General features: G+C 74.6%; 101 protein-coding genes, 1 pseudogene and 1 riboswitch. Of the genes and pseudogenes, 69 read left to right on the top strand and 33 right to left on the bottom strand.

Annotated elements, in window-relative coordinates; translation table 11 throughout:
- Window positions 1-176 precede the first annotated feature (176 nt).
- From AB0B83_RS00510 to AB0B83_RS00485, 6 genes and pseudogenes are all read right to left on the bottom strand, one after another.
- On the bottom strand, window positions 177-1,136 hold the full coding sequence (locus AB0B83_RS00510; protein ID WP_357576306.1) for a TIGR03557 family F420-dependent LLM class oxidoreductase: 960 nt from the start codon (window positions 1,134-1,136) through the stop codon (window positions 177-179).
- Between the two features lie 229 nt (window positions 1,137-1,365).
- A complete protein-coding gene (locus AB0B83_RS00505; RefSeq protein ID WP_091630565.1) occupies window positions 1,366-1,572 on the bottom strand; it encodes a hypothetical protein in 207 nt (68 codons plus the stop codon).
- A gap of 306 nt (window positions 1,573-1,878) precedes the next feature.
- Window positions 1,879-2,223 (bottom strand): annotated as a pseudogene (locus tag AB0B83_RS00500) (DUF4332 domain-containing protein); the annotation flags it as partial.
- 1,175 nt (window positions 2,224-3,398) lie between these two features.
- Complete coding sequence (locus AB0B83_RS00495) at window positions 3,399-4,748, bottom strand: NAD(P)/FAD-dependent oxidoreductase (RefSeq protein ID WP_357576305.1); 1,350 nt, start codon at window positions 4,746-4,748, stop codon at window positions 3,399-3,401.
- A gap of 15 nt (window positions 4,749-4,763) precedes the next feature.
- The gene (locus tag AB0B83_RS00490; protein WP_132234744.1) at window positions 4,764-5,108 is read right to left on the bottom strand and encodes a TcmI family type II polyketide cyclase; all 345 of its coding nucleotides are present in this window, start codon (window positions 5,106-5,108) and stop codon (window positions 4,764-4,766) included.
- 122 nt (window positions 5,109-5,230) lie between these two features.
- A complete protein-coding gene (locus AB0B83_RS00485) occupies window positions 5,231-6,040 on the bottom strand; it encodes a BTAD domain-containing putative transcriptional regulator (protein ID WP_357576304.1) in 810 nt (269 codons plus the stop codon).
- A 413-nt stretch (window positions 6,041-6,453) separates the two neighbouring features.
- Here AB0B83_RS00485 and AB0B83_RS00480 point away from each other — a divergent pair, with 413 nt between their 5' ends.
- The 10 genes from AB0B83_RS00480 to AB0B83_RS00435 all read left to right on the top strand — a co-directional run bounded on the left by AB0B83_RS00480 (window position 6,454) and on the right by AB0B83_RS00435 (window position 16,792).
- Window positions 6,454-6,792: a TcmI family type II polyketide cyclase gene (locus tag AB0B83_RS00480; RefSeq protein WP_132234740.1), complete on the top strand. Its 339-nt coding sequence runs from the start codon at window positions 6,454-6,456 to the stop codon at window positions 6,790-6,792.
- Window positions 6,789-8,510, top strand: a complete 1,722-nt coding sequence (locus tag AB0B83_RS00475) for an acetyl-CoA carboxylase carboxyltransferase subunit alpha (RefSeq protein ID WP_357576303.1) — start codon at window positions 6,789-6,791, stop codon at window positions 8,508-8,510. Before AB0B83_RS00480 ends, AB0B83_RS00475 begins: the two co-directional genes overlap by 4 nt.
- A gap of 221 nt (window positions 8,511-8,731) precedes the next feature.
- A complete protein-coding gene (locus tag AB0B83_RS00470) occupies window positions 8,732-9,289 on the top strand; it encodes a biotin/lipoyl-containing protein (protein ID WP_357576402.1) in 558 nt (185 codons plus the stop codon).
- Window positions 9,290-9,302: 13 nt separating this feature from the next.
- Complete coding sequence (locus AB0B83_RS00465) at window positions 9,303-10,682, top strand: acetyl-CoA carboxylase biotin carboxylase subunit (RefSeq protein ID WP_357576302.1); 1,380 nt, start codon at window positions 9,303-9,305, stop codon at window positions 10,680-10,682.
- Window positions 10,679-11,404, top strand: a complete 726-nt coding sequence (locus AB0B83_RS00460; RefSeq protein ID WP_357576301.1) for an SRPBCC family protein — start codon at window positions 10,679-10,681, stop codon at window positions 11,402-11,404. Before AB0B83_RS00465 ends, AB0B83_RS00460 begins: the two co-directional genes overlap by 4 nt.
- Entirely contained in the window at window positions 11,397-11,801 is a 405-nt protein-coding gene (locus tag AB0B83_RS00455) for a cupin domain-containing protein (protein WP_151456459.1), read from the top strand. Before AB0B83_RS00460 ends, AB0B83_RS00455 begins: the two co-directional genes overlap by 8 nt.
- Before the next feature lie 114 nt (window positions 11,802-11,915).
- Window positions 11,916-13,190: a beta-ketoacyl-[acyl-carrier-protein] synthase family protein gene (locus tag AB0B83_RS00450; protein WP_357576300.1), complete on the top strand. Its 1,275-nt coding sequence runs from the start codon at window positions 11,916-11,918 to the stop codon at window positions 13,188-13,190.
- Entirely contained in the window at window positions 13,187-14,434 is a 1,248-nt protein-coding gene (locus AB0B83_RS00445) for a beta-ketoacyl synthase N-terminal-like domain-containing protein (protein WP_357576299.1), read from the top strand. Before AB0B83_RS00450 ends, AB0B83_RS00445 begins: the two co-directional genes overlap by 4 nt.
- 83 nt (window positions 14,435-14,517) lie before the next feature.
- Window positions 14,518-14,820 (top strand): antibiotic biosynthesis monooxygenase family protein, encoded by a 303-nt coding sequence (locus AB0B83_RS00440; protein WP_357576401.1) that lies wholly within the window; start codon window positions 14,518-14,520, stop codon window positions 14,818-14,820.
- Between the two features lie 586 nt (window positions 14,821-15,406).
- Window positions 15,407-16,792 carry a class I adenylate-forming enzyme family protein gene (locus tag AB0B83_RS00435; protein WP_357576298.1) on the top strand — a complete coding sequence of 462 codons (1,386 nt, stop codon included), beginning with the start codon at window positions 15,407-15,409 and terminating at the stop codon, window positions 16,790-16,792.
- Here AB0B83_RS00435 and AB0B83_RS00430 read toward each other — a convergent pair.
- Window positions 16,723-17,577, bottom strand: coding sequence for a 4'-phosphopantetheinyl transferase superfamily protein (locus AB0B83_RS00430; RefSeq protein WP_357576297.1), 855 nt, complete (start codon window positions 17,575-17,577; stop codon window positions 16,723-16,725). The two genes, AB0B83_RS00435 and AB0B83_RS00430, sit on opposite strands and share 70 nt — an antisense overlap.
- Window positions 17,578-17,592: 15 nt before the next feature.
- Here AB0B83_RS00430 and AB0B83_RS00425 point away from each other — a divergent pair, with 15 nt between their 5' ends.
- The 14 genes from AB0B83_RS00425 (at window position 17,593) to AB0B83_RS00360 (ending at window position 31,224) form a co-directional block, all read left to right on the top strand.
- Entirely contained in the window at window positions 17,593-17,859 is a 267-nt protein-coding gene (locus tag AB0B83_RS00425; protein ID WP_311412663.1) for an acyl carrier protein, read from the top strand.
- The gene (locus tag AB0B83_RS00420; protein WP_357576296.1) at window positions 17,859-18,143 is read left to right on the top strand and encodes an acyl carrier protein; all 285 of its coding nucleotides are present in this window, start codon (window positions 17,859-17,861) and stop codon (window positions 18,141-18,143) included. Before AB0B83_RS00425 ends, AB0B83_RS00420 begins: the two co-directional genes overlap by 1 nt.
- Window positions 18,136-19,218 (top strand): beta-ketoacyl synthase N-terminal-like domain-containing protein, encoded by a 1,083-nt coding sequence (locus AB0B83_RS00415; RefSeq protein ID WP_357576295.1) that lies wholly within the window; start codon window positions 18,136-18,138, stop codon window positions 19,216-19,218. Before AB0B83_RS00420 ends, AB0B83_RS00415 begins: the two co-directional genes overlap by 8 nt.
- On the top strand, window positions 19,215-19,772 hold the full coding sequence (locus tag AB0B83_RS00410) for a beta-ketoacyl synthase chain length factor (protein ID WP_357576294.1): 558 nt from the start codon (window positions 19,215-19,217) through the stop codon (window positions 19,770-19,772). Before AB0B83_RS00415 ends, AB0B83_RS00410 begins: the two co-directional genes overlap by 4 nt.
- On the top strand, window positions 19,769-21,385 hold the full coding sequence (locus AB0B83_RS00405; RefSeq protein ID WP_357576293.1) for a class I adenylate-forming enzyme family protein: 1,617 nt from the start codon (window positions 19,769-19,771) through the stop codon (window positions 21,383-21,385). Before AB0B83_RS00410 ends, AB0B83_RS00405 begins: the two co-directional genes overlap by 4 nt.
- Window positions 21,382-22,620: a beta-ketoacyl-[acyl-carrier-protein] synthase family protein gene (locus tag AB0B83_RS00400; protein ID WP_357576292.1), complete on the top strand. Its 1,239-nt coding sequence runs from the start codon at window positions 21,382-21,384 to the stop codon at window positions 22,618-22,620. Before AB0B83_RS00405 ends, AB0B83_RS00400 begins: the two co-directional genes overlap by 4 nt.
- 71 nt (window positions 22,621-22,691) lie before the next feature.
- Complete coding sequence (gene hppD, locus AB0B83_RS00395) at window positions 22,692-23,792, top strand: 4-hydroxyphenylpyruvate dioxygenase (protein WP_357576291.1); 1,101 nt, start codon at window positions 22,692-22,694, stop codon at window positions 23,790-23,792.
- A complete protein-coding gene (locus AB0B83_RS00390) occupies window positions 23,789-24,718 on the top strand; it encodes a phytanoyl-CoA dioxygenase family protein (protein ID WP_357576290.1) in 930 nt (309 codons plus the stop codon). The genes hppD and AB0B83_RS00390 overlap by 4 nt, the downstream gene beginning before the upstream one ends.
- 1 nt (window position 24,719) lies before the next feature.
- Window positions 24,720-25,517, top strand: coding sequence for a DUF3050 domain-containing protein (locus tag AB0B83_RS00385; protein ID WP_357576289.1), 798 nt, complete (start codon window positions 24,720-24,722; stop codon window positions 25,515-25,517).
- Window positions 25,514-26,485 (top strand): thiamine pyrophosphate-dependent dehydrogenase E1 component subunit alpha, encoded by a 972-nt coding sequence (locus AB0B83_RS00380; RefSeq protein WP_357576288.1) that lies wholly within the window; start codon window positions 25,514-25,516, stop codon window positions 26,483-26,485. Before AB0B83_RS00385 ends, AB0B83_RS00380 begins: the two co-directional genes overlap by 4 nt.
- Window positions 26,486-27,457: a transketolase C-terminal domain-containing protein gene (locus tag AB0B83_RS00375; protein WP_357576287.1), complete on the top strand. Its 972-nt coding sequence runs from the start codon at window positions 26,486-26,488 to the stop codon at window positions 27,455-27,457.
- The gene (locus AB0B83_RS00370) at window positions 27,458-28,816 is read left to right on the top strand and encodes a hypothetical protein (protein ID WP_357576286.1); all 1,359 of its coding nucleotides are present in this window, start codon (window positions 27,458-27,460) and stop codon (window positions 28,814-28,816) included. It begins immediately after the preceding gene.
- A 151-nt stretch (window positions 28,817-28,967) separates the two neighbouring features.
- Window positions 28,968-30,212: a hypothetical protein gene (locus tag AB0B83_RS00365; RefSeq protein WP_357576285.1), complete on the top strand. Its 1,245-nt coding sequence runs from the start codon at window positions 28,968-28,970 to the stop codon at window positions 30,210-30,212.
- Window positions 30,213-30,249: 37 nt separating this feature from the next.
- Window positions 30,250-31,224, top strand: coding sequence for a phosphotransferase (locus tag AB0B83_RS00360; protein ID WP_357576284.1), 975 nt, complete (start codon window positions 30,250-30,252; stop codon window positions 31,222-31,224).
- A 67-nt stretch (window positions 31,225-31,291) separates the two neighbouring features.
- Here AB0B83_RS00360 and AB0B83_RS00355 read toward each other — a convergent pair whose 3' ends face one another.
- The gene (locus AB0B83_RS00355; RefSeq protein WP_132234698.1) at window positions 31,292-31,939 is read right to left on the bottom strand and encodes a response regulator transcription factor; all 648 of its coding nucleotides are present in this window, start codon (window positions 31,937-31,939) and stop codon (window positions 31,292-31,294) included.
- Complete coding sequence (locus tag AB0B83_RS00350) at window positions 31,903-33,828, bottom strand: histidine kinase (RefSeq protein ID WP_357576283.1); 1,926 nt, start codon at window positions 33,826-33,828, stop codon at window positions 31,903-31,905. The genes AB0B83_RS00355 and AB0B83_RS00350 overlap by 37 nt, the downstream gene beginning before the upstream one ends.
- A 131-nt stretch (window positions 33,829-33,959) precedes the next feature.
- On the opposite strand from AB0B83_RS00350, the gene AB0B83_RS00345 reads away from it, so the two are divergent.
- From AB0B83_RS00345 to AB0B83_RS00325, 5 genes are all read left to right on the top strand, one after another.
- Window positions 33,960-34,694, top strand: coding sequence for an ABC transporter ATP-binding protein (locus tag AB0B83_RS00345; RefSeq protein ID WP_357576282.1), 735 nt, complete (start codon window positions 33,960-33,962; stop codon window positions 34,692-34,694).
- Window positions 34,691-35,434 (top strand): ABC transporter permease, encoded by a 744-nt coding sequence (locus AB0B83_RS00340; protein ID WP_357576281.1) that lies wholly within the window; start codon window positions 34,691-34,693, stop codon window positions 35,432-35,434. The genes AB0B83_RS00345 and AB0B83_RS00340 overlap by 4 nt, the downstream gene beginning before the upstream one ends.
- Before the next feature lie 211 nt (window positions 35,435-35,645).
- The gene (locus AB0B83_RS00335; protein WP_357576280.1) at window positions 35,646-37,148 is read left to right on the top strand and encodes an MFS transporter; all 1,503 of its coding nucleotides are present in this window, start codon (window positions 35,646-35,648) and stop codon (window positions 37,146-37,148) included.
- Window positions 37,149-37,187: 39 nt separating this feature from the next.
- Window positions 37,188-37,781, top strand: a complete 594-nt coding sequence (locus tag AB0B83_RS00330) for a TetR family transcriptional regulator (RefSeq protein WP_357576279.1) — start codon at window positions 37,188-37,190, stop codon at window positions 37,779-37,781.
- 104 nt (window positions 37,782-37,885) lie between these two features.
- Window positions 37,886-38,623, top strand: a complete 738-nt coding sequence (locus AB0B83_RS00325; protein ID WP_357576278.1) for a hypothetical protein — start codon at window positions 37,886-37,888, stop codon at window positions 38,621-38,623.
- An 18-nt stretch (window positions 38,624-38,641) separates the two neighbouring features.
- Here AB0B83_RS00325 and AB0B83_RS00320 read toward each other — a convergent pair whose 3' ends face one another.
- The 3 genes from AB0B83_RS00320 to AB0B83_RS00310 form a co-directional block, all read right to left on the bottom strand.
- The gene (locus AB0B83_RS00320; protein ID WP_357576277.1) at window positions 38,642-39,319 is read right to left on the bottom strand and encodes an SGNH/GDSL hydrolase family protein; all 678 of its coding nucleotides are present in this window, start codon (window positions 39,317-39,319) and stop codon (window positions 38,642-38,644) included.
- A gap of 136 nt (window positions 39,320-39,455) precedes the next feature.
- The gene (locus tag AB0B83_RS00315; RefSeq protein WP_357576276.1) at window positions 39,456-40,691 is read right to left on the bottom strand and encodes an MFS transporter; all 1,236 of its coding nucleotides are present in this window, start codon (window positions 40,689-40,691) and stop codon (window positions 39,456-39,458) included.
- A complete protein-coding gene (locus tag AB0B83_RS00310; RefSeq protein WP_357576275.1) occupies window positions 40,688-42,283 on the bottom strand; it encodes an AMP-binding protein in 1,596 nt (531 codons plus the stop codon). Before AB0B83_RS00310 ends, AB0B83_RS00315 begins: the two co-directional genes overlap by 4 nt.
- A 299-nt stretch (window positions 42,284-42,582) precedes the next feature.
- Here AB0B83_RS00310 and AB0B83_RS00305 point away from each other — a divergent pair, with 299 nt between their 5' ends.
- The 7 genes from AB0B83_RS00305 to AB0B83_RS00275 all read left to right on the top strand — a co-directional run bounded on the left by AB0B83_RS00305 (window position 42,583) and on the right by AB0B83_RS00275 (window position 50,746).
- Window positions 42,583-43,857, top strand: a complete 1,275-nt coding sequence (locus AB0B83_RS00305; protein WP_357576400.1) for an SGNH/GDSL hydrolase family protein — start codon at window positions 42,583-42,585, stop codon at window positions 43,855-43,857.
- 62 nt (window positions 43,858-43,919) lie between these two features.
- Window positions 43,920-45,140, top strand: coding sequence for a cytochrome P450 (locus AB0B83_RS00300; RefSeq protein WP_357576274.1), 1,221 nt, complete (start codon window positions 43,920-43,922; stop codon window positions 45,138-45,140).
- A complete protein-coding gene (locus AB0B83_RS00295) occupies window positions 45,137-46,108 on the top strand; it encodes an alpha/beta hydrolase (RefSeq protein ID WP_357576273.1) in 972 nt (323 codons plus the stop codon). Before AB0B83_RS00300 ends, AB0B83_RS00295 begins: the two co-directional genes overlap by 4 nt.
- Window positions 46,108-47,232 (top strand): alpha-hydroxy acid oxidase, encoded by a 1,125-nt coding sequence (locus AB0B83_RS00290; RefSeq protein ID WP_357576272.1) that lies wholly within the window; start codon window positions 46,108-46,110, stop codon window positions 47,230-47,232. Before AB0B83_RS00295 ends, AB0B83_RS00290 begins: the two co-directional genes overlap by 1 nt.
- Before the next feature lie 3 nt (window positions 47,233-47,235).
- Entirely contained in the window at window positions 47,236-48,585 is a 1,350-nt protein-coding gene (locus AB0B83_RS00285; RefSeq protein WP_357576271.1) for a PLP-dependent aminotransferase family protein, read from the top strand.
- A 67-nt stretch (window positions 48,586-48,652) separates the two neighbouring features.
- A complete protein-coding gene (locus AB0B83_RS00280; RefSeq protein ID WP_357576270.1) occupies window positions 48,653-48,913 on the top strand; it encodes a hypothetical protein in 261 nt (86 codons plus the stop codon).
- Between the two features lie 156 nt (window positions 48,914-49,069).
- Window positions 49,070-50,746: a ribulokinase gene (locus AB0B83_RS00275; protein WP_357576269.1), complete on the top strand. Its 1,677-nt coding sequence runs from the start codon at window positions 49,070-49,072 to the stop codon at window positions 50,744-50,746.
- Window positions 50,747-50,960: 214 nt separating this feature from the next.
- On the opposite strand, the gene AB0B83_RS00270 is transcribed toward AB0B83_RS00275, so the two are convergent.
- Window positions 50,961-52,397: a glycine hydroxymethyltransferase gene (locus AB0B83_RS00270; protein WP_357576268.1), complete on the bottom strand. Its 1,437-nt coding sequence runs from the start codon at window positions 52,395-52,397 to the stop codon at window positions 50,961-50,963.
- A gap of 17 nt (window positions 52,398-52,414) precedes the next feature.
- Window positions 52,415-52,504, bottom strand: a riboswitch (ZMP/ZTP riboswitch).
- Window positions 52,505-52,588: 84 nt separating this feature from the next.
- Here AB0B83_RS00270 and AB0B83_RS00265 point away from each other — a divergent pair.
- Window positions 52,589-52,849, top strand: coding sequence for a hypothetical protein (locus AB0B83_RS00265; protein WP_357576267.1), 261 nt, complete (start codon window positions 52,589-52,591; stop codon window positions 52,847-52,849).
- 89 nt (window positions 52,850-52,938) lie between these two features.
- The gene (locus tag AB0B83_RS00260) at window positions 52,939-53,790 is read left to right on the top strand and encodes a metallophosphoesterase (protein ID WP_357576266.1); all 852 of its coding nucleotides are present in this window, start codon (window positions 52,939-52,941) and stop codon (window positions 53,788-53,790) included.
- A 42-nt stretch (window positions 53,791-53,832) separates the two neighbouring features.
- Here AB0B83_RS00260 and AB0B83_RS00255 read toward each other — a convergent pair whose 3' ends face one another.
- The 7 genes from AB0B83_RS00255 to AB0B83_RS00225 all read right to left on the bottom strand — a co-directional run bounded on the left by AB0B83_RS00255 (window position 53,833) and on the right by AB0B83_RS00225 (window position 60,440).
- A complete protein-coding gene (locus tag AB0B83_RS00255; RefSeq protein WP_132234652.1) occupies window positions 53,833-54,333 on the bottom strand; it encodes a hemerythrin domain-containing protein in 501 nt (166 codons plus the stop codon).
- A 112-nt stretch (window positions 54,334-54,445) separates the two neighbouring features.
- Window positions 54,446-55,933: a S8 family serine peptidase gene (locus AB0B83_RS00250; RefSeq protein WP_357576265.1), complete on the bottom strand. Its 1,488-nt coding sequence runs from the start codon at window positions 55,931-55,933 to the stop codon at window positions 54,446-54,448.
- Window positions 55,934-56,079: 146 nt separating this feature from the next.
- The gene (locus AB0B83_RS00245) at window positions 56,080-56,949 is read right to left on the bottom strand and encodes an NAD(P)H-hydrate dehydratase (protein WP_357576264.1); all 870 of its coding nucleotides are present in this window, start codon (window positions 56,947-56,949) and stop codon (window positions 56,080-56,082) included.
- Complete coding sequence (locus AB0B83_RS00240) at window positions 56,933-57,664, bottom strand: histidine phosphatase family protein (RefSeq protein WP_357576263.1); 732 nt, start codon at window positions 57,662-57,664, stop codon at window positions 56,933-56,935. The genes AB0B83_RS00245 and AB0B83_RS00240 overlap by 17 nt, the downstream gene beginning before the upstream one ends.
- A gap of 210 nt (window positions 57,665-57,874) precedes the next feature.
- On the bottom strand, window positions 57,875-58,597 hold the full coding sequence (locus tag AB0B83_RS00235; protein ID WP_357576262.1) for an alpha/beta hydrolase: 723 nt from the start codon (window positions 58,595-58,597) through the stop codon (window positions 57,875-57,877).
- Window positions 58,598-58,599: 2 nt separating this feature from the next.
- Window positions 58,600-59,319, bottom strand: coding sequence for a DUF899 domain-containing protein (locus AB0B83_RS00230; RefSeq protein ID WP_357576261.1), 720 nt, complete (start codon window positions 59,317-59,319; stop codon window positions 58,600-58,602).
- A 110-nt stretch (window positions 59,320-59,429) separates the two neighbouring features.
- On the bottom strand, window positions 59,430-60,440 hold the full coding sequence (locus AB0B83_RS00225) for a sigma-70 family RNA polymerase sigma factor (protein WP_357576260.1): 1,011 nt from the start codon (window positions 60,438-60,440) through the stop codon (window positions 59,430-59,432).
- Between the two features lie 269 nt (window positions 60,441-60,709).
- Here AB0B83_RS00225 and AB0B83_RS00220 point away from each other — a divergent pair, with 269 nt between their 5' ends.
- Both AB0B83_RS00220 and AB0B83_RS00215 read left to right on the top strand, forming a co-directional pair.
- Window positions 60,710-60,940: a hypothetical protein gene (locus AB0B83_RS00220; protein WP_132235041.1), complete on the top strand. Its 231-nt coding sequence runs from the start codon at window positions 60,710-60,712 to the stop codon at window positions 60,938-60,940.
- 120 nt (window positions 60,941-61,060) lie between these two features.
- Window positions 61,061-62,032 (top strand): DNA primase small subunit domain-containing protein, encoded by a 972-nt coding sequence (locus tag AB0B83_RS00215; RefSeq protein ID WP_357576259.1) that lies wholly within the window; start codon window positions 61,061-61,063, stop codon window positions 62,030-62,032.
- A gap of 22 nt (window positions 62,033-62,054) precedes the next feature.
- Here AB0B83_RS00215 and AB0B83_RS00210 read toward each other — a convergent pair whose 3' ends face one another.
- Complete coding sequence (locus AB0B83_RS00210) at window positions 62,055-62,561, bottom strand: Lrp/AsnC family transcriptional regulator (RefSeq protein ID WP_132234638.1); 507 nt, start codon at window positions 62,559-62,561, stop codon at window positions 62,055-62,057.
- 104 nt (window positions 62,562-62,665) lie between these two features.
- Here AB0B83_RS00210 and pdhA point away from each other — a divergent pair, with 104 nt between their 5' ends.
- The 5 genes from pdhA (at window position 62,666) to AB0B83_RS00185 (ending at window position 69,633) form a co-directional block, all read left to right on the top strand.
- On the top strand, window positions 62,666-63,832 hold the full coding sequence (gene pdhA / locus AB0B83_RS00205) for a pyruvate dehydrogenase (acetyl-transferring) E1 component subunit alpha (RefSeq protein WP_357576258.1): 1,167 nt from the start codon (window positions 62,666-62,668) through the stop codon (window positions 63,830-63,832).
- Window positions 63,832-64,848: an alpha-ketoacid dehydrogenase subunit beta gene (locus tag AB0B83_RS00200; protein WP_357576257.1), complete on the top strand. Its 1,017-nt coding sequence runs from the start codon at window positions 63,832-63,834 to the stop codon at window positions 64,846-64,848. Before pdhA ends, AB0B83_RS00200 begins: the two co-directional genes overlap by 1 nt.
- Window positions 64,845-66,239 carry a dihydrolipoamide acetyltransferase family protein gene (locus AB0B83_RS00195; protein WP_357576256.1) on the top strand — a complete coding sequence of 465 codons (1,395 nt, stop codon included), beginning with the start codon at window positions 64,845-64,847 and terminating at the stop codon, window positions 66,237-66,239. Before AB0B83_RS00200 ends, AB0B83_RS00195 begins: the two co-directional genes overlap by 4 nt.
- A 139-nt stretch (window positions 66,240-66,378) precedes the next feature.
- Complete coding sequence (locus tag AB0B83_RS00190) at window positions 66,379-68,028, top strand: right-handed parallel beta-helix repeat-containing protein (protein WP_357576399.1); 1,650 nt, start codon at window positions 66,379-66,381, stop codon at window positions 68,026-68,028.
- 339 nt (window positions 68,029-68,367) lie between these two features.
- Complete coding sequence (locus tag AB0B83_RS00185; RefSeq protein WP_357576255.1) at window positions 68,368-69,633, top strand: Ig-like domain-containing protein; 1,266 nt, start codon at window positions 68,368-68,370, stop codon at window positions 69,631-69,633.
- Between the two features lie 166 nt (window positions 69,634-69,799).
- On the opposite strand, the gene AB0B83_RS00180 is transcribed toward AB0B83_RS00185, so the two are convergent.
- Window positions 69,800-70,819 (bottom strand): SMP-30/gluconolactonase/LRE family protein, encoded by a 1,020-nt coding sequence (locus tag AB0B83_RS00180; protein WP_357576254.1) that lies wholly within the window; start codon window positions 70,817-70,819, stop codon window positions 69,800-69,802.
- 153 nt (window positions 70,820-70,972) lie between these two features.
- Between AB0B83_RS00180 and AB0B83_RS00175 the strand changes: the two genes are divergently transcribed.
- Window positions 70,973-71,323: an STAS domain-containing protein gene (locus AB0B83_RS00175; RefSeq protein ID WP_357576253.1), complete on the top strand. Its 351-nt coding sequence runs from the start codon at window positions 70,973-70,975 to the stop codon at window positions 71,321-71,323.
- 228 nt (window positions 71,324-71,551) lie between these two features.
- Here the strand turns inward: AB0B83_RS00175 and AB0B83_RS00170 are convergent, their stop codons facing one another.
- Window positions 71,552-71,944 carry an FKBP-type peptidyl-prolyl cis-trans isomerase gene (locus AB0B83_RS00170; RefSeq protein WP_357576252.1) on the bottom strand — a complete coding sequence of 131 codons (393 nt, stop codon included), beginning with the start codon at window positions 71,942-71,944 and terminating at the stop codon, window positions 71,552-71,554.
- Window positions 71,945-72,135: 191 nt separating this feature from the next.
- A complete protein-coding gene (locus AB0B83_RS00165; protein ID WP_357576251.1) occupies window positions 72,136-72,711 on the bottom strand; it encodes a hypothetical protein in 576 nt (191 codons plus the stop codon).
- Between the two features lie 214 nt (window positions 72,712-72,925).
- On the opposite strand from AB0B83_RS00165, the gene AB0B83_RS00160 reads away from it, so the two are divergent.
- Window positions 72,926-73,624, top strand: coding sequence for a CBS domain-containing protein (locus AB0B83_RS00160; protein WP_357576250.1), 699 nt, complete (start codon window positions 72,926-72,928; stop codon window positions 73,622-73,624).
- A 379-nt stretch (window positions 73,625-74,003) separates the two neighbouring features.
- Window positions 74,004-74,930, top strand: coding sequence for a TerC family protein (locus AB0B83_RS00155; protein ID WP_357576398.1), 927 nt, complete (start codon window positions 74,004-74,006; stop codon window positions 74,928-74,930).
- Between the two features lie 25 nt (window positions 74,931-74,955).
- Here the strand turns inward: AB0B83_RS00155 and AB0B83_RS00150 are convergent, their stop codons facing one another.
- Window positions 74,956-75,684, bottom strand: coding sequence for a helical backbone metal receptor (locus tag AB0B83_RS00150; RefSeq protein ID WP_357576249.1), 729 nt, complete (start codon window positions 75,682-75,684; stop codon window positions 74,956-74,958).
- Between the two features lie 144 nt (window positions 75,685-75,828).
- Here AB0B83_RS00150 and AB0B83_RS00145 point away from each other — a divergent pair, with 144 nt between their 5' ends.
- On the top strand, window positions 75,829-76,701 hold the full coding sequence (locus AB0B83_RS00145; protein WP_357576248.1) for a phytanoyl-CoA dioxygenase family protein: 873 nt from the start codon (window positions 75,829-75,831) through the stop codon (window positions 76,699-76,701).
- Between the two features lie 19 nt (window positions 76,702-76,720).
- Here AB0B83_RS00145 and AB0B83_RS00140 read toward each other — a convergent pair whose 3' ends face one another.
- Entirely contained in the window at window positions 76,721-77,287 is a 567-nt protein-coding gene (locus AB0B83_RS00140; protein ID WP_357576247.1) for a GNAT family N-acetyltransferase, read from the bottom strand.
- Window positions 77,288-77,438: 151 nt separating this feature from the next.
- Between AB0B83_RS00140 and AB0B83_RS00135 the strand changes: the two genes are divergently transcribed.
- Together AB0B83_RS00135 and AB0B83_RS00130 are read left to right on the top strand one after the other, a co-directional pair.
- Window positions 77,439-78,323, top strand: a complete 885-nt coding sequence (locus AB0B83_RS00135; protein WP_357576246.1) for a hypothetical protein — start codon at window positions 77,439-77,441, stop codon at window positions 78,321-78,323.
- A gap of 302 nt (window positions 78,324-78,625) precedes the next feature.
- On the top strand, window positions 78,626-79,849 hold the full coding sequence (locus AB0B83_RS00130) for a hypothetical protein (protein ID WP_357576245.1): 1,224 nt from the start codon (window positions 78,626-78,628) through the stop codon (window positions 79,847-79,849).
- A gap of 52 nt (window positions 79,850-79,901) precedes the next feature.
- Here AB0B83_RS00130 and AB0B83_RS00125 read toward each other — a convergent pair whose 3' ends face one another.
- From AB0B83_RS00125 to AB0B83_RS00115, 3 genes are all read right to left on the bottom strand, one after another.
- Window positions 79,902-81,152 (bottom strand): MFS transporter, encoded by a 1,251-nt coding sequence (locus AB0B83_RS00125; RefSeq protein WP_357576244.1) that lies wholly within the window; start codon window positions 81,150-81,152, stop codon window positions 79,902-79,904.
- Window positions 81,153-81,469: 317 nt separating this feature from the next.
- Entirely contained in the window at window positions 81,470-81,817 is a 348-nt protein-coding gene (locus AB0B83_RS00120) for an Lsr2 family protein (RefSeq protein WP_132234604.1), read from the bottom strand.
- Between the two features lie 136 nt (window positions 81,818-81,953).
- Window positions 81,954-82,595 carry a response regulator transcription factor gene (locus AB0B83_RS00115; protein ID WP_357576243.1) on the bottom strand — a complete coding sequence of 214 codons (642 nt, stop codon included), beginning with the start codon at window positions 82,593-82,595 and terminating at the stop codon, window positions 81,954-81,956.
- 58 nt (window positions 82,596-82,653) lie between these two features.
- Here AB0B83_RS00115 and AB0B83_RS00110 point away from each other — a divergent pair, with 58 nt between their 5' ends.
- From AB0B83_RS00110 to lon, 5 genes are all read left to right on the top strand, one after another.
- The gene (locus AB0B83_RS00110; RefSeq protein ID WP_357576242.1) at window positions 82,654-83,385 is read left to right on the top strand and encodes a HAMP domain-containing sensor histidine kinase; all 732 of its coding nucleotides are present in this window, start codon (window positions 82,654-82,656) and stop codon (window positions 83,383-83,385) included.
- Window positions 83,386-83,471: 86 nt separating this feature from the next.
- Entirely contained in the window at window positions 83,472-84,341 is an 870-nt protein-coding gene (locus AB0B83_RS00105; protein ID WP_357576241.1) for a manganese catalase family protein, read from the top strand.
- Window positions 84,342-84,408: 67 nt separating this feature from the next.
- A complete protein-coding gene (locus tag AB0B83_RS00100) occupies window positions 84,409-85,515 on the top strand; it encodes a putative manganese transporter (RefSeq protein ID WP_357576240.1) in 1,107 nt (368 codons plus the stop codon).
- Between the two features lie 22 nt (window positions 85,516-85,537).
- Window positions 85,538-85,795, top strand: coding sequence for a hypothetical protein (locus AB0B83_RS00095; RefSeq protein WP_311411187.1), 258 nt, complete (start codon window positions 85,538-85,540; stop codon window positions 85,793-85,795).
- Between the two features lie 38 nt (window positions 85,796-85,833).
- Window positions 85,834-88,164 carry an endopeptidase La gene (lon, locus tag AB0B83_RS00090; RefSeq protein WP_357576239.1) on the top strand — a complete coding sequence of 777 codons (2,331 nt, stop codon included), beginning with the start codon at window positions 85,834-85,836 and terminating at the stop codon, window positions 88,162-88,164.
- A 65-nt stretch (window positions 88,165-88,229) separates the two neighbouring features.
- Here lon and AB0B83_RS00085 read toward each other — a convergent pair whose 3' ends face one another.
- Window positions 88,230-90,026 (bottom strand): DEAD/DEAH box helicase, encoded by a 1,797-nt coding sequence (locus AB0B83_RS00085; RefSeq protein ID WP_357576238.1) that lies wholly within the window; start codon window positions 90,024-90,026, stop codon window positions 88,230-88,232.
- A gap of 113 nt (window positions 90,027-90,139) precedes the next feature.
- On the opposite strand from AB0B83_RS00085, the gene AB0B83_RS00080 reads away from it, so the two are divergent.
- Window positions 90,140-90,667, top strand: a complete 528-nt coding sequence (locus AB0B83_RS00080) for a 2'-5' RNA ligase family protein (protein ID WP_357576237.1) — start codon at window positions 90,140-90,142, stop codon at window positions 90,665-90,667.
- A 61-nt stretch (window positions 90,668-90,728) separates the two neighbouring features.
- On the opposite strand, the gene AB0B83_RS00075 is transcribed toward AB0B83_RS00080, so the two are convergent.
- Complete coding sequence (locus AB0B83_RS00075; RefSeq protein WP_357576236.1) at window positions 90,729-92,948, bottom strand: family 43 glycosylhydrolase; 2,220 nt, start codon at window positions 92,946-92,948, stop codon at window positions 90,729-90,731.
- A gap of 131 nt (window positions 92,949-93,079) precedes the next feature.
- On the opposite strand from AB0B83_RS00075, the gene AB0B83_RS00070 reads away from it, so the two are divergent.
- The 7 genes from AB0B83_RS00070 to AB0B83_RS00040 all read left to right on the top strand — a co-directional run bounded on the left by AB0B83_RS00070 (window position 93,080) and on the right by AB0B83_RS00040 (window position 100,577).
- Complete coding sequence (locus tag AB0B83_RS00070; protein WP_357576235.1) at window positions 93,080-93,826, top strand: winged helix-turn-helix domain-containing protein; 747 nt, start codon at window positions 93,080-93,082, stop codon at window positions 93,824-93,826.
- An 815-nt stretch (window positions 93,827-94,641) separates the two neighbouring features.
- Window positions 94,642-95,658: a cytochrome P450 gene (locus AB0B83_RS00065; RefSeq protein ID WP_357576234.1), complete on the top strand. Its 1,017-nt coding sequence runs from the start codon at window positions 94,642-94,644 to the stop codon at window positions 95,656-95,658.
- Window positions 95,655-96,449 carry an isocitrate lyase/phosphoenolpyruvate mutase family protein gene (locus tag AB0B83_RS00060; protein WP_357576233.1) on the top strand — a complete coding sequence of 265 codons (795 nt, stop codon included), beginning with the start codon at window positions 95,655-95,657 and terminating at the stop codon, window positions 96,447-96,449. Before AB0B83_RS00065 ends, AB0B83_RS00060 begins: the two co-directional genes overlap by 4 nt.
- A gap of 140 nt (window positions 96,450-96,589) precedes the next feature.
- Window positions 96,590-97,552 carry a DUF5715 family protein gene (locus AB0B83_RS00055; RefSeq protein ID WP_357576232.1) on the top strand — a complete coding sequence of 321 codons (963 nt, stop codon included), beginning with the start codon at window positions 96,590-96,592 and terminating at the stop codon, window positions 97,550-97,552.
- A 4-nt stretch (window positions 97,553-97,556) separates the two neighbouring features.
- Window positions 97,557-99,167: an asparagine synthase-related protein gene (locus AB0B83_RS00050; RefSeq protein ID WP_357576231.1), complete on the top strand. Its 1,611-nt coding sequence runs from the start codon at window positions 97,557-97,559 to the stop codon at window positions 99,165-99,167.
- 141 nt (window positions 99,168-99,308) lie between these two features.
- Window positions 99,309-100,241, top strand: coding sequence for a PfkB family carbohydrate kinase (locus AB0B83_RS00045; RefSeq protein WP_357576230.1), 933 nt, complete (start codon window positions 99,309-99,311; stop codon window positions 100,239-100,241).
- A 114-nt stretch (window positions 100,242-100,355) separates the two neighbouring features.
- On the top strand, window positions 100,356-100,577 hold the full coding sequence (locus AB0B83_RS00040) for a DUF2188 domain-containing protein (RefSeq protein WP_225852266.1): 222 nt from the start codon (window positions 100,356-100,358) through the stop codon (window positions 100,575-100,577).
- 68 nt (window positions 100,578-100,645) lie between these two features.
- Here the strand turns inward: AB0B83_RS00040 and AB0B83_RS00035 are convergent, their stop codons facing one another.
- The gene (locus AB0B83_RS00035; RefSeq protein WP_357576229.1) at window positions 100,646-102,097 is read right to left on the bottom strand and encodes a hypothetical protein; all 1,452 of its coding nucleotides are present in this window, start codon (window positions 102,095-102,097) and stop codon (window positions 100,646-100,648) included.
- 138 nt (window positions 102,098-102,235) lie between these two features.
- Between AB0B83_RS00035 and AB0B83_RS00030 the strand changes: the two genes are divergently transcribed.
- The 5 genes from AB0B83_RS00030 to AB0B83_RS00010 all read left to right on the top strand — a co-directional run bounded on the left by AB0B83_RS00030 (window position 102,236) and on the right by AB0B83_RS00010 (window position 108,329).
- Window positions 102,236-102,922, top strand: coding sequence for a DUF305 domain-containing protein (locus tag AB0B83_RS00030; RefSeq protein WP_357576228.1), 687 nt, complete (start codon window positions 102,236-102,238; stop codon window positions 102,920-102,922).
- A 67-nt stretch (window positions 102,923-102,989) separates the two neighbouring features.
- On the top strand, window positions 102,990-104,243 hold the full coding sequence (locus tag AB0B83_RS00025) for a histidine kinase (RefSeq protein ID WP_357576227.1): 1,254 nt from the start codon (window positions 102,990-102,992) through the stop codon (window positions 104,241-104,243).
- Entirely contained in the window at window positions 104,240-104,905 is a 666-nt protein-coding gene (locus AB0B83_RS00020; protein WP_357576226.1) for a response regulator transcription factor, read from the top strand. The genes AB0B83_RS00025 and AB0B83_RS00020 overlap by 4 nt, the downstream gene beginning before the upstream one ends.
- A 149-nt stretch (window positions 104,906-105,054) precedes the next feature.
- Window positions 105,055-105,849, top strand: a complete 795-nt coding sequence (locus AB0B83_RS00015; RefSeq protein ID WP_357576225.1) for an ABC transporter ATP-binding protein — start codon at window positions 105,055-105,057, stop codon at window positions 105,847-105,849.
- A complete protein-coding gene (locus tag AB0B83_RS00010) occupies window positions 105,846-108,329 on the top strand; it encodes an FtsX-like permease family protein (RefSeq protein ID WP_357576224.1) in 2,484 nt (827 codons plus the stop codon). The genes AB0B83_RS00015 and AB0B83_RS00010 overlap by 4 nt, the downstream gene beginning before the upstream one ends.
- A 59-nt stretch (window positions 108,330-108,388) precedes the next feature.
- Here AB0B83_RS00010 and AB0B83_RS00005 read toward each other — a convergent pair whose 3' ends face one another.
- A complete protein-coding gene (locus AB0B83_RS00005) occupies window positions 108,389-109,639 on the bottom strand; it encodes a nucleotide sugar dehydrogenase (RefSeq protein WP_357576223.1) in 1,251 nt (416 codons plus the stop codon).

Raw genomic sequence — 109,639 nt, 5'->3', positions numbered from 1 at the left:
AACCCTCGCCCACAACCGGCGCGGCCTGGGGGGGCCGGTCCCCTAACCGCTGCGGTTCCCCGTGCGGGGCCCGGCCCCCCCGGCGCGGCCCGCCCCGCCCGGGGCGCGTCCGGCCCCGCCGGCGATCATCGCGATCGCGGCGGACGGTGCCGAACGCGCCCCGCGTGGCGGACGGCTCAGCCGAGGGCGCGCAGCCGGGCGGCGAGGTCGCCGGCGAAGAAGTCGAGGAAGCCGTCCGGGTCGGGGCCGGCGTTCTGCAGCACGACGTGGTCGTAGCCGGCCTCGACGTACGGGCGGACGGCCGCCACGTGCGCCTCCGGGTCCGGCCCGACGGAGAACAGTTCCCGGACGTGCCGCTCCTCGACGTACGCGCTGGCGGCGTCGAAGTTGACCGGGTTCGGCAGTTCGCTCATCACCTTCCAGCCGGTCACCATCCACCGGCTGGTCTCCAGCACCGCGCGTACGGCCTGCTGGTCGTCGGTGGCCCAGGCCATCGGCACCTCGGCGTAGCGGGGACCGTCGCCACCGGCCTGCCGGTAGTGCTCGACGATCGACGCCTTCGGCTCGGTGACGAACAGTCCGTCGCCGAGCTCCGCCGCCATCGTGGCCGAGGACCGGCCGCTCGCGGCGACCGCGATCACCGGTGGGGTCTCCGGCAGGTCGAAGATCCGGGCGTCCTCCAGGTGCAGGTGCTTGCCCTCGAACGAGTGGTAGCCGCCCTGCCAGAGCAGCCGGATGATCTCCAGCGCCTCGCGGAGCCGCTCGTGTCGGCCCCGTACGCTGGGAAAGCCCTGCCCCACCACGTGCTCGTTGAGCCGTTCCCCGGCCCCGACGCCGAGGGTGAACCGGCCGTCGGAGATCAGCGCCAGGGTCGCCGCGGCCTGCGCGATGATCGCCGGGTGGTACCGGACGGTCGGGCAGGTCACCCCCGTCGCGAGGCCGATCCGTTCGGTCTTCGCCGCGACCGCCCCGAGCACGCTCCAGGTGAACGACGAGTGCCCCTGCGTGTCGAGCCACGGGTGGAAGTGGTCGCTCATCTCGACGAAGTCGAAACCAGCCTGCTCGGCCCGGACGGCCTGGCGGATGATCTCCTGCGGTCCGTACCCCTCCGAGGCGAGCTTGTAGCCGATCCTCATGCCGGTGCTCCCGTCCCGTGCGGCGCTGGTGGCGCAACGCCGGTTCCCGTGGCGGGGGTCGACAAACGTCGGGTCGCGCGGGACGCCACCCCCGATGACCCAGCCTCCTAGGACGCCCTACGCGGTGTGGCTGGCGTCGGCAGGAGGGACGGAGTCGGGGAGTCGGCGTGGCGTACCCCGGACACGGCTCGGCCCGCGCCCGAGTGGGCGCGGGCCGGAGGAGTACGTCCTACTTGGACGGCTGGGGCAGTTCGCAGTCGACCTTCGGGTTGGCCCCGATGTAGTTCAGCGGTCCGGCCACGATGGTCACCAGGATCGTGCCGGCCTCGGCGCAGTTCGTGTCGTCGCCGCTGTAGTAGCCGCGCTGCCCGGCGGCGACCGCGCCGATGATCAGCCAGATGACGACCAGGACTCCGAATATCGACGTGCCGCGCATCGCTGCCTCCGCAAAGGTGTGGTGGATCGGGGTGCTGGGCGTTGTACCCAATCGCGATGAACGGCTAACGGTCCCGCCGCCGAGGAACGGCGCGGCGGCCGGCCGGCAGGTGGGCGGGACGGGCCCGCAGGGGCCGATGCGCGGTCATCTCCTCGCGTTTCGGCCCTGAACGCCGACATCGCGGCGCCCCGGGGCTCGGGGCGCCGCGATGTCGGCGACGGCGGATCGGTCGTGCGGCGGTATCCGATCCATCCGGGTACCGCCGTCCGGCGTCGACGGGAAAAGCGGCAGCCGGGGCGGCAAAGGTCAGGCGTCCGCGCCGCCCACCGGGGTCGGCAGGGCGGCGGCCGCCTCCTGCGGGGCGCCGGCGAGCACCTTCGCCTGCTGCGGCCAGGTCGCCAGGCTCGGCGCGGCCCGCAGCCCGGCCGCCCGGATCGTCTCCCGCAGGGCGGCCTCGTCGAGCTCCGCCAGCTGCCGGTACGTCCGGATGCCGGCCGCCTGCAACGCCGCCGCCATCTTCGGGCCCACGCCCTGGATCCGGCGGAAGTCGTCGGCGGCGTCGGAGTCGGTCGCGTCCACCTCGCCGCGCGGCGCCGGCACGACCACCGGCACGGCCGGCGCGTCGGCCGGCGTCGACTCGGGCTCGACGGGTGCGTCGGCGGCCGTGGCCGGCTCGACGGCGGTGGCGGTGGCCGGGGTGGGCTCGACCGCGGTGGCGGCGGCCGGGGCAAGCTCGACCGTGTTGGCGGCGACCGGGGCCGGCTCGACCGGCGTGGGCTCGACCGTGTTGGCGGCGACCGGGGCCGGCTCGACCGGCGTGGCGCGGGTCGGCTCCGGCTCGGCGGGTGCGTCGGCCGGCTCCGGCTCGACGGCGGAGGCGGCCACGGCAGCGGGCTCGGCCACGGGCTCAGCAACGGGCTCAGCCGGGCCGGCCGCGGTGGGGACGGGTGCGGTCTCCGGCTCGGCCGCGGTCACGCTCGTCGGCGCCGCCGAGGTGGCGGGGGCCGGGACGGGCTCCGCGTGGGCGGTGGGAAGGGCTTCCGTGGCGGCGGCCGGGACGGGCTCCGCGTCGGCGCTCGGGGCGGGCTCCTCCGCCGGGCGGCGGTCGACGGGGCCGGTCACCTCGGCGGCCAACGGCAGCACGACCTCGTGCCCCGGCCGTACGTCGGTGGTGGTGCCGGACGGCACGGGGTCGGCGTCGGGCGCCGGCACCGGGTCGCCGGTCAGCGCCATGTCGGCCGGGTCGACGTCGTCGGCCCGGGACGCGTCGGCCGCGACGACCGTGGCCTTCGGGGCGTCGGTGCTGCCCGGGTCGGCGTCGGTCGGGGCGTCGACCCCGGGCGCGGCGGGGACGCGGTCGGCGACCGCCTCCGGCGCGGGGTCCACGGTCACCTCGGGGCGTGCTTCGTCCAGGGTGGCGACGGGCGACGGGTCGACCACCACGGCGGTCATGCCGGCGACCGGGTCACCGTCCACCATGGGCGAGCCGTGGGTGGCGACCGCCGCGTCCCGCCGGCCGCGCCCGAACCAGCCGCCCGCCAGACCCACCAACAGAGCCACGATCAGTATCAGCCAGTGCCCGAAAGACCACGCCACGGCAAACCTCCCTATCGTTCACGTCCGGAAACCCGCGAGAAAAACTCGCCGCAGCTTCGCACACGCCCGACGACGCCGACAGGCAGGACCGGGTGCCCACCGTGGCGGCGGGACGGGTCGCGACGGGCGGTGTCCGCCGGGGCGACGGAGGGTCGCCGAGTCCGCTGGCGGTGGGCGGGCAGGCGGGGACCCCGGCGCCCACTGGCGGCGCCGGGGTCCCGGTCGGACGGTCAGTCCTCCTCGCCCCGGTAGCTGTAGAAGTCGTCGACGAAGCGCCGCGCCAGCCGGGGTACCCGGCTGGTGACGCCGAAGTAGCCCCGCGCGCCGAGCAGCGCGAGCCGGCCGACGACCGGCTTGTACATCCGGTCGTCCCCGCTGGTGCCGCTGCGGTTGAGCGAGTCGGCGACCCGGGCGAACCCGTACGGCACCATCGCGGCCTCGTAGTCGGCCACCGCCTGGAGCAGCGTCTTGTCTCCGGTGGCGGCCAGTCGCAGCTGGCGGCAGAGCAGGGCGGCGTCGCGCAGGGCCGTGTTGGCGCCCACCCCGCGTCCCGGCGTCATCGTGTGGATGGCGTCGCCGAGCAGGGTGACGGTGCTGCTCTTCCAGGGCGGCACCGGCTCGCTGGTGGACACCCTGATGGGCAGGGCGCTGCCCGGGTCGCTGCGGGCGAGCAGTTCACGCAGGTGGGGGTGCCAGTTTCGGGTGAGTCGCAGGGCGAGCAGGACCAGGTCCTCGCCGCGCAACTGCATGACGTCGCTCGGGAAGCGGCGGGCCGTGCTCCAGACGACCAGGTTGATGTTGTCGCGGGTGTTGTCGTGGCGCAGCCCCGGCCAGCCGCGCAGCAGCTCGGCGTCGGCGGGGTCGACGCCGGGCTTGAGCGTGCCGTCGCGGTCCCACTTGAACTCCATCACGTGCAGCACGCCCATCATCCCGCCGGTGCCGAAGATCAGCGAGATGCCCTGTTCGATCCGTTCGGGCAGCAGCCCCCGGGTGTGCGGGGTCAGGGGGATGCGGGTGGCGATGTTGATGGTGCCGGCGTCGCGGGTGACCGCGTGCGGCAGGTACTGGCGGCGTACCGCCGAGTGCGTGCCGTCCGCGGCGACCAGCAGGTCGCCGGTGGCGGTGCTGCCGTCGGCGAAGTGCGCGGTCACTGTCCCGTCGTCGCGTTGGTCGTACCGGGTGAAGGCCTTGTCGAAGTGGACGACGTCCTCCATGCCCGTGAGCAGGACCTGGCGCAGGGTCATCCGGGCGACGGACCGTTCGGTGTTCACCGGGTCGGTGTCGGGCCGGAGCGTGAACGAGGCCGTGCGCCGCATGCCCTGGGTGATGACGTTGAAGTAGCGGGGGGAACGGGCGCAGGTGGCGAGGTAGACGTCGAACAGGGTGGGCGGCAGGCACTCGCGCAGCGCGCGACTGCCGGTCGGCCCGATGCCGACCCGGTAGCCGAGCAGCCCTTCGCCGCGGGTGCGGTACCGCTCGTAGACGGCGACGCTGATGCCGGCACGGCGCAGGCCGTGCGCCAGGCACAGCCCGCCCGTGCCGGCCCCGACGATCAGGACGTGGGGTGGTCTGGACGACATGGCGACCGCCCCCGTTCAGCCGGCCGGGTGCGCCGCCGCGTCCGCGGCGTCCCACCGGTAGAAGCAGCCCGCGATCGCGTCGCGCGGCGAGCGCCAGGTCGGCAGGTACGGCGTGGTGTGCGCGGAGAGCCGCTCGTTGACCTGGCGGTAGAGCGGGTGGTTGCGGGCCTCGGCCAGCGCGTCCGGGGCCACGTCGGCGGTCTCCATCAGGTGTACGCACAGGTCGTGCAGGCAGTACAGGGACCGGTGACGGACCCCGGTGAGGGCGGGTAGTTCGGTCGCGTCGGACTCGGCGAAGATCTGCGCCACCCGCCCCTCCGCGCCCGGGATGATCCTGCTGACGATCAGTAGACGGCTCATGGGACCCCTCTCGCCGGTGGCGCTCCGCGACCGTGTCGCAGACCACGGACTGTTGTGCGGCCACCGTGCCCCGGCGACTGTCACCTGTCCGTCACTCGCCCCGCCGCGCCGGTGACGCCGTCTCAGCGCGCGCGGGGCGCGATCCGGTTGGACGGCGGCCGGCGGGGCCCGGCCGGGGCGGTACGGGTGGCCTCGCGGATCGGCGCGAGGGTGTCGTCGAGTAGTGCTGTCATCGCCGCCGAGGGCTCCAGCCGCAGTTCCCGCAGCAGCAGGTCGCGGTAGACGTAGAAGGCGTGCACGGCCTCGAAGGCGTTGCCCTCGGCGAGGTGGATGCGGACCACCAGCCGGTGCGGCGTCTCGCGTAGGGGTTCGGCGGCCATCGCCTCCAACGCGGCTTCGAGCGCCGCGCCGTGGCGGCCCGCCGACAGGTGCTGGCCGGCCAGTTCCTCCAGCATGTGCAGGCGCAGCTGGCGCAGCCGCTCCCGGTCGGTCAGCACCCAGTCGTCGTACCAGCCGGGGAGCAGGTCGTGGCGGCCGGCGGCGAGCGCGGCGGCGGCGCAGGGGTCGTCGCCGTCGCGTACCCGCGCGGCCGTGCCGACGAGCGCGTCGACGTCGACCCGGACGGCCGGGCCGAGGGCGACCGTGTCGCCGGAGGTGGTGATCGGGCAGCAGGGGTCTTGGCGCAGCCGCCACAGCGCGGTCCGCAGGGACGACAGCGCGCGGTCCTCGGGCGCGTCCGGCCAGAGCAGGCCGGCCAGGTTGCTGCGGGTGGCGCCGGGGCGCAGCCCGATCAGGGCGATGACGCGTTGCAGGCCGCGCGGCACCACGACCGGGGCGTCGCCGTGCAGCAGCCGGAACCCGCCGAGCAGGTGCAGGGAGATCTCGGCGTCGGCCCGGCAATCGGTGGTCGGCGTCGATCGATCAGCGGCCACGGCGGCACCCCCTGCGGAACGCTCGTCCCGACTCGTCTGCTGTCCCCGGCGCGGCTGCCCATGACCCCACTGTCGGATCGCTCCGCCGCGGCACGGCGTCGCACGCCGCGGCCGCCGGGCTGACCGTGACGAAGATTATCAATTGTGGTCACTCTCGGTCAATGTCTTGTCCGGGATGGCGCTTGCCTGCCGGCGTCCACGAGAACCCTTCCGAACTGCGGATAGTCCACACCGGATGATCGGTGCCGCACAGCGGGTACACAGCTGGCGTCAACGCAGCGTCACGGAAGCTGCGTCGCCGCTCGGCGGTCGCCGGTGACGCCGCCGTGACGCCGGGGGCCGGATCGTGTCGCCAGTCGTCCGGCTAGGCCGGTGCCGTCGTCACCGACGCCCGATGCCGTGGAGGGAGGCCCATGGACCGTTCGCTGATCGTCGCGAAGGTGGTGCCGAGCGCCGAGGCGCGTGTCGCCGAGATCTTCGCCGATTCCGACGCGACCGAACTGCCGCGCCTGGTCGGGGTCCGGCACCGGTCGCTCTACCGACTCGGTGACCTGTACGTGCACCTGCTGGAGACGGAGTCGCCGGGCGGGGCAGCGGTCGAGGCGGCCCGGGGACACCCCGAGTTCGCCAGGGTCAGTGCCCGGTTGCAGCCGTACGTGTCGCCGTACCTGCCGACGTGGCGGGAGCCGCGTGACGCGATGGCCCGCTGCTTCTACCGCTTCGACGCCGCGCCCGTCGGGCGGTCGTCGTGACCGCCACCGCGCCCCGCGAGGGGCAACTCTGGTCCCGCTGCGGTGGCTGCGCCACCCTGCTCTACCGCAAGCGGCTGCGGCGCAACCTCGACGTCTGCCCCGAGTGCGGGGCGCACGCCCGGGTCGACGCGCCCGAGCGGCTGCTCCAGATCGTCGACCCGGGGTCGTTCACCGCCCTGCCGGAGCGGCCGGCCGAGGTCGACCCGATCGGCTTCGTCGACCTGCTGCCGTACCCGCACCGGCTCACCGCCGCGCGGGCCGGCACCGGGCTGCCCGAGGCGGTCGTCTGCGGCACCGCCACCGTCGGGCGGCAGCCGTGCGTGCTCGCCGTGATGGACTTCCGGTTCCTCGGCGGCAGCCTGGGCTGCGTCGTGGGGGAGCTGATCACCCTGGCGGCCGAGCGGGCCCTCGCCGACGGGGTCCCGCTGGTCCTCGTCACCGCCTCCGGCGGGGCGCGGATGCAGGAGGGCGCCCTGTCGCTGATGCAGATGGCCACGGTCAGCCAGGCGATCGCCGCGCTGCGGGAGGCCGGCCTGCTCACCGTCAGCGTGCTCACCGACCCGACGTACGGGGGCGTGGCCGCCTCGTTCGCCACCAACACCGACGTGGTGCTCGCCGAGAGCGGCGCGCGGATGGGCTTCGCCGGCCCCCGGGTGATCCGGCAGGTCACCGGCCGGGACCTGCCGGAGGGCTTCCAGACCGCCGACTTCCTGCTGCGGCACGGCCAGGTCGACATGGTGGTGCCCCGGCACGCCCTGCGGGGCCGGCTGGTGGCGCTGCTCGTCGCCGCGCGGGCCGGGCGGCGGCCGGCGGCGCGTCCCGGCGTACCCCGGCAGGAGCCGTCGCCGCTGGTGGCGCGCCCGGCCGGCGGTGCCGCCGCGACGACGGCGCCGGGCCCGGGCGGCGACGCCTGGGAGACGGTACGGCTGGCCCGGCACCCGGGTCGCCCGACCACGCTGGACTACCTCGAGACGGCGTTCGACGGCTTCGTCGAGCTGCACGGCGACCGGCTCGGCGCGGACTGCCCCGCCGTGGTGGGCGGGCTGGCCCGGCTCGACGGGCGACCGGTCATGGTCATCGGCCACCAGAAGGGACACACCACCGCCGAGCTGGTCGGGCGCAACTTCGGCATGGCCAGCCCGGCGGGGCACCGCAAGGCGCTGCGGCTGATGCGTCTCGCCGCCCGCCTCGGCCTGCCGGTGGTCACCCTCGTCGACACCCCCGGGGCGGATCCCGGCGTGCGGGCCGAGGAACAGGGCCAGGCGGCGGCCATCGCGGAGAACATCCTCGCCCTGACCGTGCTGCCCACCCCCGTCGTCGCCGTGATCACCGGCGAGGGCGGCAGCGGCGGTGCGCTGGCGCTCGCGGTGGCCGACCGGGTGCTCATGCTCCAGCACGCCGTCTACTCCGTGATCAGCCCGGAGGGCTGCGCGGCGATCCTCTGGCCGGACCGGGGCGCCGCGCCGCAGGCGGCCCGCGCGCTGCGGCTCACCGCCCCCGACCTGTGCCGGCTCGGGATCGTCGACGACCTCGTCCCCGAGCCGGCCCCGGCCGCCCACCACGACCCGCAGGCCGCCGCCCGGGCGCTGCGCGAGGCGGCGCTGGCGCACCTGCTGCCGCTGCTCGACGTGCCGCCCGCGACGCTGGTCCGCCGCCGGCGGCAGCGCTTCCGGCGCTTCGGCGCCGCCCGCCTCGGCGCCCGGGCGGGTGCCCGGTGAGCGCCGGCGCGATCCGGGCCGCCGTGCCGCCGGCATCCGGGCCGGCGGCGGTCGTCGCGGTGCCGGCACCCGGCACCCGGACGGCCCCCGACGCCCACCCGACGCCGCGGACGCACCCCACGCCCGGCCCGCATCCCGCGCCCGACGCGGACCGCTCGCCCGACGCGGGCCGGTTGCCCGACGCGGCGCGGTCGCCCGACGTCGAGCGGGCCGCCGGCCCGGTGCCCGCACCTCCTCCGCAGCCGTCGCCCGGCGTCGCGCGGGCGTCCGGCCTGGAGGCGGCGTCGGACTCGGAGGCGGCGTCCGGCGTGGAGGCGGCGTCGGGCGCGGAGGTGGGGCAGCAGGTGGACAGCGTGCTCACCGGGCTGCGGCGGCACGCCCGGCACCTGGCGGCCGAGCTGCCCGGCCCGCTGCGGCGGATCAGGCTGCGCGGCGGCGACACGGTGCTGGAGGTGGAGTGGCACGCCGCCCCGGCCGGGACCGCCCACGCCGCCGCCACGGCGAGCCCGGCACCCCCGCCGACCGCCGCGCCGCCGCAGGGGTACGCCGTGCGGTCGCCCATCGTCGGCACGTTCTACCGCGCGCCGGAGCCGGGCGCCGCGCCCTTCGTCGCCGTCGGCGACCTGGTCCGTCCCGGGCAGGTCGTCGGCATCGTCGAGGCGATGAAGCTGATGAACGAGGTGACCTCCGACCGGGGTGGCCGGGTCGTCGAGGTCCTTGCCGCCGACGGCCACCCGGTCGAGTACGACCAGCCGCTGGTCGCGCTGGACCCGGCGTGAGGGGCAGGACGCGATGTTCGAGAAGGTCCTGATCGCCAACCGGGGGGAGATCGCCCTGCGGGTGCTGCGCGCCTGCCGCGAGCTGGGCGTGCGTACGGCGGTGGTCTACTCCACCGCGGACGCCGACTCCGCCGCCGTGCGCCTGGCCGACGAGGCCGTACGGATCGGGCCGGCGGCCAGCCGGCGCAGCTACCTCAACGCCGCCGCGATCGTGGAGGCGGCCCGGCAGGTGGGGGCGCAGGCGGTGCACCCCGGCTACGGGTTCCTCTCCGAGGACGCCGACTTCGCGGAGATCTGCGCCGACAACGGCCTGGTCTTCATCGGCCCGCCGCCGGAGGTGATGTCCGTGCTGGCCGACAAGTCCTCGGCGCGGGCGCTGATGCGCCGGGCCGGGCTGCCCCTGCCGCCGGGCAGCGTCGCGCCGGTGCCCACCGCCGCCGCGGCGGCGGAGGTGGCCGCCGAGGTGGGCTACCCGGTGATCGTCAAGGCGGCGGCCGGCGGCGGGGGCAGGGGCATGACGGTGGTCGCCACCCCGGCCGAACTGCCCCGGGCGTACGCGCGGACCCGGGCCGCCGCCCAGGCCGCCTTCGGCGACGACCGGGTGTACGTGGAGCGGTACCTGACCGGTGCCCGGCACGTCGAGGTGCAGCTGCTGTGCGACTCCCACGGCAACGGCGTGCACCTGGGCACCCGGGACTGTTCGGTGCAGCGCCGCCACCAGAAGCTGGTGGAGGAGGCGCCCGCCCCGGCGCTGTCGGCCGGCACCGGGGAGGCCATCGCGGAGTGCGCCCTGCGCGGCGCCCTGCACGCCGGCTTCACCGGCGCCGGCACCGTGGAGTTCCTCGTCGACTCCGACGAGCGGTTCCACTTCCTGGAGATCAACTGCCGGATCCAGGTCGAGCATCCCGTCACCGAGATGATCACCGGGATCGACCTGGTGCACGAGCAGCTGCACATCGCCTCGGGGGTGCCGCTGCGCTGGCGGCAGGAGGACGTCCGGTTCCACGGGGTCGCCATCGAGTGCCGGGTCAACGTGGAGGACCCGGACCGCGGCTTCGCGCCGACGCCCGGCCGGCTGGAGCGCTTCGTCCCGCCCGGCGGCCCGTTCACCCGGGTCGACACGCACGGCCACGCCGGCTACCTGTTCGGCCCGCACTACGACTCCCTGCTGGCCAAGGTGGCGGTCTGGGCGCCGGACCGGGAGCTCGCGCTCAACCGGCTGGAACGCGCCCTCGACGAGTTCGACATCGCCGGCCCCGGGGTCCGCACCACCATCCCGTTCGCCCGGCGGGTGCTCGACGACGCCGGGTTCCGCAAGGGCCGCTACTCCACCGGCCTGGTCGAGCAGTTGCTCGCCGGCCCGCCCGACGCACACCACAGGAGGCTCCGATGACCGTCACCCATGGCCGTCCGCTGACCGCCGAGATCACCGACATCCTGGTGGCCAACTGCGGGCTGGACGCCGACGCCGCCGCCCGCGCCCCGGCCGCGTCCCTGGAGGAACTCGGCATGGACTCGCTGGCGCTGCTCGAACTCTCCGCCGTGGTCGCCGACCGGTGGCAGGTGCAGATCCCCGAACAGGCCGGGCAGCTCAGCATCGCGGGCGTCGCCGAGCTGGTCGCCCGCGACGCCGATCAGCCCGGACACACGGAGAACAGCGTGCTCATCGCCGCGCCGCTGCCGCTGGTGTGGGACGTCACCAACGACGTCGCCAACTGGCCGCAGCTGTTCACCGAGTACGCCCGCGCGGACATCCTGCACCGCGACGGCGACACGGTGCGGTTCCGGCTCACCATGCACCCCGACGAGAACGGCACGGTGTGGAGCTGGGTCAGCGAACGTACCGCCGACCCGGTCAGCAGGCAGGTCGACGCCCGGCGGGTGGAGACCGGGCCGTTCGAGTACATGCGGATCCACTGGCGCTACACCGAGGAGCCCGGCGGAACCCGGATGACCTGGGTGCAGCACTTCGCGATGAAGCCCACCGCGCCGGTGGACGACGCGGGCATGACCGACCGGATCAACGCCAACAGCGCGGTGCAGCTCGCCGTCATCAAGGAGAAGATCGAGCGACTCGCCGGCACCGACCGGGCGACGGGAGCCGGCGATGAGTGAGCGGACCCTGCGGCTGGTCGCCGCCGCCGACGTCGCGCCCGACGGCCGCCGCGGCGGCGAGTTGCGGGTGCTGCTCGGCCCCAAGACCGTCGGCAGCACCTCGGGTTTCATGGGGGTGGCGACGCTGCGCCCGGGGGAGCGGATCGCCGAGCACTACCACCCCTACAGCGAGGAGTTCCTCTACGTCGCCCGCGGCACGATCACCGTCGACCTGGACGACGAGCCGGTGCCGCTGGCCGCCGGAGAGGCGCTGTTCGTGCCGCGCAACGTCCGGCACCGACTGCGCAACACCGGGGACGAGCCGGCCGAGGTGGTCTTCCACCTCGGACCGCTGGCGCCCCGCCCCGAACTCGGTCACGTCGACACCGAACTGGTCGAACAGCGAGGCGGATCGTGAGCGTGAGGAGTGAGCCGGGGTTGCGAGCCCCGCAGTCGCGAACCGAGGTGGCGCCGTGAGCGTGAGGAGTGAGCCGGGGTTGCGAGCCCCGCAGTCGCGAACCGAGGTGGCGCCGTGAGCGGGCGCCGCACGGTGGTGACCGGCGTCGGGGTGGTCGCCCCCGGCGGCGCCAGCCGGGACCGGTTCTGGAAGACCATCACCGAGGGGCGTACGGCGACCCGGCGGATCACCTTCTTCGATCCGTCGGCCTTCCGTTCCCAGATCGCCGCCGAGTGCGACTTCGACCCGGTCGCCGCCGGCCTCACCGGAGACGAGCTGCGGCGCGCCGACCGGTACGTGCAGTTCGCCCTCGCCTGCGCCGCCGAAGCCGTCGCCGACGCCGGTCTGGAGCTCACCGACGCCGAGCGGGACCGCACCGGCGTGGTGCTCGGCACCGCCGTCGGCGGCACCACCGCCCTGGAGCAGGAGTACGTCACGGTCAGCGACACCGGCCGCCGGTGGCTGGTCGACGCCGGGCGCGGCGGCCCGTACCTCTATCAGGCGCTCGTGCCCAGCAGCCTCGCCGCGGACGTGGCGTGCCGGCACGGGCTGCACGGCCCCGCGCAGGTGGTCTCCACCGGCTGCACCTCCGGCATCGACGCGATCGGGTACGCCCACCAGCTCATCGCCGACGGCGAGGCCGACGTCGTGCTGGCCGGGGCCGCCGACTCGCCGATCTCGCCGGTCACCGTCGCCTCGTTCGACGCGATCAAGGCGACCAGCCCGGACAACGACGACCCGGCGCACGCCTCCCGCCCGTTCGACGCCGACCGGCACGGCTTCGTCCTCGCCGAGGGGGCGGCGGTGCTGGTGCTGGAGGAGGTCGGGCACGCCGCGCGCCGCGGCGCGCACGTCTACTGCGAGGTGGCCGGCTACGCCAGCCGCAGCAACGGCTACCACATGACGGGGCTGCGGCCCGACGGGCTGGAGATGGGGCTTGCCATCTCGGCCGCGCTGAAGCAGGGCCGCATCGCCCCCGAGCAGGTCTCCTACATCAGCGCCCACGGCTCGGGCACCCGACAGAACGACCGGCACGAGACCGCCGCGTTCAAGCGGGCGCTGGGTCAGGCCGCGTACGGGGTGCCGATCAGCTCGATCAAGTCGATGGTCGGGCACTCGCTCGGCGCGATCGGCTCGATCGAGATGGCCGCGTGCGCGCTGGCCGTGGAGTACGGCGTGGTGCCGCCGACGGCCAACTGGAGCACCCGCGACCCGGAGTGCGACCTGGACTACGTCCCGAACGAGGCGCGGGAGCTGCCGGTCGACGTGGCGCTCTCGGTGGGCAGCGGGTTCGGCGGCTTCCAGTCGGCGATGGTGTTCCGCCGGCTGCCCGGGCGGGTGCTGCCGTGACCGCGCGGGCCGTGGTGACCGGCATCGGCGTCGTCGCGCCCAGCGGGATCGGTGTGGACGCGCACTGGCGTACCGTGCTCGCCGGCACCCGCCGCACCGGGCCGATCACGCTCTTCGATCCCGCCGGCTACCCCACCCGCCACGGCGGGGAGGTGCCCGGCTTCGACGCCGCCGCGTACGCCGACAACCGCCGGCTGGTGCAGACCGACCGGTGGACGCACCTCGGCTTCGCCGCCACCGGGCTGGCACTGGCCGACGCCGGCCTGCCCGAGCGGGCCCCCGACCCGTACGGCTACGCCGTCACGCTGGCCAGCTCGTCGGGCGGGAACCTGTTCGGGCAGCGGGAGCTGCAACGGCTCTGGGGCGGGCCGTCGCGCACCGTCGGGGCGTACCAGTCGATCGCCTGGTTCTACGCGGCCAGCGTCGGGCAGCTCTCCATCCACCACCAGTTCAAGGGTCCGTCCGGGGTGCTGGTCGCCGAGACCGCCGGCGGGCTGGACAGCCTGGCGCACGCCGCGCGGGCCGTACGCCGGGGCACGCCCGTGGTGATCGCCGGGGCGACCGAGTGCCCGCTGAGCCCGTACGCCCTGGCCTGCCAGCTCCGCTCCGGCCTGCTGAGCGACGTGGCCGACCCGGAGCGGGCCTACCGGCCGTTCGACGCCGCGGCCAGCGGCTACCTGCCCGCCGAGGGCGGCGCGGTGTTCGTGGTGGAGGAGCTGGGCCACGCGCTGTCCCGGGGCGCCCGCGTGTACGGCGAGGTTACCGGTTGGGGCGCCACCCACGACGCCGTCCACACCGGACCAGACACCGTCGGCGACCCGATCCAGTACGCCCGCGCCATGCGGCTGGCCCTGGACCGGGCCGGCGTCGGGGCGGAGACGGTCGACGTGGTGCTGCCCGACGCGCTCGGCGTGCCCCGCTACGACCGCAGCGAGGCCGTGGCGCTCCGCGCCGTCTTCGGCGACCGGCCGCCCCCGGTCAGCACCCAGAAGCCGCTGACCGGCCGCGCGCACCAGGGCGGCTCGGCGCTGGACGTGGCCACCGCGTTGCTCGCGTTCGGCCACGACACGCTGCCGGCCTCCGCCGGCCCGGACGAGGTGGCCGAGGGCTGTGAGCTGGACTTCCTGCGGGAACACCGGCGACCGCGCAGCCGCCTGGCGCTGGTCTGCGCCCGCGGCTTCGACGGTTTCAACAGCGCGCTGGTCCTGCGTGGGGCCGCGCCGCAGAGGGGAGTGACGCCGTGAGCGAGCAGGTCACCGGTACGACGCCCGTCGGGTCCCGGGTCGGGGCGCAGCGGACAGCCGACGCGAGCGGGCAACGGGCTCGGGTGGTGTTCCTGGTACGGGTACCACAGGAGCGTACGGAGGCGTTCCTGGCCGCGTACGAGGCGGTCCGGCACCTGGTGGCCGGGGGCGTCGCGGGGCACCTCGTCGACCAGGTCTGCCGGTCGTCGGCCGACCCGGAGCAGTGGCTGATCACCAGCGAGTGGGTGAGCCTGGCCGACTTCGAGGCGTGGGAACGCAGCCCGGAGCACCGGGACCTGGTCCGGCCGATGCGGGAGTGCTTCACCGACGCCCGGTCGCTGCGCTTCCTCATCCACGCCCAGACCCCCGCCACGTCCCGGACCTGAGCCCCGCCTCGGCTGTTCCGCCCCCTCGCCGGCTGCCCTCGCCCGCCAGCGACACGGTGGGCTGTTCATCCGCTGACCGCAGGGCACGAGTGGAACACCATGGGTGTCACCGGCCGTCGTTGACACCCATGGTGTTCCACTCGTGCGGTGGCCTGCGGTGCGTCGCCCGGCACACGTCGCTCCTGGCGCTGTCCATGGCGCAGCACGCGCGTGTCTGCCGTCACCGACGCCGCCCGCGATGCGCTCCAGGCCTGACGGCAGGCAGGCCCGTCCGGCCCGTGTGGCCGTCCCCGCTCCGACTCGCTCCGCGCGGCCGTACCGACGCGTTCGAAGAGCACCATCGGCCGTCCGGTGGGCGTGCCGCGCCGTACGCACGACGGGTCATCCGGCGGATACCCTCAGTCGACGTACACGCCCGATACTGCCCGCCGAACCGGTCGTGGGCAATCCGGCCGGCCGCCCTTTCTGATCTAGCCATTTGCATCTAGCTATACATCCGGACGGCGTCGTAAAGTTCCCCGCAGCACCCCGACAGGCACACCTTATGGGCGGTTCCGCCCTAATTGAGGCTGGGCGGTGAACGGTAGTGGCGACGGGAAATCCTGCGGCGACAGACCCGCTCTGGGTTGACGAAATTCTGCTCGAAGGCCGTTCGACCGACATTTGTCTCCGACTTCCCGAACCGGTCGACCGGGGCACCCTGCGGCGGCTGGTGGCCGACGCGCAGGCCCGCCTCGGCGCCGCCGGACTGCGCCCCGGGGGCGCCGTCGCGCTGCGGCTGCCGCCCTCGCTGGCGTACGTGGTGAACCTGCTGGCCACCTGGCGCAGCGGGGCGCAGGCGATCCTGCTCGACCACCGGCTCACCGACCACGAGGTCGACCGGGCACTCGCGCGGCTCACCCCGCAGGTGGTCGTGGCCCCGGTCCGCACCGGCGGCGGCGGACTGCGGATCTTCGTCGACGTCACGGAGGGCGTCACCGCGTACGCCGACCGCCCGGCGGTCAGCGGGCACGCGGTGATCCAGCTCAGCTCCGGCTCCACCGGACCGTCCAAAGTGATTGGTCGTACCGCCGACGACCTGGTCGCCGAGGTGCGCCGCTACACCCGCATCGACGGGGTGGCGCTGCCCGGCGAGCGGATCGTCCTGCTGCCCTCGATGGTGCACGTGCTCGGCCTGGTCGGTGGCCTGCTCTACGGCCTGCACGCCGGCGTCGAGCTGGTGCCGCCGGAGCGGCTCGCCGGCGACGCGGTGCTGGCCGCGATCGCGGCCGACGGCTCGCCGGCCACGGTGCTCGGCGTGCCGTTCCACATCGGACTGCTCGCCTCCACCCGCGCCACCGGGCCGCTGCCGCAGTTCAAGCGGATGACCACCGGCGGCGAGCTGGTGCCGGCCGCCGTGGTCCGTGCCTTCACCGACCGGTACGGCGTGCCGCTGGGCAACATGTACGGGATGACCGAGGTCGGCGTCATCGGCACCGACCTGCACGGCCGGCACCGCCCCTCCATCGCCCCGGCGCCCGGCGTCGAGGTCCGCGAGGTCGACGGCGAGCTGTGGGTGAGCTGCCCCGCGTCGCCGTACGTCGGGCCGAGCGACCCCACCCGCTGGGCCGACGGCTGGCTGCGCACCCGCGACGCCGGCGTCGTGCACCCGGACACCGGCCTGGTCACCGTTCGCGGGCGGCTCGACTCGCAGGTCTCCGTCGGCGGTCTGAAGGTCGACCTGACGGAGGTGGAGGCGACCGTCGCCGGGTTGGCCGGCGTCGCCGCCGCCGTGGTCGTCTTCGACGGCGGCATCACCGCCTACGTGCAGCCGGACGGGCCGCTGTCGGAGGAGGTGCTCGACAAGCTGATCGCCGAGCGGCTGGCCGGCTACAAGCGCCCCCGCACCCTGCGCCTGGTGGATCAGCTGCCGCGTACCACCACCGGCAAGCTGGTCCGTTCGACCGACGCGCTGCGGGCGGCCGCCACGTGAGCGCGGCACCGCGCGGCCCCGACGGCCCCGTCCGATCCGACCGGCACCGCCTGGACCAGCAGCGCCCCGACCGACACCACATGGAGCGGCACCGCCTCGTCGGCGACCACCGCGACCGCCAGGACCAGGCCCCCGCCCACGCGGGGATGCCCGACGCGCAGGCGCCTGCCGCCGAGCGCCGATCGCAGCGCCCCGTCGAGGGCCTCGGGCACCGGCCGCCACGCGCCTTCGAAGGTGCCGGTCTCCGGCCGCAGCGCCCCGTCGGGGGCAGCGGTCCCCGGTCGCAGCGCGCCGTCGGGGTCGTCCGGCACCGGCATGAGCCGACGCAGACCGCCGCCGCGCAGCCCCGTCCCGAGCGCCTTGCCCACGGCCTCCTTCGCCGTCCACAGCCGCAGGAAGTCGCGGGACCGCCCGCCGGCGTCGCGCCCCGCCAGCCACGCCGCCTCGGCCGGGGCGAACCACCGCCCGGCCAGCGCCAGCGCGGGCAGCGGACGGCACCACTCCACGTCGATCCCCACCGGGCCGGCCGCCCGGGCGGCGACCGCGACCACCCCGTCGGCCCGGCTGACGCTGACCGGAAGCTCCACCCGGGCCCCCGCGCCGGGCACCGTGACCAGCGGACGTCCGTCGCGGCCGTGCTCCACCACGATCTCCGCCTCCGCGCGGCCGAGCAGCGCGGCACCCGCGCGCCGCAACAACCGCCCGGCCGGGACCGGCCGACCGCCGACGCCCCGACCGATCCACACGTACGCGGTGTCCCGACCGGGCACCGGTAACTGGCTCACGGAAAGAGGTTAACCATGCGACCCGAGATCCGCGCCTTCGTCGTCGAGCAGCTCGAGGACATGAACTACGACGTCGAGGGCCTCGACGACGAGACGACCCTCGGCCCGTCCGGGGTGGACCTGGAGTCGTTGGCCCTCGCCGACCTCGCCGTACGCGTCGAGGACCGCTACGGCCTGAAGTTCGCCGACGACGAGTCCGAGAAGCTGGCCCTGATGACGGTCGGCGAGTTCACCACGATGGTCGCCGACCGGGTCGCCGGGGCGACGAGCGACGACTCCTGATGGCCGGTCAGCCCGACCTGGAACGGGCCGACCTGGTGACCATGCTCGCCGACCTGGCCGGTAAGCCGGCCGCCGAGGTCGGCGACCGGATCGGCTCCATGGAGCTGGCCTGGCTGGTGCACCTCGTCGAGCAGCGCCTCGACCGGCGCCTCGACCTCACCGACGACCAGCTCGCCGGGATCCGTACCGTCGACGACGCCCTGGCGGTCTTCCGGGCGTCCCTGGCGGCTGCGACCCCGCCGCACACCTCGCCCGATCCGATGACCGCCGCCGCCGATGGCTGAACCGGCGACCGTCCAGCTCACCGGCGTCCACGCGACCAGCGCGCTCGGCAGGGGAGCCGACGCGCAGCTCGCCGGCGTGCTGGCAGGCGTACCGACGTTCCGGCCGGTGGACCGCTTCGACACCGCACCCCGCCGGGTGGACGCCGCCGCCGTCCTGTCCGACGCCGGTGACCTGGCCGACGAGCTCGCCGAGGCGGTCGACGCGGCCTGCCGGGACTCCGGGCTCGACGCCGGTCGTCGGGCCGGCACCGCCCTGCTGCTGGCCGTGCACGGCGGCGCGCACGTGCCGGCGCTCACCACCGCGCTGGCCGCCCGGACGGGACTCACCGGCCCGGCCCGGGCGTACACCACCGCCTGTGTCTCGGCCAGCAGCGCGGTCGCCGACGCCGCCGCCCTGATCCGTCGGGGCGACGTCACCCGGGCGGTGGTGGCCGCCGGCTACCTGGTCGAGCCGGACCAGTACGCGCTCTTCGACGCCGGTCGCGCCCTCGCCACCGACGGCGCGGTGCGCCCGTTCAGCGCCGGCCGCACCGGGCTGCTGCTCGGCGACGGCATCGCCGCGGTGGTGCTGGAGTCGCGGGCCGCCGCCCGGGGCGCGGTCGCCGACCTGCTCGGCTGGGGCCGGGCCGGGGACGCGTTCCACCCGTGCCAGCCGGAGCCGGGCGGGCGGGGCCTGGCCCGGGCGATCACCGCAGCGCTGCGCCGGGCCGGACTCCCGGCGGAGGCGATCGGGTACGTCAACGCCAACGCCACCGGCACCGGCCACAGCGACGCCGCCGAGGCGGCGGCCCTGCGCACCGCGCTCGGCGCGGCGGCGGCACGCGTCCCGGTCAGCTCCACCAAGGCGCTGCACGGGCACGCCCTGGAGGCCTCCGGCCTGCTGGAACTGGTGGTGACGGTGCTCGCCCTGCGGCACGGGAAGCTGCCCGTCAACGCCGGCTGGCTCGGCCCCGACCCGGCCTGCCCGCTGGACGTCGTCCGCGACGCGCCCCGACCCGCCGCCACCGGGTACGCGCTGAGCCTCAACGCCGCCTTCGGTGGCGCCAACACGGCGCTGCTTGTGGGTGCGGCATGAGCGGCACCGCGCAGCACCCCGCCGGCCGACTGACCGTGCTGGCCGAGGCGGCCTGGCCCGAGCCGGGCGACGGGGCACCGCCGCCGGTGCCCGGGTACGTGCACTCCAGTTTCCCGCCCCTCGTCGCGGCCGTGGCCGAGCGCTGCCTGACCCGGGCGTACGGCCGGCGGCCGGCACCCGACGGCGAACGGACCGCGGTCGTGCTGGTCAGCGCGGCCGGGGACCGGGCCAGCGCGGCGCACGTGCGCGCCACGGTCGCCGCCGGCGGCCGGCCCGGGCCGCTGTTCTTCTTCCAGTCGGTGCCCAACAGCGTGGCCGGGCACGTGGCCGCCCGGTGGGGCCTCGGCGGGCCGGTGCTCTGCCTCGCGCCGACCGGCGACCCGCGCGCCGAGGGCACCGCCGAGGCCGAACTGCTGCTGCACGACGGCGACGCCGACCGGGCGTTGCTGGTCCTGATCGAACAGGCATCCGTCGACGGCGGTGCGCGGGACGCGGGCGGACAGCCCGGAGCCCGAGCCGTCGCGGTGCTGCTGGGGGGAGGAGACGCACCATGAGGAAGAGGGGACTGCGCGGGGCGCTGGCCGCCGACGAGCGGATCGGCGCCGGCAACGTGCTGGCCCGGGTGCTGGCGCACGGCGCCGACCCGGACGGGCCGGGCCTCACCTTCGACACCGCCGTGGACGGCCACCCGGCCGGGCGGGCGTTCACGCTGGGCCGGCTCGACGAGCGGGTCGCCGCCCGCGCCGCCTGGCTGCACGAGCGGGGGATCAAGCCCCGCGACCCGGTCGCCGTGTGGGCCACCGCCGCCGCCGACATGGTGCTCAGCTACCTCGCGCTGACCCGGCTCGGCGCGATCCCGGCGCTGATGAACGGCGGGCTGCGCCCCGAGATCGCCGCCGAGTACATCCGCCGGCTGCGCGGCGTCGGGGTCCTCGCCGACGACGCGCACCGCGCCCTGCTGGCCGACCACGACCTCGGCGTGCCGGTGCTCGGCACCCCGGCCGAGGCGGGCACCGGCGATCCGGCCGCCGCGCCGGAGCACTACCGGCACCACGGCGACGACCCGGTCGTCATCACCCACACCTCGGGCACCACCGGGGTGCCCAAGGCGGTGCTGCACTCGCACGCCAGCCTCTTCGCCGCCACCCGGCACCTGCTCGCCATGCCGCAGGCGCAGGGCACCGGCCGCATCCTCAACGCGCTGCCCGCACCGCACACCGCCACCGTGCTCATGGTCAACCAGGCCCTCGGCAACCGCGCCGAGATGCTCCTGCTCTCCGACCAGGGCGGGGAGCGGGTGCTGGAGGCGATCCAGCGCTGGCGGCCCGACGGGGTGTTCGGCTTCTCCGTGACGTGGGCGGAGCTGGCCCGCTTCGACCTGTCCGCGTACGACCTGGACTCGGTGTCGCTGTGGTTCAACACCGGCGACTGCTCGCACGAGCCGCACGTGCGCCGGCTCGTCGCGGTCGGCTCCCGCGACGTGCTGACCCGCGAGGGGGTCACCCGGGTGCCCGGCTCGGTCTTCATCGACGGGCTCGGCTCCAGCGAGATGGGGCACTCGATGTTCCACATCACCCACCGCGTCGACACCGACCGCTACGGCCGCTGCGTCGGCCGGCCCTACCGGTTCGCGAAGGTCGCCGTGCTCACCGCTGACGGGGACCCGGTGCCGGCCGGCGAGGTGGGCTGGCTCGGCGTCGACTCGCCGTCGCTGTTCCGGGGCTACTGGAACGACTCGGCCACCACGTACCGGTCCCGGCAACGCGGCTGGTATCTCACCGGCGACCTGGTGTACGCCGACGACGAGGGTCGCTACCACCACCTGGACCGGGCCGTCGACGCGGTCGACGCGGGGGACGGGCGGTGGTTCTACACCGCGCTGTCCGAGGAGCGCGTCCTCGCCGCCTGCCCGGACGTCACCGACTGCACGGTGGTGATCACCTCGGGGGTCGACGGGGTGGTCACCGACGTGCTGCTGGAACTCGCCGCCGGCGCCGAACCCGCCGAGGACCGCACCGGGCGGGTCCGGGCCGCGCTCGGCCCGGACGTCGGCGCGACCCTGCGCCGGGTGGTGCCGGTCCGCTCCGCCGACATCCCGGTCACCGTCACCGGCAAGGTGCGCAAGGTGGTCCTGCGGGAGCGCTACCTCACCGAGGCGCCGTCATGACGGCCGTCATCACCGGGATGGGGCTGTTCACCCCCGCCGGGCGGGGCGTCGACGCCACCTTCGACGCGCTCTGCGCCGGCCGCTCCGGGCTGACCCGGCCGCCGGCCGGGCACCCCGCCGCCGGGTCGCTGGAGGTCGCCGGACTTCTGCCGGACGTCGACCCGCGTACGGTCGCCACCGGGCCGGAGACCAGGGTCCTGGACCGGGTCGTGGTGCTCGCCCTGCTCGCCGCCGCCGACGCGCTCGCCGACGCCGGCATCGAGGTGGGCCGGGACGTGGACCCGGGCCGGATCGGGGTGATCGTCGGCGGCGTCGGCGGGATGGCCACCCTGGAGGCGCAGGTGCTCACCCGCGCCGCGCGCGGCCGGTCGGCGGTCAGCCCGTACCTGCTGACCGGGATCCTGCCGAACATGCCGTCGGCCCGCATCGCCATCCGCCACGGCATCCGCGGCTACACCTCGTCGGTCGGCACCGCCTGCGCCTCGGGCGCCCAGTCGATCGCCGACGCGCTGCGGCTGATCCGCGCCGGGGAGGCCGACGTGGTGCTCTGCGGCGCCAGCGAGGCGCCCCTCTTCCCGACCTTCGCCGACACCTTCGGCAACGCCCGGGCGCTCGCCCGGGGCTGGGCCGACCCGACCGCGGCGAGCCGGCCGTTCGACGCCCGCCGCAACGGTTTCGTCCTCGCCGAGGGCGCGGCCCTGCTGGTGCTGGAACGCGCCGAGCACGCCGCCGCCCGGGGCGTCACCGGCTACGCCGAGGTCGCCGGGTACGGGGCCACCACCGACGCATACCACCCGACCGCCCCGCGGCCCGACGGCGCGGGGGCGGCGGAGTGCATGCGGCGCGCGCTGGCCAGCGGCGGCGTGCCCGCCGCGCGGGTCGGCTACGTCAACGCGCACGGCACCGGCACGAAGCTCGGCGACATCGCCGAGACCACCGCGCTGGCCGACGTGTTCGGTGCCGGCGGGGTGCCGGTCAGCTCCACCAAGGCGCTCACCGGCCACCTGCTCGGCACCTCCGGGGTGCTGGAGGCGGCGGCCACCGCGCTGGCGCTCGGCCGGGGCCTGCTGCCGCCCACGCACAACCTCGACGACCCGGACCCGGCCTGCCCGGCGGACCACATCCGCGCCGAGCCGCGCAGGACGGACACCGGATACGCGCTGACCAACTCCTTCGGCTTCGGCGGGCAGAACGTGAGTCTGCTGCTCGCGCGGGCCGCCCGGCCGAGGGACTGACCCCGCACCACCCCGGGCGGACCGCGCCCGGACGGCAACCACGGCGGAGACCGTGGAAAGGGCTGAGGACATTGGACATCCGAGCAATCGACCACATCGAACTCTTCGTGGGGGACGCCCGGCAGGCGGCCTTCTACTTCGACCGGGCGGTCGGCTTCCAGCTGCGCGGCCAGGGCGGTCCCGAGACCGGGCTGGCCGACCAGCGGTCGCTGCTGCTGAGCCAGGGCGACGTCCGGATGGTGCTCACCACCGGGCTCACCGCCGAACACCCGGCGTCGCGGTACGTGCAGCGCCACGGCGACGGCGTGGCCGTGGTCGCGTTGGAGGTCGACGACGCCGCGGGCGCGTACGCCGAACTGGTGCGCCGGGGAGCGGTGGGGGTGACGCCGCCGACCACCTTCACCGGCGCGGACGCCGAGGTGGTGACCGCCGAGGTGAGCGGCTTCGGCGACGTGCTGCACCGCCTCGTGTCCCGCCACGGCGACCGGGGCGAGTTCCTGCCCGGGGCGGTCGAGATGACGCCCCCCGACGACGGCGGCAAGCTGCTCGTCGAGATCGACCACCTGGCGGTCTGCGTGCCGCCCGGGCAGCTCGACGAGACCGTCCGGCACTACCGGGACGTGTTCGGGTTCGCGGAGGTCTTCGCCGAGCACGTGGAGGTCGCCGGGCAGGCGATGAACTCCACGGTGGTGCAGAGCCCGTCGGGCCGGGTGACCCTGGTGCTGCTGGAACCCGACCGTTCGCGCCGGCCCGGGCAGCTCGACGCCTTCCTCGACCAGCACGCCGGCGCCGGGGTGCAGCACCTGGGGCTGCGCACCGACGACATCGTCACCGCGGTCGCCACCCTCGCCGAGCGGGGCGTGCGCTTCGCCGGCACCCCGGCCAGCTACTACGACGCGCTGGAGGCACGGGTCGGCCCGGTGGACGCGCCGCTGGACCGGCTGCGCGACCTCGGCGTGCTCGTCGACCGCGACCACGGCGGTCAGCTGCTGCAGATCTTCACCGAGTCCATGCACGTGCGCCGCACGCTCTTCCTGGAGCTGATCGAGCGGCGCGGGGCGCGGACCTTCGGCAGCGGCAACATCAAGGCGCTCTACGAGGCCAAGGAACGGGAACTGGCCGCGGCGGGCACCGCCGTCGCGGCCCCGACACCGCAGGAGGTGCGGACGTGACCGCGACCGAGTTCGAGCCGGCACTGACCGCCGAGGAGGAGGCGCTGCTGCCCTCCGACGACGACGTGGCGTTCTACGCCGCGCACGGCTGGTACCTGTCGAAGAAGCTGCTCACCGACGACGAGGTGGACGCCCTCACGGCCGCCGCCGACAGCTACTACGCCGGCGAGCGGGACCGCCGCCTGCCGGTGCGCCCGGCGCGGCTCGCCTACTGGGAGCCGTCGAAGGGCCCGGTGCAGCGGCACAACGACTACGTCCACCACGAGCACGACGTGCTCGGGGCGATCCTGCGCAAGCCGCTGATCGGCGCGGTCGCCGCCCGCCTCGCGCGGGCCACCGAGATCCGGATCTTCCAGTCCACGCTGATCCAGAAGCCGCCGGTCTCGGGCGAGCCGTCGAACATCGTGCCCTGGCACTTCGACAAGCACTACTGGGCGTCCTCGTCGTCGGAGAACATGCTCACCGCGTTCATCCCGTTCCACGACTGCGGCGAGGAGATGGGCACCATCACGATGGTCGACGGCTCGCACCGCTGGGCGGAGATCGGCGCCGACGACACGGTGGTGCGCCACTTCGCCGACCGCGACCGCGGCCAGCTGGAGGAGATGCTCGCTGAGAACGCGGCCCACAACGGCGTGGAGATCCGCAAGGTGCCGATGGTGATCCCCAGGGGACACATGAGCTTCCACCACTGCCGCACCTACCACGGCAGCGGCGCCAACGTCAGCGGCCGCCCGCGCCGGGCGATCTCGCTGCACCTGCAGGACGGCGACAACGCCTGGCGGGAGTATCGGCTCTCCGACGGCACCCTCGCCGCGTACAACCACGACGTGCTGGTCCGCCGCACCGACGACGGGCGGCCGGACTACGCGGACCCCGAGTACTGCCCGGTCATCTGGCGCGACCGCGCCCCGCAGGGAGGCTGACATGTCACGGTACGACTGGGGTAGGACGCACCCGGGGATCGAACGGCTGGAGAAGGCGGTGGGCGAGCGCCGCGAGGCGGTCGTGCGGCACCCGCTCTACGCCGCTCTCGACACCCACGAGGCGCTGGTGACCTTCATGGAGCACCACGTCTTCGCCGTCTGGGACTTCATGTCCCTGCTGACGTCGTTGCAGCGGCAGCTCACCTGCGTCACCGTGCCGTGGATCCCCACCGGGCCGACCGGCAGCCGCCGCCTCATCAACGACATCGTCATGGTGGAGGAGAGCGACGAGCTGGGCGACGGCTACATCAGCCACTTCGAGCTGTACGTGCGGGGCATGCGCGAGGCCGGCGCCGACACCACGGCCGTGGACGCGCTGATCGACCTGCTGCGGGCCGGCCGCCCGGTGGCCGAGGCGCTGGTGGCGGCCCGGGTGCCCGCGCCGTCGGCGGCGTTCGCCGCGACCACCTGGCGGATCATCGAGAGCACCCCGGTGCACTGCCAGGCCGCCGCCTTCGCCTTCGGCCGGGAGGACCTGATCCCCGACATGTTCACCCAGGTCGTCGCGGTCAACGAGCGCAGCCGGCGGCTGCACACGTTCGTCGACTACCTGGAGCGGCACATCGAGGTCGACGGCGAGCAGCACACCCCGATGGCCATGCAGATGCTCGCCGACCTGTGCGGCGACGACGACGCCAGGTGGCAGGAGTGCGCGGACACCGTCAACACCGCGCTCGCCGCCCGCGCCCGGCTCTGGGACGACATCCTCGCCGCCGTCAAGCAGGGGCGCGAGCGGTGACCGACGCCGACCCGGTCCGGCTCTACCGGACCGTCCGGCTGATCCGCCGCTTCGAGGAGCGGGCGATCGAGCTGGTCCGGTCCGGACACGTCGTCGGCGGCATCCACCCGTACCTCGGGCAGGAGGGGATCGCCGCCGGGGTCTGCGCGGCGCTGCGGGCCGACGACGTGGTCGCCGGCACCCACCGGGGGCACGGGCACGTGCTCGCCAAGGGCGCCGACCCGGCCCGGATGATGGCCGAACTGTGCGGCCGGGTCACCGGCCTCAACGCCGGCCGGGGCGGCTCGATGCACGCCGCCGACTTCGCGGTCGGCGTGCTCGGCGCCAACGCCATCGTCGGCGCGTCCGGGGCGATCGTCACCGGGGCGGTGTGGGCGCGCCGCCGCCGGGGCGACGACATCGTCGGGGTGAGCTTCTTCGGCGACGGCGCGGTCAACGAGGGGATGCTGCTGGAGGCGTTCAACCTGGCCGCGCTGTGGCGGGTGCCGGTGCTGTTCGTCTGCGAGAACAACGGCTACGCCACCACGATGCCCGTCGCGGGCGCGGTCGCGGGCAGCATCCCCGGCCGCGCCGCCGCGTTCGGCATCCCGGCCGCCGTCATCGACGGCCAGGACCCCGAGGCGGTACGCGACGCCGCGAGCGCCGCCGTCGACCGGATGCGCGCCGGCGGCGGCCCCGAGCTGATCGAGGCCCGCACCTACCGCTTCGACGCCCACCACACCTTCGAACACGCGGTACGCCTCGACTACCGCCCGCCCGAGGAGGTGGCCCGGGGCCGCTCCCGCGACCCGGTGGACATCCAGGGCGCCCGGCTGCCCGCCGCCGTACGGGCCGACGTGGACGCCGAGGTGGAGGCGGTGTTGGCGTGGGCCGTCGAGTTCGCGCTCGCCAGCGCGGACCCGGACCCGGCCGACGCCCTCGCGCACCTGTACGCCAGCGGCCTGACCGCGCGCACCGGAGGTGGCTAGATGCCCAGGCTCTCCTACCGCAGGGCGCTCACCCGGGCGCTCGCCGACGAGCTGGCCCGCGACGAGTCGGTGTTCCTGCTCGGCGAGGACATCCGGGTGGCCGCCTCGAACGTCACCGCCGGGCTGCTCAAGCGGTTCGGCCCGGACCGGGTGCGGGACACGCCGCTGTCGGAGCAGGCGTTCACCAGCTTCGCCACCGGGGCGGCCCTGGCCGGGATGCGACCGGTGGTGGAGTTCCAGATCCCGTCGCTGCTGTTCCTGGTCTTCGAGCAGATCGTCAACCACGCGCACAAGTTCCCGCTGATGACCGGCGGGCAGTGCGCGGTGCCGGTCACCTACCTGGTGCCGGGCTCCGGCTCCCGGACGGGCTGGGCGGGTCAGCACTCTGACCACCCGTACAGCCTCTTCGCCCACGTCGGGGTGACCACTGTCGTGCCGGCCACCCCGGCCGACGCGTACGGGCTGCTGGTGTCGGCGGTGCGGTGCGACGACCCGGTGGTGGTCTTCGCCCCCGCCGGCGCGCTGGACGTCCGCGCCGACGTGGACCTCGCCGCGCTCGCCCCGGTGCCGCTGGGGCGCGCCCGGGTGCACCGGCCCGGCGACGACGTGACCGTGGTCGCGGTCGGACACCTGGTGCACGACGCCCTCGCGGTCGCCGAGGAACTCACCGACCAGGTGTCGGTGGAGGTGTTCGACCCACGCACGCTGTACCCGTTCGACTGGGACGCCCTCGCCGAGTCGCTGCGGCGCACCGGGCGGCTGGTGGTGGTGGACGACGCAAACCGCTCCTGCGGCATCGCCGGGGAGATCATCGCGACGATGGTCGAGCGGGTGCGCCTGGTGGCGCCGCCGCGCCGCGTCACCCGCCCCGACGGCGCGGTGCTGCCGTTCGCCCCGGCGCTGGACCGGGCCGTGCAGCCCAGCCGCGAGCAGCTCCGGGCCGCCATCGGACACGTCATGAAGGAGGGATGAATGGACGACGTCGACTACCGCTGGCCCTCCGCCGCGCGGGCGTGGCTCGACCTGCCCGCGCCGGTGCGCGCCGAGATGGTGGCCGCCGGGGCGGAGTCCTGGCGGGAGGTCTTCGACGGGCGGGCCACGTACAACGAGCAGTGGCGGCTGGCCCGGCCGCCGGTGATGGACGAGACGTCGCTCGGCGTGCTCAACGCCGTCGCCGACCGGATCGCCCAGCTCATCTTCGAGGCGTGCCGGCGGCGTGCCGGCACGGCGGGGGAGCTGCGCCGGCTGCTGAACGTGCCCGACGGCGAGACCCGGCTGCTCGACGACGACGAGCCGCTGACCGAGGCGCTGCTCGACGCGTTCCGGCCGGACGTGCTGCTCAGCGACGGGGTGCCCAGGTTCGTCGAGTACAACATCGACAGCAGCCTCGGCGGGGCGTTCGACGCGGACACCACCGTGCGCCGCTTCGTCGAGGTCTACCGGCGGCGCGGCCTCACCGACCGGGTCCGCGTCGCGGCGGCCCCCTCGGCCGTCGACCGGCGGTTCGCCGCGATCCGCGCCGGCCTCGGCCTGCCCGAGGGGGCCCGCGTCGCCATGCTTATCGACTTCGACGCCGAGTACCCGGGACTCGACGACCCGCAGCGGTTCATCCGGCTGCTGTCGCCGGTCGTCGAGCGGGCCGCCGCGTGCGGCATGGACCTGGTCGTCGCGCCGGTCTCCCAGGTCACGCTGGACGACCGGAAACGGCTCGTCGCCGGCGGCGCCCCGGTCGACGGGGTGTTCCGGCTCTTCGTGCCCAACCGGGTCACCCCGAGCGCCGGGGTCGACGCCCTGGCGGCGGCGCTGGCGGCGGGCACGGTGCCGATGTGGGTGTCGACGGCGGCGTGGCTGGTCGCCAACAAGCGGGCCTTCGCGTGGCTGTGGGAGGACGCCGACACGCTGCCGGCCGCCGACCGGGACCTGGTGCACCGGTACGTGCCGCGTACCTGGTCGCTGACGGCGGACCTGCTCGACCGGGCGGTCGCCGACCGGGCCGGCCTGGTGGCGAAGCCGGCCGACGGCTCCGCCGGGGTGGACGTGCTGATCGGCCGGGAGACCGACGCCGGCGCGTGGCGCGACGGGCTGACCCGCGCCGTCGACCGGGGCGGCTTCATCCTCCAGGAGTACGTGAAGGCCGACGACGTTCCGCTGGACTTCGTGCACATCGGGACCGGCGAGACGGTCGCCGCCGAGGTGCCGTACAGCATCGCCCCGTACCTGTTCGGCCGCCGGGCCGCCGGCGCCTGCATCCGTACCGGCTTCCCCGGCTGCGACGGCGTGCTCAACCTGGCCCGAGGCGTCCTCCTCTCCGGCCTGCTGGTGGTCGACTGACGCCGCGCGGCGCGGCGGCTCGCTCCCGCCCCCGGTGACCGGGTGCGGCGGATCCCGCACGCCGCGCCGCGCAGACGTTTGCAAGAGTCGATGTGAGCGGTTTGACTGGGAGTCGTTGACGACGATCGCCGCCTGCCTGAAGGAGCCCGCCATGGGTCTTGGTCATCGATGGCTGTCGCGCACGGCGGCGGTGACGCTGCTCGTCCTCGCCGGGCTGGCCGTCCCCGGCGGTCCCGCTGCGGCGGCGAACGCGGATCCGAAGTTCACGGTCGACGTGACCGGTACGACGGTCCCGTTGGGGGTCGGGAAGAAACGGATCCACCTCAGGCTCACCAATCTGACCGACAGCACGCCGCGAGAGGCGATCTTCTACGTCCGCCCTGGCGAGCAGGACTGGCCGGTCGGGATCTCCCTGATGTGGCCGGAGGGCGGCGGCTCCGGCGAGTGCGACGGCGACGCCGCGGGTTGGTACTGCCGGATCGGTCCGCACGCGCTTCCGGAGCTGCTGCCGGCAGCCGGCGAGACGGTGGATCTTCCCTTCGACGTCAACGTGCAGGAGAACCAGCAGCCCTACGAAGGCACCTTCTCCGTCGAGGCCGGCATGGCCTGGGGCGACGAGCAGATGCAGACCGCTGCCCCCAAGCGGTTCACGCTCAGGTTGGTCGACGAACCCGAGGCCGATCTGTCGGTGGTGGCGCCGGACGTGAAGCAGTCGGTACGGATCGGCGCGGGCGGCCGGCTCGAACCCACGGGGACGTTGCAGCCGGGTGAGACGGGCGCGGTGCGCTACCGGATCGTCAACCAGGGCCGCGAGGCGGTCGGTGGCATCAAGGTCACGCTGCGCCTGCCCGAGGCGGTGACGTTCACCCGACCGCCGAAGGAGTGCGTCGTCGCTCGCGACCGGCGGTCCGCCGTCTGCACCTACGACACGCTCGCGCTGATTCCGGCCGGCCAGGACACCGACCCGACCGACGGCAGTCACTCCGCCGTCGAGTTGCACGATCTGGTGACGGTGGCGGCCGCCATGAAGGCGCCCGTCACGTTGGCGGGCGGGACGGTGCAGGTCGAGGGCCTGGCCGCGCGGACGGACGGTCGCTCCGGCCTGCCGCGTACCGGGCTGCCGGCGAACGCCGTCGCCGTGCCGGCGGCCGACGTGGACGACAGCGACAACCGGGACGGGTTCGCGGTCCTGGTCGCGGCGAAGGACGGTGCCGGGGACGACGGCGGTGGTGGCGGCGACGGCGGCGGTGGGGGCGACCTGCCGATCACCGGGCCGCGGGTCGGACTGGTCGCGGGAACCGGTCTCGCCCTGGTGGCGGGCGGCGGAGTCTTGTTGCTCCTCGTCCGGCGCCGCCGCGTGGTCGCGGTGCGCGGCGGCGGCACGTCTGCCGCCTGATCTTTCACCGCGGGAGCCCGCCGGGCAGGATGGCCGGGTGGGTGGCGCGCGGGTGGGGCTGACAGTCGACGAGCTGCTTCCGGTGGCGCGGGCGGCGTTCGGGCGGGGGCGGGCGCTGGTCTCGGTGCGGCGGCTGACCGGCGGTACGAAGAAGGGCGTCTACCGGCTGACCCTCGACGACGGCTCCACCGGCGTCGCCTACGTCTGGCACCCGGGGGAGGACTACTGGCCGGCGGCGGCACCGGCACCCGACGACCCGTTCGGGCACGCCACCGGGGCCGGCCTGTTCGCCGCGGCGCACCGGGAGCTCACCGCCGCCGGGGTGCGGGTGCCGCGGCTGCTGCTGCACCCCACCGCGACCCTGCTGCCCGGCGAGGTGGCCGTGGTGGAGGACGTCCGGGGCGGCATCCTGCACGACCTGCGCCAGCGCGACCCGCGCCGCGCCGGGGCGGTGTCGGCCCGGCTGGGCGACGCCCTCCGGAGCATGCACGCCCGGCGCCGCGACCGGTACGGCCGCCCGGGGGCCGACACCCCGACGGCGGATCGGCCGGTGGAGCGGCTCGTCCTCGACCGGGCGCTGCGCGACCTGGCCGAGGCCGCCGCCCGGGTCGAGCGGATCGCGGCCGTGCGGGACCGGCTCGCCGACGCCCTGGCCGAGCGGTACGCCGCCGTGGCCCCCCGCTCCCGCCACGGACTGATCCACGGCGAACTGGGCCCGGACCACGTGCTGGTCGACGACCGGGACCGCCCGGTGCTCGTCGACATCGAGGGCACCATGTTCCTCGACGTCGAGTGGGAGCACGCCTTCCTCGAGCTGCGCTTCGGCGACGACTATCCGGCGCTGGCCGTGCCCGGTCTCGACGAGGACCGGCTGCGCCTCTACCGGCTCGCGACGCACCTGTCGCTGGTGGCGGGCCCGCTGCGCCTGCTCGACGGCGACTTCCCCGACCGGGCCGGCATGCTCGACATCGTCGCGCACAACACCACCCGGGCACTGGACCAGCTCGCCTGAGCCCTGCCGCCGGCGCCGGTGGTGGCGGGGGCGTGCGGTGGCGTCGTCGGGCCGGGGGAGCGCTCTGTCAGGCGTCGTTGAGGTAGGCGAGGACGGCGAGGACCCGGCGGTTGTCGTCGGAGGACGGGGGGAGACGCAGCTTGCCGAAGATGCTCGCGGTGTGCTTGCCCACGGCGCTCTCGCTGAGAAACAGCCGTTGCGAGATGGCGGCGTTGGAACGCCCCTGGGCCATGAGTTCGAGGACGTCCCGCTCGCGCGGCGTGAGGCGGGCCAGGGGCGAGGCGGTGCCGCCGGCCGTCAGCAGCTTGGCGATCACCTCGGGGTCCATCGCGGTGCCGCCCGCCGCGACGCGGCGCACGGCGTCGATGAACTGGTCGGCGTTCAGGACGCGGTCCTTGAGCAGGTAGCCGACCGCGCCGGCCCCGTCGGCCAACAGCTCCCGGGCGTAGAGCTGCTCGACGTGCTGGGACAGCACCAGCACCGGCAGGCCGGGGACGTCCCGCCGGGCGGCCAGCGCCGCCTGGAGTCCCTCGTCGGTGAAGGTCGGCGGCAGCCGTACGTCGACGATGGCCACGTCGGGCCGGTGCCGGGCCAGGGCGGTGCGTAGGGACGGCCCGTCGCCGACGGCCTCGGCGATGGTGAAGCCGTGGCTCTCGAGGAGCAGGACCAGCCCGTCCCTCAGGATGTGGAGGTCTTCGGCGAGGACGACGCGCACGGGATCTCCATGGTGACGACGGTGGGTCCGCCGGGCGGACTGTGCAGGGTCAGGGTTCCGTCGAATGTAGCGAGCCGCCGCTGGACGCCGCGCAGCCCGGTCCCTGCGGCCGGGTCGGCCCCGCCGGGACCGTCGTCAGCCACCACCATCCGGAGCACCCCGTCGCGGTGCGACAGCGAGACGGTGATGTGGGCCGCGCAGCGGGCCGCGTTGGTGAGGGCCTCGCAGGTGACGAAGTAGGCGGCCGACTCGACCGGCGCGTCGAGCCGGCCGGGCAGGTCGACGTCCACGTCCACCGGCAGCGGGGTGTCGAGCGCGATCGCCCGGATCGCGTCGCCGAGTCCGCGTTCGGCCAGCACCGGCGGATGGATGCCGCGTACCAGGTCGCGCAGCTCGGCCAGCGCGGCGGCGGACGTCTCCTGCGCCTGCGCCAGCACCAGCCGCGCCCGCGCCGGGTCGGTCTCCATGAGTCGCGCGACGGCGGCCAGGCCGAGCCCGACGGCGATGAGCCGAGCCTGGGCGCCGTCGTGCAGGTCGCGTTCGATGCGGCGCAGCTCGGCCGCCTGCACGTCGACGGCGTCGGCCCGGGTGGTGGCGAGGTGCGCGACCCGCGAGGCGAGCACGGCGGCCGCAGTGGGGGTGAGCAGGAGCTGGTCCCACGCCAGCCGCAGCCTCATCAGCGGGCCGGCCAGGCCGAGCCCGAGCAGCGCCATGGCCAGCCCGAGGGGCATGCTCGCCCAGTCCGGTAACCACGGCCCGACGAGGCCGACGTGCTCGAAGCCGAACCACAGGTAGAACGGGGTGACCCAGTAGCCGGTGGACAGGCCGATCGGCACCGCCCAGCTCGCCCAGGTCAGCGGCTGGCAGAACAGGCCGTAGAACCCGAAGCCGACCAGGACCGCCGGGACGAACGAGAGCGGGGCCAGGACGAGCGAGCCCAGTGCCCACACCTGGTCCCGCCAGGTGGCCGGGTCGCCGAGCAGCCACCCCGGCCGCTGACCCTGGACGGCCGCCACGACATCGGTGTAGAGGACCCGCCCGACCCGGTAGTTGCCGTCCTCGCCGGGGCTGGGCGGCGGCGGGTACGGCCGGTACGGCGCGGGCAGGTCGGCGCCCGTCCACCGGCGGACGTGGCGTCGGTAGAGCTCCACCACCGACCGCGTGGCCGGCAGGGTGTACGGCAGCAGCCCACCCCACGACACGACGGCGGTGAGCAGGTTGAGCAGCAGGCCGCCGAACGCGGCGAGGGACAGCCCGGCCAGGCCGGCCGTCCGCCAGGTCGCGGCCGACGCCCGGGTGACCCAGCGTCCGACCGCCGTCCGCGGCGGCTCGCCGCTGCCCAGCAGCACGCCGGTCCACCGCCCGAACGCCCGCAGCGCAGCCGGCGCGAGCAGGAACGCGGCCACGATCGCCGCGACGGCCACCGGCACCGACCACGCGAGCGGCCAGGGTGGCGACGCGAGCAGGAACCCGCCGGCCGCGATCAGCGCGGGCGGCACCAGGAGCGGGACCGCGCCGGTGACCGGGGTGAGGATCAGCCACGCCCATTCCCGGCCGAGCGTCGGGTCCTTCGCGTGGTGGTCCAGCGTGAGCAGGAACGCCGGCACCCGGGGCGACCTGAACACCGTGTCCCCGTGGACGTACCAGCCGTCCGCGCGCCGGTGCGGTGCGGGTGGCGGCGACCGTACGGGCTCGGGGAGGTCCGCTCCGGCCCAGGCGCGGGCGAGCCGGCGGGCCAGCGCGATCAGCCGGAACTGGCCGGAGAGGCCGAGCGGATAGGGGATCACCAGGGTGGCGGCGACCACGAGGAGGTGCCCGTAGACGAACCCGGCCGCGACCAGGACGACCAGGGCGACGCAGCGCGGTACGGCGAGCACGAAGCGGGTCACGGGTCGAGTCTTCGCCGCACCGACCGCCACCGCATCGGGGCAGGCTACCGACCAGGGGTGGGGCTGGGTACACCCCCACCGGGCGGCTGGACCCATTCTGCGCGCCCGCCGCGATTCCTAGCGTTGCCGGCATGTCAGTCATCGAGGTGCGCAACCTCCGCAAGCAGTACGGCGACCAGGTGGCCGTCGCCGACGTGTCGTTGAGCGTGGACGAGGGTGAGATCTTCGGGCTCGTCGGCCCGAACGGCGCGGGCAAGACCACCACCGTGGAGTGCGTCGAGGGACTCCGGACCCCGGATTCGGGGACGGTACGGGTGCTGGGGCTGGACCCGTACCGGGACCGCGCGGCGGTGCGGCGGAAGCTGGGCATCCAGCTCCAGGAGAGCCAACTGCCGGACCGGATCAAGGTGTGGGAGGCGCTCGACCTCTACAGCTCGTTCTATCCGCACCCGGCCGACTGGCGGGAACTGATGGACGAGCTGGGCCTGGCCGCCAAACGGAACACGGTGTTCGCGAAGCTCTCCGGCGGCCAGAAGCAGCGGCTGTCGATCGCGCTCGCCCTGGTCGGCAACCCGTCGGTGGCGATCCTGGACGAGCTGACCACCGGCCTGGACCCCCAGGCGCGGCGGGACACGTGGGAGCTGGTCCGGCAGGTCCGGGACCGTGGCGTCACGGTCGTGCTGGTGACCCACTTCATGGACGAGGCGGAGCGCCTCTGTGACCGGTTGGCGGTCGTCGTGGCCGGCCGGGTCGTCGTCGTCGACACTCCCCGCAACCTGATCGCCGGTGCCCAGGTGTCCGGCGTCGAACGGCCCACCCTCGAGGACGCGATCCTCTCCCTCACCGCCGCCAGGAGCAACCGATGACCGCCCTTTCCAAGATCACACGCGTCGAGGCGAAGCTGTTCCTCCGGGATCCGGTCGGTACGTTCTTCGCCGTCGCGTTCCCGGCCCTGCTGATCCTGGTGCTCGGCCTGGCCCTGCCGGGGACCCGAGACCCGTCGGAGGAGATGGGCGGCCGGCGTCCCGTGGAGGTCTACCTGCCGATCACCATGACGCTGGCCATCGCGACGGTGACGATGGTGACGCTGGTGGCCGTGGTGGCCAGCTACCGCGAGCGGGGCGTCCTGCGTCGGTTGTCGACCACCCCGGTCTCGCCGGCGGCGTTGCTCGTCGCGCAGGTGGCCGTGAACGTCGCCGCACTGCTCGTCGCCTGCGGCCTGGCCTGGCTGGTGGCGGCGACCGTCTTCGACGTCTCCCCGCCCGGCAACGCGGTCGGCTTCGTGCTGGCGTTCACGCTCGGGTCGAGCGCGATGTGCGCCGTCGCGCTGCTCGTGGCGGCGGTCACGCCGAGCGCCCGGGCCTCGTCGGGGGTCGGCCAGTTGATCTACTTCCCGATGATGTTCTTCGCGGGGGTGTGGACGCCGGGGCCGCAGATGCCGGACCTGGTGCGGAAGATCGCCGACTTCACCCCGCTGGGCGCCGCGTCCCAGGCCCTGCAGGACGCCTGGGCGGGTTCCTGGCCCATGCTGTCGCACCTGGCCGTGATGGCGGCGTTCACCGTGGTGCTGGGCGGGTTCGCGGCCCGCTACTTCCGCTGGGAGTGATCCGCCGTCGCGAGCGGCACGGCCGCCGACGACGTCGACGCAACGGGGGCCGGCGTCGTCGGACGGTCCCGGTCGGCGGCCAGCCGCGCCGCGTCTCGCCAGCACCGACGCGGTGATCCGGTACGCCTGCACCAGCCGGGCGGTTCGTCGTTCCGGTCTCCTCCCTGGTAGAACTGTACCGTCGGGACGGTTTAGTTCTAGGGAGATGCGGATGAGTGCGGCGTTGAGCCCCACGCGTCGCTGGGCGTCACTGGCCGTGCTGGTGGGCGCCGTGTCGTTGCTGGCGATCGACGCGACGGTGCTCTACCTGGCCGTACCGTCGCTGACCGCGGAGTTGTCACCGACGGCGACGCAGGTGCTGTGGATCGGGGACATCTACTCCCTGGCCCTGGCCGGTCTGCTGGTGACGATGGGTAACCTGGCCGACCGGATCGGCCGGAAGCGGTTGTTGCTGATCGGCTCGGCTGCGTTCGGGCTGGCCTCGGCGCTGGCGGCGTTCGCCCCCTCGGCGGAGGCGCTGATCGCGGCCCGTCTGCTGTTGGGTGTTGCGGGTGCGACGATCATGCCGTCGACGCTGTCGCTGATCCGGAACATCTTCACCGATCAGATCGAGCGGACGCGGGCGATCGCGATCTGGTCGGCCGCGGCGGCGAGTGGCATCGCGCTCGGCCCGCTGGTGGGCGGGGCGCTGCTGGAGCACTTCTGGTGGGGCTCGGTGTTCCTGATCAACCTCCCGGTGATGCTGCTCGTGTTGATCGTCGGCGGGTGGCTCCTGCCCGAGTCCCGCAACCCCGACCCCGGCCGGTTCGACCTGGTCTCCAGCGGGTTGTCGATGCTGACGATCATCCCGTTCGTGTACACGATCAAGAAGCTCACCGGGGGCGCGTTCGGCGTCACCGCCGCCGTCGCGATCGTGGCGAGCGTGGTCGGCGGGGTGCTGTTCGTGCGTCGCCAGCGGCGGGTCGACTCGCCGATGATCGAGGTGGACCTGTTCCGCAATCCCGCGTTCAGCGGGGCGGTGCTGGTGAACTTCATCTCCGTGTTCGCCCTCAGCGGCGTCCTGTTCTTCTTCTCCCAGTACCTCCAGCTCGCCCGCGAGCTCAGTCCCCTGCGGGCGGGACTGGCGCAGCTGCCCGCGGCGGTGGCGGCGATGGCCGCGGTCGCGGCCGTAGGGTTCCTTCTCACCAGGCTCGGGCGGGGACGAGCCATCGCCGTCGCCCTGCTGACCGGTGCTGTCGGGCTGGCGATCCTGGCCGCGCTGGAAGGCAGTGAGCAACTGGGCTGGGTGCTGCTCGCCGTGGTCCCGCTGGGCCTGGGGATCGGCGTGGCCGAGACCCTCAGCGTCGACGCCGTGGTCTCCGCGGTCCGCCCGGCCAAGGCCGGCGCGGCGGCGTCGGTCGCGGAGACCGCGTACGAGCTCGGCGTCGCCCTCGGCATCGCGATCCTGGGCTCCGTCATCACCGTGCTCTACCGCTTCCACCTCGCCCTCCCTGCGGATGTCGCCGGCGGGGCTGCGACCCGGGCCGAGGACTCCCTGGCGGCGGCCAGCACGGTCCTGGCGCCCGGCAGCGCGGCGCTGGAGGCCGCGCAGGAGGCGTTCGTGTCCGCCATGCAGGCAACTACCCTGATCGCGAGCGCGGTCATGGTGATCGCCGCGATCGTGGCCTTCACGCTCATCCCGAACCACAAGGACGCTGCGCCAGCGGAGCACTGACCTCCCGGTGTTCGTGACCGGAGGAGAAAGGACGTCGACATGGCACGGACCGCTGGGCGCAGCGCAGCCGAAACGAGACGGCTCATCCTGGACGCTGCCGCGCGTCTCATCAGCAGGCATGGCACCGCGGTGCCCGTCTCGGACATCGCCGAGGCAGCCGGGGTGTCCAAGGGCGGTCTGCTCTACCACTTTCCCAACAAGGAAGAACTCCTCGGTGGTCTGGCCAACCATCTGATGGGCCAGTTCCGACACGACGTCGAACAGGTCGCGGCCGAGGAGGAGGAAGGAACGCCGGGCAGGCTCACGAGGGCGTACATCCGCGCGAGCTTCGCCCACGCCGGCGACCTCACCGGGCTACGCGACCACATCGCCCTCGCCGCGCATCTCATGTTCGAACCCGGCCTGGAGGCGCTCGCACAGCAGGACGCGCAACAGTGGCGTGAGGCTCTCCTCGACGACGGCCTCGAACCCACGATCGTCCGCATGGTCATCGCCGCCGCGGACGGCAGCAACAGCGCACCGCTGTGGGGCGCCATCCTCGACGACGCCGACCGCGACCAACTGGAGGCGGACCTGATCGCCCTCACCTACCGCGACCACGTCCAGGTCGCCTCGCGGAAGACCGACATCTGACGGCCCGCCGACGGTTCCGCGTCGGTGTGGGTGGCGAGTTGCCGATCGGCGGGCCGACCAATTGACGTGGTGCGGCCGGCGACCGTCCTGGTAGGAAGGCGTCCATGCGTACCGTCGTGGAGCCGCTGCGGGCACGGCCGCGGCCGGGTGACCAGATGGACCGGTTGTTCGCGGGCGGCTGGCCGGCGTTCATCACGGCCGACCGGCAGGCCGGCCGGTACCTCGGCCGCGTGCGGGAGGTGTTCGCCGACCTGGAACTCGTGCTGCTCGACGGCGACGGCGACCTCGTCGCGGCGGGGTGGGCGGTCCCGATCCGCTGGGACGGCGACCCGGCGCACCTGCCGGAGGGCTACACCGACTCCCTGCGCCGCGCGGTCACCGGCCACGACCGCGACGAGGAACCCGACACCCTCGTGGTGATGGCCGCCCAGGTGCGTTCCGACAGGCGTGGCCAGGGCCTGGCCGGCGACCTGCTCACGGCGCTGCGGTCGGTGGCCGAGCAGCGTGGTTGGTCGCGGGTGATCGCCCCGGTGCGGCCCACCCTCAAGGCCCGTTACCCGCTGACCCCGATCGAGCGGTTCGCCGCCTGGACCCGGGAGGACGGCTCCCCGCTCGATCCCTGGCTGCGCACCCACTGGCGGCTGGGTGCCCGGCCGATCGCCATGGTGCCCCGGTCGCAGACGATGACCGGCACCGTCGCCGAGTGGCAGCAGTGGACCGGTATGGCCTTCCCCGACAGCGGCGACTACGTCATCCCCGACGGCCTCAGCCTGCTGCGCGTGGACCTCGATCTCGACCAGGGCACCTACGTCGAGCCGAACGTGTGGGTCCAGCACCGCTGAGCCGCGGTCGACGCCGGGTCAGGGCGCGAGGTGGGCGCCGAGGCGGCGGACGGTCTCGGCCGCGGCGACCGCGTCGCTGCGGGCGCTGCCGTGCCGGCCGTCGCTGCTGTACATCGTCGCGTCGGCGGTGAGCGGGTGGTCGGTGAGCCGCACGTGCAGGGTGCCGAGCCGTTCCGCGAGGGCCCCGGTGCGCGCGGAGAGCCGCCGCATCCGCTCGCCGAGGCCGGCGCGGTGCCGCTCGGGCACGGCGGGGCTGAGCGACACGTCGAACATGCCGACGGTGATCACGTCCGCCCCGGCGGCCTGAAGCGCCTCGATGATCGCGGTCAGCTCCGCGTCGACGGCGTCCGGGTCGTAGCCCCGCCCGAAGGCGTCGTTGCCGCCGCAGACCACCAGCGCCAGGTCGGGGCGGAAGGCCAGCGCCGGGGCGAGCTGGGCGGCGCGCACCTCGTGCGCCCGCAGCCCCCGCAGGCCCAGATTGAGGTACGCCAGCTCCGGCCGGACGGCCCGCAGCTCGGCGGCGATCCGGTCCGCCCACTGCACGTCGGGATAGCCGTCGACGGGCTCGCAGAGCCCCTCGGCCACGCTGTCGCCCAGCACCGCGAAGCGCCGCCACGGGTGGTCGCGCAGCAGCGCCGCGCTCTCCCCGTCGCGCAGGCACCAGGGATCCGTCGCCTCGGTCAACGTCGATGGCATGCCGGCACGCTAGCCGACGTCCGGGGGCCGGAGAAGGGCCTGGCGGACTGACGCGACGCTACGGTCGGTCGGCGCCCGCCTCCGGCAGACCCAGCGCGATCCGGCGTACGTCCTCCCGCGTGGCCGTGTTCCGGCCCTACGCCCGGCCCACGACACCCGGTGCCCGCTCGGCCGGCGCCACCGTCGACCGTGGCCGCAGGCCGGGCAGCAGCGGCAGCAGGGTGACCACGAGGGAGAACGCCGCCATGACCAGCAGGGCGGGGGCGAGGCCGAGCGCGGTGGCCGACCAGCCGCCCAGCAGCGCGCCCAGCGGCAGGCCCGCGAACGCCAGCGACCCGGCCAGCCCGATCACCCGGGTCTGCAGGCCGGCCGGCACCCGCTCGTAGATCGCCACCCCGAGCAGCGGGTTCACCGCCGCGATGCCGATGCCGGAGGCGAACGTCACCGCCAGCACCACCGCCAGCTCCTCGCTCAGCGCCAGGACCAGCAGGCGCGGGGCGCCGCCGAGCGCCGCGCCGACCACGAAGGTCAGGTACCGGGGCAGCCGGGGACCGTACGCCGTGAACAGCAGGTTGCCCAGCAGCGCGCCGGCCGAGAACGCGCCGAGCACCAGGCCCAGCCCGGCGGGGCCGTGCAGCACGTCGGCCACCCAGAGCGGGATGTAGACCGCGACGCTCGCGTTGACCACCATGTTCAGCGCCGAGATCACCAGCAGCATGGTCAGCAGCATCCGGTCGCGGCCCAGGTGGCGGAACCCGCCCGCGAGCGCGCGCAGGTAGCCCTCCGGGGCGGCCGGTGCCTCCGGGGCGGCCGGCGGCCGGACCAGCAGGCCGACCAGCAGGGCGCAGGCGGCGAAGCTGGCGGCGTCGATGAGGAGCGCCTGCGTCACCCCGAACCACCAGACGAGCAGCCCGCCCAGCCCCGCGCCGAGCAGGGTGACCAGCCGGCCCAGTCCGTCGTAGACGGAGGTCAGCCGGATCAGCCGTACGCCGGCGGCCTCGGCGGCCGGGCGGAACATCACGTGCTTGACCCGGTCGCCGACGCCGCGCAGGGCACCCACCACCGCGACCAGGGCGAGCAGCGCACCGAAGCCGAGCCACGGGGTGAGGGCCACCGCCACCATCAGGGCGGCGCTGCCGGCGTCGGCCAGGATGGACGTGCGGCGCAGCCCGATCCGGTCCGCCCACGGGGTGCCGAGCGCACTGGAGAGCAGGTAGGGCAGCATCTCGGCGGCGGCCACCGCACCCATCTTCGCCGGGCTGCCGGTGGTCTCCAGCACCAGCCAGGGGATCGCCACCACCGAGATGCGGCTGCCCAGGTTGGAGATCAGATCGGCGGCGACCAGGACGGTCAGTTCCCGCCGGGGGGTCACGCCAGGCTGCCGATCGACGCCTCCGGGTGCTCGACCGACGACGGATGGTCCGCGGCGTACCGGGCCCGCAGCGCGCGCTTGTCCACCTTGGCCGAGCGGTTGAGCGGCAGTCGGTCGACGAACTCCACCCCGCCCGGCGCCCAGGTGTCGCTGAGTTCGGCGGTCACCAGGTCGATCAGCTCCAGGGCGGTCACCGTCGCGCCGGGCGCCGGCACCACGTAGGCGTACGGCAGCTCGCCGGCCGCCTCGTCCGGCACGCCGATCACCGCCGCCGCCCGTACCTGCGGGTGTCCCGCCAGGACGTCCTCTATCGGGCGGCAGTGGATCGGCCAGCTGCGCCGCCGGGTGAGGATCCGGTCCTGCAACCGGTCGACGAGGTAGAGGTAGCCGTCGGTGTCGAGGTGCCCGACGTCGCGCGTACGGACCCAGCCGTCGACAAGCGTCTCGGCGGTCAGCTCGGGCTGGCCGTGGTAGCCGGCGAAGCGCAGGCCGGTGTGCACCCACACCTCGCCGTTCTCGCCGGGCGGCAGCACCGTGCCGTCGTCGGCGCGGATCTCGACGCGCACGTCGCCGTAGGGGCGCCCGCAGGAGCGCAGCCGCTGCGGGTGCGCCGGATCGTCGGTCAGCCCCGGCAGGGCGGTGACGACGACGGCCTCGCTGAGGCCGTACACGATCCGCAGCACCGGGCCGAAGCGCGCGATCGCCTGGCGCAGCCGGGCGGGCGCGGCGGGCCCGGCGCCCACGTTGAACATGAACATGGCGGAGAAGTCCGCGCCGTCGAGGGCCGGGTGGTCGAGCACCTCGTAGAGCATCGGCGGCGTGACGAATGTGGAGTTGATGCGCTCCCGGTCGACGGTCCCGATGAACCGCGCCGGGTCCCAGCCGTCGCGCGGGAACAGCACCCCGCCGGTGAAGAGGTTGAACAGCGTGGTGATCTGGCCGCTGGCCAGCCACATCGGCGAGTGCGACAGGTGCCGCAGCGGCGGGTGCCCGGCGGCGCGGAAGTCGGCGGCCAGGGCGAGGATCTGGGCGTAGAAGCTCTCCCGGTGGTGCACCAGCTTCGGGGTGCCGGTGGTGCCGCTGGTCTGCAGGAACGACTCCGGCGCCGGCACGTCGGCCGGCAGCTCGACCGCCCCGGCGCGCGCCGCCGCGGCGAGCAGGTCCGGGCCCGCGCCGCCCGGGCCGAGGCAGAGCACGGGTACGCCGGACAGCCCGGCGGCCAGCTCCGGGCCGAGGCCGGCCGGGTCCCGGGCGTCGAAGACGAACGCGTCGGGACGGGCCAGCCGGACGAACTCGTCGACCTCCCGGCGGGACGTCACCGGGGCGATCCACATCGTCCGGCAGCCCAGCAGGTGCAGGGCGAGCTGCACCAGGGGCCCCTCCACCGGGTTGCCGAGCGCGAGCAGCACCGCCTGCCCCGGCCGTACGCCGTGCCCGAGCAGCGTCGCGGCCAGCCCGCGTACCCGCGTGGCGGCCTCGGCGTAGCTGAGCCGGTGTCCGTTTCCGACCAGCGCCTCCCGATCGCCGAAGCCCGCGAAGAGCTCCAGCGCCCGGTGCACGTAGCCGGCCCGTCGTTCCGCTCGGTCGGTCATCCGACAGCCCCCTCGCCGCAGAAGTGTGGCCGTGTGCCGGGCGGCCCGGCACGGCGCGGCGGCCGGGCGAGCGCACCGCCGCCGACCGTGAGCGTAGGTACCACCGACTGTCACCGGACAGAGCCTGAACGGCGCTCCGGGCGGACCGGAGGACATTTGATCGCGTCGATCAGGTCGATTGACGGTCGTGAAACGGGACGGCTAGGTTTCTGGACCATCGTCCAGGCGGTGCCGTCAGCGGACGGCCCTGGACTGCCAACGATGGAGGTTCAATGTCGACTCCGAAGAGATGGCATGTCATCACGGCCGCGGCCACCCTGCTCGTCGCCGGCGCCCCGGCGATGGTGGCCAGCGCCGGTCCGGCGGACACCGGGGCGTCCCACCAGCGCACGGTCTGGGCGGGCAGCTGGGCCGCCGCGGTCACCAGGGGAAACGCGACCGGCCTGACCAACACCGGCCTCAACGACCAGAGCGTACGGATGGTCGTGCACACCACCGTCGGCGGAGAGCGGTTCCGGGTCCGGCTCAGCAACTCCTACGGCGAGCAGGCCGTCCGGGTCGGCCGCGCCACCGTCGCGAAGCCGAACACCGCGACCCCCGACGACCTGTCCGACATAGATCCCTCGACCCTGCGGACGCTGACCTTCGGCGGCGCCACCACGGCCACCATGAACCGGGGTGCCGAGCTGGTCAGCGACCCCGTCGCGCTGCCCGTCGGCGACCAGCAGGACCTCGTGCTGACCGTGCACTTCCCGACCCCCACCGGGCCCGTGACCTTCCACGGCCAGTCCCGGCAGACCAACTTCATCGGCGCCAGCGACCTGACCTCCGCCGCCGGCGGGGCCGGGTTCACGATCCGACCGAACTGCTGCTGGTTCTTCCTGTCGGGCATCGACGTGCAGCGCCGGCACAGCCCCGGCTCGGTGGTGGTCTTCGGCGACTCCATCGCCGACGGCAACGGCAGCACCGTCAACGCCAACAAGCGCTGGCCCGACCTGCTCGCCGACCGGCTCATCGACGCCCGCCCGGACGTACGCACCCCGGGGGTGCTCAACCTCAGCCTCGCCGGCAACCGGCTCAACCATGAGGGCCCCGAGCCCGGGGCGGGCGGCTTCCCCGGCTACCACGAACTCGGCCCCAACGCCCTGGCCCGGCTCGACGAGGACGTCTTCGCACAGACCGACGCCCGGACCGTGATCACCCACCTGGGCATCAACGACGTCTGGATGTCGGGCGACTCCGCCGAGCAGATCATCGCCTCGCTGCGGCAGGTCAACCAGCAGGTGAAGGCGCGCGGCCTGCGCAGCCTCGTCGCCACGCTCACCCCGTACGAGGGGCACGGCAACCCGGGGGTGTGGACGCCGGAGAAGGAGGCCACCCGGCAGGCGGTGAACGCGTGGCTGCGCGGCAGCGACGAGTTCGACGGGCTGCTCGACTTCGACCGGGTGCTGCGCGATCCGGCGCAGCCGGGCCGGCTGCTGCCCGCGTACGACTCGGGGGACCACATCCACCCGAACGACGCCGGCAACCAGGCGCTGGCGGACGCCGTACCGCTGCGACTGCTCGGTTTGTGACGAGCGGCGCGGGCGGCGGGCCCTCCGCCGCCCGCGCCGCCGCAGAGAGGGGCCTACCGACCGTGGACGTCACGCAGCTGCTGACCCGCCTCTACAGCGACGAGGGCCGGCAGGACCCGTACCCCTGCTACGCCGCCCTGCACGCGCTGGGGCCGGTCAGCCCGGTGCCGGCGCGCGCGGAGCACCGCTCGGTCGCCGCCGTAGCCGTCGGCTACGACCTGGTCAGCCAGGTGCTGCGCGATCCGCGGTGGTACAAGCAGGCCCCGCCGGACTGGCAGGAGCAGGAGGTGCTGCGCACCCTCCAGACCTCGATGATGTTCGTCAACCCGCCGCAGCACACCCGGATGCGGGCGGCCTTCGCGAGGACCTTCACGCCGCGCCGGCTCGCCGCGCTGGAGCCGATCGTGCACCGGGTCGTCGACGGGCTGCTCGACCGGATGGCCGACGCCGGCGACGCCGACCTCGACTTCGTCGCGGAGTTCGCGTACCCGCTGCCGGCCCTGGTGATGGCGGAGTTCATCGGCATCCCCGCCGGGGAGCTGGACTTCTACCGGCAGCGGGTGGAACGGATCGACGAGTTCCTGGACGTGGCGGGACAGACCCCGCAGCGCCTCGCCGCCGCCAACACCGCTGCCGCCGAGCTACGCGACTTTTACGCCGGCCTGATCGCCCACCGACGCCACCGGCCCGGCGACGACCTGATCAGCGCCCTGGTCGAGGCGGTCGACGCAGGCGACGTGGAGCTGACCGTCGACGAGCTGGTGAGCAACCTGATCGTGCTGTTCAACGCCGCCTTCGTCACCACCGTCTACATGTTCTCCAACGGGCTGCCGCTGCTGCTGGCCCACCCCGACGTGGCCGCCGCGCTGCCGGGCGACGACGCGTTGACCCGGGGCACGGTCGAGGAGATCCTGCGGCTGGAGGCGCCCGTGCACTTCCTGGCCCGGGCCGCGCCCCACGACAGCGAGGTCGGCGGGGTGCCGGTCGGGCAGGACCGCAACGTCCTGCTGATCCTCTCCGCCGCCAACCGGGACCCGGCCCGCTTCGCCGACCCGGACCGCTTCGACCCGCGCCGCACCGGGCCGCCGCCGTTGGCCTTCGGCGCCGGACCGCACTTCTGCCTCGGCGCGGCGGTGTCCCGGCTGGAGGGTCGCCTCGCGCTGCCCCGGCTGCTGGCCCGCTTCCCCGGGCTCACCCTCGCCGAGACGCCGACGTACAGCGGCAGCCTCTTCCTGCGCGGCGTCGACAGGCTGGCCGTACACACCCGAGGAGGACCCGCGTGAGCATCCATCCGCAGGTGGCGGCGTACCGGGCCGCCCGCGAGGCGGCCGGCACCCCGCCGCTGTACACGCAGAGCCTGGCCGAGGCGCGCGCCGCCGACCTCGCCGCGATCCGCGCGGGCGGCGGCGCGGTCGAGCCGGTGCACGAGGTACGCGACACGCGCGTGCCCGGCCCGGCCGGCGACCTGCCGGTGCGCGTCCACCGGCCGGCGGAGGAGGGGCCGCTGCCCACCCTGGTCTACTTCTTCGGCGGCGGGTGGACCCTCGGCAGCGTGGACACCGCCGACGGCATCTGCCGACGGCTGGCCAACGCCGTGCCCTGCCAGGTGGTCACCGTCGGCTACCGGCTGGCCCCGGAGCATCCCTTCCCCGCCGCCGTGTACGACTGCCACGCGGCCACCCGGTGGATCACCGAGAATTCGACGCAGTTCGGCGTCGACCCGCTGCGCGTGGCGGTCGGCGGGGACAGCGCCGGCGGCAACCTCGCCGCCGCCGTCACCCTGCTGGCCCGCGAGCGCGGCGGGCCCCGGCTCGCCGCCCAGCTGCTGGTGTACCCGAACACCGACCAGAGCGCCGACACCGAAACCGACGCCGAGGACCCGCTGCTGTTCAACCGTCGCTCGGTCGCCTGGTACCGGGGCCACTACCTCGCCGACCCCGCCGACGCGCGCCACCCGCTGGCGTCGCCGCTGCTCGCCACCGACCTGACCGGCCTGCCGCCCGCGCTGGTGATCACCGCCGAGCACGACCCGCTGCGCGTCGAGGGGGAGCGGTACGCGCACCGGCTGCGCGAGGCCGGCGTGCCGACCACCCTCACCCGGTACGCCGGCATGATCCACGGCTTCTTCGCCATGCCCGCAGCGTTCGACGACGGCCGCCGCGCCCAGGACCAGGCTGCCGCGTTCCTGCGCGGCCGGCTCGCCAAGCCGGGCGGCGACGCGTCGGGCGCCGGCGGGAAGGGAGACCGGTGATGGTGGAGGGCGTACTGCCGAAGTCGGACCTGCCGGTGGCGCAGCCGTCGCCGGCCAGCCTGGCCGACTTCGCGGGGCCGGCCCGGGCGGCGCTGCCACCCGACGTGTGGGACTACGTCGACGGTGGCAGCGGCGCCGAGACGACGCTCGCCGCGAACCGCCGCGCGCTGGACCGGGTGGCCGTGCTGCCCCGGGTGCTGCGCGGCGTGCACACCCCCCGCACCGGGGCGCGGCTGCTCGGCGCGTCGTACGCCATGCCGGTGGCCGTGGCGCCCATGGCGTACCAGCGGCTCGTGCACCCCGACGGGGAGCTGGCGCTGGCCGCCGCCGCCCGCGCGGCCGACGTGCCGTACGTGGCCAGCACCCTGAGCAGCGTGCCGATCGAGCAGATCGCGGAGACCGGCGCGACGGTCTGGTTCCAGCTCTACTGGCTGCGCGACCGGGGCCTGGTCGCCGACCTGCTGGAGCGGGCGCACGCGGCGGGCTGCACGGCGCTGACGGTCACCGTGGACGTGCCGATCCTCGGCCCGCGGCGGCGCGACGTGCGCAACGCGTTCGCCATCCCGCCGCACGTCGTGGCGGCCAACCTGCCGGCCGGCCGGGACGACCTCGCGCACACCGCCACCCCGGGGGTCTCCGCCATCGCCGCGCACACCGGCGAGGTCTTCGCGCCCGCGCTGACCTGGGCCGACCTGGAGTGGCTGCGCGGCCGTACGGCCCTGCCGCTGGTGGTGAAGGGCGTGCTGGACCCGCGCGACGCGGAGCTGGCGGTGGCCGCCGGCGCGGACGCCGTGGTGGTCTCCAACCACGGCGGCCGGCAGCTCGACGGGGCGCCGGCCACCGCCACCGTGCTGCCCGAGGTGGTGGCGGCGGTGGCCGACCGGTGCGAGGTGCTGCTGGACAGCGGCGTGCGCGACGGCGTCGACGTGCTGCGTGCGCTCGCCCTCGGCGCGCGGGGGGTGCTCGTCGGCCGGCCGATGCTGTGGGCGCTCGCCGCCGGCGGCGAGGCCGGGGCGCGTACGGCGCTGGCGCTGCTGGCCGGCGAGTTCCGCGACGCTCTCGCGCTGGCCGGCTGCGCCGACCCGGCGGCGGCCCGCGAGCTGCGCGTGATCAGGGAGGGCTGACCGGTGGCGGAGACGGTGGACCTGCGCGTGGCCGACCTGCACCCGGCGGTCGACGACCCGGCGCTGAACTCGATGAACTTCCTCAACGAGGTGGCCCAGCACTACCCCGACGCGGTGTCGCTGGCGGCCGGCCGGCCGTACGAGGAGTTCTTCGACGTCGGGGCGCTGCACCGGCACCTGGAGAGGTTCCGCCGGCACCTGGCCGACGACCTGGGGCAGAGCCCCGCGCAGGTGCACCGGACGCTGTTGCAGTACGGCCGCACCAAGGGCATCGTGCACCACCTCGTCGCCCGCAACCTCGCCGTCGACGAGCAGCTGACGGTCGACCCGGAGGCGATCGTGGTGACCGTCGGCTGCCAGGAGGCGATGTTCCTGGTGTTGCGGGCGCTGCGGGCCGACCCGCGCGACGTGCTGCTCGCCGTCGCCCCGACGTACGTGGGGCTGACCGGCGCCGCCCGGCTGCTGGACCTGCCGGTGCGGCCGGTGCGGGGCGGCCCCGCCGGGATCGACCTGTCCGACCTGCGCGAGCAGGTGCGCCTCGCCCGGGCGGCGGGGCTGCGCCCGCGCGCCTGCTACGTGATGCCGGACTTCGCCAACCCGTCCGGAACCAGCATCGGCCTGGCCGACCGGCGGCGCCTGCTCGACCTGGCCGCCGAGGAGGACCTGCTGCTGCTGGAGGACAACCCGTACGGTCTCTTCCCCGCCGCGGAGCCGGGTCGGCCGCCGACGCAGTCCGGTCGGCCGCCGACGCTCAAGGCGCTGGACACCGCGCGGCGGGTGGTCTACCTGGGTTCGTTCGCCAAGACGGTGCTGCCCGGCGCGCGCGTGGGCTACGTGGTCGCCGACCAGCGCGTCGCCGGCGCCGACGGCACGGTGGGGCTGCTCGCCGACCAGCTCGCCAAGATCAAGAGCATGGTCACGGTGAACACCTCGCCGATCGCCCAGGCGGTCGTCGGCGGGGCGCTGCTGGAGCACGGGTGCAGTCTCGTGGCGGCCACCGTGCGGGAACGGGCCGCGTACGGGCGCAACCTGCGCCACCTGGTGGACGGCCTGGCCCGGCGCTTCCCGGCGGGCACCTCGCCGGTGCGGTGGAACGTCCCGGCCGGCGGGTTCTTCGTCGTGGTCACCGTGCCGTTCGGGGTCGACGACGCGCTGCTGCACCGTTCCGCCCGTGGGTACGGCCTGCTCTGGACGCCGATGGCGCACTTCTACGACGACGGCGCCCCGGTCGACGCGCTGCGGCTGTCGGTCAGCGCCGTGACCCCGGAGCAGATCGACCTCGGGCTGGACCGGCTGGCCGCGCTGGTCGCCGACGAGACGGCCCGCCGGGCGGCGAACGCCGAGGTGGGATGACACAACGCGTTCACCGCATGGCAAAGCGCGACTGCCCGTGTTTCGCCGTCCTGGGTGGACACTCATAATGGACGCCATGGTCGCCTGGGAGTACGCGTTGCTGGTCCGCCGTTATCAGGGGCAGGGCCGCGCCTTTCACGTCAGCTTCACCTGGTACGGCCCGGACGGGTCGCGCCGGGACATCACCGCGTACGGCGACACGGCGATCGCGCACCTCAACCGGGCCGGCCGGGAGGGCTGGGAACTGGTCTCCGCCGCCGAGGACGTGAACAACGTCCAGGGCAGCACCGAGGTGCACCGCTACCACCTCAAGCGGCCGGCGGCCTGACGCCCCGGCCCGCCCTCCCGCCCCGGCTCCGGCCCGGGCCGGCCGCCGGCTGTCGGTCACGTGCCGCGGGCGCGGCGGTGTTGCTACCGTTTCCTCCCGCCGCCGCCGACCGGTAGCCCGCCCGGGTGCCGGCGCGCCGCGGCGGGAGGGAGCAGCGTGGCGGCAGGAGAAGGCGCGGCCGGGTCGGCCCGGTTCGTCGTCGGCGTCGACTTCGGCACCCTCTCCGGCCGGGCGGTGGTGGTCGACGTCGCCGACGGCGCCGTGCGGGGCGAGGCCGTCCACCCGTACCGGCACGGGGTGATCAGCGAGCGGCTGCCCGACGGCACGCCGCTGCCACCGGACTGGGCGTTGCAGCACCCCGACGACCACCGCGAGGTGCTTCGCGTCGCGGTGCCCGCCGCGCTGCGCGCCGCCGGGATCCGGCCCGAGGACGTGTGCGGCATCGGCGTCGACGCCACCTCCTGCACGATGCTGCCCGCCCTCGCCGACGGCACCCCGCTCTGCAAGCTGCCCGACCTGGGCGGCCGGCCGCACGCGTACCCGAAGCTGTGGAAGCACCACGCGGCCCAGCGGCAGGCCGCCCGGATCAACGACGTCGCCGCCGCGCGCGGCGAGCGTTGGCTGCCCCGCTACGGCGGCCGGGTCTCCGCCGAGTGGCAGCTCGCCAAGGCGCTGGAGGTGCTGGAGGAGGACCCGGCGGTCTTCGACCGGGCGGAGCGCTTCATCGAGACCACGGACTGGCTGGTCTGGCAGCTCTGCGGCCGGGAGACCCGCAACGTCTCCGCCGCCGGATACAAGGGGCTGCGGCAGGACGGGCGGTACCCGTCGGCGGACTTCCTGCGCGCCCTGCACCCCCGCCTCGACGGCCTGCTGCCGCGCGTCGACGGTCCGCTCGTGCCTGTGGGCTCCCGGGCCGGCGGGCTCACCGCCGCGGCCGCCGCGTGGACCGGGCTGCCGGTCGGGACCGCCGTCGCGGCGGGCGCCATCGACGCGCACGTCACCGCCGCGGCGGCCCGCGCCGTCGAGCCCGGCCGGATGCTCGCGGTGCTCGGCACCTCCACCTGCCTGATCATGAACGCGGCGGCGTACCGCGAGGTGCCCGGCGTCTGCGGCGTGGTCGACGGGGGCGTCACCACCGGGGCCTGGGGCTACGAGGCGGGACAGAGCGGGGTCGGCGACATCTTCGCCTGGTACGCCCGCACCGCCCTGCCGGCCGGCTACGCCGACGAGGCGCGCCGCCGGGGGATCAGCCCGTACGAGCTGCTGGACACCCTGGCCGCCGACCAACCGGTGGGCGGGCACGGGCTGCTGGCCCTGGACTGGCACAGCGGCAACCGCTCGGTGCTGATGGACCACGAGCTGAGCGGCGTGCTGGTCGGGCTGACCCTCGCCACCCGCCCCGAGGAGATCTGGCGGGCGCTGCTGGAGGCCACCGCCTTCGGCGCCCGGACCGTCGTCGACGCGTTCACCGCCGCCGGGGTGGCCGTCGACGAGCTGACCGTGGCCGGCGGGCTGACCGGCAACCGGCTGCTGCTGCGGATCTACGCCGACGTGCTCGACCGGCCGCTGCACGTGCTGGACTCCGCGCACCCGGCGGCGCTGGGCGCGGCCATCCACGCGGCGGTCGCCGCCGGGGCGTACCCGGACGTGCCGGCCGCCTCGGCGGCGATGGGCGCCGGCCGGCGCGAGACCTGGCACCCCGATCCGGCCCGGGCGGCGGCCTACGACGACCTGTACGCCGAGTACCGCGCCCTGCACGACCACTTCGGCCGTGGCGGCACCGACGTCCTGCACCGCCTCCGCACCCTCCGCCTCCGCTCCCACCCCCACTGACCCGCCCCACCCTGCCCCCTCGCCTCACCAGCGCGTCGATCATGCAGTTGTGGTGGGCCGCAGGACGGCATCAAGGCGGATGAAACGGGCACCACAACTACATGATCGACGCCGCATTGGGCGATGCCGCGCGGGTCAGTGCCGCGATGGGGCGGGGCGGGGCGACGACGCCCCCGCTCGGCGGGGCCGGGCGGGGGCGTCGGGGTGGCGCGGATCAGCCGAGGTCGACGGCCGGGTAGAGCGGGAAGCCGCTCAGCAGGTCGCTGGCCTGCTTGCCGATCCGGTCGGCGACGGCCGGGTCGAGGACGTACTTGGCCTTGGACGGGGTGCCGTCCGGGTTGGCGCCCGGCTTGGTCTGGCTGAGCACGGTGTGGATCAGCTCGGCCGTCTCGTCCATCTGCGCGGTGCCGAGACCCCGGCTGGTCAGCGCCGGGGTGCCGATCCGGATGCCGGAGGTGTACCAGGCGCCGTTCGGGTCCTGCGGGACGGAGTTGCGGTTGGTGACGATGCCCGAGTCGAGCAGCGCCTGCTCGGCCTGCCGGCCGGTCAGCCCGTAGCCGGAGACGTCGATCAGCACCAGGTGGTTGTCGGTGCCGCCGGTGACCAGGGTGCCGCCGCGCCGCAGCAGCCCCTCGGCGAGGGCCTGCGCGTTGTCGACGATCCGCTGGGCGTAGTCGGCGAAGTCGGGGCGGCGGGCCTCGGCGAGGGCGACGGCCTTGGCGGCCATCACGTGCGGCAGCGGGCCGCCGAGCACCATCGGGCAGCCCCGGTCGACCTGGTCGGCCAGTTCGGGCTGGCAGAGCACCATGCCGCCGCGCGGGCCGCGCAGCGACTTGTGGGTGGTGGTGGTGACGATGTGCGCGTGCGGCACCGGGTCGAAGTCGCCGGTGAAGACCTTTCCGGCGACCAGGCCGGCGAAGTGCGCCATGTCGACCATGAAGGTGGCGCCGACCGAGTCGGCGATCTCCCGCATGATCCGGAAGTTGACCTTCCGCGGGTACGCCGAGTAGCCGGCGACCAGGATCAGCGGCTTGAACTCGCGGGCCGCCTCGGCGACCTTGTCGTAGTCCACGAGGCCGGTGACCGGGTCGGTGCCGTAGCTGCGCTGGTCGAACATCTTGCCGGAGATGTTCGGCCGGAACCCGTGGGTGAGGTGGCCACCGGCGTCCAGCGACATGCCGAGCATCCGCTGGTTGCCCAGCTCCCGGCGCAGCGCGAACCAGTCCGCCTCGGTGAGGTCGTTGACCTGCCGCACCTGGGCCTTCTTCAGCGCCGGCGACTCCACCCGGTCGGCCAGGATCGCCCAGAACGCCACCAGGTTGGCGTCGATGCCGGAGTGCGGCTGCACGTACGCGTGGGCGGCGCCGAACAGCTCCCGGGCGTGCTCGGCGGCCAGCGCCTCGACGGTGTCGACGTTCTGGCAGCCCGCGTAGAAGCGGCGCCCGACGGTGCCCTCGGCGTACTTGTCGCTGAACCAGTTGCCCATGGTCAGCAGGGTCGCGGGGGAGGCGTAGTTCTCGCTGGCGATGAGCTTGAGCGACTCGCGCTGGTCGGCGAGCTCGGCGCCGATGGCGTCGGCCACCCGGGGCTCGACGGCGCGGATCACCTCGAGGGCGCTGCGGAAGGCGGTGGATTCGGCGTTCAGCGACATGCGACCTCCAGTGACGTGCGGAAGGCCCAGGCGCTCGGCATGCGTCCTCATGACGGGACCGCTTCCCGATGGTTCTCCATCCCTACGCGCCAGTCACGGCCCGCGCCGATCCTACCGGGTCGACCTCGGCGGTTCCCGGCCCACCTCGCCCCGGCGGCGGGCCCCGGCGGGGTGGGCGGTGCGGACGTGGGGTGACCTCGCTGATGCCGGGGCCGACCGACACGGAGTTCTTCGACCGTGCCGAGATGGCGGACACCCGGGTCGGCTCGGGACGCAAGGACGATCCGCGCACCGTGGCCGAGCAGGGCTTCGCGGCGATGCTGCGGGGCGACCAGACGGTGACCGCGGGTTCGCTGCTCAACAAGGTGCAGACCGCCGCCGGCAGGATCGTCCCGGACAAGCTCAGGGCGGCGCAGCACCGCAGGATGGCCGAGCCGGGCTCCGGCAGCTGACCCCTTGCGGGGCCCGGCGGCGGGTCGTACGGCCCGCCGCCGGCACGGAGGCCTCGCGGCCGGGCGCGCCGCTGCCTAGGATCAGCGGCATGGCGGGGGAGGACGGCGAGGGCGGTAGCCTGCTCGCCATCAGCGACCTGCACGTCGGTCACCGGGGCAACCGGGAGGTGGTCGAGGGGCTGCGCCCCGCGTCGCCGCAGGACTGGCTGCTGGTCGCCGGGGACGTGGGCGACACCGTGGCCGACGTGGAGTGGGCCCTCGGCCTGCTCAGCCGCCGGTTCGCGAAGGTCGTCTGGGCGCCGGGCAACCACGAGCTGTGGACGCCGCCCGCCGACCCGGTGGCGCTGCGCGGGGCCGCGCGCTACGCGTACCTGGTGGACGCCTGCCGGCGGCTGGGCGTGCTGACCCCGGAGGACCCGTACCCGGTGTGGCGGGGGGTGGGCGGTCCGGTGCTGGTGGCGCCGCTGTTCCTGCTCTACGACCACAGCTGGCGCCCGGACGGGTTCGACACCCCGGAGGCGGCGCTGGAGGAGGCGTACCGGACGGGGATCGTGTGCACTGACGAGTTCCTGCTGCACCCCGACCCGTACCCGAGCCGGTCGGCGTGGTGCGCGGCCCGCGTCGCCGAGGCCGCGCGCCGGCTCGCCGAACGGGAACCGGGGCTGCCGACGGTGCTGGTCAACCACTGGCCGCTGCTGCGCGAGCCGACCCGGGTGCTGCGCTACCCGATCTTCGCCCAGTGGTGCGGCACCGAGTTGACCGCCGACTGGCACCTGCGCTTCGACGCCGCCGCGGTGGTCTACGGCCACCTGCACATCCCCCGTACCACCTGGCACGACGGGGTGCGCTTCGAGGAGGTCTCGGTGGGCTACCCGCGGGAGTGGCAGCCCCGGGCCGCGCCCCCGGCGCTGCGGCGGATCCTGCCCGCGCCCCAGGCGTGACGACGGGCCCCGGCGCACCGGGGCCCGTGGAGGTTCGTCCGCTCAGGCCGTCACGGCGTCCAGCGACTTCTTGATCGCCTTCGGGTCCGTCGGCTTGCGCGGCGCGTCTGCGCGCAGCGCGATCATCCGCTCGCCGATCTCCTGGAGCTGCTTACGACCGAGGGCCTCGCGCACCTTCGGGAACCACTCCTGCTCCTCCTCCTCGACGTGGTGCAGGACGTTCTCGATCAGCACCGTGGTCTTGGCGTTGAAGCGCTCGTCGCCGGCGTCCATGGTGAACAGCTCGGCGCAGAGCACGTCGGCGACGTGGTGCTCCTCGTACGACTCGAGGATGTCGTCCTCCAGGTCGGGCAGGAGCTTGCGGACCTCGGGGTACATCACCTCGTTCTCGAGGTAGGTGTGGACCGTGAGGGCTTCCAGGATCTCGTTCACCAGCTTCTGCCGGCGCGCCGCCGGACCCTCCTCGGCATCCTGGAACGCCTTGAACAGGCGGCGCATCTCCTTGTGGTCCTCTTTCAACAGGACGATGGCATCGGTGGACACCGTTGACCTCCTCGCTCGGCTGACGACTTCTCCCGTACCCCCGGGGTGAGCAGCCAAAACGGGCAGGGCCCGGCGGTGAACCGCCGGGCCCTGCCACTGTCGTGCCGTGGTGTCAGCGCACCACGTTGTACGCGTTGACCATGCCGGAGCCGTAGAAGCCGTTGCGCTTGCCGCCGGAGCAGGTCGCGTCGTAGGCGTTCGGGCCGGCGGCGATCAGCGGCACCGGGTTGTAGACGCCGCCGGGGCACGAGATCGCCTCGGCGGTGTTGCCCAGGAAGGCCGACAGCTGACCGGGCGCCATGCCCGGGTGCGCCGAGACGGCCAGGGCCGCCACGCCGGCGGCGTGCGGCGAGGACATCGAGGTGCCCTGCTTGAAGCCCCAGCCGTTGGTCTTCGTGGTGGTGTTGTAGGTGGTGGACAGGATGCCGTCGGTGGAGGTCGAGCTGGCACCCCGGGTGCGGAAGCGGGTGTCGCCACCCGGCGCCGTCACCTCGACCACACCCTGGCCGTAGGAGGAGTAGTAGCTCTTCTGCCCGGTCGGGCCGACCGCCGACACGGTCACCACGCCCGGCGCCTCACCCGGCAGGATGAGGCAGGAGTTGGTGAGGTTCTCGCGCTCCTCGGGCGTCCCGTTGTTCGGGCTGCCCGTGTCGGTGATCTTGTGGGCGAGGTCCCAGTTGCTGTTGCCCGCGGACGCCACGTGCAGCACGCCCTTGCCCTGCGAGTAACGCAGGGCCCGCTGGACCGCCTTCCACACCGGACGCTGGCGCGCGTCGTTGCGGCAGTTGAGCTGCCACGGGTCGATGTAGTAGCTGTTGTTGGTCACCTGCATGCCCTGCTCGGCGGCCCACATGAACCCGCAGACCGCGGCCTCCGGGTAGATGTAGCCGTCGTCGTTGACCACCTTGACGGCGGCCACCTTGACGCCCGGGGCGACCCCGGTCACGCCGACGCCGTTGACGGCGGCGGCGATGGTGCCGGCCACGTGGGTGCCGTGGTCGGAGGTGGTCGGGTTCCAGGCGGCCTCGGTGGTGTCGGTGACGCCACCGATGCAGGACGTGCTCTTGTTCTTCGCGATCTGGGTGGCCAGATCGGGGTGGCTGGACGAGATGCCGCTGTCCAGTACGCCCACCACCACGTCGGCGCGGCCGGCGTTGACGGCGTGGGCCTGCGGGACGTCGATCATCGGCATGTCCCACTGCTGACCGAAGAGGGGCTCCTTGGTCGGGTCGGCGGTCGTGTTGGCCGCCTCGGCCGCGGAGACCTCCAGGGTCTCGCCCTCGTCGAGGGCGCTGCCCAGGCCGGCCGTGGACGCCACCGAGTCGACGCCCGCGCCCGCCACGTCCGTGACGAAGTCGGGGTTGGTCGACCGGACGACGAGCACGCCGATCTGGTCGTAGCTGGCCACCACGGTGCCGTTGGCGGCGGCCACGCGGGCGGCCGCCTTGTCGGTCTTGGCACCCTGCGGGGCGAGGACCAGGAACGTGGTGTCCGGGCCGGCGGCCGACGCCGCCGGGGCCACCCCGCCGGCGACGGCGAGGCCGACGCCGAGCGTCACGGCGGACGCGGCAGCCAGTGTCTTGCGACGGAGGTTCTTCACACAGACTCCCAGGGGCTGTTTCCAGCCGGGGTACGCCCCCTGGCGGGGAGCGGCCGGCGGGAGGAGGGCGGGACGCCCGCCTCCGATGGACCAGCGTAGGAGCCTGTTGTGGCGTTACACACAGCCGTTCGGGCAGACAGAAGGTGTCAGACGGTGGCGAGGGTGTGCGGGATCTCGTCGAGCAGCTCGCGGGCGAGGAACCCGATCCGGCCGTACCGGGGAACCAGCCGCTGACCGCTCACCGCGTGCGCGAACGCCGCCCAGCACGCGGCCTGCGCCGGCTCCGCGCCCCGAGACAGCAGGCCCGCCAGCAGCCCGGCGCGGACGTCCCCGCTGCCGGAGGTGCCCAGTCCGGCGTCGCCGCTCTCCTCCCGCCAGCTCCGGCCGTCGGGGGTGGCGATGTGGCCGTAGAGCGACACCACCGCGTCGTACCGGCGGGCCAGCTCCGTCGCCTCGGCGTCGAGGTCGTCGCCGGGCTCCCGGTCGAGCAGGTGCCGGGCCTCGGTGAGGTTGGGGGTGAGCACCACCGGCCGCCCGGGCCCGACCAGCAGGTCCGGGGCGTGGCTGAGGGCCCCCAGGGCGTACGCGTCGAGCACCAGCGACGTCTGCGGACCGGCCGCGTCGAGCACCAGGCGCAGCAGGCGGCCGGTCTCGTCGATGTCCTTGAGGCCGGGGCCGACGGCCACCACGTCCGCCTCCGCCACCAGTTCGCCCAGCAGCTCGCCGGGCTGCCCCGCGACCGCCCCGTCGGCGGTCTCCGGCAGGCCCACCACCAGCGCCTCGGGCACCTGGATGCTCAGCGCGGCGGCGGTGGACTCGGCGGCGGCGAGCTGGAGCACCCCGGCCCCGGCCCGCAGCGCGGCCACCCCGGCGAGCAGCACCGCGCCGGGGGTGAAGCGCGAGCCGCCGACCACCAGCACCGTGCCCCGGGCCTCCTTGCCGCCGGTCGGCACGGGCAGCGCCCAGTCCCGCAGCAGGCCGGGGGTGATCACCCGGGTGTCAGACCGGTTCGGCATGGACCTCGTCCTCCCTGGTCGGCCAGGCACCCTGCTCGTGCAGGTGACCGATGTCGTTGAACACGTCGGGGGCCAGCCGGCCGTCGGCGTCGGCGGACCACCCGGTGATCGAGCAGTTGGCGATGACGTGTTCGCGGGTCAGCGCCATCAGCTCCGTCTCGGTGAGCCCCTCCACCAGGTACCGGGTCAGGAAGACCAGGGCGTCGTGGCCGAACAGCAGCACGCGCCGGCCCTCGTGGTCGCGGCGCAGGTCGCCGAGGAGGGCACGCAGGCGCAGCGCCACGTCGGTCCAGGACTCCCCGCCCGGCGGCCGGTAGTAGAACTTGCCGAGCCGGTCGCGGCGCGCGGCCTCCTCCGGGTGCCGCTGGCGCACCCCCTGGCCGGTCAGGCCGTCGAGGATGCCCAGCTCCCGGTCGCGCAGCCGTTCGTCGCGGGTGAGCGGGATCCCGGTGCCGGCCAGGGCCAGCTCGGCGGTCCGCACCGCCCGCAGGTACGGCGACACCACCGCCACGTCGGGCCGGTGGGCCTCGGGCAGCCCTGCCAGCCACCGCGCGGTGGCCCGCGCCTGCTCCTCCCCGGTGGGGCTCAGCGGCACGTCCGCGTCCCGGTGGGTCAGGTCGATCAGCTCGGCGCCGGACGCCTCGGCCGCCGTGGCCGCCACGTTCGCCGTGCTCTCGCCGTGCCGGACGATCCAGAGCGTCGCCAGTTCCGCCATGCGGCAACCCCTACCCGGGGCACGCGCCGGGTAACCGCACCGGCTGGCCGACAGTGTCCGCTCCCGCTGGGGCCGGCCGATCCCGCCACCGATCCCGTCACCGGTTCCGTCCGCACCGGTCTCCGTGGGGCGGGTCGGTGCGGTTCGAGACGCCGGACGACACGGTGCGCCGGGCGGCCAGCCCCGAACCCGGCCGCCCGGCGCGGCCGGTCACCGCCGGCGGGTCGGCGTGGCGCGGGCGACGCCGACGACCTCCCGCCGGATCTCCTCCAGCCGGTCGGCCAGCTCACGCGGCCGGCTGAGGGCCACGGGATGCCCGCCGTCCATCTCGTCGGGCGTGACGCCCAGCCGGTCGGACACCAGCCGGCGCAGGAAGTCGATCGGGAAGAAGCGGTCCCCCCGGCAGAGCAGCGCCCGGGTCGGCACCTCGGGCCAGGCACCGAGCGGCCAGGGCTTGCCGAACGGCGTGCCCGACTGGTCCCGGGCGTGCGCCGTGGCCTCCTCGATGAGCGGCGGCGGCAGCTCGTGGAAGAAGATGACGCCGGGGTCCCCGTCCTGCTCCGGCGTCCAGCCCTCGCGCTCGGCCTGGACCTGCCTGGCGTGTGCGTAGCCGGCGTTCTCCCACCACTCGCCCGGCGACTCACCGGGCGAGGGCACCATCGGGGTCAGCAACACGAGCAGCTCGGCGCCGACGCGGTCGCACACCAGCGGGCCGGTGAACGCGCCGAACGACTGGGCCACGACGACCAGGTCCGTACGGTCTCCGATGGCCCGGACGGCGGCGTCGGCGTACTCCGTCAGTCCCGCCGAGTCGTCGGCGCACGGCAGGTCGACCGCCACCACGTCGTGCCCCCGGTCCCGCAACTGGCCCGCCAGGAGGTGCCAGTACCAGGGCCCGCTGCCCGCGGGGGGAATCAACACGTAGGTCGCCATGGTCAGCGCCGCTCCAGTTCCGTCGGGTGGCCGACGACCCGCGCGGGCATCCGGTCACCATGCCCGGTCCCGTGGTGCCGATCGTCGTACCGGTCGTGGTGCCGCCACCACTGCTGCGGGTATTCCAGCTCCTCCTCCTGCCGGCCCAGCGCCGTCAGGTCGAGGTAGTTGTAGGTGTTGATCAGCGCGTCGCCGCCGCGGGAGAAGGCCGAGTAGGTGTGGAACACGTCCGCGCCGTCGCGGAGGAACACGCTCAGCCCGGAGCACTCCGCGTCGCCCCTGGTGGCCCCGAAGTCGGGATTGAAGTCCCCACCGAAGGACGAGAACCAGGCAACCGTCCACCCCATCCGCCGCCGGAACGGCTCGATCCTGGCCAGCGGTGCCCGGGACACCAGCACCAGCCTGGTGTCCCGGGCGTGCAGGTGAGCCGGGTGGCCGAGGTTGTCGACCTGTAGGGAGCAGCCGACGCAGCCCTCGTCCCAGTCGGGGTGGAACATGAAGTGCCGGACGATGAGCTGACGACGGTCGCCGAACAGCCCCGGAAGGTCCACCGGCCCGTCCGGAGACTCGAAGACGTATTCCTTGTCGACCCGGACCATCGGCAGCCGGCGCCGCTGGGCACTCAACGCGTCGCGTGCCCGCGTCAGCTCCTTCTCCTTGACGAGCAGCTCCGCACGGGCCGTCTCCCACTCGTCCCGGCTGACAACTCTTTGCTGCGTCATGCTGGTTCGCTCCTGCCTCTGTCTCTCGGGTGCGTCAGCGGCGCGCCGCCACCGCCGGCCGCCCCGGTTGAGACGGTCGGGGCACGGAGAACTCATCGCCGCCGCCGTGGTCACCGGGTCAGCGGCAGCCCGAAGGCCGCAAAGACGCGGGGCGGGAACGCGGTCACCTCCACGATCTCGCCACCCTCGACGCGGAGCACGTCGAGGCCCAGCGCCCGGTAGCGGGACCGGCCCGGCTCACGCAGGTAGCCGGCGACGGCGGGCTGGCGGTTGGCCCGGGTGGGCACGTGACACCAGTCCTTCCCGCCGGCGGATCCGACCAGCGCGGGGGCCCAGCACTCCACGATCGCGGCCCGTCCCTCGTACCACGTCGGTTCGGGTGGCATGGTGAAGCGGGCGTCCTCACTCAGCAGCGCCGCCAGCGCCGTCAGGTCCCCGCGTTCGGTGGCCTCCACGTACCGCTGGAGCACCGCCCGTTCCTCACCGCTCGGGTCGGTCGCCGTCGACCACTCCATCCGTCGTCGCGGCAGGTGCTGCCGGAGGGTGGCGCGCGCCCGCTGGAGGGCGCTGTTGACCGCGGCGACCGTGCCGTCGAGCAGCGCGGCGGTGTCGGCCGCCGGCCAGCCGAGCACGTCGCGCAGGATGAGCACCGCCCGCTGCCGGGACGGCAGGTGCTGGATCGCGGCGAGGAACGCCAGCTCGATGGTCTCCTTCGCCACCAGTGCGGTGTCCGGCTCGTCGTCGGAGGGCGCGGCCGGATCGAGCAACCGGTCCGGGTACGGCTGGAGCCAGGGGACCTCCACCTGCGGCAACGAGGTCCGGCCGGGCTTGGCGGCGCGGGACACCGTCGGCACGACGAGCGGACGTGGCTGCCGGTGGCGGCGGTCGAGGAAGTCGAGGCAGGCGTTGGTCGCGATCCGGTAGAGCCAGGCCCGCACCGTGGACCGGCCCTGGAAGGTCTCCCGCCTGCGCCAGGCCCGCAGGAACGTCTCCTGCACGAGGTCCTCGGCGTCGTCGAACGAGCCGAGCATCCGGTAGCAGTGCACCTGCAACTCCCGCCGGTACCGGTCGGTCAGCTCCGCGAACGCCTCTGCGTCGCCCTCCCGGACGGCGTCACCCACCGTTCTCTCGCCGACCCCGCCCGATTCCGTGCCACCTTCACCCACGAACCGTCCTCCGTCCTGTCCACCCGATCATCACGTGCCGCCGTCCAGAGATATGACGACCGACGGACGCCGGAGTCATCGCCCCGGGGCGTCCGATTTCGGGCGAGGCCGTCGACCAGGTCCGCCGGAAGGCGCCGGGACCCGCGGCCGGGCGTGATCGGTGCCGGGCCGGGTAAGCGCTGCCTCCACCGATCACCGAGACGGGGAGGTGCGCCGTGGCCACCATGGTCAGGGAGCCGGCGAGCCCGGTGAAGGACCAGAACTACGACCTGATCCACGCGCTGCAGATGTCGTTGCAGCACATCTGGCAACTGGAGAACTACGTCGCCGACGCCGACGCGCGGGGCGACACGGAACTGGCCACCTGGTTCCGGAAGATCCAGGAGAACAACCGCAAGGCGGGCGAACAGGGCAAGAAGATGCTCCTGGTGCGCCTCCAGGAGGAGATGAGCTGAGCCCGCGTGAACGTGTAAGGGAAGGGCCCCTTGTTGACGCCTCGCGTCAACAAGGGGCCCTTCCTTACACCCCGGCGCGCGGGCCCGTGCCGGGCGGCCGGGCGGGTTACGGTGTCAGGCGTGGCGACGCCGGCCGAGGAGATCCAGGTGGGGGAGCGGCTGGTACGCGTCTCCAGCCCCGACAAGCCGTACTTCCCGGAGCTCGGGCTGACCAAGCGGGACGTGGTGTCCTACTTCCTCGCCGTCGGCGACGGCGTCCTGCGCGCCCTGCGGGACCGCCCGACCATGCTGGAGCGGTGGCCGCGCGGCGTGTTCGAGGGGGCGAAGATCGGCACCCGGCAGGACAACCGGGGCGACGCCTTCTACCAGAAGCGGCTGCCGGCGGGCGCGCCCGAGTGGGTGCGCACCGCCCACATCACCTTCCCGAGCGGGCGTACGGCCGACGAGGTCGCGCCGAGCGAGCTGGCGGTGGTGATCTGGGCGGCCAACCTGGGCACGCTGCGGTTCCATCCGTGGCCGGTCTCCGCCGCCGACGTGGAGCGGCCCGACCAGCTGCGCATCGACCTGGACCCGATGCCGGGGGTGGGCTTCGACCAGGTGGTGCCGGTGGCCCACGAGGTGCGCGCGTTCCTGACCGAGCTGGGGCTGACCGGCTACCCGAAGACCACCGGCGGGCGGGGCCTGCACGTCTATCTCTCCATCGAGCCCCGGTGGAGCTTCGGCGACTGCCGGCGGGCGGTGCTGGCGCTGGGCCGGGAGATGCAGCGCCGGCTGCCGGAGCTGGTCACCACCACGTGGTGGCGGGAGCAGCGGGACCGGCCGGTCTTCGTCGACTACAACCAGATGTCCCGGGACCACACGATGGCCTCGGCGTACTCGATCCGTCCCACCCCGCAGGCGTTGGTCTCCGCGCCGCTGGACTGGTCGGAGCTGGACGACGCCCGGCCGGAGGACTTCGCCGTGACCACGATGCCCGCCCGGTTCGCCGAGCGCGGCGACCCGCACGCCGGCCTCGACGACAGGCGGTTCTCCCTGGAACCGCTGCTGGAACTGGCCGACCGGGAGGGGCTGGAGGCCCCACCGGAGCGCTGAGCCGGGAGACCGCCGCGCCGGTTCACTCCCACGGGCTGCGTTCGCCGTCGAACTCCTCGAAGACCAGCCAGGTGCGGGTGGAGAGCACCCCGGCGATGCTCTGCACCCGGCCCAGCACCACGTCGCGCAGGGTGGCGTTGTCCGGCGCCCGGACCAGGGCCAGCACGTCGTGGTCGCCGCCGAGCAGGGCGGCGTGCTCGATGTAGCGGACCCGGGCCAGCTCCGCCGACACCTCCCGCCAGGTGTTCTGTTCGATCTTCAACGCGATGTACGCCGAGGTGCCCAGCCCCGCCGCCTCGGGCGCGACCTGGGCCCGGAAGCCGGTGATCACCCCGTCGCGCAGCAGCCGCTCGACCCGGGCGTACGCGTTGGTGCGGGAGATGTGGATCCGCTCGGCGAGCGTACGCACCGACGTGCGGCCGTCGCGGACCAGCTCGTCGAGGATCCGCCGGTCCACGTCGTCCAACGGTCGCGCCGAACGTCCCGTTCCGGCCACCGGCTCCGCTGCGCCCCCGGACTCCTGGCTCATCCCGCCGCCTGTCCCATGCCATCCGTCCCGCGTTTGTCCTGGATCTTGAGTCAATCATCCGACAGCAGGAGCATAGGCCCACCACACGTCCAGGAGGTCCCGCCGTGACGACCACACCCGAGGCGGTCCGCAGGGCATCCCCGCGCAGCCGTCGGAAGGCCACCCCACCCGACCCGGCCACGCCGCTGCTCCCGGCCACCGAGCCCGTCCGCCTGCTCGATCCGACCGGCACGCCACTGCGCGCCCCCGCCGACTACCCCGAGCCGCCCGTCGAGGCGCTCGTCGAGATGCACCGGCGGATGGTCGTCGGCCGCCGCTTCGACGTCCAGGCCACCGCCCTGACCAAGCAGGGCCGGCTGGCCGTCTACCCGTCCTCGCGCGGGCAGGAGGCCTGCCAGGTCGGCGCCGTCCTCGCCCTGCGCGACACGGACTGGGTCTTCCCGACCTACCGCGAGTCGATGGCCCTGGTCTCCCGGGGCATCGATCCGGTCGAGGTGCTGACCCTGCTGCGCGGGGACTGGCACTGCGGCTACGACCCCGCCGAGCGGCACACCGCCCCGCAGTGCACCCCGCTGGCGACCCAGTGCGTGCACGCCGCCGGGCTGGCCTACGGCGAGGCGTACCAGGGGCGCGACACCGTCGCGCTGGCGTTCATCGGTGACGGGGCGACCAGCGAGGGCGACTTCCACGAGGGCGTCAACTTCGCCGCCGTGTTCAAGGCCCCCGTCGTCTACTTCGTGCAGAACAACCGGTACGCCATCAGCGTCCCGCTGTCGCGGCAGACCGCCGCGCCGTCGCTGGCGTACAAGGGCGTGGGCTACGGCGTGCCCAGCGAACAGGTCGACGGCAACGACCCGGTGGCCGTGCTCGCGGTGCTCACCCGCGCGGTGGAGCACGCCCGTTCCGGCAAGGGCCCGTTCCTGGTCGAGGCGCACACCTACCGGATGGAGGCGCACACCAACGCCGACGACGCGAGCCGCTACCGCGACGGCGCCGAGGTCGAGGCGTGGCGGGACCGGGACCCGGTGGCCCGGCTGGAGACGTACCTGCGGGCCCGGGGCGCGCTCGACGACGCCGCCGTCGCGGCGGTCACCGAGGAGGCCGAGGCGTACGCCGCCGACCTGCGCGTCCGCATGAACGCGCAGCCGACGGTCGACCCGATGAGCCTCTTCGAGCACGTCTACGCCGAGCCCACCCCGCAGCTGGTCGAGCAGCGCGAGCAGGTCCGCGCCGAGCTGGCCGCCGCCCAGGACGAGGAGGGTGAGCGCTGATGGCCGCCCTGACCATGGCGAAGGCGCTCAACGCCGCGCTCGCCGACGCGATGCTCGACGACGACCGGGTGGTCGTCTTCGGCGAGGACGTCGGGGCGCTCGGCGGCGTCTTCCGGATCACCGACGGCCTCCAGGCCCGCTTCGGCGACAAGCGCTGCTTCGACACCCCGCTCGCCGAGGCCGGCATCGTCGGCTTCGCCGTCGGCATGGCCATGTCCGGGCTGCGCCCGGTGGTCGAGATGCAGTTCGACGCGTTCGCGTACCCGGCGTTCGAGCAGATCGCCTCGCACGTGGCGAAGCTGCGCAACCGCACCCGGGGCGCGCTCAGCGTGCCCATCGTCATCCGGGTGCCCTACGCCGGCGGCATCGGCGGCGTCGAGCACCACTGCGACTCCAGCGAGGCCTACTACGCGCACACCCCCGGCCTGAAGGTCGTCACCCCGGCGACGGTCGAGGACGCGTACTCGCTGCTGCGCCAGGCGATCGACGATCCCGACCCGGTCGTGTTCATGGAGCCGAAGAAGCTCTACTTCTCCAGCGCCGAGGCGGAACTGCCGGCCAGCACCGCGCCGATCGGCCGGGCGGTCGTGCGTCGCCCCGGCCGCGACGGCACCCTCGTCGCGTACGGGCCGGCGGTGCCGGTCGCGCTGGAGGCCGCCGAGGCCGCCCGCGAGGAGGGCTGGGACCTGGAGGTCGTGGACGTGCGCAGCATCGTGCCGTTCGACGACGAGACCGTCACCGCCTCGGTCCGGCGTACCGGCCGGTGCGTGGTGATCCAGGAGGCCCAGGGCTTCGCGGGGGTGGGCGCCGAGATCGCCGCCCGGGTGCAGGAGCGCTGCTTCCACGCCCTGCACGCCCCGGTGCTGCGGGTGTCCGGGCTGGACATCCCGTACCCGGCGCCGATGCTGGAGCACACCCACCTGCCGTCGGTGGACCGGATCCTCGACACGGTGGCCCGCCTCCAGTGGGACGACCAGCCCGACGGGCGCTGGCTGAGCCGGGGGAGCGCGGCGTGACCGCCGTGGACGGGGCGCAGGTCTTCCTCCTGCCCGACCTGGGCGAGGGGCTGAGCGAGGCCGAGATCGTCGAGTGGCGGGTCGCCGTGGGCGACGTGGTCACGGTGGACCAGAGCGTGGTGGAGGTGGAGACCGCCAAGGCCGTCGTCGACGTGCCCTGCCCGTACGCCGGGCGGGTCGTGGCGCTGCACGGCGCGGCGGGTGAGACCCGCCCGGTCGGCCAGCCGCTGATCACCATCGCGCCCCTCGACGGCGACGGCGGGGCCGGCGACGAGCCCGCCGCGCACGCCACCTACCGCGAGGAGGAGCGCGCCGGGTCCGGCAACGTCCTCATCGGGTACGGCACCGGCCACGGCGGTGCGGGGCGGCGGCGTCGCCGGCCCCGTCTCGTGGCCGCGCCCGATCCCATCCCGGCGGCTCCCGCCCACGCCGCACCGCCGGCGGCGCCCGCCCCGGCGGCGACTGCGGTCGGCGCGGCCGACCGTCCGCACGGCGCGGCGGCGCCCCTGGTCATCTCGCCCATCGTGCGCCGGCTGGCCCGCGAGCACGGGCTCGACCTGGCCGCCCTGCGCGGCACCGGCCCCGGCGGCGTGGTGCGCCGGGCGGACGTGGAGGCCGCCGTCGCCGAGGCGGTGACGCCGGCTGCCCGGCTGGCCGCGGTGCCGGACGAGCCCGTCGCGTCGGCGGTCTCCGGCGCCGAGGACCTGGTCGTCCCGCTGACCGGCATCCGCAAGGCGATCGCCGACAAGCTCTCCCGCAGCCGGCGGGAGATTCCCGAGGTGACCATCTGGGTGGACGTGGACGCCACCGGGCTGCTGGAGACCCGCGCGGCGATCAACGCGGCGACCCCGGACGCGCCGGTGAGCATCCTGGCCCTGCTGGCCCGGATCTGCCTGTCCGGGCTGCGCCGGTACCCGCAGCTCAACGCCCGGGTCGACACCGAGGGCCAGCGGATCGTCCAGTCCGCCGGGGTGCACCTGGGCATCGCCGCCCAGACCGACCGAGGGCTGGTCGTGCCGGTGCTGCGGGACGCGCAGCGGCTGACCACCGCCGAGCTGGCCGCCGAGCTGACCGCGACCACCACGGCCGCCCGGGCCGGCACGCTGCCCCCGGCCCGGCTGACCGGCGGCACGTTCACGCTCAACAACTACGGCGTCTTCGGCGTCGACGGCTCCACCCCGATCATCAACCACCCGGAGGCGGCGCTGCTCGGGGTGGGACGGATCGTGGACAAGCCCTGGGTGGTGGACGGGCAGCTCGCCGTGCGGAAGGTGACGCAGCTCAGCCTGACCTTCGACCACCGGGTCTGCGACGGCGGGGTGGCCGGCGGCTTCCTGCGGCACGTCGCCGACTGCGTCGAGCGGCCGGCGGTGCTGATCGCCAACGTCTGACCCCGGACGCGACGGCCCCGGCTCCGCCTCCCGGCGGCGCCGGGACCGTCGCCGTCGCGGCAGGCGTTTCCCGGCAGCCGGGCCGGGAATGCGGGCCGGGCAGTCTCGCCGAGGGGAGGACGAGGTGGCCTATCCGGACATGCCCTCCGCCGGCGGCGTGCGCCGGCACGCGGTGGCCGGCGCCCCGCTGCTCTGCGACGCCCGGGAGCACGGCCTGGTCGGCGACGGGACGGCCAACGACCAGCCGGCGCTCGCCGCGCTGGTGGACCGGCTCGGCGACGCGTACGCCGCCGACGGCCGGGCCCGGATCATCTACTGCCCGCCCGGGGTCTACTCGATGCGGGACTCGGGCACCGTGTGGCGCAGCGGGGTGTCGCTCATGGGCGCGGGACCGGGCGCGACCCGTTTCGTGCTCAGCAACGCCGGCAACCGGGCCGACCCGTCGCCGCTGGCGTTCTACACCACCCTCCAGCACGGCGCCAGCCGGAACCGGAACCTGTCCGACTGCACCTTCGCCGACTTCGAGATCGACGGCTCGGAGGTGGCGTCCGCGGACTACAACCCGCTGGCCAAGGGCCTCGGCCTCCAGTACGTCGTCCGCGGCGTGTTCCGCAACCTGTACATCCACCACACCGCCGCCACCGGCCTGGGCTGCGACTTCCTCCAGGACTGCCTGATCGACGGGGTGCTGGTCACCGGGTGCGGGCGGCTGGACAACGGCACCGAGATGGGTGGCGCGGGCATCGGCATCGGCATCGGCGGCTGGGGCAGCGTCGAGCGGTTCAACATCGTCAACTGCAGCGCGGTGGCCAACGCCACCAACGGCATCTTCCTGGAGTTGCAGGAGGCGGACCACCTGCGCCCACGGGGCGTACGGATCATCGGCTGCCACGCCCAGGGCAACCGCTTCGGCATCTCCGACTGGGGCGCGAACGGCCTGATCGTCTCCGCGTGCACCATGACCGGCAACCTGGAGGCGGGCTTCCACGTCTCGGCGAAGGGCACCACGCACACCGCCGGCCGGGGCGGCATCCTCACCGACTGCGTGATCGACGGCAACCTGCGCGACGGGGTGAGCATCGGCAACACCCCCGGTCCGTACACGATCCGCGGCAACCGGATCAGCGGCAACGGCCGGTACGGCTACCACCAGCGCAACCTCGGCGGGTCCGAGGAGCACGTCGCCGAGGAGATCGTCATCGAGAGCAACGACTTCTACGGCAACAGCGCCGACGCCATCCGCATCGACCGTCCGGTCCGCGACGCCTTCCTGGTCGCCAACCGGATCCGGAACAACGGGCGGCAGTGGGCGCCCGCGACGAGCGCACACGGCGACTCGGTGCGGTACTCCGAGAAGTCGGTGGTGGACCGGCGGGCGACCTGGCCGAACGACGGTCACCGGGGCAAGGTGGTGCGGGTCGACGAGCGCATCGCCGTGGTAGCGGCCAACGACGACACCGAGCTCACCCTCGCGCCGATCCGGCCGGACTCCCCGAGCGCATGGAGCGGAGGCACTCCGGCGCCGGGCACCCCGTACGAGCTGCCCGCCGGGCCGCCGGTGCGGGCCGGCATCGCGATCAACGCCGCCGTCGAGTCGGCCACCATCCGGGGGAACCGGATCTGGGACAGCCGCGAGCCGAGCACCCAGAACCACGGACTGTGGATCACCGAGCAGGGCAGCTGCGTGGACTGCCGGGTCGAGGACAACGACTTCGCCGGCAACGCGGACTCCGCCGTCCGGCTGGACACCCCACCGGTCGGCGGCCGGTGGGAACGCAACCACGGCTGACGACGACCGGCCGGGCGGCCGGCCCCGTCGGCGGCGGCGCGCCGGTCGTGTCGTGCCGCACCCGTCGCCTCGCCGCCCGGATCGCGGGTGCGGGACGGCTGTGCGCCGACACCGACGACGCGGTGGCCCGAACCGGGACGCGGCGGGAGTCAGGGGGCGGCCGGTGGGCGCGCCGGACGATTCCGGACGGACCCGGAAACCGGCGCGTGCGGCCCTTTTCCGTGCAGTGCGGGAAATGCTTCCCATAATTGCTTTCGCAATTCCGTGGAAATTGCGCGTCCATCCGGCGCGGCGTGGAGAGAATGTGGCTGAGGACACCAGACAACGGGGGGACGCATCATGGAGTTGAGGCGGCGACTGACGGTGCTGGCCGTGACCATCGCGGCCACGCCGTTGGCCCTCGGCGGGTGCACCGCCGACCGCAAGCCGGGTGCCCGGCCGGCCGAGGGGCAGGCGGCGGCGCCGGAGCTGACCGTGACGCCCACCGACCGCGCCCGCGAGGTGCCGATCACCGCCGAGGTGGGGACCGCGGTCAGGAACGGGAAGGTCACCGCCGTGCGAATCACCGACGACAAGGGCGCGCAGGTCGCGGCGGAGCCCCGGGAGGACGGCTCGGGCTGGGTGCCGAAGGCGCCCCTGAAGCCGCGGCGCACCTACACCGCGGAGGTGACCGCCACGGGCGACTCGGGCACGACGACGACCCGGAAGACCACCTTCACCACGATGCCGAAATCGACGAAACCGGAAATCACCAGCACGTTGTACTTCGCCGGTGATCGGACGTACGGCACCGCGATGCCGGTGACCGTGGCGTTCGACCCACCCATTCCGAAAGAGGCCAGGGACGACGTGCAGCGCCGATTGTTCGTGAAGACGGATCCGCCGCAGCCGGGCGCCTGGTCTTGGGTGTCCGACGGCAGTCAGGCCTATTACCGGGCCCCCGATTTCTGGCGCCCGGGGACCCGCATCAGCGTCCGGGCCGGGCTGGAGGGCCTGCCCATCGGCAAGGACCGGGTCGGCGACTCCGACCGCACGGCCACGTCGAAGATCGGCCGGCAGGTGGCCCTGGAGATCGACAACGCGACCAAGCAGATGTCCGTGCTGCGCGACGGCAAGGTGGTTCGCAAGATCCCGGTCAGCATGGGCAAGCCGAGCACGCCGACCTCCAGCGGCAAGATGGTGATCATGGAGAAGCACCAGTTCACGACGTTCGACACCCGGGGCTCGGCCGACCCCTACGTGGTCGACGTCGAGGACGCCCAACGGCTCACCTGGGGCGGCGAGTTCATCCACGCGGCGCCGTGGTCGGTGGGGGACCAGGGAAACACCAACGTCTCGCACGGCTGCACCAACGTCTCCAACGAGGCCGCGGACTGGCTGATGGGCGTCACCCAGGTCGGCGACCTGGTCACCATCAAGGGCACTGAGGTCGAGCTGACCGAGGGCAACGGCTGGACGGCCTGGAACGTCAGCTGGGACGAGTTCGTCAAGGGCAGCGCGCTGCCCGTGCCGGCCGGGCTGCGGCCGTCCCCGTCGGCCGTGCCGCACCCCGGCGCGGTGGCCGGGGGCTCGCCGGCGCCGGCGCCGTCCGTCCGCGGCGGCTGATCCGACCGTACGCACACCCGGGGGACCGGTCCGCCGCCACGCGGGGCCGGTCCCCCGGGTGTCGATCGGACCGAAGCGTTTCCCGCCGACCCCGTCGTGCGCGCCGGTCCCCTGGCGCGGCGGTCGCACCGGGGCGTTTCCCGCCGACCCCGTCCGGCGTCGAGGCTCAGCCCAGCGGCACCCGGGCCACGCCGGGGCCCGTGAGGCTGCCCAGCCACAGGTGGTTGCCGTGCTGGCGGACGCCGGTGACCATGTCGTAGGTCCCGCGCGGGCCGTGCAGGGTCCGCAGCACCCGCCCCTCGCCGTCGACGAGGGCCACCAGGCCGTAGCGCAGCGGCTTCGGCTGCACCGCCGCCGGCAGCACCGCCACCAGCTGCCGCAGCCGGGGGTGGGGCAACAGCCGCTCCACCACCGGCACGCGGGGGCTGGGCAACGCGATCCAGTACGTCCCGTCGCCCACCGGGGTCAGGTTGTCCGGGTACGCCGGCAGGTCGGCCAGCACGGTGACCGCGCCGTCGGCCAGCGCGACCCGCACCAGCCGATGGGCGGCGGTCTCGACCAGCATCAGCGCCGACTCGTCCGGGGTGAGCGCGAGCCCGTTGGGGAAGTAGAACCCGGCGCGGACGACGTCGGTGCGCCCGCTGCGCGGGTCGTACGCCAGCACCCGACCGTTGGGCCGGTGTTCCAGCAGGTCCAGCTTCCAGTGCGAGAGCGGGAAGCGGTCGGACGAGTCGGTGAAGTAGACCGTGCCGTCGCGGGCGACGGTGGCGTTGTCGGCCAGGTTCGCCCTGGCCCCGAGGCCGCCCAGCTCGCGCACCGCACCGTCGCCGGTCACCCGCAGCAGCCCCCGGTACGCGTCGCAGACCACGAGGCTGCCGTCGAGCGGGTCGACCTCCACGCCCAGCGGCCGGCCCCCGGTGTCGGCGAGCGGCCGGGGCCGGGTGCCGGGGGGCGCGTCGACCGGCCACCACCAGAGCCGGCCGTCCTCCGTCCCGCTGACCACCCGGCCGGACGGGTCGACGACCACGTCCTCCGGGCCGGACACCCCGTCGGGCAGCGGCAGCAGCTCCACCGAGTCGAGCCGCCGGTCGGCGGGCGTCCACGGCCCGTCGAGCGGCGGCGGGACCGTGGCGGGCTCGCGGACGGGGCGGATCAGCCGGGGCGCGCGGCGGCGGGGAGCGACCATCGGCTCATTCTCGCCCGCCGATGTGCAGCCCGCAGGCCCTCGTCGCGTCATCCCTGAGGGGGATCCGGGAGTCTCGGGGTATGACCCTGGGCGTACCCGGATCCGGTCCCTCAGCAGGGCGGAATTGTCGGTGGCGGGGGATAGGTTCGTCGCATGGGACAGCGCGACGACCGGCTCCACGTGGACATCACCGTGGCCGACCACGAGGTGGAGGTGCGGGCGACCGGCGAGGTCGACATCGCCACGGTCGCCGCGTTCCGCTCCGCGCTCTGGGCCGCCCCGGCCCGGCCCGTGCTCCGGCTGGATCTCTCCGGCGTCCGCCTGCTCTCCGCGGCCGGGGTGCGGGCGTTGGTCGCCGCGCACCTGCGCATGCGCGCCCAGGGCGGTGAGCTGGTGCTGGTCCGCCCCGACCCGGTGGTCGAGCGGGTCCTGCGGGCCACCGGCCTGCACCGGGTCATCCCGATCGTGGACCCGTGCGCCGACCGGGAGCTGGTGCCCTGCTGACCTCCGGCGCCCGAGGCCCAGGGGCGCGGTGGCGTGCAGCGCCTCGACCGGGAGCCCGCCCAGCCAGTCCATTTGACGTTGGCAGCGGGCCGGTGCCGACGGCGTCGTCCACCGTCCGCACCGGCCCGTGGCCAAGCGGTTCGCCGTCCACTCGAGCGGTGCACCGTCCGTTCGGAGGGATCATCCCCCGCCCGGCGGTGCCTGCCCGCCCAGTGGGTCATCCTCCGCTCAGCGGACGCCGAGCAGGTCGACGACGAAGACCAGGGTCTCGCCCGGCTTGATGACGCCGGCGGCGCCCCGGTCGCCGTAGCCCAGGTGCGGCGGGATGGTCAGGCGGCGCCGGCCGCCGACCCGCATGCCCACGACGCCCCGGTCCCAGCCGGAGATGACGTGACCAGCGCCGAGCTGGAACTCGAACGCGTCACCCCGGTTCCACGAGGAGTCGAACTCGCGACCGTTGGAGTGCGCGACCCCCACGTAGTGGACGCTGGCCAGCTGCCCCGGCTGGGCCTCCGGCCCCTCGCCGACGGTGATGTCCTCGACGACGAGGTCGGCGGGCGGCGCGCCCTCGATCGGACCCACCTCGGGCTTGCCCGAGCGGGCGCCTGCTGCCTGGTTCATTCGGGAGTCTCCTACCGTTTCGGTCCTGATGTCCGTCACCCGAGATCCTGCCCGATGGCGTCCGACCGATGCATGGCGGTCCCGGCGCACGCGTCGCGGCCGGCCCCCGGGGCGACGACGAGACGTGGTGGGCACGCCGAAGCGGGCGTCACCGGTGGTGACGCCCGCCGAGGGGGAGGTGCCGCGCCGGGTCACCGCAGCCAGGGGAACCGCCGCACGATCGGGAGCTTCGCCCACGTCGCGCCCAGGCCGAGGGTCGCGCCGGCGTTGACCAGTGCGAGACCGACCAGCAGCGCCGCGTTGATCAGGTGCTCGTCCATGAAGGGGTTGTTCTCGGGAGGCAGGACGACCGTCCACATCATCACGTAGAGCACCGCTCCCGCGACGGCGGCGATCCGCATCCCGATGCCGAGCAGCAGCGCGACGCCGATCGCAGCCAGGCCGGCCATGAAGAGCACGTCCGCCCAGGCGGCCCCGGCGATGCCCTGGTAGAAGTCCGCGAACGGGCCGGCCGCGCCGAAGGTCAGGAAGCCCTTGGTGGGGCTGCCGCCGTTGATCCAGGCGTTCTTCGCCTCGGTGGCGAACCCCAGACCGAAGACCTTGTCCAGGAACGCCCAGAGGAAGGTCCACCCGAGGGCGATCCGGATGCCGGCGAAGACGTACCGGGCGGCCCGTTCCCTGGGGGTCTCGCCGACGTGCCGGGTCTCCGCCACCGCAGCGTCGTTCCTGGCGGTGGTGCGCTCGATCGTCGCGGCCATTGTCTCCACGTCCCTTCGTGTGCCTGGCACCGCGCTTTCCGGTGGCATCTCCATTGGACGCCCGCCGGCGCCGGGCGGGCAGGGCCGACCGGGCCCCACCGGACCGGGACCTTGGACCCCTTCCGCACCGGTCCGTACGGCCGTGCCGGTCCGGTCCGGCGGCCCTGACCGGGCGGCCCGCCGCGGCCGTAGCGTCGCGGTGGGAAACGACAGGGAGGTCGTGATGAGGACGTGGCAGGTGGGCGACGTGATGACCCGGGAGGTCACGACGGTGGGGGAGGAGACCCCCTACCGGGAGATCGTCGACGCGTTGGTCCGGCGGGGCATCAGCGGGGTGCCCGTGGTGGACGGCTTCCGTCGGGTCCTCGGCGTGGTCTCCGAGTCGGACCTGTTGCACAAGGTCGAGCGGGCCGGCCACCCGGACGAGCGGCGGGTCTTCGAGGGGCGACGACGCCGCACCGCCCGGGAGAAGGCCGAGGCGCTGCTGGCGCGTGACCTGATGACCGCCCCGGCGGTGGCGACCTGGCCGGAGGCGACGATCTCCGCCGCAGCCCGGCAGATGGACCGGGAGTCGGTCAAGCGGCTGCCGGTGCTCGACGACCTGGGTCGCCTCGTCGGCATCGTCACGCGCGGTGACCTGCTGCGGGTGCACCTGCGCACCGACGCGGAGATCCGCGAGGACGTGGTGCAGGAGGTGCTGCGCCGGGTGCTCGCGGTGCGGGACGGGCTGGTCACCGTCCGGGTGCGTGGGGGCGAGGTGACGCTCGACGGCCGGTTGGACCGGCGCAGCGCCGTCGAGCTGGCGGGCCGGCTCGCGGGGCAGGTCAGCGGCGTGGTCCGGGTGACCAGCACCCTCGCCTACGACGTCGACGACACCGCGCTCGCCGATCTGGACCCGGCCCGGATCGCCCCGGTGGCCTGACGTCCGGGCCTGCCCGGCCCGCCTGACATCCCCGCGGGCCGGGCGGGCCTGAAGCCCGGACGGGCCGGGCCTGTCGGTGGCGCGAACCGTCCGGCCCGCCGGGGCATCGAACCGTCCCGTCGACGGCATCGACTTGCCCGGACCGCCGCCGGCCGGTGGGCGGCTCGCCTAGGCTCGGGATCGGGACGCGCTCCGCGCCCGCCGGCCGGGCCCGCCGCCGGGCCGCTGGGGGCGCACCCGCGCCGCAGGCCGCCGGGGGCGTGTCCGCGCCGCAGGCCGTCGGGGACCACGCGAGCCGGCCCGGGCCGCGCGTCGGGAGCGGAGCCGCCGTCGGGGATGCGGAGGACGCCGGGTGGACGAGGCGACGTTCGCGGCACCCCTGTGGGCCTGGGCGGCGGTGGGCGCGGTCATCGCCGTCATGCTCGCCGTGGACCTGCTCTCCCACCGCGACAACCACGTCATCGAGCTGCGTGAGGCGCTGCTGTGGAGCGGCGTCTGGATCACCGCGGGGCTCACCTTCGGCCTGGTCGTCTGGCTGTGGCGGGGCGGCGAGCCGGCCGTGGCGTACTTCTCCGGCTACCTGCTGGAGAAGGCGCTCTCCGTCGACAACGTCTTCGTCTTCGCGCTGCTGTTCGGGTACTTCCGGGTGCCGGCCGCGTACCAGCACAAGGTGCTCTTCTGGGGGGTCGTCGGCGCGCTCGCGTTCCGGCTGGCCTTCATCTTCGCCGGCGCCGAACTGCTGGAGCGGCTGACCTGGGCCGGCGTCGTGCTCGGCGCCTTCCTCATCTGGACGGGGTGGCGACTCGCGGTACGCGGCGAGCCGGACGTCGACCCCGACCGCAACGTCGTGGTGCGGGCGTTCCGGCGGCTGGTGCCCACGGAGCCGGGCTACCACGGCGGCCGGTTCACCCTCCGGGTCGACGGCCGGCGCAGGGCCACCCTGCTGCTGGTGGCGCTGGTCGCGATCGAGGCCACCGACGTGGTCTTCGCGATCGACTCGGTGGCGGCGATCCTGGCCATCACCACCGACACGTTCCTCGTCTGGACGGCGACCGCGTTCGCCGTGCTCGGCCTGCGCAGCCTCTACTTCTGCCTGGCGGGGCTGCTGCGCCACTTCGGCTACCTGCGGTACGGGCTGGCCTTCCTGCTGGCCTTCGCCGGGGCGAAGCTGATCCTGGCCGAGACGCCGGTCGGGAAGCTGCCGGTCTGGTCGACTCTCGCGGTGGTGGTGCTGACGCTGTCGGTCGCGATCGGGTGGAGCGTGGTCGACGCCCGTCGGGAACGGCGCCGGCGGGCGGGCGGGTGACCGGTCGCGGTGGGGGCGGCGGCGGTCAGCCCGGCCGCACGACCGGGTCGACGAGCTGGGCGGAGAGCACGGCGGGCGCTTCGGCGAGCGACGGGCCGTACCAGGTCAGGTGCCTGCCGGAGAGCAGGGCGCAGGGGACGCCGGGGAACGCCTCCGGCCCGTCGTCGGCGGTGAAGCGGTACGGCTCGTCGGGCAGCACCACCAGCTGCGGCGCGCGGGCACGCAGCGCGTCGAGGCCCGGCCGGGGATAGCGCTCGACGTCGTCGGCGTACGCGTTGGTGACGCCGAGCCGGCGCAGCACGTCACCGGCGAAGGTGTCGGCGCCCAGCACCACCCACGGTCGCCGCCAGACCGGCACCACCGCCCGGCGGGACGGCCGGGCGGTGGGCAGCCCGGCCCACGCCCGGCGGGCCTCGGCGAGCCACTCCGGTTCGGCCGGGGCGCCCAGGTCGCGGAGCAGGTCCCCCAGCTCGGTCAGCGCCTCGTCGACGGTACGCGGATAGGTCACCCGCACCGGCACGCCGGCGGCGGTCAGCGCGTCGGCGTCCTCGCGGCGGTTCTCCTCGACGTTGAGCAGGACCAGGTCGGGGCGCAGCGCAAGTACCCGGTCCAGGTCCGGGTACTTGCTCCCGCCGACCCGCGCCACGTCCAGCCCGGCCGGGTGGGTGCACCAGTCGGTGGCGCCGACCAGCAGACCCGGCAGGGTCAGGGCGACGGCCTCGGTCAGCGACGGCACCAGCGAAACGACCCGCACCCCGCGTACCTCCCCGGTCCCGTGCGCCGACCACCGGCGTACCGGTCGATCATGCCCCGACCCGGGGCGGGGATGGCGGCCCGGGCCTCTCTTGCGGCGTCTCTACAACGTTGTAATACTCGGCTGGTCCCGTCAGGAGGTTCGATGAGGTCCCACTCCACCGCGCCCGCGCCGCGCACCGACCAGCCCGTCGCCCCCGTCGAGGGCGAGGAGGTTCCGCTGGCGGCGCTCGGCGACCTCTACCGGGACGGCATCACCGCGTGCCGGGGCGCCTTCGCCGTGGACTGGGTGGACCGGGTCGGCGAGGACGTCGAGGCCGCCTTCCGGGAGGCCCGCTCCCGCCCCGACGGCGCGGTCGGCCGCGGCCCGCAGCGGTGGTACGTGGAGATCCACCCCGAGCAGCTGCGCGGCTTTGTCGACCTGGTGACCCACCCGTGGGTGGTCTCGGTGTGCCGGGCCGTGCTCGGGGCCGACTACCAGATCGTCGAGCTCGGTTTCGACATCCCGTTTCCCGGCGCGGCCATGCAGCCGTGGCACCGGGACTTCCCGATGCCGGAGGACACCCGCCGGCAGCGGCGGCTGACCTCGCTGGCCTTCAACCTGACCACGGTGGACACCGTGGAGGAGATGGGTCCGTTCGAGATCGCCCCGGGCACCCAGTGGGACGACGGGCGCGACTTCGCGCACCAGATGTTCCCGCCCAGGGAGCGCCACCCCCGCTACGCGCAACGGGCCGTCCGCAAGTATCCGCGGCGCGGCGACATCTCCGCCCGGTCCGCGCTGACCATCCACCGCGGCACGCCGAACGTCTCCACCCTGCCCCGCCCGGTGCTAGTGCTCGGCGTCGACGCGCCGGGAGCGGGCAACGCCGCGCACCACGACATGGCGGTGACCCGGGGATACTGGGCGGGCCTGCCCGAGCAGGTGCGCGCCCACCTGCCCTGCCCGGTGGTCGACGCCCTGACGCCGATCCGGCAGAAGCACACAATCGAGGGCCTGGTGATGGGCGCGGAGTGACAGCCGGCTCGCGCCGGGCCTAGTCGGCGTCGCGGCGCAGCCACCGCTGCCGGGTCAGCGCGTACTCCACCTCGCCGTGCTCCGCCCCGTCGATCAGCTCCGGCCAGTCCCCGACGTACGTCCGCACGAGCTGTAGCCCGGACTTCTCCATGACGCGACGCGACGCGGCGTTGACGGACATCGTGTTCGCGGTGACCCGCTGCACGCCGAGCGCGGTGAAGCCCTCGTCGATCAGCGCCCGGCAGCCCTCGGTGGCGAGGCCGACGCCCCAGGCGGACCGGCGCAGCCGGTAGCCCAGCTCCACCTCGCGGGCGTCGCCGTCGCGGGTCGGGCGGAACTCGAACCAGCCCAGGAAGTCGCCCGAGTCCCGGCCCAGCGCCGCCCACCACCCGAGTCCCGGCGGCCGCCGGTAGTGGGCGAGGATCCGGGGCAGGACGCGCTCCCGGACCGCCTCCGGCGGGGTGGGGCGCCCGCCGGTGAGGTACCGCATCACCTCGGGGTCGCCGTCCAGCTCGACGAGCAGGTCGGCGTCGTCGGCGGTGAACTCGCGCAGGACCAGCCGCTCGGTGCCCAGGAAGATGCTCACCCGCCCATCCCACCGGCGCGGGCGGGTGACCTCAAGCGAATTGCGGGCCGACGGCCCGGGGGCACCACCGGCGCGCCGGTCATGATCGACCGCCTAGACTCGCCCCGGCCGACGCGTCGGCCTCGGTCGGCGGGACGGACGGATCAGGCGGATGACGAGCACCGGTGGTGGGGGCGGCTCCTGGCTGCGCGCGGTCGCCGGGGACGGTGGGCGCGGCCCGCTGCTCGCCCGGGGCGGCCAGCTCGTGCACGGTCCCCGCCGGCTCGGCGAACTGGTGCAGGGGCGTCCGCCGGGCGTCACCGGCAACCAGTGGAGCACGGCCAGCCGGGAGGGCTACGACCTCGTCGTCTGCGCCGCCGACACGGCCCGGCCGGTCTTCGCCGTCGAGGTCGGCCCCGTCGCGGCCCCCGGCTCCGCCGCGCAGCGGGTCGAGCGGCTGAAGAACGCGGTCGCCGAGGCGGTCGGCCTGGCGGTGCTGCGGATCGGCTCGCCGACGCTGCGGGCCGGGGAGCACGGACGCCGGATCGTGGCGTACGTGATCGACGCGCGCGCGTACGCGGCCCTCGGCGCGGGGGAGCCCGACGACACGGGGGTGCCCCCGGTCGGCTTCCGCGACATCCTCGGTCGGCTGCCCGACGGGCGGACCGGGCACGTCAACGACCTCGGCGCCCTGGCCCGGGCCGCCGCCGTCGAGGCGTACGTGTCGCGGCGGCTGGCCGACCCGATCGTGCGGGGGCTGCACGTGCACTGGACGGGCGGGCCCGCCGAGGGGTGGAGCTGGGTACGGGTGCGCCCCGACGCCTGCCTGGTGGAGCGGGTGACGGTGCACCCGCAGCGCATCTCCGCCGGGGTGGATCCGGGGCGGCTGGCCGAGGACCTGGCGGCGGTGGCCGTCGGGGAGCGGCTGCGCGCGCTGGACGCCGCCGAGGCGGTCCTGACGCCCTGGGACGGGTTGCTCGCCGAGATCCGGGGGCTGGAGTCCCGGCACGACGAGATGACGGGCGGCTTCGCGTTCGCCCACCTCTGCGCGGACTGACCCGCCCTTCTCCAAAGCGCCACCGCTCGCCGGCCCGGCGCACGTCACCGCTCGGCGCCATGGCCCCGTCCGGATTCCCGGAATCGCGTTGAACCTTCGCGCGGGCCGTCCCGTACTCCTGCGGGAACGGACAGGATCTCCCCGACCGCGCCACGCGGCGCGGAAGACGGTGCGGAAAGGGCATCGTCGGTCATCGACGTGCCACCGGCTCGCCGCGACGGTCCCCGTCGGGCGCGCCCCTCAATTCCGTCGGTCCGCCGAGGTCTCAGATCAACTACCGGATCGCGAAGGAGAGCAATTCGATGCGCAGGTCCACACGGGCGCGCCGGTCATCCGGTGGCGCGCGGAGCAAGCGACTGCTGGCCGTCGTCGGCACGCTCGCGGTCTTCGGCGGGATCGTCGCCGTGACCCAGATCTCGTCGGCCGAGGACCGGCGGCCGACCAGCACCCGGCCGGCCTCCGCCGCCTGCGTGGAGCCGAGCCCGGGCGCGACCGCGCCGAGCGGGCGGGGCACCAGCCGGACCTGGCAGGACGGCCGATGGGTGCGCAACCACTGGGGGGACGGGCAGCAGTCGGTCGCCGAGTGCGAGCAGACGCGGGGTGGCGGCGCCGACAACGGCGGCTCGGCCGTGGCCTGCCCGGACGTGGCCGGCAGGCTGCCGCGGGTGCCCGACCGCGCCCGCGCCGAGGTCGACCGGAACCTGAGCCTGCTGCAGACCCAGATCGCCGAGGCGGACCAGCGGCTGGCCACCGAGGGCCGGCGGGGCGAGGAGTTCGTCCGCACCTCGATCCTCCAGCCGCTGGCCGGCAAGCGCCGGGCGACGCTGGAGCGCATCACCATCGCGATCGACCGGGTGGGCCCCCGGCCGCAGGGCCTGGCCCGGCTCGCGGAGTGCAAGGTGGCGCCGACCGGCGGCAACAACGGCGGCGGCAACAACGGTGGTGGTAACAACGGCGGCGGCAATGGTGGGCCCGGTGCCGGGCTGGGAGTGATCGCTAACGACTGCGAGGACAGCCGGTTGCAGCCGCACGACGGTTTCCAGAACGGCAACCGCTGCGTCAGCACCGCGTTCGGCGAGGTGGGGCCCGCGGCCGACAATCCGTCGCTGCTGATCACCGAGTTCCCGGACCGGGTCGGGGCGAACCAGCCGTTCACCCTCCGGGTCTCCACCCGCAACCTCGTACGGGACCGCTTCCTGGCCGCCGGGCAGGGCGGGTACTACGTGGAGAGCTCGCTGCTCAACGAGCAGGGACTGGTGCGGGGCCACTTCCACACCGCCTGCCGGATGCTGGACAGCCTCCGGCAGCCGCCGCCGCCGCAGGAGGTGCCGGCGTTCTTCGTCGCCACCGAGGACAGCCGTGGTGGCGCCGAGCCCGACGACGTGACCATCCAGATCCCCGGGCTGCCCGGATCCGGCACCGCCCAGTGCGCGGTCTGGGCCGGCGACGGCTCGCACCGGGTGCCGATGATGGAGCGGGCCAACCAGACGCCGGCCTTCGACGTGGTGCGCATCCAGGTCGGCTGACGACCGCTGCGGGGCCGTCCGGGCGCACCCGGCGGCCCCGCCAGCGGTGCGTTCAGGCCAGCGCTGCGGCCTTGCGCGGGGCGGCGGGCGCTGCGGCGGCCCGCAGGGCGGTGATCCGTCGGGCCCGGGGCCGCACCGCCAGGAGGTTGCCGGCGGCCACCAGCAGGGCCAGCCCGAACAGCCCCAGCCAGAGGACGTCGGTGGAGAACCGGGCGGCGACCAGGCCGCCCAGCGTCGGCCCGGCGAAGCTGGCGAAGGCGTGACCGAGCGAGTAGACGCCCTGGTAGCGGCCGCGCTGGGCGGCCGGTGCCAGGTCGGCGGTCAGCGCCGAGTTCGACGGGGTCATCAGCATCTCGCCGAGCGTCCAGACGCCCACCGTGAGCGCGTAGAACCAGACTGCGTCGGCCAGCGCGGTCAGGGCGAAGCCGGCGCCGATCACCACGACGGCCACGGCGACGGTGCGGGACCTGTCGAAGCGGCCGATCAGGCGGGGCACGAAGAGCTGCCCCAGCACGATCATCAGGCCGTTGACCGCGATGACCGGCCCGAACGCCGACGCCGGCAGCCCGTCGGCCTGCAATGCCACCGGCAGCATCGCGCTGCTCTCGATGCAGAGCCAGGCCAACCCGGTGAGGGCCGTGAAGGTCAGGAAGACCCGGTCCCGCAGCACGGTGCCGAGCCCGCCGGAGTCGACGCGGGCGACCTGCGCGACGGGCACCGGGGCGGGGCGCGACTCGGGCACGGTCAGGCCGATCAGCGCGGCGGTGCCGAGCAGCACCGCCGCGTTGATCGCGAACAGCAGCAGCGGCTCGACCCGGACCAGCAGGCCGGCCACGGTCGCGGCGACGGCGAACCCGATGTTGATCGCCCAGTAGTTCAGCGTCAGCGCGCGCAGGCGGTCCCGTTCGCCCACCACGTCGATGACGGTCGCCGTGAAGGCCGGCCGGGCGACGCCCAGGCAGAGCCCGAGCAGCAGGGTGAGGGCCGCGATCGCCGCGGGGTGCCCGCTCAGGCCCAGCGCCAGCGCCGCCGCCGCGGCGGCCACGTTTCCGGTCAGCATGGCGGGCCGCCGCCCCCACCGGTCCGCGACGATCCCGCCGAGCACGCCACCGGCCGCGCTGCCGGCTCCGTGCAACCCGATCACGATCCCGGCGTACGCGGGACTGAGGCCGCGTACCGACACCAGGTAGACGCCGAGGTAGATGGCGACGAAGCTGCCCAGCCGGTTGATCAGCGTGGCCGACCAGAGGTACCAGAAGACGCGGGGCAACCCCCCGGCCGTCTGGCTCCACCATCGCGCCATCCGCCACCCCCGAGATCCGCACCGGTAATGCTCGACAAAGCTGTCGCTCATTACACTCGGGAAGTGCGGCGTCCCGGCTGCGTGCCGGGGTGATCGTGGCGATGATCACGCTCGCCGGGCGGTGAACGGGCCGTTGTCGGCCGATCCGAAGCGACCCGGCGACCCGGCGATGGTCGAAGTGCAATCGTGGCGGGCCGGGAATGGGCCCGCCGACGGGTGCGGGTCGTGCGAATGGATCGCCGTGGGAAAAGACCGGCGGGGCCGCGCTGATTCCTCAGCGTGACCCCGCACCAGCCCGAGCGTGAGCCCGGTGCCGGTCAGCGGTTCTTGTACGCCTCCACGACCTCGACCGGGATGCGGCCGCGCTCGGAAATCTTGTAGCCGTTCTTGGTAGCCCATTCCCGGATGGCCCGGTTCTGCTCGCGGTCCATTCCCGAGCCGCCCGGCGTGCCTGCCCGCCGAGGTGCCCGCCCGGTGTCGGCGGTTCCGCGACCGATCCGCCGGCCAGCGTTGATGTACGGGTCGAGGGCCTTGCGCAGCACGCCCGCGTTCTCGTCGGAGACGTCGATGGTGTAGGCCACGCCGTCCAGACTGAACTCGACGGTCCGGTCGGCCTTTCCACCGTCGAGGTCGTCGGTCAGGACCGTGATTACTTTTCTCGCCATCGTCAATTACTCCCTGTGTGGGGCGGGGTGTGGTCAAAGTTTGACGTATCCCAGGGCTAATCCGCAACAATGCGCGTCGTCCTCATTTCGGCGCGTCGCGTTATGGCGGGAAAACGGCTCGACGCAAAGCCCGGGGTCAGTCGCCGAGCAGACCGGCGTGGCCGGCGAGCGCCGCCGCCTCGGCGCGGGTGGAGACCCGCAACTTTCGCAGCAGCGCGGCCGTCATCCGCTTTACGGTGCGTTCCGAGACGTGCATCCGTTCGGCGATCTCGACGGTGCTGCGACCCGCCGCGATGGCCCGGAGCATCGCCCGTTCCTCGTCGTCCAGATCGACCGGGGCCGCCCGGCCGGGACGCAGCAGCGCACGGAGCAGATGCCCCGGCAGCACCGCCCAGCCGTCGAGGACGGCCAGCAGCGGGGGCAGCAGCTCCTCCGGCTCGGCGGTCTTGGGCAGGAAGGCCTCGGCGCCGGCGCGCAGCGCCTCCAGGGCGGGGGCCGGGTCCTCCGCGCCCGACATGGCGACCACCCGCACCCGGGGTGTGGTGCGCCGGATCGCTGCCACGGCCCGGATCCCGCCCGGGGGCGGCATGTGCAGGTCGACAAGCGCCAGGTCGGGCAGGCAGCGGCTGACCAGCGAGGCGGCGGCCGACGCGTCGCCGGTGGAGCCCACCACCTCGGCCCGCCCGTCGGTGGTGGCCGGCAGCAGCAGTTCCAGCCCGCGGACGAACAGCGGGTGGTCGTCCACGACGGCCAACCGGACGACGGGGGGAGCGGGCATGCCTGGTCCGTTCCCGAGCGGGTACCGATCATGCGGCCGAACGAGGGAGGTCGGGCGGATGCGCGGACGGCACGGGGGGCGGGGACCGTTGCGGCTGCTCCGGTGGGCGGGGCCCGAACCCGGTCCGGCCGACCCGGCGGCCCTGGACACCGACCCGGAACTGCTGCTGCGCGTGCTCTGCCACGAGTTCCGCACCCCGGTCAGCGCCCTCACCTCGCTCACCCGGGCGCTCGCCGACGAGCGGCTCCCGCTCACCGGCGACGACCGGCGCGCCATCACGGCACTGGCCCACGAGCAGGCCGTACACCTGCAGGGCCTGCTGCGGGACGCCGCCGCCGGCACCGGGGCCCTCGCCCCGGCGGCGGACCCGGCGGCGCCGTTGGCGCAGGTCCTGCGTGGTGCGGCGGCCCTCGTGCCCCCGCACCGGCGGCTGACCGGGGTGACGCGGCGGGCCGGGGGCTGCCCGGTGCCGCGGCGCCGGACCCGGCAGGTGGTGACCAACCTGGTGGAGAACGCGCTGCGGCACGGTCCGGCCGAGGGGCGCGTCGGCATCCACGCCGCGCTCGGCCGCTGCGGTCTGCGCATCGTCGTCACCGACGAGGGGCGGGTCGACCCACCCCTCGTCGAGGCGCTGCGCCGGCCCGCTCCCGCCGCCGGGGCCTCCGGGTTGGGGCTGTGGATCGTCCGGCGGCTGCTCGCCGCCGACGGCGGACGGCTGCGCCTGCACCGGCTGCGACCGCGCGGGGTGGCCCTCGAGGTGGTGCTGCCCGCGTTCCCGGCGACAGGTTGACCCCGTCGGGCCGCCGGTTGGCCCGATAGGGCCGGCCGTCGCGGGAACCGCCTCGGTGACAGCCCGACCGGCACCGAGGAGGACACGTGTTCAGCCACATGAAGGATCTGCAGTTCGAGGCCAAGCCGGACGGCCCGGACGCCGCGTTCGCCCGCCGGCTCCAGGAGGTCCTGGGCGGCAAGTGGGGCGAGATGACCGTCGCCAACCAGTACCTCTACCAGGGCTGGAACTGCCGCCTGCCGGGCAAGTACAAGGACCTCTTCCTCGACGTCGGCACCGAGGAGATGGGCCACGTCGAGATGATCGCCACGATGATCACCCGGCTGCTGGAGAACGCGCCGCTGTCGTTGCAGGAGGCCGCCGCCGACAACCCGATGGTGGGCGCGATCTACGGCGGGTCGAACCCGGCGCACTTCATCCACGGCGGCGGCGGAGCGCTGCCGGTGGACAGCGCCGGCGTGCCCTGGAACGGCAACTTCATCACCGCCAGCGGCAACCTGATGGCGGACTTCCAGCTCAACGTCACCGCCGAGGCGCAGGGCCGGCTCCAGGTGGCCCGGCTGTTCAACATGACCGACGACCCCGGGGTCAAGAACATGCTCCGTTTCCTGCTGGCCCGCGACACCATGCACCAGAACATGTGGATGGCGGCCATCGAGCAGCTCAAGGAGGACGGCCTGGAGGAGATGCCGGTGCCCGACGCATTTCCGGACTCCAAGGAGTTCACCGAGCAGTTCAGCTACACGTACCTGGACTTCTCGCCGGGCACCGACGCGTCGGAGGGGCGCTGGGCGTCCGGGCCGGCGCCCGACGGCAAGGGCGAGTTCCGCTACGACCACAGCCCGCGCGCGCACGCGCCCGAGCCGGTCCTGCCGCCCGGCGACCCGCGGCTCTACGGCACGAACCCGGGCCTCGCCAAGAGCGCCGTCAACAAGGTCAAGAGCAAGCTCACCTGACGCCGTCGCGCCGGGTCGTCCGCGAGCGGCGGACGGCCCGGCGGCGCCGTACCGGAGGAGGTGTGCCGTGACCGAACTCGTGCTCCGCCCGCTCGCGGACGCGTTCATGCAGGTGGGTGTCTACGTCGCCGTCATGGTGGCGCTCTTCGGCTGGCTGCGCTGGCGCCACGGCGACCGGGTCACCGACGGGCTCACCAGCCGGCCCCGGCTCGGTCCGCTGGTCGGCGCCCTGCTGGGCGTCAGCCCCGGCTGCGGCGGGGCGATCATCCTGATGCCGCTGTACGCCCGGGGGAAGGTCTCCTTCGGCACCGTGGTCGCCGCCCTGGCGGCCACCATGGGGGACTCGTCGTGGGTGGTGCTCGCCTGGAACCCCGTGTTCGCCCTCAAGATCCACGCGCTGCTCTTCGCGGTCGGCCTGGTGACCGGCTACGTCGTCGACGCGCTCGGCATCGACCCGGCCCGCGCGGTCAACCACCGGGTCGCCGCCGCGCCCGCCCCGGTCGGCCTGGCCGCCGCGGGCGGGCCGGACCTCGCCGGCTCGCGGCGGCTGCTCGGCGGGCTGCTGCCCCGGGTGCCGGCGTCCACGGCGTTCTGGGGGCTGACCACGCCGGCGTTCGCGGTGTCGGTGCCGGTGGTCTTCCAACTGGTCGACCCGGGCGCACTGACCCGCTCCTTCGGGGGCGTCGACCCGTACCTGGCGCTGGGGGTGCTCGGCACGCTCACCGCGGCGCTGATCTTCGCCGGAGGGCGCGGGAAGCTGGCCGACGACAGCCTGGAGACCGCGCAGCCCCGCTCGCTGCGGGAGACGCTGCGGCACAGCGCGCACGAGGCGTCCTTCGTCACCGTCTGGGTGGCCGTGGCGTACCTGGGCTGGCAGGTGGTGACCACCACGACGGGCTTCGACGGCTCCCAGCTCGCCCTCACCGGGCTCGTCGGCGTACTGGTCGGCGCCGGCATCGGCCTCATCCCCGGGTGCGCGGTGCAGATCGTCTTCACCGGCCTGTACGTCAGCGGCGGCCTGCCGCTGCCCACCCTGGTCGCCAACGCGATCAGCCAGGACGGCGACGCGCTTATCCCGCTCGCCGCGCTGCGCCGGCACTCGGCGGCGCTCGCCACCGTCGTCACCACCGTGCCGGCGGCAGCCGTCGGCGCCGCCCTGCTCGTCCTGCTCTGATCCCGTACGGAGGGAGATCCCGATGTCCGTCGCGATCCCGATCGCCCGCACCCGTCGCAAGCTCCTCGCCTTCGCCGTGCTGACCGGCGTCGCCGCGGTGGCCGGCCTGCCGGGCTGGACCGTCGCCGCACTGGCGCTGACCTGCCTGGCGATCCCGCTCGCCGTGGCGGCCGCCGGGGGCGCCGGCCTGGCGCGCGAGCTGCTGCGTCCGCAGCGCCGTCCCACGCGCGGAGGTGGCCTGGGTCACAGCCCGGAACAAGGGGAACGATTTGTTACTTGAGTTGGACACGCTCAACTCAACGCGATAGCAGGTGTTCGATGGCAACTCTCCCGGTACTTCCCCTGACCGACGCCGTGCTCCTGCCCGGCATGGTCATCCCGGTGACCCTCGACCCGACCACCCAGGCCGCCGTCGACGCGGCCCGCGCCACCGGCGAGGGCAAGCTGCTCGCCGTGCCCCGCCTCGACGGCGAGTACGGCCCCGTCGGCGCGGTCGCCACCATCGAGAAGGTCGGCCGGCTGCCCAGCGGCGAACCGGCCGCCGTCATCCGCGGCCTGTCCCGCGCCCGGATCGGCTCCGGCGTACCCGGGCCCGGCGCCGCCCTCTGGGTCGAGGCGACCGAACTCGACGAACCCGCCCCCGCCGGCCGGGCCCGCGAACTCGCCCGCGAGTACCGCGCCCTCATGACGTCCGTGCTCCAGCAGCGCGGCGCCTGGCAGGTCATCGACGCCATCGAGCGGATGACCGACCTCTCCGAACTGGCCGACTCGGCCGGCTACGTCTCCTGGCTCAGCCTCGCCCAGAAGACCGAGCTGCTCGCCGCGCCGGACGTCACCGCCCGGCTGGAACTGCTCGTCGGCTGGGTGAAGGACCACCTGGCCGAGCAGGAGATCGCCGAGCAGATCAGCACCGACGTCCGCGAGGGGCTGGAGAAGTCCCAGCGGGAGTTCCTGCTGCGCCAGCAGCTCTCCGCCATCCGCAAGGAACTCGGCGAGGACGAGCCGGACGGCTCCGCCGACTACCGGGCCCGCGTGGAGACTGCAGACCTGCCCGACAAGGTCCGCGAGGCGGCGCTGCGCGAGGTCGGCAAGCTGGAACGCGCCAGCGACGCCTCCCCGGAGGCGGGCTGGATCCGGACCTGGCTCGACACGGTGCTGGAGATGCCGTGGGGCACCCGTACCGAGGATGACACCGACCTGGCCGCGGCCCGCGCCGTGCTCGACGCCGACCACGCCGGCCTGGCCGACGTGAAGGACCGCGTCCTGGAGTACCTCGCCGTGCGCAACCGGCGGGCCGAGCGCAACCTCGGCGTCGTCGGCGGCCGGGGCTCCGGCGCGGTGCTCGCCCTCGCCGGCCCGCCCGGCGTCGGCAAGACCAGCCTCGGCGAGTCGGTCGCCCGCGCGCTCGGCCGCAACTTCGTCCGGGTGTCCCTTGGTGGTGTCCGCGACGAGGCCGAGATCCGCGGCCACCGGCGCACCTACGTCGGTGCGCTGCCCGGCCGCATCGTGCGCGCCCTGCGCGAGGCCGGCTCGATGAACCCGGTCGTGCTGCTCGACGAGGTCGACAAGCTCGCCGCCGGCTACTCCGGCGACCCGGCCGCCGCCCTGCTCGAGGTGCTCGACCCGGCGCAGAACCACACCTTCCGCGACCACTACCTCGAGGTCGACCTCGACCTCTCCGACGTGCTCTTCCTGGCCACCGCCAACGTGGTGGAGGCCATCCCCGGCCCGCTGCTGGACCGGATGGAGCTGGTCACCCTCGACGGGTACACGGAGGAGGAGAAGGTCGCCATCGCCCGGGACCACCTGCTGCCACGGCAGCGGGAACGGGCCGGGCTCACCGCCGAGGAGATCACCGTCGCCGACGACGCCCTCGCCCGGATCGCGGGCGAGTACACCCGGGAGGCCGGCGTACGGCAGCTCGAACGGGCGCTGGCGAAGATCCTGCGCAAGGTCGCGGTGGCCCTGGCGACCGACCCGGCGCCGGTCCGCGTCGACACCGGCAACCTCGCCACCTACCTCGGGCGGCCGAAGTTCACCCCGGAATCGGCGGAGCGGACGGCGGTGCCCGGCGTGGCCACCGGCCTGGCCGTCACCGGCGCGGGCGGCGACGTGCTCTTCATCGAGGCCACCAGCATGGAGGGCGAGCCGGGGCTGACCCTGACCGGCCAGCTCGGCGACGTCATGAAGGAGTCGGCGCACATCGCGCTGTCGTACCTGCGCTCCAACGGGCGCCGGCTCGGACTCGACCCGAACGCCCTCGCCGGCCGGCGGATCCACCTGCACGTGCCGGCGGGCGCGGTGCCCAAGGACGGCCCCAGCGCCGGCATCACCATGGTCACCGCCCTCGCGTCGCTGGCCAGCGGCCGGCCGGTGCGGCCCGAGTTCGGGATGACCGGCGAGGTGACCCTCTCCGGCCGGGTGCTGCCCATCGGCGGGGTGAAGCAGAAGCTGCTCGCCGCCCACCGGGCCGGCCTGACCGAGGTGATCATCCCGGCCCGCAACGAGCCGGACCTCGACGACCTGCCCGCCGAGGTCCGGGAGGCGCTGACCGTGCACACCCTGGCCGACGTCGCCGACGTGCTCGCCCTGGCGCTGCGCCCGGCCGACGCCGACACCCGCCCCGACCCGGCGCTCGCCGCCGCCTGAGGTGTCAGGAAGGGCCCCCTGCCAACGCCTGGTGCATGGCAGGGGGCCCTTCCTGACGTGCGCGGTCAGCGGCGGTCGCGCCGGTCGAAGTCCCGGTCGCGGCGCTCGCGCCGGTCGGCCCCGTCGAAGCGGCGCTCGCCGCCGCCGTCGCCGTCACGGTCCCGGCGTACGGTCGCCTTGCGGCCCTTGATGGTGCTGCCACGCAGCCCGGCGATCACCTCGTCGGCGACGCTCTGGGGCACCTCCACCAGCGAGAACCGGTCGGCGATCTCGATCGAGCCGATGTCCCGGCCGCTGACCCCGGTCTCGCCGGTGATCGCGCCCACCAGATCCTGCGGGCGGACCCCGGCGCGCCGGCCCAGCCCGATGAAGACCTGGGTGGTGCCGCCGGTGCGGGGCCGGGCACCGCCGCGGCGCTCGCCCCGGCCACCGGCCTCCGGCCGCCCCTCACGCGGGCCCCGGACGGGGACCTGGGGGATCTCCTCCTCGTCGTCCGAGCCCGGCGACGTCGCCTCGTGCGCCAGCTTCACCGCCGCGAGGGCCACCTCCACCAGGTCGAACTCGTCGGTCAACGACTCGACGATCGCCCGGTACGGGTCGAGGTCGTCCTCCAGCAGGCTCTCCCGCAGGGCGCCCTGGGTCAGCTCCAACCGCCGGGTGCGCATGTCCGCCACCGTCGGGATCTTGTCGATGGCGATGCGCTGGCCGGTGACCCGCTCGATGGTCTTGAGCATCCGGTGCTCGCGCGGTTCGGCGAGGGTGATCGCCACGCCCTCCCGCCCGGCCCGGCCGACCCGGCCGATGCGGTGCACGTACGACTCGGGGGCCGACGGGACGTCGTAGTTGACCACGTGGGTGAGCTGCTCGACGTCCAGGCCGCGGGCGGCCACGTCGGTGGCCACCAGCAGGTCCGCGGTGCCCGTGCGTAGCCGGCCCATCACCCGGTCGCGCTGCTCCTGGCTCATCCCGCCGTGCAGCGCCTCGGCCCGGTAGCCCCGGCCGTTCATGGTCTCGGTGAGCCGGTCGACCTCCTCGCGGCTGCGGCAGAAGACGATCGCCGCCGTGGGGGACTCGACGTCCAGCACCCGACCCAGCGCCGCCGGCTTGTGCGCCCGGGCGACGATGTACGCGCTCTGCCGCACCCGGGGCGCCTCGCCGGCCACCGGCTGCTCGCGGGCGATGAGGATGCGTACCGGGTCGGTCAGGTGCTTGCGGGCCAGCCCGTCGATGCGCGCCGGCATCGTCGCCGAGAAGAGCACCGTCTGGCGCTGCTCCGGCGCGTGCTCCAGGATCGCCTCGATGTCCTCGGCGAAGCCCATGTCGAGCATCTCGTCGGCCTCGTCGAGCACCACCGTGGCCAGGGAGCCCAGGTCGAGCGTGCCCCGGGCGATGTGGTCCAGCGCGCGGCCCGGGGTGGCGACCACGACGTCGACGCCGAGGTCCAGGGCGCGCAGCTGCCGGCCGATCGGCTGCCCGCCGTAGATCGGCAGCACCCGCGCGCCCAGGTCCTTGCCGTAGCGGTGGAACGCCTCGGAGACCTGCACCGCGAGCTCACGGGTGGGCACCAGCACGAGCGCCACCGGGGCGCCGCCGGGCCGGTCGTCGGGCATCCGCTGCAACAGCGGCAGCGCGAAGGCGGCCGTCTTGCCCGTACCCGTCGCGGCCTGGCCCAGCAGGTCCCGACCGGCCAGCAGGGGTGGGATGGCCTCCCGCTGGATCGGAGTGGGCTCCTCGTAGCCGAGGGCGTTCAGCGCGCCCAGCAACTCGGCGCGTAGTCCGAGGTCCGCGAAGGCGGTCGTGTCGTCGAGGGCGTCGGGGCCGGGCTCGGTGGGCGGGTCGTGCCGTACGGGTGCGGAACTCATGCCGTCAAGCTTTTCATCACCGCCGCGACGCCGTTTCGCCGACCGGCACAACGAGCACCCGCGCGGGTCCGGCGGGCGCCCGTCGCCGTGCTCCGGCGGGCTAGCCTGGCGGCGTGCGTACGGTCGAACTGGTCTGCTCGCCCGACCTGGAGGCCGCCGTGCGCGGCGCCTGGGAGCGGCTGGCCGCGGTGGGGTTGCCCAGCCTGGCCCGCAACGCCCACCCGACGAACCGGCCGCACCTGACCCTCGCCGCGGTCGACGAGTTCCCGCCCGGCGCGCAGCGGCGGCTGGCCGACCTGTTCGACGCGGCGCTGCCGCTGCCCGTGCGGCTGGACCGGATCGCGGTGCTCGACGGCAGCGCCCCGCTGGTGTGGCTGGTGCAGCCGTCGCCGGAGCTGACCGCCCTGCACGCGTCGGTGTGGGACGTCCTCGCCGCAGCCCCGGGACAGCGTCCCTGGCACGCGCCGGGGCACTGGCGCCCGCACCTGAGCTTGGCGCTGCGCTTCCGCGACGCCGACCGCCGGCTGGCCCGCGCGGTGGCGGGCGTCGACCGCCCCGACGGGGCCTTCGTCGCGGGGCGCAGCTACGACGGACAGAGCCGGACGGTCAGCCCGCTGGGCGGCGCCGACCGCCGCACGTGACCGCCGGGCGCCTGGAACGGGTCGGGCCCCCACCGGACGGTGAGGGCCCGATCGTGTGGGATCAGCGGTGGAAGCGCAGGTAGTCGAAGTGCGCGGTGACCGCCGGGTCGGCGCCGCCGTGCGCGACCAGCCCGATCCGGGGGGTGGTGTCGGCCGGGAAGGTCCACACCCCGCCCCACGTCCAGTTCCGCCCGTCCCGGCTGGAGCCGGCCCGGAACTCGTGCTCGCCGGTGGCCGGGTCGACCCGGTGCGCCAGCCGCAGCCAGGTGGTGGTCGCCGGGGTGCCGACGATGTTGCCGCCGTAGACCGGCTGGCCGGCGAAGGGCAGCTCGTAGCCGTACTCCACCTGCCTGGTGTTCCAGATCGCGACCTGCGTCAGCCGGGCGAAGCGGTCGTCGTCGACGTAGGCGACCAGCCCGGCCTGCTGGTAGTTGCGGACGGTCTCCTCGCCGAGGTCCAGGGTCACCTTCGTCTCCACGACGTAGTCGCCGCCCGGCGCGTCGCGCAGCAGCACGCCGGCGGTGTTGCCGGTGCCGGTCAGGTCGGCGCCCTGCACCGGCCAGCGCAGCGCCCCGCCGGACACGGTGGCCGCCGGGTCCGGCCGCACCCACCGCCACGCCGGGTCCAGCCCGCCGGTGAACTCGTCGGAGAACGCCGGCAGCAGGCGGCCCGCCCGCGGCTCGGCGACGGCGTGGCGCACCGGCCGGTGCAGGCGGGCGACGCTGACGTTGTCGAACCCGGCGGCCCCGCCGGTCGCGGTGAGCGTGAGCCGCCCGGCCACCGGCCGCGCCAGCCGCAGCGACACCACCGCCAGCTGGTCGCCGAGCCGGGCCGGGCTCAGCTCGGCCACCAGGTCCCGGCCGCGTACCTCGACGGCGAGGTGGTGCCCGGCCGCGGCGTCGAAGCCGGCGGGCAGCGGCGCGCTCGCGGTGCGCCCGCCGTCGGCGACGACCAGCCGGCCGGCGGCGGCGTCCACCCGCACCGAGACCCGGTCGCCGAGCGTGAGCCCCGCCGCCCCGGCGGCGGGAAGCCGCAGGTCGGCCTCCGCCCGCAGGTCCCCGCCCACGGTCGTACGGCTGGTCAGCGCGCCGCTGCCGGTGAGCCGGCCGTCGGCGACCCGCCAGTCCCCGGAGCCGCGTCGCCAGCCGGCCAGCCCGGCGTCGAAGCGCTCGTCCACCCGGCCGGTGGTGACCGGCGCGGGCCGCGGGCCCTCGGAGGGGCCGGCACCGGCGTTCACCGTCGGCCAGCCGTCGATCCAGTCGAGGCGGTCCAGCAGCATCGGCCGCTCGTTGACGCCGAACGGCTCGTCCAGGTACGGGTCGGCACGGTCGATCGCGTGGTAGACGATCCAGTCCTGGCCGGAGAGGTCGGTGACGAAGCCGTTGTGGCCGGTGCCGATCCACCGGTTGCCGTTCTGGGCGAGCACCGGCGTGCCGCCGGCCCGGGAGGCGGTCAGCGAGGTGCCGTCACGGTCGACGAACGGCCCGCGCGGGTCGCGGGACCGGCCGACGTGCACGGAGTAGCCGGTGGCCGGGCCGGCGCAGCAGTTGGCCGTCGAGGCGAACAGGTAGTACCAGCCGTCATGGCGTACCACGTGGCTGCCCTCGAACTTGTTGTCGACGGCGACCAGGGTGGGTGAGCCGACCGCGCGCAGCCCGTCGGTGGAGAGCTCGGTCACCGAGATGCCGCCGTAGTAGCTGCCGTGGTAGAGGTATTGCCTGCCGTCGACGTCGGTGAACTGGCTCGGGTCGATGGTCCACAGCCAGCCCCCGCCACCGCCGGGGCGGGGCGCGACCACGGGCTCGTCGGCGAAGGTCCACGGGCCGGTCGGAGTGGGCGCGGTGGCCGCCCCGACGGCGAAGTCACCCCCGTCGGGGGACACGGTCGTGTCGGTGACGGTCACGTACATGACCCAACGGTCGCCGATCCGGCGCACGTCGGGGGCCCAGAAGCCGGCCCCGGGAGCCGCGTACGCCGGGCGTTGGCCGGCGCCGAAGGCATCTCCGACGTACGTCCAGCCGACCAGGTCGGTTGAGCGGGCGATGGGGACCCCGTGGAACGTCCCCTCGCCCTCGCGCAGCGGGTCGGTGGTGCCGTACGCGTACCAGAAACCGTCCTCACCGCGGACGATCACAGGGTCGGCGAAGGTGTCGGCGAACCCGGCCGAGACGGGGTTGCGGTAGCGGGGCTCGGGTGCGGCGGCGGCCGGCGCGGACGCCGCCGCGGCCAGGACCAGACCGACGACGGCGGCGAGCGCCCCGGCGCGGCGGAGATGTCGCATCAGACCTGCCTCGGGTGCGAGATGTCGACCAGGATCGGTGCGTGTCCGTTTGTACAACGATGCATACAACGTTGTAAAGCCTCGACGGGCGTTCGGTGGGCGCCGAAGGGTGCCCGTGTCAGCATGGGGCGGTGACCACCGCCACCACGCGGGGCCGGGCCCTTGCCCGGCTCGCCACCCTGCTCGCCGACGACACCCGGGCCACCATCTGCCTGGCCCTGCTCGACGGCCGGGCGTGGACGGCCGGGGAGTTGGCCCGGCTCGCCGGCGTGGCACCCTCCACGGCCAGTGACCACCTCACTCGCCTGGTCCGGGGCGGCCTGCTGGTCGAGGAGCGGCAGGGCAGGCACCGCTACCTCCGGCTCGCCGGTCCCTCGGTCGCCCAACTCGTCGAGGACCTGGCCGGCCACGCCCCCGGTCGGCCGGAGCCGGCCCGCTCGCTGCGCGCCGCCCGCGCCGGCGCCGCCCTGGCGTACGCCCGCACCTGCTACGACCACCTGGCCGGACGCCTCGGGGTGCTGCTGCGCGACCGGCTGCTGGCGCGCGGGCTGCTCGACGACGCCGGCGGGCTGGCGCTGACCCCGGCCGGGCTGGGCTGGCTGGACGGGTTGGGGGTGCCCCTCGACCCGCTGCGGTCCGCGCGCCGCCCCCTCGTGCGCGACTGCCTGGACTGGACCGAGCGCCGCCCGCACCTGGCCGGTGCGCTCGGCGCGGCGCTGTGCGGCCGGTTCCTCGACGCGGGCTGGCTGGTCCGGGGCGGCGACCGGTCGCTCCGGCTGACCCCGGCCGGCGGCCCGGCGCTCGCTGCCGCGTTCGGCCTCGCCCCGGCCGACCTCGCGCCGGACGCGGCGCCGGACACCGGCGGCGGCCGCGCCTGACTGCCGCGATGGGCCCGAAGCGCGAGCCGCGCGACACGCCTGTTCCCGTCGGTCGGTGCGTCACGTGCGGGGTCTGTTCGGACGGCACGTCGAGGCCGGCCCTCGGGAGACCGGCGGTCTCGCGCCTTTCGCGTCGCACAACTGACGGTGATGATCGGGGATTGTTGCTGACCGTAGTGGTCGATGCTCCGGCCGCGTGGGTCCGTCGAAGCCCTTGCTCTGCACCCGTCGACGCACCATGCCTCTGAGCTGGCCTTTCCTGGCAACGTGCGCTCTGGGGGTGCACGCCCTTGCTTACATTCCGTAGCCGGTGCGTCCGGGCATGCAAAGCAAAGGGGTCGAGAGCTGCGGCATCCGCCCGGCGCGTCCGGGATCTTGGCACGCAAAGCCCGCCCCAGGGGCCCTCCCTTACCAAGATCTCCCGCCTCCCCGGGCAGCTCGGGGTCGATCACGCAATTGTGGTGTCCCGACAAGGTGCGATCCCGGACACGACGCCCACCACAACTGCATGATCGAAGCCGGCCTGCAGCGCCCCCGACGACGGCCGTGCACGCCTCCGACGACGGCCGTACGGATCACGAGGGCCACCGCCTGTCGTACGCGGAGCTGATTACGCTGAGTATCTGTCGGCAGTGTCAGCCCAGCGCTCCGACGCGGCGGCCGGTGGCGCGGCCGACGCGCCCTGGTGTCCACCGTGCTCGGCTGGTGCGAAGGCGCGGGTTCCGGTCCGCTCGGCCCGCGGGTCGTGGCGCCGCTCGTGCCCGGTGGCGGACGTTTCGGGGGCGGCCGAAGTGTCGCGGCCCTACCGTCGCCCGGTGACCGTCGACGACCTCGTGATCGCGCCCGCGCCCGACACCCCACCGTGCGGACCGCCCACCCGTCACCCCGACACCGGTTGGACGGTGACCCGCCACGCCGACGTGTGGGCGGTGCTCGCCGACCCGGCCTGTCAGGTGCCCGTCGCCCCGGGTGGGGCGCCCGGCACGCTGGCCTGGCTGCGCGGCACCGTCAGCCGGTTCAGCGCCCCGCACCGGCACCCGGCCCGCCGGGCCGCCGGGGTCGCCGCGCTGGCCGCGGTCGACCACGACGAACTGCGTGCCGCCGCGGCCCGGCTCACCGGGGAGGTGCTCGACCGTGCCGGCGACCGGCTGGAGGTGATGTCCGGGCTCGCGCGCCACGTACCGCTGCGGGTGCTGGCGGCGCGGCTCGGGCTCGCCGATCCGGTGGCGGCCGTGCCGGCGGTGACCGCCGTGGCGGCGGCCTACCACCCCGGCGCCGACGCGGCGCGGGTCGCCGCGGCCGACCGGGCGGTCTCGGCGCTGCTCGGGATGACGCCGCCGGGCCCGCCCGAGGCGGTGGCGAACCGGATCGGGCTGCTGGTGCAGGCATGCGACGCGACCGCCGGGCTGATCGGCGCCGCGACCGGCCACGGTCTGGCACTGCCCGCGACCGTGTCGACCGGCGACCTCGTCGCCGAGGTGCTCCGGCTCGACCCGCCGGTGCGGGGGACCCGGCGGGTCGCGGTCGCGCCGACACGGCTGGCCGGCCGCGACCTGGCGGCGGGCGAGGAGGTGCTGCTGCGCTTCGACGCCGCCAACCGGGATCCCGCTGCGCACGCCGACCCGGACCGGTTCACGCCCGGCCGGTCCGGCACGCCACTGACCTTCGGCGCGGGACCGCGCGGCTGCCCCGGCGAGCGGCACGCCGTGGCCCTGGCCACGGGGGTGGTGCGGGTGCTGCGCCACCGCTGCCGGACCGTGCCCGCCCCGCTGACCCACGAACCACACGCGCTGCTGCGCGTCCCGACGACGATCGACTTGGAGATCCGATGAACGAGCGCTGCGCCGCCTTCCACGCCCTGCACCACGCCGATCGGCCGCTGCTGCTGCCCAACGCCTGGGACCACGCAAGCGCCGCCGCGTTCGTCGCGCGCGGACATCAGGCGGTCGGCACCACGAGCCTCGGCGTAGCGGCGGCCGCGGGCCTGCCGGACGCGGCGGCGGCCACCCGGACCGAGAACGTCCGGCTGGCCCGGGCGTTGCGCAGGCTCCCGGTGCTGCTCAGCGTCGACGTGGAGGCGGGCTGCGAGGACGACCCGGCGGCCGTCGCCGACCTGGCGGCCGAACTGGCCGCCCTGGGCGTCGTCGGGATCAACATCGAGGACGGCCGCGCCGACGGCACCCTCGACCCGACGGAGCTGACGGCGGCCAAGGTGGCCGCCGTCAAGGCCGCGGTGCCGGACCTGTTCGTCAACGCCCGCACCGACACGTGGTGGCTCGGCACCCCCGATCCGCTGCCGCAGGCCCTCGCCCGGGCCCGTGCCTATGCGGCCGCCGGCGCGGACGGCATCTTCGTGCCCGCGGCGCCGGACACCGGGACGATCGGCGCGCTCGTCGCCGGCATCGACCTGCCCCTGAATGTGCTGCACCGGCCGGGCGGACCCACCCTCGCCGAACTGGGGGCGCTCGGCGTGGCCCGGGTCAGCACGGGCTCGCTGCTGTTCCGGGCCGCGCTCGGCGCCGCCCTGGACACCCTGGACGGCGTCCGGACCGGCGGCGGGGCGCACCCGGAACCGCCCTCGTACGCCGAGGTGCAGGGGTTGAGCGCGGCGTCCCGACCGTAGCGGTTCGTGCCCGGCCGCACCCCACGGCCATTCCTTAGGAGGAGATAAGAGGATTGTTCGGACTCATCCCGTCGCGCCTGATTACGGTGTGCCCAGGGCGATGCACACAGTGATGTCGTGACGGGAGAGAGGACCCGACCATGCGAGTGCCCAGCCGAAGCCCGGGACAGCAGCCCGGCTCCTCCGTCACACCCGCCGCCCCGGCCCGGCGGCGCGCGTTCTCCACCCCGACGCGGCCCGCCGCCGTGCCGGACCTCGACGCCTACCGGACGGCCGTGGCCGAGCTGCTGGTCGAGGTCGGCGCCCTGGCCGGCGCGTCCTGCACCGCCGCCCGGCAGGTGCTGATCGACGACCGGCTGCGCGAGCCCGCGATCGCCGCCGTGCTCGACGCCACCCCGCAGGGGCTCGTCGGCGCCCGTGAGACGCTGCTGCTGGAGATGGCCCGCTACCAGCCCAACGCGCGCAGCTCCGCCGCCGACCTCACCGCGCTGGTCCGGATCTACCTGCTCTCCCGCGTCGACGTGATGTGGTGGCGCGACACCCCGGCCTACCTCACCGACGCCCAGGTCGACGCCAGCCCCGAGCTGGTGGACCTGGAGTGGCTGCGCCGCCGGGACCTGCTGCGCTTCCGCTACACCGAGCAGCCGCGGACGCTGCTCCGCCGCGGGCTGCGGGCGGTGCGGCGCCGGCTGCGGCCCGACGCCACGCCGCGCACCGCCGGACTGCGGTTCCGGCGGGCCCGCCGCGAGATGGTGGCGCTGCTCAACGACATCGCCCGGCAGTTCGCCGCCAGCACCCCGCCCGCCACGCCGCCGCTGTGGGTGACCAGCCTGGTCCGCAGCGCCGAGCACCAGCACCGGCTGCGCCGACTCGGGTACGCGGCCATGATGCCCAGCGGGCACTGCCTCGGCTGGGCGGTCGACGTCGAGATGGAGTGGTTCGGCCGCTTCGGCGCGCGGGACACCCTGGCCGAGCTGTTGCTGGCCCGGCAGCGGGCCGGCGAGGTCAACGTGGTCGACGAGGGCCAGGCCTGGCACGTCTGCCTCGCGCCGGCGGCGCGGCGGCGGCTGCGCCGGGCGTACGAAGCCGAGATGGGGGTCTAGGCCGATGTGCGGCATCGCGTTGAGCCTCGGCCCCGAGGCCGATCCGACGATCTTCCGGCGGATGCTCGCCACCCTCGCCCCACGCGGCGAGGTCACCGAGACCCGCTACGAGAACGGCCTGCTCACCGGCACCCGTCGGCTGCCGATCGTGGACCGCGAACGCGCCGTGCAGCCGTGGGCCTCCGCCGACGAGCGGTGGCTGCTCTGCTACAACGGCGAGGTCTTCAACCACCCCGAGCTGCGCGCGGAACTGGTCCGGCTGGGACACCGCTTCCGCGGCACCGGCGACACCGAGGTGGTGCTCGCCGCGTTCCTGCAGTGGGGCGAGGGCATGGTGACCCGGCTGCGCGGCGAGTACGCCTTCGCCGTCGTGGAACAGGCCACCGGCCGGGCCTACCTGGTCCGGGACCCGCTCGGCGTCAAGCCGTTGTACTGGGCCCGGACGCCCGGCTGCCTGCACGTCGCCAGCGAGGTCAAGGCGCTGGTCGGGCACCGCGTGCCGATCGTCGAGGTGCCGCCCGGGCACCACGGCTGGGTCGAGCCCGACGGGCCGGTCCGGCTGCGCGCGTACGTCGATCTGCTCACCCTCGGCGACGGGCTGCCGGTGGTGGACGACCCGGACGAGGCCGCCCTGCTCGTCCGTGCCGCCCTCACCGACAGCATCCGGATGCGGGTGGACACCGACCTCACCGTGGGGGTGGTGCTCTCCGGCGGGCTGGACAGCTCGCTGGCCCTGCTGCACGTGCGCGAGATGCACCCCGACTGCGTCGCGGTCACGGTGGGCGTGCCCGACAGCCCCGACGTCGCGTACGCGCGGCGGCTCGCGAAGGACCTGGGGGTGCCGCACGAGGTGGTCGAGCTGCGCCCGCGCGACATCCGGCTGGCCGACATCCGGGAGGCCATCCGGATGTCCGAGCTGACCGAGTACGGCGACATCATCAACGCGGTGGTCACCGTGCCGCTGTTCCGGCGGCTGCGGGAGCTGGGCGTGAAGGTGGTGCTCACCGGCGACGGCTCCGACGAGCTGTTCGGCGGCTACCCGATGTACCACGAGGTCGGCCCCGAGGCGTCCCGCCGGCTCTTCCTGCACAAGATCCGCAACCTCTGCCGTACGGAGTTGCAGCGCGTCGACCGGGCCAGCATGGGTCACGGGGTTGAGGCCCGCGTGCCGTTTCTCGACCTGAGCCTGGTCGAGCTGGCGATGCGGCTGCCGATCGGGCTGAAGATGCGCGACGGACAGGAGAAGTGGATCGTCCGCCGGGCCTTCGCCGACCTGCTGCCCGACTACGTCCGTCGCCGGCCGAAGAACCCGATGTCGTACTCCTCGGGCCTGCACGAGCGGGCCCGGCTCTACAAGCCGCTCTTCGCCCGGCTGCACCGCTCGTTCGGCTACCACCTGCTCGAGCCGGTGCGCCGCGACTTCGACAGCGTGCTGACCCGGTGCGGCAACGACCTGGACCGGGCCATCGCCGACGGCCGGGCCCGGCCCGACTACACCGTCCTGGAGCACGCCCGCGACCTGGTGGGCGCGGCGAAGTGGAACGCCGCCCCGATGGTGCGCCGGCTGGTCGGGCCGCGCCGCACGCGCGGCGACGAGGCGCCGCTGCCCGGTTGACCGCGCGCCACGTACCCCTCGCGTCGTCGGCCGGGGCGCGCCACCCACCTCTCGCGTCGCCAGCCGGGGCGCGCCTCGCGACCGGGGACGCCTCCCGCTCGGTGCGGATCAACCCGGGCGCTCGCGGGTAGTGGTCCGGGCATGGCGGGACTGGACGTGATGGTGGTCGGGCAGGTGGCGCGGGACCTCGTACTGCGGGTGGACGAGGTGCCGGAGGCCGGCGGGACCGCCCCGGTACGGCGACGGCGCGAGCTGCTCGGCGGCAAGGGGGCCAACCAGGCCGTCGGGCTGGCGCAGCTCGGCGCCGCCGTCGGTCTGCTCGGGGTGGTCGGTGACGACGAGGTGGGGGAGCGGCTGCTGGCGCTGGCGCGGGCCGACGGCATCGACGTCCAGTGGGTACGGCGCCGGCCCGGCACCCCGACCGCGCTCATCGTCGACGTGGTGGACGCCGACGCCGACTGGCGCTACCTGGAGGACGTGCCCGAGGCCACCCTGCTCACCTGCGACGACGTCGCCGGGGCGGCATCCGCGCTGCGGGGCGCGCGGGCCGTACTGGTGCAGCTTCAGCAGCCGGCTCGGGCCGCCCTGGCCGCGGCCCGGACCGCCCGGGAGGCTGGCCGGCTGGTCGTGCTCGACGGCGCACCGACCGACGCGGCCGACGCCGACGCGCTGCTCGCCCTCGCCGACGTGCTGCGGGCCGACGCGCAGGAGGTGGAGCTGCTCACCGGCCACGCGCCGCGCGACGCCGAGGCGGGGCTCGCCGCCGGGCGCGGGCTGCTGCGTCGCGGCCCGTCGCTGCTGGCCGTCGAGGTGGCCGGGAAGGGCAACGCGTTCGTCTGGCCGGACGGTGAGCTGTTCGTGCCGTTGAGCGAGACGCCCACCGTGGACGACACCGGCGCCGGGGACGCCTTCGTCGCCGCGCTGACCCTCGGCGTGCTGCGCGGCGAGCCCCGGGAGCGGGTCGCCCGGCACGCGGTCGCGGCGGCCGGCGCGACCGTCGGGCATCCGGGCGGCCGGCCCGCGCTGACGCCGGAGGCGCTCCGCGCGCAGCTCGACCGGATCCCGGCCACGTGACGGGCGGTCACTTCCCTCCGGGCGGTGGCGACGGACGGTTTGTCCACCCAGGAGGGTTTTCCGCCTCCGGGGCCCGGGTATCCCGGTGGCCAGACCGAGAGGCGGGTGACTGACATGAAGCGCAACCAGTACCACGTCGTACCGAACGACGGCGGCTGGAAGGTCGAGCAGGGCAACCAGGTCGTCGGCACGTTCGACACCAAGCAGCTCGCCGTCGAGGCGGGGCGTCGGGCGGCGCACGGCAACGAGCCGAGCCAGCTCGTCGTGCACACGTCCGACGGCAAGATCGAGACGGAGTACACCTACCAGGACGACCCGTACCCGCCGGCCGGCTGACCGGCGCGTCCACGCTGGACACGAACGGGCCCGACCCCCGTGGGGTCGGGCCCGTCGGCGCGTTGCGACTACCAGCTCAGGTAGCTGGGCTGGGTCTGCACGTTCAGCTCGCGGTAGCGGACGAGGTTCGCCGTCCAGGTCCGCCAGTCGGTCAGCTTGAGGACGTCGAAGCCCTTGGCCATGTCGTTGGAGTAGATGTAGCCGTTGTAGTGGTAAGCCGACCAGGAGCCGCCGCCGACGAGCCGGTCGATCGAGATCGGACCCCGCTCCCAGAACGCGATCTCCTGCGGGTTGGCCGAGTCGGTGAAGTCCCAGACGGAGATGCCGCCCTGGTACCACGCCTGGACCATGATGTCGCGCCCGAGCACCGGGATCAGCGAGCCGTTGTGCGCCACGCAGTTCTCGGTGTCGGCGTTCATCCGGGGGATCTTGTAGTAGCTGCGGAAGACCATCGTCCGGGCGTCGCCGCGACCCGTGATGTCGTAGATGGCGTTGGCGCCCCGCTCCGGTCCGACGGCCTCGTTGCAGGTGGCCGCGCTGCCGCCGCCCAGCTCGTCGGTGAAGACCACCTTGGTGCCGGCGTTGTTGAACGTGGCCGAGTGCCAGAACGCGAAGTTGACGGTGTCCCGGACCCGGTTGATCAGCCGGGGGGCCTCCCGGTCCGAGATGTCCATCAGCACGCCGTCGCCCATGCACGCGCCCGCGGCGAGGTTCTTCTCCGGGTACGCCGTGATGTCGTGGCAGCCGGTGGTCGCCGAACCGCCGGGCCGGCCCTCGTAGCCGCCGTCCGGGAAGAGGTTCGGGGTGGCCACCACCGCCGCGTCCGTGGGCGACTTCACCGGCACCTTCACGATGGAGATGGAGTCGTGCGGGGGCTGGCAGTCGGGGAACTCCGCCCGGGGGCTGTACGAGGAGACGTACAGGTAGACGGCCTTGCGGTCCTTGCCCGGCACCAGGGTGTGGGTGTGCGACCCGCAGGCCGTCTCCACCGCCTTGACGTAGCGGGGGTTGGCCTTGTCGCTGATGTCGAAGACCTTGATGCCCTCCCAGGACGCCTTCTCCGTCGCCGGCGCGCTGGTGCTGTTGCAGGAGTCGTCGCTGCGGGAGGAGTCGGTGGAGAGGAACAGCAGGTCACCGTGGACGGAGATGTCGTTCTGCGATCCGGGGCAGTACACCTGCGACACCACCGTCGGCGCGGTCGGCCGGGAGATGTCGTAGACGACGAAGCCGTTGTAGTTGCCGGCGAAGGCGTAGCGGCCCTGGAAGGCGAGGTCGCTGTTGGTGGCGTTCAGCGGAGCCTGCTTCGGCAGGTTGGCGACCTGCCGGAGGTTGGGGCTGCTGACGATCTCGTCGACGCCCGGGATGGCGTTGGTGGTGTCCGCCGTGCCCGAGGGAGCGGACTGCGCCGCCGCGCCGGCGGTTCCCGGCGTGGCGGTGGCGACGCTGGCGAGGAGTAGACCGGCCGCGGCCAGGCTCACGGTGGTGAGCCGCCTGGCCCGCAAGGTGCGGAAACTGGTCATCGGCGACGTCCTTCGCAAGGGGATGACGATGGTGCACACCTTACAGTCCAAAGAGTTCCATCAATGTGACCTAAGTCACATCCAAGCCTGTTCATCGATGGATAGCATCGCCATGACCTCTACCGGGGGGAGTGGCCCGTGACCAACCCGCGCGCGCGGATCCTCGCCGTCGTCACAGCCGCGTGTCTGCTGACGGTGGCGGTCGTCCTCCTGTCCCGTTCCGCCGGCGGCCCGACCGCGGTGCCGGCGGGACAGGCCGCCGCCCCGACGTCCGCCCCGGCCGGTCCGAGCCGACCCGCGGTGATCGTGCCCGGTCGGCCCGGCGAGACCGCCGAGGTCCGGCCCGCCGAGGAGCTGCGCGACGCCACCGCGGCCCGACACAACTCGATGGACGTCTGGTTCGTCCGGATGATGATCCCGCACCACGCCCAGGCGCTCGATATGGCGGACTTGGCCGGTGACCGCGCCGGCAACCCGGCCCTGCGCGCCCTCGCCGAGCGGATCCGGGCCAGCCAGGGCCCCGAGATCGGCCTGATGCGGGGCTGGTTGCAGGCGCGCGGGCTCTCCACCGAGGTGGCCGGGCACGACCACGACGGCATGCGGGGCATGCAGACGCCCGAGGCCATCCGGCAGCTCGCGGCGGCGCGGGGCGCCGAGTTCGACCGGCTCTTCGTGCGGATGATGACGGAGCACCACCAGGGCGCGGTCCAGATGGCCACGGACCTGCTCAAGGTCGGCGCCGACCTCACCCTGTCGGAGTTCGCCAACTCCGTCGCCACCGAGCAGACCGTCGAGATCGACCGGATGCGCGAACTGCTGGCCTGACCCGGTCGGGCGGCCCGGCCCCGGCCTCGGGGCGGAGTGACCCCCTGACCTGCGGCACGTACGCTGGGTGACCGTGAACCGCGCGATTCTCGGCCACCCCCTGCGCGGCGTCGCCTTCGACGCCTTCGTCTCCGCCACGGTGGCGCTCCTCGGCCTCGCCGGCATGGCGAACCAGCCCGGCGGTGGCAGGGCCACCCTGGTCGGGACCGCGATGGCGGTGGCGCTGCTGTTCCGCCGGGCCCACCCGTCGGCGGTCGCCGCCGTGGTGGCCGCCCTCGCGATGGTGCAGGTCGTCGCCGGGTGGGGGCCGCTGCCCTTCGACATCGCGGTGCTGATCGCCCTCTACAGCGTCATCAAGTACGCCGACCGGCTCCGCGACGGGGTCCTCGCCGGGATCGGCGCCGCCGTCGGGGTGGTGCTCGCCGGCCTCCAGACCTCGGGAGCCATCGCCTGGTGGGCGGCGGCCATCTACTACGGGCTGGTCACCGGGGCGGTCTGGCTGGTCGGGCTGAACGTGCGCACCCGCCGGCTCTACGTGTTCAGCCTGGAGGAGCGGGCCGCCACCCTGGAGCGGGAACGCGAGGCGGAGGCGCGCGCCGCGGTCGCGGAGGAACGCACCCGCATCGCCCGGGAACTGCACGACGTGGTGGCGCACAGCATGGCGGTGATGATCGTGCAGGCCGACGGGGCGCGGTTCACGCTCGACCGGGACCCGGAGACCGCCCGCCAGGCGGTGAAGGTGGTCGCCGACACCGGCCGGCAGGCGCTGGAGGAGATGCGCCGGCTGGTCGGCGTACTGCGGGAGCCCGACGCGCAGGCCGGTTCCGGCGCGGCCGGTGCGCCCGGCGCGGCCGGTGCGCCCGGCGAGGCCGGGGCGACCGCCGACCCGGCGCACCGCCGGTTGGCGCTGGCGGAGTTGCCCGCCCTGCTCGACCGGTTCCACGCCGCCGGCCTCCGAACCCGGCACGCGGTCACCGGGGAGCCGGCGCCGATGCCGCCCGGGCTGGAACTGACCGTCTACCGGGTGGTGCAGGAGGGGCTGACCAACGCCCTGAAGCACGCCGGGGTCGGCGCCGACGTCGAGGTCACCGTCGCGCACGCTGGCGACGCCGTGGTGGTCCGGGTGGTCGACGACGGGCGCGGCCGGCCGCCGGTCAGTCCCGCGCCGTCCGGCGGGCACGGCCTGGTGGGCATGCGCGAGCGGGTCGGCGTGTACGACGGCAGCCTCACCGCGGGCCCCCGGCTCGCCGGGGGCTGGCAGGTCGAGGCGCGGCTACCGCTACCGTCGACGTCCCCGACGACGGAGGTGACGGCGGCATGACGGTCCGCGTGGTGATCGTGGACGACCAGGCGCTGGTCCGTGCCGGCTTCCGGATGGTGCTGGGCTCCCAGCCGGACCTGGAGGTCGTCGGCGAGGCGATCGACGGGGCCGACGCCCTGCGGCTGCTGACCCGCGTCGAGGCCGACGTCGTGGTGATGGACGTGCGGATGCCGACCATGGACGGGGTGGAGGCGACCCGCCGGATCTGCCGGGACCGTCCCGCCGGACCGCCCCGGGTGCTGGTGCTCACCACCTTCGACACCGAGGCCGACGCCTTCGCCGCGCTCCAGGCGGGCGCCAGCGGCTTCCTGCTCAAGAACGTCCCGCCCGAGGAGCTGCTGGCGGCCATCCGGGTGGTCGCCCGGGGCGACTCGGTGGTCGCCCCGCCCATCACCCGGCGGCTGCTCGACCGGTTCGCCGGCCGGCTCGGCCCCGGGCCCGCCGAGGACCCCCGGATCGGCCAGCTCACCGAACGCGAGCGGGAGATCCTCCTGCTGGTGGCGCAGGGCCTCTCCAACGCGGAGATCGCCGCCCGGGTGCACGTCGCCGAGGCCACCGTGAAGACGCACGTCGGGCGGATCCTCGCCAAGCTCCAGCTCCGCGACCGGGTGCAGGCCGTGGTGCTGGCGTACGAGACGGGGCTGGTCACCCCCGGCGGCTGAGCCGGTCTACGACCCAGGTCGTACGGGCCCACCCCGTCAGGGGCTCCCGAGGTCGCAGCGGGATCACCACGCGCGGGTGGACGCGGCCGGACCGGCGGCGCCCATAGCGTCGGAGACGTCCCAGCCACGATCTCCACGGGGAGCTCCACGTGTCCGTCGCACCTCCCGCGCACGCCACCGCCGGCGTCGCGGTCACCGCCCGCGGCCTGTCCAAGCGGTACGGCGCCGGCCAGGCCGCCGTCGTCGCCCTCGACGGGGTCGACGTCGACTTCGCCGCCGGCCGGTTCACCGCCATCATGGGCCCCTCCGGCTCCGGGAAGTCCACCCTCATGCACTGCCTCGCCGGCCTGGACCGGCCCACCTCCGGCAGCGTGCGCATCGGCGACGCCGACCTCGCCGGCCTCGACGACAAGCGGCTCACCCTGCTGCGCCGCGACCGGGTCGGCTTCGTGTTCCAGAAGTTCAACCTGCTGCCGGCGCTGACCGCCGAGGAGAACATCGTGCTGCCCCTGGCGATCGCCGGCCGGCGGCCGGAGCCGGCCTGGCTGCGCCAGGTCGTCGCCGCCGTGGGGCTCACCGACCGGCTGCGCCACCGTCCCGCCGAGCTCTCCGGCGGCCAGCAGCAGCGGGTGGCGGTCGCCCGCGCCCTGATCACCAAGCCGTGGGTGATCTTCGCCGACGAGCCGACCGGCAACCTGGACTCCCACTCCGGCGCCGAGGTGCTGCGCCTGCTCCGCGAGGCCGTCGACACCCTCGGCCAGACGGTGATCATGGTGACCCACGACCCGTCGGCCGCCGGGCACGCCGACCGGGTGGTCTTCCTCGCCGACGGCCGGCCGGTACGCGACCTCACCGCGCCGACCGCCGAGCGCGTGCTCGACGCGCTCGCCGGCCTCGACCCGGCGCGCGTACCGGCCGCCGGCCGCGAGGCGGTGACCCGGTGATCAGGACGACCCTGCGCCAGCTCCGCGCCGAGGCACTGCGCCTGATGCTCTCCTCGCTGGCCATCGTGCTCGGCGTCGCGTTCATCGCCGGCACGCTGATCTTCGTCGACGGGATGCGCACCGGCGCGTACGAGCGGGCCGGGGCGTTCGACAGGCACACCGACCTCGCCGTCCACTCCACCACCGACGACCCGTTGCCGGCCGCGCTGGTCGAGAAGGTGCGCTCCGTCGACGGGGTCGCCGCCGCCGAGGGGGAGCTGCTCGGCTCCGGCGGCGTCGTCGGCGCCGACGGTCGACCCGTGCTCGGCTACGCCGTCCTCGCCGCCATCCCCGTCGACGAGGCGCTGCGCTCGTACGACGTGGTGGCCGGCCGGCTGCCCGACCGCCCCGGCGAGGTGGTGCTGGACGCGCCCACCGCAGCGGAGGAGGGCTTCGCCCTCGGCGCGCCCGTACGTGTCGGCGGCGGCGGGGGAGCGGCCCGCCCGTACACGCTTGTCGGCACGGTCGACGTGGCCGGCACCGCCCGCGACGTCGGCGGTCCGTTCATCGGCCTGGTCGGCGCGGCCGCCCTCGCGGTGACCGGCCAACGCGGCTACGACCGGATCATGGTGGCCGCCCGGCCGGGCACGACCGACGAGGCGCTGGCCGGACGGGCCGCCGAGGCCGTCGGCGCCGGCGCGACCGTCAAGACCCGGCAGCGGATCCTCGACGACGCCGTGACCGACGCGGTCCGCGACCTCCAGCAGTTCAACATGGCGCTGCTGACCTTCGCCGGGGTCGCGGTCGTGGTCGCCGGGTTCGTCATCGCCAACACCTTCGCGATCGTGCTGGCGCAGCGGACCCGGCGGACCGCGCTGCTGCGGCTGGTCGGCGCGACCCGGGGCCAGCTGTTCCGCGCCGCGCTGCTGGAGGCCGCGCTGCTCGGGCTGGCCGCCTCCGCGGCCGGCGTGCTGATCGGCGTCGTCCTGGCCGGCGGCATGAACCAGGTGATGGTGCGGCTCGACGCGCCGGCCCCCGGCGGGCTCACCGTCACCGCGTCGACCGTGCTGGTCAGCCTGCTCCTCGGCACGGCGATCACGATGGGCGCCGCCCTGCTGCCCGCGTGGCGGGGCATCCGGATCGCCCCGGTCGCCGCGCTCACCGACGCGGCCGTCCAACCCGCCCGGGGCGCCGGCCGGCTCCGGCTGACCGTCGGCGCGCTGGTCTTCGCCGCTGGGATCGCCGCGCTGGTCGGCGCCGCGTACGCCGTCCAGGTGGTGCTCGTGGCCGCCGGTGGCGTGCTCACCTTCTTCGGCGTCGTGCTCTTCGGCCCGGTGCTCGTGCCGGCGCTCGTCCGGGTGCTGGGGTGGCCGGCCCGCCGGCTGTTCGGCGCCACCGCCGGCCTGGCCGTGGCGAACGCCGTACGCAATCCGCGCCGGATCGCCGCGACCGCCACGGCCCTGGTGATCGGGATCGGTCTGGTGTCGGCCTTCGTGGTCGGCGCCCGCAGCACCAAGGACGGCATCGAGCGCAGCGTGGACGCCGAGATCGGGGTCGACTGGCTGGTCACCGGGATCGGCGGGAGCCTGCCGGCGCCACTCGTGGCCGAGCTGCGCGCCCGGCCCGAACTGGCGGTGGTGCACGAGCGGCGCGGCGCCGTCGCCGCCGGCGTGCAGATCCAGGCCGCGCACCCCGCCCTGGTGGCCCGGACGCTGACGGGCGTCGTGGCGGGGGACGTCGACCGGCTGGGACCCGGGTGGGTGCTGGTGCACCGGGAGCTGGCCGAGGCCCGGGGCTGGACGACCGGCTCCACCGTCACCGTGCGCGGCCGGTCGTTGCGGGTGGCCGCGGTCGTCACCGCCGACGGACCGGCACTCGCCGGCAGCGCCGTCCCCGACGGTCACGTGATCGACGTGGTGGACGCCGACTTCGCCGCGCTCTTCCCCGACGAGCGGGGCTTCCTGGCCGAGATCGACCCCGCCGACGGGGTCTCCGCCGATCGGGCCCGGGCCGCCGTCGAGTCGGTGGTCGCCCGGTATCCGACGGCCAACCTGATGGACCAGGGCGCGTACAAGAAGATGCTCACCGCCACGGTCGACATGCTGCTCGCCCTCGTCACCGCGCTGCTGGGCCTGGCCGTGGTGATCGCGCTGGTCGGGGTCGCCAACACGCTGAGCCTGTCGGTGGTGGAACGGACCCGGGAGAACGCCGTGCTGCGGGCGGTCGGCCTGACCCGGGGGCGGATGCGCGCCATGCTGGCCGTCGAGGCGGTGCTGACGGCGCTTGTCGGCGCGCTGCTCGGGGTGGGCCTCGGCACCGGCGTCAGCGCCGCCGCGATGGCCCTGCTGGCCAGGATCAGCGGCGACTTCGCGGTGGTGCTGCCGGTGGGGCAGCTGGGTCTGATCCTCGGGGTCGCGGTGGTGGCCGCCCTGGTCGCCTCGGTGCTGCCGGCGCGCCGGGCGCTGTCCCGGCCGGTGGTCGAGGCGCTCGGCGACCAGTGACAGCCGCCGGCCGGTCCCGTCGCCCGTCCGGGTGCCGGGACCGGCCAGCGGTGCCGGGCCTACAGGCGTTCCACCACCGGGCCGGCACACCGGTTGCGGGTGTCGAAGACGTACCGGGCGTGCCGGGTCACCAGGTCGTAGTCGAAGTCGTCGTGGTCGGTGACCACCACCACCGCGTCCGCCGCGCGCACCTCCCGCTCGGTCAGCTCCACCACGAGCACGCCGCCCGGGATCTGGTGCGGCTCCGCGTACGGCTCCACCGCCCGGACGTCCGCGCCGAGGGCCTGCAGGCGCTGGGCCACGTCGACGGCGGGGGAGTCCCGCATGTCACCGGTGTTCTTCTTGTACGCCAGCCCGAGCAGCAGCAGCCGGGCCCCGCTGACGGCGCGACCGGCCCGGTTCAGCCCGTTCATGACCCGTCGGGCCACGTGCTCGGGCATCTCGTGGTTGACGTCGTTGGCCAGCTCGATGAACCGGAACTGCCGCCCGAGGCGCCGCTTGACCTGCCAGGACAGGTAGCACGGGTCGATCGGCAGGCAGTGCCCGCCGACGCCCGGGCCGGGCCGGAACGGCATGAAGCCGAACGGCTTGCTCTCCGCCGCCTCGATCGCCTGCCAGACGTCGATGTCGAGGTGGTGGGAGAGCATCGTCAGCTCGTTGATCAGGGCGATGTTCACCTGGCGGAACGTGTTCTCGATCAGCTTGGTCAGCTCCGCCACCCGGGTGGAGTCCACCGGCACGGTCCGTTCCACGAGCCGGCGGTAGAACCCGTCCACCCGGGCGAGGGCGACCGCGTCCATCCCGGAGACCACCTTCGGGGTGTTCTCCAGGCGCCAGGTCGGGTTGCCCGGGTCGATCCGCTCGGGGCTGTAGCCCAGGTGGAAGTCGCCCGGGCTGAGCAGCCCGCTGGCCGACTCCAGCAGCGGGCGCAGCAGCTCCTCCGTGGTGCCGGGATAGGTGGTGGACTCCAGGATCACCGTGCAGCCCGGCCGCACGTACGGGCCGATGCCCGCGCCGGCCTGCTCCACGAAGCTGAGGTCGGGCGTGCCGTCGCGCAGCGGCGTGGGCACCGTGATCACGCAGATGTCGAAGCCCTCCGCGTCGGTGTACGCCGTGCTCGGCCGGTACCGGCCGCTGCCCAGCGCGCGACCCAGCCGGTCGGCGGGGATGTCCTCGACGAACGACTCACCCGACGCGAGCCGCTTGATCCGGTCGGCGTCGACGTCGAGGCCGACCACCTCCAGGGCCGCCGAGACGGCGCCCAAGGCCCCCGGCAGGCCCACCGATACCAGGCCCCTGACGACCAACAA

The organism is Micromonospora sp. NPDC049060 (assembly GCF_040649055.1).
Classification (GTDB): domain Bacteria; phylum Actinomycetota; class Actinomycetes; order Mycobacteriales; family Micromonosporaceae; genus Micromonospora; species Micromonospora reichwaldensis.
Note: the sequence above shows the minus strand (reverse complement) of the source record. Positions and strands in the feature narration are given on the sequence as shown.

Excerpts from the sequence above, each read along its gene's own strand:
- AB0B83_RS00510 (WP_357576306.1), bottom strand. The coding sequence starts at position 1,136 with ATGAGGATCGGCTACAAGCTCGCCTCGGAGGGGTACGGACCGCAGGAG.
- AB0B83_RS00505 (WP_091630565.1), bottom strand. The coding sequence starts at position 1,572 with ATGCGCGGCACGTCGATATTCGGAGTCCTGGTCGTCATCTGGCTGATC.
- AB0B83_RS00495 (WP_357576305.1), bottom strand. The coding sequence starts at position 4,748 with ATGTCGTCCAGACCACCCCACGTCCTGATCGTCGGGGCCGGCACGGGC.
- AB0B83_RS00490 (WP_132234744.1), bottom strand. The coding sequence starts at position 5,108 with ATGAGCCGTCTACTGATCGTCAGCAGGATCATCCCGGGCGCGGAGGGG.
- AB0B83_RS00480 (WP_132234740.1), top strand. The coding sequence starts at position 6,454 with ATGGACCGTTCGCTGATCGTCGCGAAGGTGGTGCCGAGCGCCGAGGCG.
- AB0B83_RS00465 (WP_357576302.1), top strand. The coding sequence starts at position 9,303 with ATGTTCGAGAAGGTCCTGATCGCCAACCGGGGGGAGATCGCCCTGCGG.
- AB0B83_RS00460 (WP_357576301.1), top strand. The coding sequence starts at position 10,679 with ATGACCGTCACCCATGGCCGTCCGCTGACCGCCGAGATCACCGACATC.
- AB0B83_RS00455 (WP_151456459.1), top strand. The coding sequence starts at position 11,397 with ATGAGTGAGCGGACCCTGCGGCTGGTCGCCGCCGCCGACGTCGCGCCC.
- AB0B83_RS00425 (WP_311412663.1), top strand. The coding sequence starts at position 17,593 with ATGCGACCCGAGATCCGCGCCTTCGTCGTCGAGCAGCTCGAGGACATG.
- AB0B83_RS00420 (WP_357576296.1), top strand. The coding sequence starts at position 17,859 with ATGGCCGGTCAGCCCGACCTGGAACGGGCCGACCTGGTGACCATGCTC.
- AB0B83_RS00415 (WP_357576295.1), top strand. The coding sequence starts at position 18,136 with ATGGCTGAACCGGCGACCGTCCAGCTCACCGGCGTCCACGCGACCAGC.
- AB0B83_RS00410 (WP_357576294.1), top strand. The coding sequence starts at position 19,215 with ATGAGCGGCACCGCGCAGCACCCCGCCGGCCGACTGACCGTGCTGGCC.
- AB0B83_RS00405 (WP_357576293.1), top strand. The coding sequence starts at position 19,769 with ATGAGGAAGAGGGGACTGCGCGGGGCGCTGGCCGCCGACGAGCGGATC.
- AB0B83_RS00400 (WP_357576292.1), top strand. The coding sequence starts at position 21,382 with ATGACGGCCGTCATCACCGGGATGGGGCTGTTCACCCCCGCCGGGCGG.
- AB0B83_RS00385 (WP_357576289.1), top strand. The coding sequence starts at position 24,720 with ATGTCACGGTACGACTGGGGTAGGACGCACCCGGGGATCGAACGGCTG.
- AB0B83_RS00375 (WP_357576287.1), top strand. The coding sequence starts at position 26,486 with ATGCCCAGGCTCTCCTACCGCAGGGCGCTCACCCGGGCGCTCGCCGAC.
- AB0B83_RS00370 (WP_357576286.1), top strand. The coding sequence starts at position 27,458 with ATGGACGACGTCGACTACCGCTGGCCCTCCGCCGCGCGGGCGTGGCTC.
- AB0B83_RS00365 (WP_357576285.1), top strand. The coding sequence starts at position 28,968 with ATGGGTCTTGGTCATCGATGGCTGTCGCGCACGGCGGCGGTGACGCTG.
- AB0B83_RS00345 (WP_357576282.1), top strand. The coding sequence starts at position 33,960 with ATGTCAGTCATCGAGGTGCGCAACCTCCGCAAGCAGTACGGCGACCAG.
- AB0B83_RS00340 (WP_357576281.1), top strand. The coding sequence starts at position 34,691 with ATGACCGCCCTTTCCAAGATCACACGCGTCGAGGCGAAGCTGTTCCTC.
- AB0B83_RS00335 (WP_357576280.1), top strand. The coding sequence starts at position 35,646 with ATGAGTGCGGCGTTGAGCCCCACGCGTCGCTGGGCGTCACTGGCCGTG.
- AB0B83_RS00330 (WP_357576279.1), top strand. The coding sequence starts at position 37,188 with ATGGCACGGACCGCTGGGCGCAGCGCAGCCGAAACGAGACGGCTCATC.
- AB0B83_RS00325 (WP_357576278.1), top strand. The coding sequence starts at position 37,886 with ATGCGTACCGTCGTGGAGCCGCTGCGGGCACGGCCGCGGCCGGGTGAC.
- AB0B83_RS00320 (WP_357576277.1), bottom strand. The coding sequence starts at position 39,319 with ATGCCATCGACGTTGACCGAGGCGACGGATCCCTGGTGCCTGCGCGAC.
- AB0B83_RS00310 (WP_357576275.1), bottom strand. The coding sequence starts at position 42,283 with ATGACCGACCGAGCGGAACGACGGGCCGGCTACGTGCACCGGGCGCTG.
- AB0B83_RS00290 (WP_357576272.1), top strand. The coding sequence starts at position 46,108 with ATGGTGGAGGGCGTACTGCCGAAGTCGGACCTGCCGGTGGCGCAGCCG.
- AB0B83_RS00280 (WP_357576270.1), top strand. The coding sequence starts at position 48,653 with ATGGACGCCATGGTCGCCTGGGAGTACGCGTTGCTGGTCCGCCGTTAT.
- AB0B83_RS00270 (WP_357576268.1), bottom strand. The coding sequence starts at position 52,397 with ATGTCGCTGAACGCCGAATCCACCGCCTTCCGCAGCGCCCTCGAGGTG.
- AB0B83_RS00260 (WP_357576266.1), top strand. The coding sequence starts at position 52,939 with ATGGCGGGGGAGGACGGCGAGGGCGGTAGCCTGCTCGCCATCAGCGAC.
- AB0B83_RS00245 (WP_357576264.1), bottom strand. The coding sequence starts at position 56,949 with ATGCCGAACCGGTCTGACACCCGGGTGATCACCCCCGGCCTGCTGCGG.
- AB0B83_RS00240 (WP_357576263.1), bottom strand. The coding sequence starts at position 57,664 with ATGGCGGAACTGGCGACGCTCTGGATCGTCCGGCACGGCGAGAGCACG.
- AB0B83_RS00235 (WP_357576262.1), bottom strand. The coding sequence starts at position 58,597 with ATGGCGACCTACGTGTTGATTCCCCCCGCGGGCAGCGGGCCCTGGTAC.
- AB0B83_RS00230 (WP_357576261.1), bottom strand. The coding sequence starts at position 59,319 with ATGACGCAGCAAAGAGTTGTCAGCCGGGACGAGTGGGAGACGGCCCGT.
- AB0B83_RS00220 (WP_132235041.1), top strand. The coding sequence starts at position 60,710 with ATGGTCAGGGAGCCGGCGAGCCCGGTGAAGGACCAGAACTACGACCTG.
- AB0B83_RS00210 (WP_132234638.1), bottom strand. The coding sequence starts at position 62,561 with ATGAGCCAGGAGTCCGGGGGCGCAGCGGAGCCGGTGGCCGGAACGGGA.
- AB0B83_RS00200 (WP_357576257.1), top strand. The coding sequence starts at position 63,832 with ATGGCCGCCCTGACCATGGCGAAGGCGCTCAACGCCGCGCTCGCCGAC.
- AB0B83_RS00190 (WP_357576399.1), top strand. The coding sequence starts at position 66,379 with ATGCCCTCCGCCGGCGGCGTGCGCCGGCACGCGGTGGCCGGCGCCCCG.
- AB0B83_RS00185 (WP_357576255.1), top strand. The coding sequence starts at position 68,368 with ATGGAGTTGAGGCGGCGACTGACGGTGCTGGCCGTGACCATCGCGGCC.
- AB0B83_RS00180 (WP_357576254.1), bottom strand. The coding sequence starts at position 70,819 with ATGGTCGCTCCCCGCCGCCGCGCGCCCCGGCTGATCCGCCCCGTCCGC.
- AB0B83_RS00175 (WP_357576253.1), top strand. The coding sequence starts at position 70,973 with ATGGGACAGCGCGACGACCGGCTCCACGTGGACATCACCGTGGCCGAC.
- AB0B83_RS00170 (WP_357576252.1), bottom strand. The coding sequence starts at position 71,944 with ATGAACCAGGCAGCAGGCGCCCGCTCGGGCAAGCCCGAGGTGGGTCCG.
- AB0B83_RS00160 (WP_357576250.1), top strand. The coding sequence starts at position 72,926 with ATGAGGACGTGGCAGGTGGGCGACGTGATGACCCGGGAGGTCACGACG.
- AB0B83_RS00145 (WP_357576248.1), top strand. The coding sequence starts at position 75,829 with ATGAGGTCCCACTCCACCGCGCCCGCGCCGCGCACCGACCAGCCCGTC.
- AB0B83_RS00135 (WP_357576246.1), top strand. The coding sequence starts at position 77,439 with ATGACGAGCACCGGTGGTGGGGGCGGCTCCTGGCTGCGCGCGGTCGCC.
- AB0B83_RS00130 (WP_357576245.1), top strand. The coding sequence starts at position 78,626 with ATGCGCAGGTCCACACGGGCGCGCCGGTCATCCGGTGGCGCGCGGAGC.
- AB0B83_RS00125 (WP_357576244.1), bottom strand. The coding sequence starts at position 81,152 with ATGGCGCGATGGTGGAGCCAGACGGCCGGGGGGTTGCCCCGCGTCTTC.
- AB0B83_RS00120 (WP_132234604.1), bottom strand. The coding sequence starts at position 81,817 with ATGGCGAGAAAAGTAATCACGGTCCTGACCGACGACCTCGACGGTGGA.
- AB0B83_RS00115 (WP_357576243.1), bottom strand. The coding sequence starts at position 82,595 with ATGCCCGCTCCCCCCGTCGTCCGGTTGGCCGTCGTGGACGACCACCCG.
- AB0B83_RS00110 (WP_357576242.1), top strand. The coding sequence starts at position 82,654 with ATGCGCGGACGGCACGGGGGGCGGGGACCGTTGCGGCTGCTCCGGTGG.
- AB0B83_RS00095 (WP_311411187.1), top strand. The coding sequence starts at position 85,538 with ATGTCCGTCGCGATCCCGATCGCCCGCACCCGTCGCAAGCTCCTCGCC.
- lon (WP_357576239.1), top strand. The coding sequence starts at position 85,834 with ATGGCAACTCTCCCGGTACTTCCCCTGACCGACGCCGTGCTCCTGCCC.
- AB0B83_RS00085 (WP_357576238.1), bottom strand. The coding sequence starts at position 90,026 with ATGAGTTCCGCACCCGTACGGCACGACCCGCCCACCGAGCCCGGCCCC.
- AB0B83_RS00075 (WP_357576236.1), bottom strand. The coding sequence starts at position 92,948 with ATGCGACATCTCCGCCGCGCCGGGGCGCTCGCCGCCGTCGTCGGTCTG.
- AB0B83_RS00060 (WP_357576233.1), top strand. The coding sequence starts at position 95,655 with ATGAACGAGCGCTGCGCCGCCTTCCACGCCCTGCACCACGCCGATCGG.
- AB0B83_RS00055 (WP_357576232.1), top strand. The coding sequence starts at position 96,590 with ATGCGAGTGCCCAGCCGAAGCCCGGGACAGCAGCCCGGCTCCTCCGTC.
- AB0B83_RS00050 (WP_357576231.1), top strand. The coding sequence starts at position 97,557 with ATGTGCGGCATCGCGTTGAGCCTCGGCCCCGAGGCCGATCCGACGATC.
- AB0B83_RS00045 (WP_357576230.1), top strand. The coding sequence starts at position 99,309 with ATGGCGGGACTGGACGTGATGGTGGTCGGGCAGGTGGCGCGGGACCTC.
- AB0B83_RS00040 (WP_225852266.1), top strand. The coding sequence starts at position 100,356 with ATGAAGCGCAACCAGTACCACGTCGTACCGAACGACGGCGGCTGGAAG.
- AB0B83_RS00035 (WP_357576229.1), bottom strand. The coding sequence starts at position 102,097 with ATGACCAGTTTCCGCACCTTGCGGGCCAGGCGGCTCACCACCGTGAGC.
- AB0B83_RS00020 (WP_357576226.1), top strand. The coding sequence starts at position 104,240 with ATGACGGTCCGCGTGGTGATCGTGGACGACCAGGCGCTGGTCCGTGCC.